The sequence below is a fragment of the Verrucomicrobiia bacterium genome, assembly GCA_035629175.1.
Classification (GTDB): Bacteria; Verrucomicrobiota; Verrucomicrobiia; order Limisphaerales; family DASXHY01; genus DASXHY01.
The window spans coordinates 57,672-173,014 of record DASPIL010000107.1; the positions used below are offsets into that span (position 1 = coordinate 57,672).

81 protein-coding genes (2 of these 81 cut by a window edge) are annotated in these 115,343 nt (G+C 58.7%); 52 read left to right on the forward strand and 29 right to left on the reverse strand.

Annotation, left to right across the window (positions count from 1 at the left end):
* Positions 1–1,281: the beginning of a glycosyl hydrolase gene (locus tag VEH04_20020; protein ID HYG25060.1), read on the reverse strand. 1,407 nt of this gene lie to the left of the window's left edge; 1,281 of the gene's 2,688 nt are visible here — the first part of the coding sequence; the start codon lies at positions 1,279–1,281; its stop codon lies off the left edge, out of view.
* Between the two features lie 375 nt (positions 1,282–1,656).
* Between VEH04_20020 and VEH04_20025 the strand changes: the two genes are divergently transcribed.
* Positions 1,657–1,869 (forward strand): hypothetical protein, encoded by a 213-nt coding sequence (locus tag VEH04_20025; protein HYG25061.1) that lies wholly within the window; start codon positions 1,657–1,659, stop codon positions 1,867–1,869.
* Between the two features lie 4 nt (positions 1,870–1,873).
* Here the strand turns inward: VEH04_20025 and VEH04_20030 are convergent, their stop codons facing one another.
* Complete coding sequence (locus VEH04_20030; GenBank protein ID HYG25062.1) at positions 1,874–3,883, reverse strand: tetratricopeptide repeat protein; 2,010 nt, start codon at positions 3,881–3,883, stop codon at positions 1,874–1,876.
* Positions 3,884–3,971: 88 nt separating this feature from the next.
* Between VEH04_20030 and VEH04_20035 the strand changes: the two genes are divergently transcribed.
* From VEH04_20035 to VEH04_20050, 4 genes are all read left to right on the forward strand, one after another.
* Complete coding sequence (locus VEH04_20035) at positions 3,972–6,101, forward strand: DUF455 family protein (protein ID HYG25063.1); 2,130 nt, start codon at positions 3,972–3,974, stop codon at positions 6,099–6,101.
* A 32-nt stretch (positions 6,102–6,133) separates the two neighbouring features.
* Positions 6,134–6,601 carry a hypothetical protein gene (locus VEH04_20040; GenBank protein ID HYG25064.1) on the forward strand — a complete coding sequence of 156 codons (468 nt, stop codon included), beginning with the start codon at positions 6,134–6,136 and terminating at the stop codon, positions 6,599–6,601.
* Positions 6,595–8,070: a hypothetical protein gene (locus VEH04_20045; GenBank protein HYG25065.1), complete on the forward strand. Its 1,476-nt coding sequence runs from the start codon at positions 6,595–6,597 to the stop codon at positions 8,068–8,070. Before VEH04_20040 ends, VEH04_20045 begins: the two co-directional genes overlap by 7 nt.
* 175 nt (positions 8,071–8,245) lie before the next feature.
* The gene (locus tag VEH04_20050; GenBank protein HYG25066.1) at positions 8,246–8,443 is read left to right on the forward strand and encodes a hypothetical protein; all 198 of its coding nucleotides are present in this window, start codon (positions 8,246–8,248) and stop codon (positions 8,441–8,443) included.
* Between the two features lie 9 nt (positions 8,444–8,452).
* Here VEH04_20050 and VEH04_20055 read toward each other — a convergent pair whose 3' ends face one another.
* Positions 8,453–9,481, reverse strand: coding sequence for a tetratricopeptide repeat protein (locus tag VEH04_20055; protein ID HYG25067.1), 1,029 nt, complete (start codon positions 9,479–9,481; stop codon positions 8,453–8,455).
* A gap of 252 nt (positions 9,482–9,733) precedes the next feature.
* On the opposite strand from VEH04_20055, the gene VEH04_20060 reads away from it, so the two are divergent.
* The 12 genes from VEH04_20060 (at position 9,734) to VEH04_20115 (ending at position 44,857) form a co-directional block, all read left to right on the forward strand.
* Entirely contained in the window at positions 9,734–10,699 is a 966-nt protein-coding gene (locus tag VEH04_20060) for a glycoside hydrolase family 43 protein (GenBank protein HYG25068.1), read from the forward strand.
* 83 nt (positions 10,700–10,782) lie between these two features.
* Positions 10,783–11,967, forward strand: coding sequence for a DNA-binding transcriptional regulator (locus tag VEH04_20065; protein ID HYG25069.1), 1,185 nt, complete (start codon positions 10,783–10,785; stop codon positions 11,965–11,967).
* Positions 11,968–12,181: 214 nt separating this feature from the next.
* Positions 12,182–17,026, forward strand: a complete 4,845-nt coding sequence (locus VEH04_20070; GenBank protein ID HYG25070.1) for a LamG-like jellyroll fold domain-containing protein — start codon at positions 12,182–12,184, stop codon at positions 17,024–17,026.
* 96 nt (positions 17,027–17,122) lie between these two features.
* Positions 17,123–17,881, forward strand: coding sequence for a prepilin-type N-terminal cleavage/methylation domain-containing protein (locus tag VEH04_20075; GenBank protein ID HYG25071.1), 759 nt, complete (start codon positions 17,123–17,125; stop codon positions 17,879–17,881).
* 79 nt (positions 17,882–17,960) lie between these two features.
* Positions 17,961–21,659 carry a DUF5107 domain-containing protein gene (locus tag VEH04_20080; protein ID HYG25072.1) on the forward strand — a complete coding sequence of 1,233 codons (3,699 nt, stop codon included), beginning with the start codon at positions 17,961–17,963 and terminating at the stop codon, positions 21,657–21,659.
* Between the two features lie 5 nt (positions 21,660–21,664).
* Entirely contained in the window at positions 21,665–24,718 is a 3,054-nt protein-coding gene (locus VEH04_20085; protein ID HYG25073.1) for a glycoside hydrolase, read from the forward strand.
* Entirely contained in the window at positions 24,718–25,623 is a 906-nt protein-coding gene (locus tag VEH04_20090; protein ID HYG25074.1) for a GDSL-type esterase/lipase family protein, read from the forward strand. Before VEH04_20085 ends, VEH04_20090 begins: the two co-directional genes overlap by 1 nt.
* On the forward strand, positions 25,620–28,517 hold the full coding sequence (locus tag VEH04_20095; GenBank protein HYG25075.1) for a glycoside hydrolase family 2 TIM barrel-domain containing protein: 2,898 nt from the start codon (positions 25,620–25,622) through the stop codon (positions 28,515–28,517). Before VEH04_20090 ends, VEH04_20095 begins: the two co-directional genes overlap by 4 nt.
* Positions 28,514–29,935: a sugar porter family MFS transporter gene (locus VEH04_20100; GenBank protein HYG25076.1), complete on the forward strand. Its 1,422-nt coding sequence runs from the start codon at positions 28,514–28,516 to the stop codon at positions 29,933–29,935. Before VEH04_20095 ends, VEH04_20100 begins: the two co-directional genes overlap by 4 nt.
* A gap of 9 nt (positions 29,936–29,944) precedes the next feature.
* Entirely contained in the window at positions 29,945–35,716 is a 5,772-nt protein-coding gene (locus tag VEH04_20105) for a discoidin domain-containing protein (protein ID HYG25077.1), read from the forward strand.
* On the forward strand, positions 35,667–39,038 hold the full coding sequence (locus VEH04_20110; GenBank protein HYG25078.1) for a glycoside hydrolase family 88 protein: 3,372 nt from the start codon (positions 35,667–35,669) through the stop codon (positions 39,036–39,038). Before VEH04_20105 ends, VEH04_20110 begins: the two co-directional genes overlap by 50 nt.
* A gap of 194 nt (positions 39,039–39,232) precedes the next feature.
* The gene (locus VEH04_20115) at positions 39,233–44,857 is read left to right on the forward strand and encodes an FG-GAP-like repeat-containing protein (protein ID HYG25079.1); all 5,625 of its coding nucleotides are present in this window, start codon (positions 39,233–39,235) and stop codon (positions 44,855–44,857) included.
* A gap of 76 nt (positions 44,858–44,933) precedes the next feature.
* Here VEH04_20115 and VEH04_20120 read toward each other — a convergent pair whose 3' ends face one another.
* From VEH04_20120 to VEH04_20140, 5 genes are all read right to left on the reverse strand, one after another.
* The gene (locus VEH04_20120) at positions 44,934–47,306 is read right to left on the reverse strand and encodes an MBG domain-containing protein (protein HYG25080.1); all 2,373 of its coding nucleotides are present in this window, start codon (positions 47,304–47,306) and stop codon (positions 44,934–44,936) included.
* 86 nt (positions 47,307–47,392) lie between these two features.
* Positions 47,393–50,476 (reverse strand): DUF2341 domain-containing protein, encoded by a 3,084-nt coding sequence (locus tag VEH04_20125; GenBank protein HYG25081.1) that lies wholly within the window; start codon positions 50,474–50,476, stop codon positions 47,393–47,395.
* Positions 50,477–50,965: 489 nt separating this feature from the next.
* A complete protein-coding gene (locus VEH04_20130) occupies positions 50,966–51,790 on the reverse strand; it encodes a hypothetical protein (protein ID HYG25082.1) in 825 nt (274 codons plus the stop codon).
* A 95-nt stretch (positions 51,791–51,885) separates the two neighbouring features.
* Positions 51,886–53,193, reverse strand: a complete 1,308-nt coding sequence (gene clpX, locus VEH04_20135) for an ATP-dependent Clp protease ATP-binding subunit ClpX (protein ID HYG25083.1) — start codon at positions 53,191–53,193, stop codon at positions 51,886–51,888.
* A gap of 2 nt (positions 53,194–53,195) precedes the next feature.
* On the reverse strand, positions 53,196–53,837 hold the full coding sequence (locus VEH04_20140; protein ID HYG25084.1) for an ATP-dependent Clp protease proteolytic subunit: 642 nt from the start codon (positions 53,835–53,837) through the stop codon (positions 53,196–53,198).
* Between the two features lie 121 nt (positions 53,838–53,958).
* Here VEH04_20140 and VEH04_20145 point away from each other — a divergent pair, with 121 nt between their 5' ends.
* From VEH04_20145 to VEH04_20205, 13 genes are all read left to right on the forward strand, one after another.
* Complete coding sequence (locus VEH04_20145) at positions 53,959–54,354, forward strand: VOC family protein (protein ID HYG25085.1); 396 nt, start codon at positions 53,959–53,961, stop codon at positions 54,352–54,354.
* Positions 54,355–54,656: 302 nt separating this feature from the next.
* The gene (locus VEH04_20150; GenBank protein HYG25086.1) at positions 54,657–55,334 is read left to right on the forward strand and encodes a redox-sensing transcriptional repressor Rex; all 678 of its coding nucleotides are present in this window, start codon (positions 54,657–54,659) and stop codon (positions 55,332–55,334) included.
* 29 nt (positions 55,335–55,363) lie between these two features.
* Entirely contained in the window at positions 55,364–56,878 is a 1,515-nt protein-coding gene (locus tag VEH04_20155; protein HYG25087.1) for a pyruvate carboxylase subunit B, read from the forward strand.
* 11 nt (positions 56,879–56,889) lie between these two features.
* Positions 56,890–59,031, forward strand: coding sequence for a methylmalonyl-CoA mutase family protein (locus tag VEH04_20160; protein HYG25088.1), 2,142 nt, complete (start codon positions 56,890–56,892; stop codon positions 59,029–59,031).
* Between the two features lie 34 nt (positions 59,032–59,065).
* Positions 59,066–61,243 (forward strand): methylmalonyl-CoA mutase, encoded by a 2,178-nt coding sequence (gene scpA / locus VEH04_20165; protein HYG25089.1) that lies wholly within the window; start codon positions 59,066–59,068, stop codon positions 61,241–61,243.
* 105 nt (positions 61,244–61,348) lie between these two features.
* Positions 61,349–62,374 (forward strand): methylmalonyl Co-A mutase-associated GTPase MeaB, encoded by a 1,026-nt coding sequence (gene meaB / locus VEH04_20170; GenBank protein HYG25090.1) that lies wholly within the window; start codon positions 61,349–61,351, stop codon positions 62,372–62,374.
* On the forward strand, positions 62,371–62,805 hold the full coding sequence (gene mce / locus VEH04_20175) for a methylmalonyl-CoA epimerase (protein HYG25091.1): 435 nt from the start codon (positions 62,371–62,373) through the stop codon (positions 62,803–62,805). Before meaB ends, mce begins: the two co-directional genes overlap by 4 nt.
* Before the next feature lie 12 nt (positions 62,806–62,817).
* Positions 62,818–64,371 (forward strand): carboxyl transferase domain-containing protein, encoded by a 1,554-nt coding sequence (locus tag VEH04_20180; GenBank protein HYG25092.1) that lies wholly within the window; start codon positions 62,818–62,820, stop codon positions 64,369–64,371.
* Positions 64,372–64,390: 19 nt separating this feature from the next.
* The gene (locus tag VEH04_20185) at positions 64,391–64,783 is read left to right on the forward strand and encodes a hypothetical protein (GenBank protein ID HYG25093.1); all 393 of its coding nucleotides are present in this window, start codon (positions 64,391–64,393) and stop codon (positions 64,781–64,783) included.
* A 13-nt stretch (positions 64,784–64,796) separates the two neighbouring features.
* Complete coding sequence (locus VEH04_20190) at positions 64,797–65,207, forward strand: biotin/lipoyl-containing protein (GenBank protein ID HYG25094.1); 411 nt, start codon at positions 64,797–64,799, stop codon at positions 65,205–65,207.
* A 4-nt stretch (positions 65,208–65,211) separates the two neighbouring features.
* Entirely contained in the window at positions 65,212–65,976 is a 765-nt protein-coding gene (locus tag VEH04_20195) for a biotin--[acetyl-CoA-carboxylase] ligase (GenBank protein ID HYG25095.1), read from the forward strand.
* Complete coding sequence (locus VEH04_20200; protein ID HYG25096.1) at positions 65,973–67,475, forward strand: succinate CoA transferase; 1,503 nt, start codon at positions 65,973–65,975, stop codon at positions 67,473–67,475. The genes VEH04_20195 and VEH04_20200 overlap by 4 nt, the downstream gene beginning before the upstream one ends.
* Positions 67,476–67,648: 173 nt before the next feature.
* On the forward strand, positions 67,649–69,094 hold the full coding sequence (locus VEH04_20205; GenBank protein ID HYG25097.1) for a mechanosensitive ion channel domain-containing protein: 1,446 nt from the start codon (positions 67,649–67,651) through the stop codon (positions 69,092–69,094).
* A gap of 104 nt (positions 69,095–69,198) precedes the next feature.
* Here VEH04_20205 and VEH04_20210 read toward each other — a convergent pair whose 3' ends face one another.
* The 3 genes from VEH04_20210 to VEH04_20220 all read right to left on the reverse strand — a co-directional run bounded on the left by VEH04_20210 (position 69,199) and on the right by VEH04_20220 (position 78,847).
* On the reverse strand, positions 69,199–74,610 hold the full coding sequence (locus VEH04_20210; GenBank protein HYG25098.1) for a lamin tail domain-containing protein: 5,412 nt from the start codon (positions 74,608–74,610) through the stop codon (positions 69,199–69,201).
* Between the two features lie 624 nt (positions 74,611–75,234).
* On the reverse strand, positions 75,235–78,144 hold the full coding sequence (locus VEH04_20215) for a tetratricopeptide repeat protein (GenBank protein HYG25099.1): 2,910 nt from the start codon (positions 78,142–78,144) through the stop codon (positions 75,235–75,237).
* A gap of 61 nt (positions 78,145–78,205) precedes the next feature.
* On the reverse strand, positions 78,206–78,847 hold the full coding sequence (locus tag VEH04_20220; GenBank protein HYG25100.1) for a PEP-CTERM sorting domain-containing protein: 642 nt from the start codon (positions 78,845–78,847) through the stop codon (positions 78,206–78,208).
* A gap of 916 nt (positions 78,848–79,763) precedes the next feature.
* Between VEH04_20220 and VEH04_20225 the strand changes: the two genes are divergently transcribed.
* The 3 genes from VEH04_20225 to VEH04_20235 all read left to right on the forward strand — a co-directional run bounded on the left by VEH04_20225 (position 79,764) and on the right by VEH04_20235 (position 81,332).
* Positions 79,764–80,342, forward strand: coding sequence for a PH domain-containing protein (locus VEH04_20225; GenBank protein HYG25101.1), 579 nt, complete (start codon positions 79,764–79,766; stop codon positions 80,340–80,342).
* Between the two features lie 323 nt (positions 80,343–80,665).
* Positions 80,666–80,941, forward strand: a complete 276-nt coding sequence (locus VEH04_20230) for an AbrB/MazE/SpoVT family DNA-binding domain-containing protein (GenBank protein ID HYG25102.1) — start codon at positions 80,666–80,668, stop codon at positions 80,939–80,941.
* The gene (locus VEH04_20235) at positions 80,931–81,332 is read left to right on the forward strand and encodes a PIN domain-containing protein (protein ID HYG25103.1); all 402 of its coding nucleotides are present in this window, start codon (positions 80,931–80,933) and stop codon (positions 81,330–81,332) included. The genes VEH04_20230 and VEH04_20235 overlap by 11 nt, the downstream gene beginning before the upstream one ends.
* Positions 81,333–81,636: 304 nt before the next feature.
* On the opposite strand, the gene VEH04_20240 is transcribed toward VEH04_20235, so the two are convergent.
* The 6 genes from VEH04_20240 to VEH04_20265 all read right to left on the reverse strand — a co-directional run bounded on the left by VEH04_20240 (position 81,637) and on the right by VEH04_20265 (position 89,346).
* Positions 81,637–83,217, reverse strand: coding sequence for a hypothetical protein (locus VEH04_20240; protein HYG25104.1), 1,581 nt, complete (start codon positions 83,215–83,217; stop codon positions 81,637–81,639).
* 75 nt (positions 83,218–83,292) lie between these two features.
* Positions 83,293–84,345 (reverse strand): iron-containing alcohol dehydrogenase family protein, encoded by a 1,053-nt coding sequence (locus VEH04_20245; GenBank protein ID HYG25105.1) that lies wholly within the window; start codon positions 84,343–84,345, stop codon positions 83,293–83,295.
* The gene (locus VEH04_20250; protein ID HYG25106.1) at positions 84,339–85,022 is read right to left on the reverse strand and encodes a haloacid dehalogenase-like hydrolase; all 684 of its coding nucleotides are present in this window, start codon (positions 85,020–85,022) and stop codon (positions 84,339–84,341) included. The genes VEH04_20245 and VEH04_20250 overlap by 7 nt, the downstream gene beginning before the upstream one ends.
* A gap of 399 nt (positions 85,023–85,421) precedes the next feature.
* Positions 85,422–86,534, reverse strand: coding sequence for a DegT/DnrJ/EryC1/StrS family aminotransferase (locus VEH04_20255; GenBank protein ID HYG25107.1), 1,113 nt, complete (start codon positions 86,532–86,534; stop codon positions 85,422–85,424).
* A 289-nt stretch (positions 86,535–86,823) separates the two neighbouring features.
* On the reverse strand, positions 86,824–87,510 hold the full coding sequence (locus tag VEH04_20260) for a hypothetical protein (GenBank protein ID HYG25108.1): 687 nt from the start codon (positions 87,508–87,510) through the stop codon (positions 86,824–86,826).
* 3 nt (positions 87,511–87,513) lie between these two features.
* Complete coding sequence (locus VEH04_20265; GenBank protein HYG25109.1) at positions 87,514–89,346, reverse strand: ABC transporter transmembrane domain-containing protein; 1,833 nt, start codon at positions 89,344–89,346, stop codon at positions 87,514–87,516.
* 108 nt (positions 89,347–89,454) lie between these two features.
* On the opposite strand from VEH04_20265, the gene VEH04_20270 reads away from it, so the two are divergent.
* The 19 genes from VEH04_20270 (at position 89,455) to VEH04_20360 (ending at position 105,906) form a co-directional block, all read left to right on the forward strand.
* Positions 89,455–89,859: a DUF2752 domain-containing protein gene (locus VEH04_20270; GenBank protein ID HYG25110.1), complete on the forward strand. Its 405-nt coding sequence runs from the start codon at positions 89,455–89,457 to the stop codon at positions 89,857–89,859.
* A 40-nt stretch (positions 89,860–89,899) separates the two neighbouring features.
* Complete coding sequence (locus VEH04_20275; protein ID HYG25111.1) at positions 89,900–90,526, forward strand: DUF4339 domain-containing protein; 627 nt, start codon at positions 89,900–89,902, stop codon at positions 90,524–90,526.
* Positions 90,527–90,532: 6 nt separating this feature from the next.
* The gene (locus tag VEH04_20280; GenBank protein HYG25112.1) at positions 90,533–91,360 is read left to right on the forward strand and encodes a GYF domain-containing protein; all 828 of its coding nucleotides are present in this window, start codon (positions 90,533–90,535) and stop codon (positions 91,358–91,360) included.
* Positions 91,361–91,419: 59 nt separating this feature from the next.
* Positions 91,420–92,532 carry a glycoside hydrolase family 88 protein gene (locus VEH04_20285; GenBank protein ID HYG25113.1) on the forward strand — a complete coding sequence of 371 codons (1,113 nt, stop codon included), beginning with the start codon at positions 91,420–91,422 and terminating at the stop codon, positions 92,530–92,532.
* 328 nt (positions 92,533–92,860) lie between these two features.
* Positions 92,861–93,913: an Mrp/NBP35 family ATP-binding protein gene (locus tag VEH04_20290; protein ID HYG25114.1), complete on the forward strand. Its 1,053-nt coding sequence runs from the start codon at positions 92,861–92,863 to the stop codon at positions 93,911–93,913.
* 151 nt (positions 93,914–94,064) lie between these two features.
* Complete coding sequence (locus VEH04_20295; GenBank protein HYG25115.1) at positions 94,065–94,280, forward strand: DUF4032 domain-containing protein; 216 nt, start codon at positions 94,065–94,067, stop codon at positions 94,278–94,280.
* A 105-nt stretch (positions 94,281–94,385) separates the two neighbouring features.
* Positions 94,386–94,934: a bifunctional pyr operon transcriptional regulator/uracil phosphoribosyltransferase PyrR gene (gene pyrR, locus VEH04_20300; GenBank protein HYG25116.1), complete on the forward strand. Its 549-nt coding sequence runs from the start codon at positions 94,386–94,388 to the stop codon at positions 94,932–94,934.
* Entirely contained in the window at positions 94,931–95,875 is a 945-nt protein-coding gene (locus VEH04_20305; protein HYG25117.1) for an aspartate carbamoyltransferase catalytic subunit, read from the forward strand. The genes pyrR and VEH04_20305 overlap by 4 nt, the downstream gene beginning before the upstream one ends.
* Positions 95,872–96,849, forward strand: a complete 978-nt coding sequence (locus VEH04_20310) for a lytic transglycosylase domain-containing protein (GenBank protein HYG25118.1) — start codon at positions 95,872–95,874, stop codon at positions 96,847–96,849. The genes VEH04_20305 and VEH04_20310 overlap by 4 nt, the downstream gene beginning before the upstream one ends.
* Before the next feature lie 303 nt (positions 96,850–97,152).
* The gene (locus VEH04_20315; GenBank protein HYG25119.1) at positions 97,153–98,097 is read left to right on the forward strand and encodes a ribose-phosphate pyrophosphokinase; all 945 of its coding nucleotides are present in this window, start codon (positions 97,153–97,155) and stop codon (positions 98,095–98,097) included.
* Between the two features lie 35 nt (positions 98,098–98,132).
* Positions 98,133–98,852, forward strand: a complete 720-nt coding sequence (locus tag VEH04_20320; protein ID HYG25120.1) for a 50S ribosomal protein L25 — start codon at positions 98,133–98,135, stop codon at positions 98,850–98,852.
* 45 nt (positions 98,853–98,897) lie between these two features.
* On the forward strand, positions 98,898–99,485 hold the full coding sequence (gene pth, locus VEH04_20325; GenBank protein HYG25121.1) for an aminoacyl-tRNA hydrolase: 588 nt from the start codon (positions 98,898–98,900) through the stop codon (positions 99,483–99,485).
* Between the two features lie 16 nt (positions 99,486–99,501).
* Positions 99,502–99,807, forward strand: a complete 306-nt coding sequence (rpsF, locus tag VEH04_20330) for a 30S ribosomal protein S6 (protein ID HYG25122.1) — start codon at positions 99,502–99,504, stop codon at positions 99,805–99,807.
* A 12-nt stretch (positions 99,808–99,819) separates the two neighbouring features.
* Positions 99,820–100,281, forward strand: a complete 462-nt coding sequence (ssb, locus tag VEH04_20335; protein HYG25123.1) for a single-stranded DNA-binding protein — start codon at positions 99,820–99,822, stop codon at positions 100,279–100,281.
* 66 nt (positions 100,282–100,347) lie between these two features.
* Positions 100,348–100,968: a 50S ribosomal protein L9 gene (gene rplI, locus VEH04_20340; protein ID HYG25124.1), complete on the forward strand. Its 621-nt coding sequence runs from the start codon at positions 100,348–100,350 to the stop codon at positions 100,966–100,968.
* Positions 100,969–101,105: 137 nt separating this feature from the next.
* Positions 101,106–102,443, forward strand: a complete 1,338-nt coding sequence (gene pelA, locus VEH04_20345) for a pectate lyase (protein HYG25125.1) — start codon at positions 101,106–101,108, stop codon at positions 102,441–102,443.
* Positions 102,444–102,657: 214 nt separating this feature from the next.
* Positions 102,658–103,746, forward strand: coding sequence for an alanine--glyoxylate aminotransferase family protein (locus tag VEH04_20350; protein ID HYG25126.1), 1,089 nt, complete (start codon positions 102,658–102,660; stop codon positions 103,744–103,746).
* A 160-nt stretch (positions 103,747–103,906) separates the two neighbouring features.
* Positions 103,907–104,794 carry an MnmC family methyltransferase gene (locus tag VEH04_20355; GenBank protein HYG25127.1) on the forward strand — a complete coding sequence of 296 codons (888 nt, stop codon included), beginning with the start codon at positions 103,907–103,909 and terminating at the stop codon, positions 104,792–104,794.
* Positions 104,795–104,856: 62 nt separating this feature from the next.
* Positions 104,857–105,906: a tRNA-dihydrouridine synthase family protein gene (locus VEH04_20360; protein HYG25128.1), complete on the forward strand. Its 1,050-nt coding sequence runs from the start codon at positions 104,857–104,859 to the stop codon at positions 105,904–105,906.
* Positions 105,907–105,923: 17 nt separating this feature from the next.
* Here VEH04_20360 and VEH04_20365 read toward each other — a convergent pair whose 3' ends face one another.
* The 12 genes from VEH04_20365 to VEH04_20420 form a co-directional block, all read right to left on the reverse strand.
* The gene (locus tag VEH04_20365) at positions 105,924–106,352 is read right to left on the reverse strand and encodes a YraN family protein (protein ID HYG25129.1); all 429 of its coding nucleotides are present in this window, start codon (positions 106,350–106,352) and stop codon (positions 105,924–105,926) included.
* 21 nt (positions 106,353–106,373) lie between these two features.
* A complete protein-coding gene (locus VEH04_20370; protein ID HYG25130.1) occupies positions 106,374–107,111 on the reverse strand; it encodes a ribonuclease HII in 738 nt (245 codons plus the stop codon).
* The gene (locus VEH04_20375) at positions 107,112–109,001 is read right to left on the reverse strand and encodes a hypothetical protein (GenBank protein HYG25131.1); all 1,890 of its coding nucleotides are present in this window, start codon (positions 108,999–109,001) and stop codon (positions 107,112–107,114) included.
* Positions 109,001–110,368 (reverse strand): sigma-54 dependent transcriptional regulator, encoded by a 1,368-nt coding sequence (locus VEH04_20380; protein HYG25132.1) that lies wholly within the window; start codon positions 110,366–110,368, stop codon positions 109,001–109,003. Before VEH04_20380 ends, VEH04_20375 begins: the two co-directional genes overlap by 1 nt.
* A 97-nt stretch (positions 110,369–110,465) precedes the next feature.
* Positions 110,466–111,704: an ATP-binding protein gene (locus VEH04_20385; GenBank protein HYG25133.1), complete on the reverse strand. Its 1,239-nt coding sequence runs from the start codon at positions 111,702–111,704 to the stop codon at positions 110,466–110,468.
* Positions 111,704–112,702 (reverse strand): magnesium/cobalt transporter CorA, encoded by a 999-nt coding sequence (gene corA, locus VEH04_20390; protein HYG25134.1) that lies wholly within the window; start codon positions 112,700–112,702, stop codon positions 111,704–111,706. The genes VEH04_20385 and corA overlap by 1 nt, the downstream gene beginning before the upstream one ends.
* A 200-nt stretch (positions 112,703–112,902) precedes the next feature.
* Positions 112,903–113,388: a hypothetical protein gene (locus VEH04_20395; protein HYG25135.1), complete on the reverse strand. Its 486-nt coding sequence runs from the start codon at positions 113,386–113,388 to the stop codon at positions 112,903–112,905.
* On the reverse strand, positions 113,385–113,687 hold the full coding sequence (locus tag VEH04_20400; GenBank protein ID HYG25136.1) for a hypothetical protein: 303 nt from the start codon (positions 113,685–113,687) through the stop codon (positions 113,385–113,387). The genes VEH04_20395 and VEH04_20400 overlap by 4 nt, the downstream gene beginning before the upstream one ends.
* 37 nt (positions 113,688–113,724) lie before the next feature.
* Positions 113,725–114,300: an RNA polymerase sigma factor gene (locus VEH04_20405; GenBank protein HYG25137.1), complete on the reverse strand. Its 576-nt coding sequence runs from the start codon at positions 114,298–114,300 to the stop codon at positions 113,725–113,727.
* 65 nt (positions 114,301–114,365) lie between these two features.
* The gene (locus tag VEH04_20410; GenBank protein HYG25138.1) at positions 114,366–114,893 is read right to left on the reverse strand and encodes a hypothetical protein; all 528 of its coding nucleotides are present in this window, start codon (positions 114,891–114,893) and stop codon (positions 114,366–114,368) included.
* A 41-nt stretch (positions 114,894–114,934) separates the two neighbouring features.
* Positions 114,935–115,174: a hypothetical protein gene (locus VEH04_20415; GenBank protein ID HYG25139.1), complete on the reverse strand. Its 240-nt coding sequence runs from the start codon at positions 115,172–115,174 to the stop codon at positions 114,935–114,937.
* Between the two features lie 46 nt (positions 115,175–115,220).
* Positions 115,221–115,343: the final stretch of a hypothetical protein gene (locus VEH04_20420; protein HYG25140.1), read on the reverse strand. The gene runs 270 nt beyond the window's last position; the window shows 123 of its 393 coding nt (coding positions 271–393); its start codon lies beyond the right edge, outside the window — the gene reads right to left on this strand; the stop codon is at positions 115,221–115,223.

Genomic DNA, 115,343 nt, shown 5'->3' on the forward strand with positions numbered 1-115,343 from the left:
CATTTCGTACGAAGCATAAAACAGCCAGCCGGGCCAGCCCGCTTCGTCTGGCGAATAACATGAACCGTGATAGAAAATGTGGTTTACGCCCGACAGGAAAAGGTCGTCGAGCAGATGCTTCATGTCGCCAAGCGTTTCAGTGAAGTGCTCTTTCAGCCACGTGCCCGTTTCGCTCGAGCAGAGCGGACGTCCTGCGACATGCGCGGCGGAGGACGCGAATTTGGAAATCATTTTATTCCGGTCCGTGTGGAACATTTCCGTCTCGGGAATGTCGGCAAGCGCATACAGGTCGAGCAGGTTTCCGGGCGAACCGTGCGCCTCGTTGCGGGTGATGTACCCGCGGTCGTGCGACCATTTTACCCACATTGGCAGGGTGACTTCAGTCATGATATCGGAAAGCGTTTCCCGATAATCCGACTTCACGCGAGCCGCGCGCTCGGTTCCTTCGAGCCCAAAGAATGCGGGAAGCTCATCGCGCAGCGAATAACCGCGGCGTTGCTGAAACGTATCGAACAGGCCGGGCGCCCACTCAGATCGATACTCGTAGGAATCGTGATATTGGGCCCGCGGCCGCGCACCTTTGTAGTGGATGAATGGTTCCCCAAACCATTCGAGAAAATGCGTCATTGCAGGAGCGTGAAAGAGATTCAACATCCAGCCTTCGCCGCCAGGCCCGGGCCGTTTGACCTTCTGGGGCGACGGACGCTGCGAGATGGCAAAGACTTTCCACGAACCGCTTTCCGGGCTCCAGTCCACCGAACCGTCGTCCTTCACGCGAGGCAGCAGATCGATTCTTTCGCCATTGGAGCCGAATGCCATCAACGCCTGCGGAGCATTCGTCTTGAAATTGCCTTCAATCACGCCTCCTGCCGCAACGTCGAGTTGCCGCGACACCAGCGAGGCATTCGCGTCCGCGTCGGTCACATTCGGGCCGCCGAAACACCAGCCGCTTCCCGTGGTCATATCCACGCCCAATCCCAGTCGCTGCGCTTCGCGGACAGTGTAGTCGAGCATCTGCATCCAGCGCGGGCTCAAATAGGTGATGTAATTGGATTCGAATCCACGGGCGCCGTAGATCGGTATGATGTGAACCCCGCCCAAGCCAGCATCGCGGTAGCGCGTGAGTTCGCGCGTGATGTTCTTTTCATCCACAGCGCTCGCCATCCACCACCAGTAGGTCCACGGACGCTGGATGCTGGAAATCGCAGGCCAATCATTGGCTGCTGCTGAGGCACGTTCGCCAATTAAGGCAAAAACAAGGGCGCCAATGAAGCCAGCCATTCGCAGAGCGGTCTGGATCGAGCGGGAAAATCGTCTCGCGGGGTGGCTGATGTTGAGCTGGGGCATAGTTTTCGTTGTTCGTTGCGGGTTGCAGGTTGTTCGGGCTGCCACTGCGATCGTTCGTGCCTGGAGTGCGAAGTGTGACAGGATTCGCGGAGAAATAACATGGCCGGCCAGTTGGGCATTGTCGCCAATAGAGGGGAGCCGCATTCAAACTGTTACGTTCAATCTCCGATTCGCCAGTGTTTCAGCTTGGCATTCAGCCGCCGTAAAATGTTGGTTTCGCCAAAACCCAGGAGCATCGGTTGCAATTTTGATCAACAACCCGCCAACCGATGGAAAGCTCCTTGCCCTTCGACTCCAGAGGATCTCCCCATGCAAGCCCTGCCACATCCCCAGCCTGATCAGGAGCAGAGGATCGCGAATTCCAACGCATCCGCTCCGCATGCGCCCGTTTTGCTGGTGCGATTATTTGAAAAGATCCTGAAAGCGGAAGCTCCACTCGGATACGAGGATCATCGGGGATTTCACTTTGGGCCAGAGCCGTCTCAAGCCGTGCTGTCTTCACGGCTCAGCCGCAACGCCTGAACATTCAACGGAGCTGTTGAGTCGACTCAGTTGAAGGCATGTTCGGGCGCTGCGGCTGGCGAAATGGCGTGCCCGACTCGTAAAGCCGCAGGCGGGCTTCCAATCCGTCGATGAGTTCCTGAACTTGGGCTTCGCGGGCGATTTGAAGAGCCTGCCTGCTGACTTCAGCCGCCTTTCCAAAGTTGCCTGTCTCGGCATACGCCATGGCGAGGACATCCAATACGAAGGGTTGTTGCGAGGCGGTGAGTTGATTTGCCTTCTCCGCGAGCATCACGGATTCGACTCCGTTCCGCACGGACGCATCGCCGCTGGTCGCCAGCACGCGCGCGAGCAGGGTCAGCGATTGGAAGTCCTGGGGATCGCGCCGCAGGGCCTCACGAAAGTGCGCCACCGCGTCAGGATGACGGTCTTCGCGCCAGCAGGCTTTTCCCATCAGGTAATGCGGCGTCGCGCTTTCCGGCGCCAGGCGCGCCGCCTCCTGGTAGCTCTTCATGGCGCCGGCGAAATCCCCTGACTCGGCGAGCAGCGTGCCAAGGTTCTGGTGTGCGAGGGGCGCGTTGGGCTTGAGTTCAAGCGCCCGCAAATAATGCCTTTGCGCGTCGTCGCGCTTCCCGAGGTCGGCGAGCAGGTTTGCAATGTCGTTGTGCGTTTGCGCGCGGTTCGTGCTGATGGTCAGCGCCTGGTAATATTGCTGAAGCGCTTCGTCCTTTCGATCCGCTTGCTCAAGAGCGACTCCAAGATTGATGTGCGCGATCTCGTTGCGTTCCGTTACTGCGAGCGCGCGGCGGAACAGGGTTTCGCTGTCCTTCCAAAACCCGAGTTGATGACGCGTGGCGCCGAGGCAAAGAACGCCCGCGACGGCGCCCACTCCCAACAGCATTGCGTCGGGCGCCTTGATCCGCGCGGCCAATTTTTCGAGGCCGAAAACGACAACGATCAACAAGCCGGCGATCGGAAGATACATGTATCGATCGGCCATCGATTGTCCCCCCACCTGAACCAGCCCGATCACGGGGACCAGCATTCCGAGGAACCAAAACCATCCGACAGCGACGAAAGGCGCGGACCGGCGCAATTGGATTGCAGCCGCTGAAACCCCCGCCAACAATGACAGCGCGATGACGACGACCTTGCCAGACGGAACACTGTTCAACGGGTAAATGACACTCAATCCGGCAGGCCAAATGGTTTTTCCGATGTAGAACAAGCAGGCTGCGATGGCATTGAGAACGCGTGCGCCGAAGGGGAGGCGTTCCAGTCCCACGACGGCTTCTCCGCGCTGGGCGGCAAACGTGATCACGCAAAAAAGAACCGTCAGTACGAAGAGCGGCCACTTCTCGGCAACGCGTCGCAACCCGGATCCTGCCTGATCCTTGTGCCACCGGTTCAATGGCCAGACATCGAGGAGCAGCATCACGAACGGCAGTGTGACGAGCATGGGTTTTGACATGAGCCCAAGCGTCAGCCAGACCACCGTCATGGCGTAGTCCCTGGACCGCGGCACAATTGCATTCTCCGCAAGCGTGCGGCTTGAATCCGATTGCGCATAGCGCGCGTAGGAGCCGAGCGCGAGCAGTCCGAAAAAGGTGCTCAATACATCCTTTCGTTCGGATATCCATGCCACCGATTCCACGTGCAACGGATGCCATGCAAACAGCGCGGCGATGATGGCTGATGGCCACATCCTGCCTGTGATTTGCAGCAGCAGCCGCAGAAGCAGGACAGAATTCGCGACGTGAATCATGACGTTGACGAGGTGCATCGCGGCGGGATTGGGCCCGAACAATTCGGAATCGATCATGTGCGACAACCACGTGATCGGATGCCAGTTCGACACGTGCAGCGTCGTGAACGCCCATTGGATTCCTTCAAGGGTGATTCCGGCCAGCACATATCGGTTTTCCAGGATGTAATCCGGGTCGTCGAACACGACGAATTCAAACTGCCGGACGGGCAGGTAGAGCAGCAGGGTAACCAGGGCGAGCAACAGGCCGATGACGCGGGAACGTGCCATGCGGCGCATGATGGCGTTGAACCGAGCCAGGCGCAAATTGGGAATTCAGTTTGAGATTTGCCGCCCGAACCCGGAACTTCAGGGTGAAATGGAAGTTCGAGAATTTGCGGAACGCGTCTTGTATGCGACATCGCTCGAAGAAAAACTTCGGCGGCCTGCCAGCCTGACGGATGAGCAACCGGGTCCTGCGGCCCAGGCTCCGGTGGCTCCCGGCCGGCCGAAGGAGTTGCTCTTCAAGCCGCCGGGTTCAGGAAAGGCTGATTTTCCCGGACTGCATGCGCTGGAAAATCCCCGAGAACGGGGACGTCTGCTCCACTTCTTCGCCAACCACGAACTGCTTGCAACGGAACTCATGGCGCTGGTGCTCCTGCGCTTTCCGGATGCGCCTGCCGCCTTTCGCAAGGGGGTGCTGCAAACGCTCAAGGACGAGCAGGAACACACGCGTCTGTACATGGAACGCATGCGTGCGTGCGGCATTGCATTCGGTGAAATCCCTGTCAGCGGCTTTTTTTGGCGGACCGTTTCATCAATGGAGAACCCGATGGATTACGTCTCGAGTCTCTGCCTCACGTTCGAACAGGCAAACCTTGATTTTGCGCGCCACTTTTCGCGCGGGTTTGCGCGGGTGGGCGACCGTGACACGGCAGCTCTGCTCGAGAGGATTTATCGTGATGAAATCGGCCACGTGGCTTACGGGTTAAAGTGGTTCCGGCGATGGAAAAATCCCAACGAGAGCGATTGGGACGCATTCTGCCGGCAATTGAAGTTCCCGCTGTCGCCGCAGCGCGCGAAGGGTTTTTCGCTGAACATTGAAGGCCGCCGCGCGGCGGGTCTCGATCCCGAGTTCATTGCGAGGCTGGATGTCTTCGCGCAATCAAAGGGCCGAACACCGAGCGTGTTCCTGTTCAATCCTCATGCTGAGGCGCAGATCGCTCACGGGAAAACCTTCAATCCGAACCGCGCGCAACAACAGCTGGCGCGGGATCTGGAGACTCTTCCGCAATTCCTTTGCCGGGAAGACGACATCGTCCTCGTCTCGAAGCAGCCCTCAGTTCAATTCCTCAGTTCGATCAAACAAGCCGGATTCAGCCTGCGCGAATTTTTTCTGACATCGAAACTCCGGTCCGCGGGAGACGGCGATTCCGGTCTCGCGAACCGCAAACTGGGCAGGCTGCGTCCCTGGGCTTGGTCGCCGCACTGCGTGGAATTGTTGCGTCCTTTGTCCGCCAATGTGACCGCCGAGAAGCGGACCCTGGAGCAGCGATTCAATAGCGATGTGGCACGGCTTTTCTCCAAAACATGGAGCGCGGAATTCCTTCGCAAATTTCTGGATCATCGGAACGATCCCATGCTCTGCGAATCCCATGTTGCAGGCCGCGCGGTGACGGACCTGGAGGGCGCGTTGGAAGCGGTGGAATCGATCCGAAGCCGCGGACATCAGCGTGTTGTCGCCAAGGAGGCGTTCGGACTGGCGGGTGGAAATGCTTTGCGGTTCTTTGAACCTGAAATCAGCACAACACAACGGCGATGGCTGGAGAAGGCACTCACTGCCGGGCGTAAGGTTGTGGTTGAACCGTGGCTGGAGCGGGAGGTTGATTTTTCATTGCAGCTTGAGATGAATGACGACGGGCTCAAGCTCTGCGGCTACACGGGTTTGATCAACGATGCCAGGGGTCAGTTCCAGGCGAATTGGGCGGAGTCGCACCATCACAAGCGCATCCCCGCCGCCGTGGTTTCACATTTTCCCGGTTTTCCCGACATTTCCCGGCGAATGCTCGACATCTTCGCTGATCTGTGCCGGCAACTCGAAGATGAGTTGCGTTGCATCAATTATCGCGGTCCGATTGGCGTCGATGCCTTTGTGTATCGTGATGCATCTGGAACATGCCGCCTGAAGCCGGTTGTGGAGATCAATCCACGTTATACCATGGGCAGGCTGACGGTGGAGTTGATGAAACAGAGCTGCCCTGGAAGCGCCGGGTTATTTCGGATCGTGAACCGCCGCGGCCTTGAGGCGTCGCGGTGCGACAGTTTTCCAGCATATGCGGCAGAGATGCGGAAGCGTTATCCGCTGCAGTTGGAGGGCGGCCCCGTGGCGCGCATCCGGGAGGGCGCTGTGGTTCTCAACGACCCTGCGGCCGCGGAATCCTTCCTGGCGATTTTCCACGTGAACCGATCCCTGGGAATTCTTTTGCAGGATTTCTCAAAACAGCATTGAGTCCGTTTGAATGCGGATATATTTCTAGCTGCATGCATCGTCCGTGTTCCGCTTTCCTGCTGTTACTCTTCCTGTGCGCGGCTGTTGCAACCCCGGCACGCGCGGCAGAGGGTCGTGTGATGAAGGTGCTGCCGCACCTGCTCGATAATGACGGACGGCACACGCTTGCGCCGAGCCTTTATGATCGGGACGCCTATCAGGCGCACTTGCGGCAACACACGAACCTGATCTCGGGGATTCGGTTTGACGTGCATTGGAAACTGAAGGGGCCGCAAACCGCGCCTGTGCTGTTGCGCCTGGAATTGCGCGGGGCAGCACGGGGAAATCTTCCGACGCGAACGATCCTTGAAACGGCGGTGAAGCCGTCGTTCTTCAGGCGCTGGACTTCACTTCCACTGTTGGGGGAAGATTACACGCAATTCGGGGAGGTGACGGCCTGGAGGGCGACCTTGTGGGAAGGCGACGTTTTGTTGGGCGAACATAAATCATTCCTATGGTAATTCGAAACTGCACCTTCGGGTTCGTGGCCGCCGTTGCGCTGCTGACACTTTCTTCCAGCGCGCTGCCCGTTTACCAGATTGGCCAGAAGGCCGATCAGGAGATCAAAACGCCCGTTCCCCTCGTCGTGGTGGACTTGGAGGCAACGGAAGCGCTGAAGCAACGGGAGGCGCAGCGCGTTCCCGTCATTTACCGCTACTTGCCGCACGGCATCAGCGAAGTGGAAGCCGCTTTCCGCTCAACGTTCGATCGAACCCGATCGAACTTCCTTGATGCGGTTGAAACGCGGTTCGGTGCGCGGACTCTGCCTGACTCTGAGCTTCTGTCGCCCGCCTTCCAGCGTTTCCTTGGCGAATTCCAAAAGCAGAACGTGCTATCCCCGGTCGGTCCGCAACTGGCCCGCGTTTGGGTGCAGGGGCAGGCCGATGCCGAAATTGCAAACGCGATGATCGCGCCGTTGCGCGCTGCCATGAAGCAATATGTGCGGCCAGACACGGCGCCGCAGGATATCTGGGTCGGTTCCACAATTCGTCTGATCTCGGTGGCCGACAATGAAACAGTAACGGCCAAACTTGCGAATGAGCGCGGGATCAATGTGGCCAAGACGAACTTCATCTCTGTGTCACGAGCCAAGGCCGAGCTCCTGAATTCGTTTCCGGCGGAGGAACGGACGATGGGCCGGTATGTATCGTCTTTCATCAAACCCAACTGCGAAATGGAAGCAGAACTCACCCGTGCGTTGCGCGAGGAACGCACCGGCGGGCTGTTGATCGCGGATCGCTATGAACCCGGCACGGTGCTCGTCCGGCGCGGTCAGGAAGTGGATCGAAAAATCAAGGCCGCCCTGGATCAACTGGCCGAAAAAACAGAGATTCAAACGCCTTTGGAACGACCGGCGCAATCAATTGTTCCCGCAGTCGCCGCCCCCGAAGCCGTGCAGGACCTGAAACCTTGGCTGTGGGCCGGCGGCACGGTTGCGGCGCTGTTGCTCTTCATCCTCATTACCTCACGCCCGCGCCGCACACCGGAAATGGACCTGATTCCCTATGCGCGGCTGCCTGTGGCGTCAGTTCCACTTGAGACTCCCGCAGAGCAAGCCTGGCGGGAGCGGGCCCTTCAGGCGGAACAGCAGGCTGCCAAGGCGCAGGCTGCCGTACGTTCCGGGGTGATGTCGCAGCTGGCCGGCTGGATGGCGTCGCATTTCACCCAAAAGCTCGTGAGTCAACGGACTGAGATGATGGATGCGCATCGCCGCGCGGCCGTTGAGGTCGCGGAGCTGGAGGCGCGCCTCGAGAAAATCCAGGCGCCGCTGCAGGAGCGGCTGTCAGCCTACGAAACGCGGATCGCGGAACTGGAAAAGGAGTTGTCGGTGAAGGATGCGGAAAACCGCCAGCTTATTCAGGCCAAAATCCAGATCATTCGCAAGCAACTCGAGATCGAGCGCGACAAGCATCGACTGGAATTTAACTGAGCGAGGAGGGGGAGCGCACGGCAGGTGCGCTTTTCAAAGGGTTTTTGATCGGGGACAGAATCATTGAAAGTTTTGGCAACTTGCTCCGTATTACGGCGTCGAGTCGCCATAGGATTCCTGAGGGGCGATGGTACCCGTGGCCGCAGGGTCTGAAAAGGAGCGGCGGCTTTTACAAATGCGCGTGTTATTGCAGAACGGCGAGACGGGAATGTTCTACATTCGCGAAGGCGAATGGGATTCTGACGTGAAGCGGGCTCTGAACTTTCGCACAGCCCGCGCGGCGGCGGAGATGGCTTACCGGTTGTGGGTCCCCAAAGCCCGGGTTTATTACGCCTTTCCCGATCCCAGCCGGAATTATTCGGATGTTGTCTGACGCAGCCGATCAGCCGGCTTGCGACACGCTGTGCTTCAATTCGTGCACCGTTTTCTCCTGCGTCCGCAATGCCATTTCATAGCATTCGACCGCTTCCCCATAGCGTTCCATGCGGTTGAAGAGCCCGCCTTTGTACAGATAGGCAATTGTCAATGAACTGTCCGCCGCAATGGCCTGGTCGTAACAGGCGATCGCTTCGTTGAGCCGGCGGAGTCTCTCCAGGGCGGCGCCCTTCTTGACGAGCGCCTCGGCGTTATCTGGCTCGTGAACGAGCACCTGGTCAAATATTTCCGCGGCGGCCTCGGGCTGATCTTCATCGAGCAACTTCTGGCCGCGCTCCATCAACTCCCGCGCAGACCCGGGTTCGGCGGCAACTGCTTCCGCATTCAGCTGAATGGCTTCGAGATCTGGCTCGCGTTCCACGGCAAGTTGCTCGGGCGCCGGAGCCAGCGGAACTGCCGCGGCGCGTTCAAGCTCAAGAATCCGCTTCTCAAGTCGTTCAACCGCGCTCAACAGCCGGCTGTTGGAGAAGTCCACAGGCGCCTGTGCAGGCTCGCCTGCCGGAAGTTGCAAGCGGTTTGACCCCTGCAATGCAAGCGAGCGATCCAGATTGAGTGCAGACGTCATCTCAGCCATGCGATGGACCGTTCGCCATTGGAAATAAGCGGTGACGGCCACAGCGAGGAAGCTCAACGCGGCAAAGCTTCCGAGAACATACACCAGGAATTTCGCCTCATCGGCGCGCTGCGCAGAGAGCTTTTGGTCCAGGTCGCGCACCTGCTTTTCCAACTGTTCCGCATTCTGGACGCGTGCCTGCTCGGCTTCGACGCGCGTCCGCTCGATGGCGAGCTGCGCGTCGTGAATCTGCTGCTGCAGTTGCAGGTATGCGCGAAGAGTCTCGTTGGAGGTGGAGGATTCCGACGCGATTTCCGGCAGGGGTTCGACAGGGTGTGTGATCGCCTCCTCAGATTGGCCTCGCGCGTGGGCCAGCATCAGGATGGCGATCGAAAAGAAGGCCGCGCAGTTCCAGGTTCTCATGGTGAATGGTTCTCGACTGGGAGCGAGCTTGAGGCGAGCTGGATTTGTTGTCAAGAAAGGCGCGTGCACCACAACTCGCAGGGCCAAAAAGTACCACACCAGGAGTCCTGTTGCGGCGAAAATCAGGCCATTGGTGGAGGCTCGAGCTTTGAAAATTTTCCAGCGCGCCGCTGTCCCAGGGTTGCAATTTCATCAGTCCAGACTTCATTGTGTCACCCAGCCTGGCAACAACGCCCGGCAAGCAATACTTCTATGAAAACAATTTGTCTCCTTCTCGCGTTCCTGGCGGTCGAAGTCTTTGCAGCCGACAGCGGTTTTCTTTTTGTCACCTTCAAGGGTGAGCAAAGTCCGATGACCGAACAGGTTTATTTTGCATCAAGCCGCGACGGCCGGAACTGGAACGCACTCAATGGCGGCGAACCCGTGCTCGTCAGCGCGCTGGGCGAAAAAGGCGTGCGCGATCCCTATCTGCTGCGCTCGCACGATGGCCATCGGTTTTACCTCATCGCCACCGACCTTTCCATCAACCTCAATCGGAATTGGAAACGCGCGGTGGAAGCCGGCAGCCGCTCCATCGTTATCTGGGAATCCACCAACCTCGTGCAATGGTCCGAACCCCGGCTGGTGCGGGTGGCGGCGGAGGACGCGGGCTGCACGTGGGCGCCTGAAGCGATTTACGACGAGGAGGCGCGCGACTACCTCGTTTTCTGGGCGTCAACGACCCGGCGCGATGAATTCCGCAAGCATCGCATCTGGGCCGCGCGAACAAAGGATTTCCAAACGTTCGGCGAACCGTTCGTTTATATCGAGAAGGCCGCAACCGTCATCGACACAACGATCGTCCGCAGCGGAACGAACTACGTGCGATTCACCAAGGATGAACAGTCAAAGGGAATCATCATGGAAGCCAGCGAGAAGCTGATGGGACCGTGGCGGGACGTTCCCGATTTTTCGCTGAAGGATCTTCGCGGGTATGAAGGGCCGGAGTGTTACCTGGTGGAACCCGCATCGGAGGGCAAGCCGCCCACGTGGTGCCTGATTCTGGATCACTACAGTCGCGGTCGCGGCTACCAGCCTTACGTCACCCATGACCTCGCGGGCGGGCAGTTCAATGCCGGCGAAGGTTTTACCTTCCCGTTCCGATTCCGCCACGGATCCGTACTGCCGATCAGCAGCGCGGAGCTGGCTCGCGTGGAGAAAGCTTACGCCCGCCCCTGATTGCGGGCGAGGCAGGCGTTGCACCGTTTGATTCGACTTCAACAATGAAGCGTGGCATTGCGTTCGCACTGCCACCACGTCGTATGAGCAAACAGCTTCCGAGGGTTGCGCTGCTGATAGAGAGTTCGCGTAATTATGGGCGCGGCATCCTTCGCGGCATTGCAAAGTACGTGCACACCAACGGCCCGTGGTCCTGCTTCACGCAGGAGCGGCAGCTTCACAGCGGGATACCCAAGTGGCTCAAGCAATGGAAGGGCGATGGGATCATTGCGCGCATCGAGGACCCGCGTACAGCGCGCGCGCTGCGGAACCTCGGCTACCCTGTCGTCGATGTTCTCGGCAATGCGAGGTTTCCGGGGATTCCGTTTTTCGACACCGACGCAAAGGCTGTTGCGAGGCTGGCGGGGAGCTTTTTTCAGCGCGCGGGCTTCAATCACTTCGCCTATTGCGGATACAAGGGGATTCCCTTTTCCGATCGGCGGCAGGCGGCATTTGCGGAATATCTGGCGGCGCACGGGCAGCAGCTCGCCGTGTTCGCGCCGCACACCCCCGGCCGGTTGCGCGCACATATTCAAGCGGTGGAGCAAAGCGGACTGGGAGCCGAACCCGCGATTGCCGAATGGCTTCACAAGCAGCCGCGTCCCCTCGCGCTGTTTGCCTGCAATGATATCCGCGCGCAGCAGGTGCTCAACGCCCGCCGCGAACATCGCATCAAGGTGCCTGAGGAGGTTGCAGTGATGGGCGTGGACAACGACGATGTCCTGTGCAGCCTTTGCGAACCCGAGTTGAGCAGCATCGAGCCGGATACTGAACGACTGGGATACGAAGCAGCGGCTCTTTTGGACCAAATGATGCAGGGCGCGAATTCCGCGGCGGGACATGTGCAGATCGCGCCGGTCGGGATCGTTGAACGCGCGTCAACCGACGTGGTGGCCATTGAGGATCCGATCACCGTCAACGCCGTGCGTTTCATTCGCGACCACGTGGGCGAGGGAATTGCGGTGAAGGATGTGATGACGCACGTCAAGCGCTCGCGCACGGACCTGGAGCAGCGGTTCCGCGTCTGGTTGAAAGGGAGCGTGCGCGCCGAAATTTTCCGGCGGCGAATGGACCGTGTTTGCGCGCTGTTACAGCAAACCAGCCTGAACCTCGATGAGATTGCCAATCGCTCCGGGTTTTCCACCTCCGCCCACCTCTGCCGCTGCTTCCAGAAGCAGTTCCGCCAGTCCCCGACGGAGTTCCGGCGTTCGTGTAAGAATAGACAATAGGATTGGCAAGACTGCCAATTGCCGGCACGCCATGTTCTGCGGCATGGTGGACTGCAGAAACCGGCAGGTGTTCACCACGTGACGCGGTGCCGGCGACGAAACGATCCTGAGCCAATGCGTCATCCCACCTCCACCGTTCATGCCCTCCGTCAGCGTTTGATGAACCGCGGGTGACCTTCGTTCGGCTGCGCCAGATCAAATCTCAACACAACCTATGAAGATCAGACAACTTCTGCTGGCAGCCGGTATCGCCAGCGCAACCGGAGAGAGTCATGCCCAGATACAATCCGCTGGAACCTTGTGGGTGAATGTCGACGCCACCGCACTTGCAATCGGAAGCGTCAACAACGTTCCGAACGGCGGTGCGTTGGGAGGGACCTTCGAAGCGCGAGGCGGCGGCACCACGGTTCCGATCGCAACAAACGTGGCGGGCGTCGTTGCCATGATGTTCGACGGCTCGAATGACTATCTGCAGCTTGCCGACTCCATCGGCGGTTCGCTGGTTCCGCCCGCGTCAGGATTGGCCGGGGTCAATGAGTCCGCATCGATTGAAGTTTGGGTTTACAATCCGACCGTCGGCACGGAGGAATCGATGGTGAGCTGGGGCCGCCGCGGAACCGCCGGCGCCAACCGGACCTTTTCCTACGGCTATTCAGGGCAGCTCGGCGCAGCTGTGCATCATGGCGCAGGTGCGACGGATCTTGGCTGGGAAGACAACGGCGGCGCGCCGTTGAACCATAAGTGGCATCATCTGGTTTACACCTTCGACGGCACCACCACGCGCGTCTATGCAGATGGCGTGCTGATGAACAGCGAACCCGTTTCGATCAACGTGGCAACCAACTCGGGCATCATGTTGGGCGCGCAATGGAACGCAGCAGGCACGGCGGTTGGCGGGCAGTATGCTTCCCTCGCCATGGCCAAAGTGCGGGTTCATGACGGTGCCTTGACGGCCTCTCAGGTGCTCAACAATTTCAACGTGGAGAAAACCGCCTTCATTCCTGGAGGACCTGCAGCGGCGCTGCTGGCGTCGGGCCCCACGCACCGCTATTCGTTCAACGAGGCAGCAACGGCCGATGCGGCCGGCTTGACGTTCAACGATTCAGTGGGAACGGCACACGGAACGATCCAGGCCGTGGGCAGTGTCCCGGCCCCGCAATTCACCGGCTCACGCCTGGTGCTTCCTGGCGGGCCTGTGGCAACAGGTTCTTACGCCGATCTTCCGAACGGAATTCTCTCGGAAAACAGCTCGGCCAATGGCGGTTCAGGCGAAGTTTCAGTTGAAGCCTGGTTCAAGGTCACGGGTTTCCGTCCGTGGACGCACTTGTTCGACTTCGGTTCGGCTGGAGTTGTGGGTTCAGCCGGAACGGAGCTGACCACGCCTGGCGGAAACTCGGGCCTGACGATGCTCGACGATTTCATGTATGCGATCCAGGTTGGCAACGATGTGAATCGGCATCGGCTCGAATGGGCGAACCGCGACATTGATCCCGCGGGAACGACAACCAACGCGACGCGCAATATCGAAGTGACGCAGAATGCGGTGTACAACACAGACAGGCATCTCGTCGTCACCTGGAAGGAAAGCACGGGAGAAATCCTCGCCTATGAAAATGGTTTGCAGGTCGCAACGTTGTTCGCTTCGAACTCAATTGCCGCGATCAACGACATCAACAACTGGATCGGCCGCTCGCAGTATGGTGACAATACGATGGAAGGAGAGATCGACGAGTTCCGCATTTACAACCACGTGCTGACGGCGGGCGAAACGCTGGGCAATTTCCAGGCTGGTCCCAATGTGGTTAACACAAGCGCTACGCTGGCAATTCAGAGCGATCCGCAAGATCTCTCCGTGAGCCAGGGCCAGGCGGCAGCGTTCTCAGTTTCGGCCGGAGGCACGCCTCCCCTGGCTTATCAATGGCTGCGCAACGGTTCGCCAATCCAGGGCGCAACGAACCGCATATACACAATCGCCTCCGCAAGCCCGGCGAATGCTGGCGCCATTTCCGTCCTCGTTTCCAACGCCACAACGTTTGTGGCGAGCAGCGCGGCAACATTTGCAGTAGTGCCTAACCAGGGGCCCGTCGCGCAGTTCCTTTACGAACGCCGTGACGGCAATCGCGACAACTACAGCGGCACGATCGGCGGTTCGTTTCAGGTGGGTGGTACGGATGTGCCCGTGACGCACCTCGGTTATTACGATCTCAATCACGACGGTTTGAACCAGGCGCACCAGGTTGGAATCTGGCCCGTGAGCGGCGGTGCCACACCAATTGCTTCTGTGACAGTTCCCGCGGGCGCGGGCGCATTCCTGACGAACGGGTATCGCTGGATTGCGTTGGATTCGCCAGTCCTCCTGCGCGCGAACACGACTTACATACTGGGCGCCGAGGTGACATCGGGCAGTGGCGATGGTTTCCCCGATAACTTCCCGCCGCTCCTGTGGAATCCGTTCTTCGTGGGGTCGAATGGTTACGACACCCGCCTTTCCCGCTATGGCGGCGCATGGCCAAACGCCCCGACGACTGGCAACCAGATCAACGGCATCTACGGCGCCCCGAATCTCGCCACGTTGCCGATCGGCCCAGCGCTCGTGTCAGTGTCATCGACAACAGTCACCCAATACACGGGCATGAACGTGACAGTTACGGCTGCGCTCGCGGGCCAGGCACCCGTGAGCGTGCAATGGTACAAGGCGCCTGGTACTTTGCTGGGAGGGCAGACGAATGCATCCCTCACGTTGTCCAACATCACAGCCGGCGCTGCGGGCGGCTATTACGCCATCGCTTCGAACAGTTTCGGAAGCTCTTCCCCGAGCGCGAATGTGACGCTCGTCGTGTTAAACGACACACCCGTGAGCATCACGCAACAGCCAGCCAGCACCAACGTGTTGGAAGGTGGTTCAGTATCCTTCACGGTTCTGACCGCAGGCACCCCGCCCGTTTCGTTCCAATGGCGTCGCAATGGCGGGAACATCGCCAATGCAACGAACGCCACCTACACCCTGGATCCCGTAACGCTCGCCAACAACGGCGACGTGTATTCGGTCGTGGCCTCCAACTTCGCCAACGGGTCCGCGCAATTGGCGGGAAGCGCGAACGCGACACTGACGGTCCTCCCGAACAAAGCGCCCGCCGCGCAAATCCTGCATTCGACCTGGGCCGGAAGCCGTGACGATTTCTCGGGAACCATCGGCGGCATCTTCCAGGTGGGCGGCGGCGATCGTCTGGTGACGCACCTTGGATTCTACGACAACAACGGTGACGGCCTTGCATTGGATCATCGTGTCGGCATCTGGCCCGCCACTGGCGGAACGGAGCCGATCGCGTGGGTGACCGTTCCCGCTGGAACGTCGGGATACCTGACCAACGGCTATCGATACGCGGCGCTGAATCCGCCGGCCGTCCTCACCAACGGAGTGTCTTACATCCTTGCAGCAGAGTCCTTCGCGGCATCAGGTGACGGCTGGCCCGATGCGAACACCACACCCGCCTGGGATGATTACTTCGTCGGCGTGAACGGTGCGACGACTCGCGACGTGCGTTACATCGGCGCGGGATGGCCAAACGGTCCGACCTTTGGTTCGGGTTACACCTGGGGCGCCAATCGCATCTATGGCGCACCAAACCTGGCTGTTCTGCCAGTCGGTTCGCCCGCTGCATGGGTCAGTCCTGCGGCCGTGACTGAATACGTTGGATTCAGCGCCGCTCTGAATGGGGTGGTGAATGGCGATGCACCGCTGACAGTGCAGTGGTACAAGGCGCCTGGAACCGCACTCGCAGGCGAGACCAACCTCACGCTTGTGTTCAACAGCCTGACGCTCGCTGACGCGGGCGACTATTACCTGGTGTCTTCAAACACGGTGTCGGGTGCTGTCGGCCAGAGTGCGAACGTCACGGTCACGGTGCTGGCATTGACCGCGCCGAACGTTACGGAAGATCCACAATCGCAATCCGTGTTCGCTCATTCCACCGTCACCTTCAACGGCGCCGCGTCGGGAACGCCGCCCCTGAGCTATCAGTGGACGCTCAACGGATCCGCAATCCAGGGGAAAACGAACGAAACGCTGACGTTAACCGGAGTTTCGTCCGCTGACGCCGGAAGTTATCGGCTCCTCGTCACCAATCTGTATGGCTATGACCAGAGCGCGCCCGCAACGCTGTCGATCATTCCCGTGCCCAGCGGCAGCTACGCAGCGTCCGTGATGAGTCCCGACCTGCTGTTGTATTATCGCTTGAACGATGCCGCAACCGGCCTTGGCATTGCAACCAACCAGGGCAGCGCCGGCTTTGAATATAACGGAGCCTATCGTGGTGGCTATGGGAGCGGCAGCGGCCCGACTGTGTCGAACTTCGAGCCCGGAAACACGGCTGTGGCGCTGGATGGCTTCACTGCAGACGTGCAGGCGACGACACCAGACGTGCTGATCTCCGGCGGGACTATGGCGGCCTGGGTGTATCGTCCGACAGAACAGGTTCCCGATGCGGGGATCTTCTTCCATCGCGGCACGGACACGATCGGTTTGAGCGTGTTTCCGGATACGGCAACGGGATCCGACGCCCTGCGTTACACCTGGAAGGGAACGCACTTCACCTTTGCAAGCGGTCTTCTCATCCCAACAAACGAGTGGGCACTTGTCGCGGTCAGCGTCACTTCCGATGCCGCGACGCTTTATGTCATCGACAGCACCGGCGTGCGCAGCGCCCAGAATGTCGCTGCCCACGGCGACGTCACCCTCGGCGGCGCAACCCACATCGGGTGGGATTCGGCCGGCGGAAACATTGGCCGCCGTTGGAACGGCTCCATTGATGAAGTGATGCTGTTCAATCGCGCGTTGTCGGACGCCGAAATCGAAAGTCTCTACACGGGGTTGGCGGCAACAGTGTCGCTGTCAATGGAACGCTCGGGCAACATGCTGATCCTGAATTGGACGGGTGGCGTGCTCATGCAGGCGGACAGCCTGAACGGTCCCTGGTCGCAGGTGAATGGCGCGAGTTCGCCGCTGCAGGTGCAGATGACGGAGGATCAGAAATTCTATCGCGTTCAGCGAAATCCGTGAACGACCACCAGCCGCCGGCTGCAAACGGCGGCGGCTGCCGCAACAGAGAGAGACCACATGAAAATTGAGAGATCAGCCGGCCCTGGAGCCAGTCGGATGCGAGCGCGGACAACGAACGTTCGCCAGGGATTCACATTGATTGAGTTGCTGGTGGTGATTGCGATCATAGCCATCCTTGCAGCAATGCTCCTCCCTGCCTTGTCGCGCGCCAAGATTCGCGCGCAACGCATCCAGTGCGTCAATAACCTGAAGCAGATCGGCGTCGGGATGACCATGTATGCCGATGACAACAACGAGTTTTATCCGGCATTCCTGCAATGGGCTGCGTGGGGCGGAAAAAAGGGAAGCACCACAATGGAAGGAGGTCACGTGACTGAGGAGAAGCGTCCGCTGAATGCCTACATCAAGAATGTGAACACGTATCGCTGCCCGGGCGACAAGGGTGATTCCCTCAAGCCGACATGGCCCGCAGGGCTGACCTGTTTCGACGCCTGGGGAACGAGTTTCGTCGTCCCCTGGCGCGGCCTGAGTTTTGCGGCCGCGCCAGATTACGGCTGGCTCGGCATCGCGTGCATTGGGGGGAACAGTTTCCCAGGCCAGGAGGTCCCTTCAATGAAAGTGCGGGAGATTGCGAAGGATCCCACGCGGAAGATCATTTCGATGGATTGGGCAGGCGCGCCTGACCGCTCAGTAGACCAGGCCGCAAACACCTGGCACAGCGACCGAGGCAAAGGCCTTTACAACATCCTTTACGGCGACACGCACGTGGAAGGCTACCTGTTCAAGGCGAAGGAGCGTTATCCCGACGTGAGTTACGGAGCCAAGCCTGACGCAGCGCTTCGAAACTACTGGTAACTGCAATGAGAGTTTTCATCGGGCCGCCGCACACCCCGTGCGGTGCCGCGGCCATAGCCAGACGAAAGACGGTATTTGAATGAGTGGTAAGAATCGCGAACCTGCAACTGCAACCCTGATTTCACGTGACAACGGTGCCTCACAAGCGAATGGTTCCGGCATGCATCGTTCCGGAAAACGGCCGGCCGTCCAGGTCCGCGTCGAGGAGTTGACGCTTCCCACCTACCTTCCGGCGGCGCCGGATCGCAACCCAATGTTCCTCGAGAAACGCGTTTACCAGGGCAGCAGCGGACGCGTTTATCCGATTCCGTTTACGGATCGCATCGCGGAGAAGCCAGTCGATCGAACATGGAAAGCCATCTGGCTGGAAAACGAATACATCCGAGTTCTCGTCCTGCCTGAAATTGGCGGCCGCATCCACGCGCTGCAGGACAAGACAAATGGCTATGACGCGCTCTATCGCCAGCCCGTGATCAAGCCCGCACTGGTCGGCCTTGCAGGACCCTGGATCTCAGGAGGCATTGAGTTCAACTGGCCCCAGCACCATCGTCCCGCAACGTTCCTGCCGGTGGATTTCGAGATTGAGGAACATGCCGATGGATCGGCTACGATCTGGTGCAGCGATCACGACCCGCTGGCGAGGATGAAGGGCATGCACGGCATATGCCTGCATCCCGGCAGGGCGTATGTTGAGGTGAAGGTGCGCGCGTACAATCGCACTCCGCAAATTCAGACGTTTCTTTGGTGGGCCAATGTCGCCACCCGCGTGCACGAGGCTTACCAGAGTTTTTTTCCGGGCGACGTTTACTACGTGGCCGATCACGCGCGCCGATCGACGAGCGAGTTCCCGCTGTGCCGCGGCCATTACTATGGGGTCAATTACGGCGAGCGCGGGCGCAAGGGAGTTCCGCCTGATGAAGTGCCCGCGCAATTTCTCGCGCCGCATTGCGGCGGGACGAAAACAAAGCCCGAGGGCTTGCCGGATTACGCAGCGAATGACCTTTCGTTCTACGCCAACATCCCGGTGCCCACGTCTTACATGTGCATGGGCAGCCAGCACGACTTCTTCGGCGGATATGATTTCAAGGCGCAAGCCGGAATTGTCCACTTTGCGAATCACCATATCTCGCCGGGCAAGAAGCAATGGACATGGGGCAACCACGAGTTTGGTTACGCGTGGGATCGAAACCTGACGGATGCCGACGCCAATGGCGAATACGGTCCTTATGTTGAAATCATGGCGGGCGTTTATACCGACAACCAACCCGACTTCAGTTTCCTTCACCCGGGCGAAACCAAAACGTGGAGCCAGTATTGGTATCCGATCCAGAAGATCGGCCCTGCCAGCATGGCCAATCTGGATGGAGCGGTGAGCCTCCGCCTGCAGCAGCGCACCGCAACGGTTGGCGTCGCGGTGACCCGTCTTGCGCCGGGATGCACGGTGAAAGTCACATCGCGCTCCAAACCCGTTGCGCGCTTCACGCGTGACCTCGCCCCGGACCAGCCGCTCGTGGAGCAGTTCCAGATTCCGCGAGGTCACTCGGAAACCGGACTGCGCGTCGTTGTCACTGATGGCGAGGGAAACGAGGTGATCTCGTATCAGCCCGAAACCCCGGTTAAACGCGATCTTCCACCGCCAGCCTCAGAGCCGCCTGCGCCCGCGGACATTGCGAGCAACGATGAGTTGTTCGTCACGGGTTTGCACCTGGATCAATACCGCCATGCGACCCGCAGCCCGAGCCTTTATTGGAGGGAAGCATTGCGACGAGATCCACTTGATGCGCGTTCCAACAACGGGATGGGACTCTGGCATCTGAGGCGGGGGGAGTTCGGGCAGGCGGAGATGCATTTTCGGAAAGCAATAGAACGGCTTACGCGGCGGAACGGTAATCCCGCAGACGGCGAACCGCTTTACAACCTCGGCGTGTGCCTTCGTTTGCAGGGGCGCGATGACGAAGCTTACGGGGTGTTTTACAAGGCGGTCTGGAACCAGGCATGGATGGCGGCGGGCTGCCACGCGCTGGCTGAAATCGATTGCAGGCGCGGGCAATGGCCGACGGCACTGGACCATCTTGATCAATCGCTTCGCTTCAACACCGACAACACACGCGCGCGAAACCTGAAAGCCGTTGTGCTGCGACGCTTGCATCGTGCCAGTGAAGCCGATGAACTCCTGGCTGCCACGCTGGCGCTGGATCCCCTGGACTGGTGGGCACGGCACCTGGCGGGCGGGCCCGCGGATTGTGATCTGCAGGCGCGATTGGACGTCGCCCATGATTTTGCGCGCGCGGGATTGTTCAACGAGGCAATCGATTGGCTTGAACTTGCGCCGTCCCAAAAACGGGTGGCGCCAGGGGAGTTGCTCAACCAGAACTGGGGCGCGTTGCCGCTGGTCCACTACACACTCGGCTGGCTGCAGCATCGCAACGGCAACGGGAAAGCTGCGCGCGATTGCTTTAATCGCGCCGCGGAGATTGCTCCCGACTACTGCTTTCCCGCGCGCATCGAGGAGATCGCCATTCTCGAACTCGCGATGCAGGTGAATCCCGGGGACAGTCGTGCGCCGTATTATCTTGGCAACCTGCTCTATGATCGAAGGCGTCACGAGGAGGCGATTGCGCTGTGGGAACGGAGTGTCCGTTTGAACGCTCGGTTTGCCACCGCGTGGCGCAATCTCGGGCTCGGTTACTTCAACATTCGCAAGGAGCCCTCGCGCGCCCGCTCCGCCTATGAACACGCATTCTGCTGTGATCCGAACGACGCGCGGCTGCTGTACGAACGCGACCAGCTTTGGAAGCGATTGGGAGTGAAGCCGTCGCGACGGCTGCGAGAACTGGAGAAACACAGCACGCTGGTGCAGCAACGCGATGACCTTTCGGTCGAGCTGTGCGCCCTCTACAATCAGACGGGGCAGCACGTGAAGGCCATGCAACTGGTCAGCAGCCGAATATTCCAGCCGTGGGAGGGCGGCGAAGGCAGGCCGTTGGGACAGCATGTGCGTTCGCAACTTGCGCTCGGACGCGCTGCCCTCGCGCATGGCGACTTCCAGAACGCGCGCGCGCACTTCGAACACGCGCTGACGTCGCCACGCAACCTCGGCGAGGCCAAGCACCTCCTGGCGAACCAGAGCGACATTTTTTACTGGCTTGGCTGCGCACTCAGCGAACTGGGCGAAAACAAACTCGCTCGCAGGAATTGGCGTGCCGCTGCGACGTCCAAGGGCGACTTCCAGGAAATGAGCGTCAGGGCGTTCAGTGAAATGACGTTCTACTCGGCGCTTTCCTGGCGCCGGCTGGGAAACGAAGCCCGCGCCCGCGCGTTGTTCAGCGAACTCCTCGGCTACGCCCTCGCACTGGAACGCGCGCCTGCAAAGATCGATTTCTTCGCCACTTCACTCCCGACGATGCTGCTGTTTGAGGATGATCTTAAGCTGCGGCAGCAGACCACCGCGTTGTTCCTCCAGGCGCAGGCGCGCCTTGGGCTCGGCGAGCATGCGAGCGCGCGGGCTCTGTTGCAACAAGTGCTGGAACGCGATCCGAACCACGCGATGGCATCAGACCTTTTGAATGAAGTGAACGGCCGTAGAGCTTCGAAACCGCGCTCGGGACATCCATCGGGCCCGCTCGCGCCGGCAACGGCGGCGCACGCCATCGGTGCGGATGGCGCCAGGGGCGAATTGCATGAGGCGAACGCCCAGGCAAACGGAACGCGCAAGGGCTCTTCAGACGGCGGCGGCGTGGTGCCGCTCGCCGCAGCCCCGGATCCCCGCAGGAACTAAACGCGATGGCGGGCCAATCGCGAATTCCTCGCCGCCACTCGTGCCATCCGGGGTTCGGCGGGATCCTGCTGGCGGTGGTGTTCATGGCTGCCATGGATGCCTGCGGCCGGAGCTTCGATGCCGCACAGGTTCCGCACGACGCGATCCCCGCCTTCACGTCTGATGACGGGGCGCTTGTGATCTCAGCCTGGGCGGACTTCACTGCCTCCGGCCCCGCCAATTTGGGTCAGGCTGGAAATTGGCTGGGTGTAACGGGAGGAAATCACAGTGCAATTGATGGCAGCGAATCTGTCACAATTCAATTTGCCACCAATGCTTCTCTGTTTCGCATCGGACATATCTGGACGCGCTCAAAGGTGATCATATCCGGATTTGCCAGTGATCCGGGTTTTGTCGACGCGCATGGACAGGCGAAGGTCGTCAACTATCAGGATGGAACGCTGACGTATGTTCTTGGCTGGGACGCGGGTGCGGAGCGCATTGTCACGTTCACGAACCCGGGCGCTTCCGCCGGGCGCACGCTGCGCATCAACGTGCAGGACGCAATGCCGGGCTGGCAGGCGACGATCACACGCATTGATTACGGATTGGACGGCGTGCTACCCGCAACGGTTGGCCTGCGTTCCACGGCTCAAATGATCGACAACTTCTCCGCCTCCGACGCGTGGTCGATGCAGAATGCCGGGTTGTGGTCTGATTCCAATCGCGTGCAGGTTGCCGACCTGCTGTTCACGACAAACAATGGAATCGGACTTTCCGCGTGGCGATTCAATCTCAACGCGGGATTCGATCCCGCAGTGCAACCTGGAAACCGCTGGCAACTCTGGAGAACGGGCGAAGGTTTTCTCGTGGCGTCGAACCAGTACGACTGGACGCGCCAGGCGGGGCAACGCTGGTTTTTGGCGGCCGCGAAGGAGCGGGGAATTCGGGAATTCATAGCCATGGCCTACAGCGCACCGACCAACTTCACCCGCAACGGCCGAGTCTTTGGAACCGAAGGATTGGGTTCATCCAATCTAAAGCCCGGTTTCGAACCAGCCTTCGCACGCTATCTTGCCGACATCGTTGCGCATTTCAGAACCAACGCCGATGAGCGCGAGCGAGTCGCTTTCAATTACCTGATGCCGGTGAACGAGCCCTACTGGGATTGGAACGGCAACTCACAGGAAGGGTCCCGCTATTCGAATCCTGACATCATTGAACTCGCGCAGGCGCTCCATCCCGCGCTGCGTGCGCGCTCGCTTGATACCGAAATTCTGCTCGCAGAGGCAGGCGATTTGCCCGGGCTGTATGCCTTGCGCCAGGACATCAGCGGGAAGTATGGCGAGCCCTACGGAAATTACCTGGGCGCGTTTGATTCCATCACAAATCTGATTTCGCACAACCTTTCCGCGCACTCCTACTTCACTGAAAACCCAACGAACCTGCTCGTCGCCGTTCGCGCCACGCTGCGTCAGCACATGGAGGCTAAGCAGCATTTTAGATTTTGGCAGACGGAGTATTGCATCCTCGGCCCGAACGGCCCTGGGCGCGACCTCACCATGACGACCGCGTTGAACGTGGCGCGCGTAGTCTGGGCAGACCTTTCAATTGCGAACGCGGCTGCCTGGCATTGGTGGCTCTCGTTGTCGCAGGCCGATTACAAGGACGGTCTGCTCTACACAGATTGGTGGCAGGCAGGAGACATTGAATCACTGTATTGCTCGAAGAATTTTTGGGCGTTCGGCCAATGGAGCAGGTTTATCCGGCCAGGTTGGAGGCGCGTGGAAATGCCAGGATTCGAAGACGTTTTTGGGCTGATGGGCGCAGCCTTCATCGAGCCAGAGACAAACAGCGTGGCACTGGTCTTCGTCAATCACTCTAACAAGCCGTACTACGTTGCGCCTGAGGTCGGCAAAGTGGCGTTCTGGTCGGCGTGGGTGACTTCGGCCGCCACTTCAGACAACCTTTCTCCACTGCCGCCCGTTGCTGCGGAAGCAATGTGTATCATCCCGCCATCTTCAGTCGTGACCTTGGTGGGCAACGTGAGCGGAACGGCCCCACCCCATCCTGTTATCAGCGGAATCAGCGATCTGACCATGCGGGCGGGCGAGTCGTTGACGTTCCAGGCGAATGTCGCGTGTGCGGGATTTCCTGCGGCGCTGATCAACCTGTCCGTGTTCTCCGACAATCCTGCGCTGCTCGCCAGTTCGCGGCGGCTGATTGTGACGAATTCGATCACACGCGAATTCTATGTGAACTTCTCGGGAACGAACCTGGCGCACCTTGCTGCCGCGCCACGATTCCCAAATGAACCTCACGCACGGCATTCAATGATCAGTTTCGAGACTCCGGAAAACCTCGGCGGCGTCTACGGGACCCGGGTGCGGGGCTTTGTGGTTCCGCCTCAAGACGGCGAATACACGTTCTGGATCGCCAGCCGCGACGCGAGTGAATTGTTCCTCGGCAGCGACGAGAATCCCGCCACGAAAACACGGATTGCGTTTGTAAGTGTTGCGACGGAACCACGTCAATGGACGCAGTTGACGACGCAAGAGAGCGCGCCGATTCGGCTGCAGGCCGGGCGACGATACTATGTCGAGGCGGTGCACGTCGGGCACTCCAGCGGAGATCATCTTGCAGTCGGGTGGAGGCTGCCTGACGGCAGAACCGAACGCCCGATCCCCGGCAAGCGCCTTTCGCCCTGGACCGATCCGTTCGCGGAAACAGCGAGTTTCAATGTGGTGCTAAGTTCCATGACGAACGCCGGTACGGCGGCAAACCTTTTCATCGTGGCCCGTGTTCCCGGCGGGATTGCTGTGACCAATGAGGTTCGGGTGACACTGCAGCTGCCCGGCGCCATCTCACCAAACCTGCGCGCCGAGGTTGGCGATGGCGAGGTGCATCTCAGTTGGCCGCGAAAGCAACTCGGATGGGTGCTTGAAGCGCAAACGAATCCGCTGAGTGCGGGGCTTGGAAACCATTGGACTCCTATTGCGACGTCGTCTGTCACCAATCATTGGAGTTTGTCGATGGACTTGAATAACCCCGCTGTGTTTTACCGTCTTTCCGAACCGTGATGACTGAACGCTCGAGCCTCGTAGCGCAGGTTTCCAAACCGGCTGTATCGCAGACGTCCCCGTCTGCCCGCGCTTGGTGCGCCCCGCGGGTCCGGAAGCCTGCGCTAGATGTTCAGTTTGCGTTGCTTGCGATTCTCTTTGCGTGCCTTTCCGGATGTTCGACGGTGGATCAGCGCGAAGCGCGGCCGTTGCGCATCCTTCCTGTCGGCGATTCAATCACGGCTGGCTACACGGACAACCCGGCCTGGCGGACGCCGTTCGAATTCGGATATCGGGAGCCCCTTTTCCAATTACTGCGCAGCAACCGGATTGCGTTTCGATTCGTCGGCGACTCGCAGGAACCGTGGAATGGACTTTGGAAAGTTCCGACCAACTCCCCCAAGCCGGATTTGCGCTGCTTCGGCCAGGACCATCACGAGGGTTACGGCGCGAAAGGAACCGCGTTCGTGGCGCAGCACATCGGAAGGTGGATGGAAACGCATCAACCCGACATCGTGTTGCTGATGATCGGCATCAACGACATCGCCGCGGGCTCGACAAACCCGCCCGCGGCGGCCATCACCAACCTACAGCGTATCGTGGACACCATCGCCACGATCCGTCCGCGAACGCATGTGATTGTTGCGGAAAATATTCCCTACACAAAGCCGACCCCGGCGATGGTGGAGTTGAATCGATTCATCTGTGAAACCCTGGTTCCTGCGGCGCGCGCGCAAGGACGGAATGTCAGCAGCGTGGACCACTATTCCATGATGGTCTCCGGGTCCGATCCGCTCACGGGTGATCGACGCTGGTATTCGAATGGATGGAATCATCCAAACGCCGCCGCTTATCACCGCATGGCACAGAGTTGGTTTGAAGAAATTCGGCGCGTGGCAAAAGTGAAGGTGGAGGAGCCTCGATGAACCCGGTTTCCCGCGCGGCGCTCGTGTTGATCCTCCTTGGCGCGTTTCACCTGCACGCCGGCGTTATCAACCTCGCGGGGCGATGGGAGTTCGCATTGGATTCGAAGGACGAAGGCGTGACGTCGCATTGGTGGACGGTGCCGTTTGGGGATCACATTCAACTTCCCGGAACGACAGCAATCGCGGGCAAAGGCGAGCCGCTGGAAATCGATCTGAGGCTCGACAGAAAAAATATTGGCCAGCTTCACCCTAAGTTCTCGCACATCGGCCCGGCTTGGTATCGCCGCAGCGTCGATCTTCCGGAGTCGTGGCAGAAAAAGGACGTCCAACTCACGCTGGAACGCGTGTTGTGGGAGACGCGGGTGTGGGTAAATGGAACTGAAATCGGCAGGCAGGACAGCCTGAGCACGCCGCATCGGCACGATATTACCCGCACCATCCGCCCCGGGTCTAATGACATCGTGATTCGCGTCGACAATCGCAAGAAGATCGAGATTGGCGGCGGACACGCGTATACGCCGGAGACGCAGACGATTTGGAATGGAATGGTTGGGGAATTGAAAGTTGAAGCGCGGGATCGCCTGCGCATCGAGCATGTCGCATTGCGACCAGACGTTGCGCGCGGCGGTGTAGAGGTTGAACTCAAGTTGCACAACGGCACAGGTAAGACGCTGAGCGCTGAGCTGGCGACGGAGGTTGTTGGGCGGAAATTTCGCGCTCGGTTTGAGGAGATCCGCGAGCGCGTAACAGTTCCGCCCGGGGTCAGCACCACGACGCGCTTTCACTCGTTGAGCCCAGCCTTCGAGCTCTGGTCAGAATTCAATCCCCGGCTCTACACGCTGCGCGCGACGCTTTCAACGTGCGAATTCGAATCGAAGCAGGAGCGTGGGTTCGGAATGCGCGCGTTCAAAGCTGAAGGACGGCAGCTGGCGGTAAACGGCAATCCGGTCTTTCTTCGTGGAACACTCGAGTGCTGCATCTTTCCTGAGACGGCGCATCCCGCAATGACGGATTCGAAGTGGGAGACGATCTTTGAGGCAGTGAAGGAGCATGGATTGAATCACGTGCGTTTTCACTCGTGGTGTCCGCCCGAGGCGGCGTTTCGGGTGGCCGATCGCATGGGTGTCTACCTGCAGGTGGAATTGCCCAACTGGAGTTTCAAGATGGGCGAGTTGCCGGCTGCGGATGAATTTTTTCGTCAGGAAGGCGAGCGGATGCTGCGGGAGTATGGACATCATCCATCGTGGGTGATGTTCAGCATGGGGAACGAATTGCTGGGCGACCTCGAAAAGCTGGATGCATTGGTCGCAGGATTGAAGCCGCTGGATTCAACCAGGCTTTTCACAAGCACATCCTATTCGTGGAGCGCCGATGGAGCCCCGCGGGGTTTGCTTCCGGGGCCGCAGGACGATTTCTTCATTTCGATGAAAACACAGTGCGGGTGGGTGCGCGGGCAGGGATTCTTCAACGACACAAAACCGAACACGACCAATGATTATGCAGAGGGTGCCGCTTGTTTCGATGTTCCGCTGGTGAGCCATGAGGCAGGCCAATACAATATTTACCCCGACCTGCGCGACCTGCCGAAATTGAACGAGGGACCCCTGCGCGCGACAGCCTGGGAGGCGATGAAGCTGGATCTTGAGAAGAAGGGCCGCCTGGAAGAGGCCGGACGTTACGTTCGCGACTCTGGAAAACTGGCTGCGATCCTCTACAAGGAAGAGATCGAACGGGCGCTGCGAACGAGGCATCAAGCGGGAATTCAGCTGCTGGATTTGCACGATTTCCCGGGGCAGGGCACGGCGACGGTCGGGTTGCTCAATGCGTTTTGGCAGAGCAAGGGCATCATCAGCCCGCACGAGTTTCGACGATTCGCTGGGGCAACCGTGCCCCTGGCGCGGTTACCCAAGCGGACATTTGAGAACACGGAAACCCTGGAGTGCGCGATTGAAATCGCTCACTTCCGCGAGATGCCGATTCGGAATGTTTTGGTTGAGTGGACGCTGCGGGAAAGGAGCGGTCGACCCCGGATTTTCGGCGGTCGCCTGGTTGGCCGCGGGGAATTTCGTGTGCCTGAAATTCCGCTCGGCTCGGGAATCTCCTTGGGAAACGTTCAACAGCCGCTGAGCGCACTGGAACACGCAGCGAAGCTCACGCTGGAAGTGCGGGTGCGTGGAACCCGGATTGCGAACGATTGGTCGGTATGGGTGTATCCATCCAACGCTAGCACGGCGGGCGTTGATGACGTGCGCGTCTGCGAGGCTTTTGACGAGACCTTGTTCGCCGCTTTAGCCGACGGTGAAAAGGTGTTGTTGTTGCCGCGGCGTGCTGCGTTGAGGACGCCGGTCGATGCGCAGTTTGTCCCCATGTTTTGGAGTCCAACCGCGAACCCATCAAAGCCTGGAACATTGGGCGCAACCATCGATGCAGCGCATCCGATCTGGAAAAACTTTCCGACGTCCACCCACACGGACTGGCAATGGTGGGAATTGTTGAGCAGTTCGTTCGCAATCGACCTGGACGGCGTTGTGCCGCGGCCAGTCACGCCGTTCGCATTCGTCGACAAGTTCAATCGCAACGCGCTGCCTGCTGGCGTCTTTGAAGTGCGCGTGGGGACGGGGCAGTTGCTGGTCTGTACCCTTGATATTACCAATGATCTCGACGCGCGAATCGTCGCGCGGCAACTCCGCAAGAGCATCTTGTCTTACATGAACAGCCGTGACTTCAACCCGCGCACCGAGTGGACGCCTGAGATCCTTCGCACCCTCGCACGAGCACGTGCGACACAGCAGACTTGGAAGTCTGCGCCACGTGGGAACGAAACGCCCTGGAACGCGCCTCGCGCTGAGCGTCGCGCCGGCGGATTCTTTTTATACCGGTTCACATTCCTATGATCACCACTGCTCCAAGTGAAAGTTCGAAGCTCAAGGCGGACTACCATCGCGGCTATGTCTGGTTAATCTCGTCCGTCGCCGCAATGGGCGGATTGTTGTTTGGCTGGGACTGGGTGGTGATCGGCGGCGCGAAGCCCTTTTTTCAACGCTTCTTCAACCTGACAAGCGAGGCGCAGATCGGGTGGGTGAACAGCTGCGCCTTGATCGGTTGTCTCGTCGGCGCGGTTGCCGCTGGCGCGCTCAGTGACAAGTTCGGCCGCAAGCGGCTGCTCATTCTCGCCGCCTTGCTGTTTGCGGTGACCTCGCTGGGAAACGCCTTGGCGAATACGTTCAACATTTTTGTGTTCTGGCGGATTCTCGGTGGAGTTGCCATCGGACTGGCATCAAATCTCTCGCCGCTCTACATCGCAGAAGTCGCCCCCGCGCAGGTGCGTGGGAAACTGGTTTCGATCAATCAATTAACCATCGTCATCGGCATTCTCCTCGCCCAATACATCAACTGGTTTCTCGTTCGGAATCTTCCCGAGGGCGCAACGGATGAGTTCATTCGCAACTCGTGGTTCGGGCAGCAGGGCTGGCGCTGGATGTTTGGCCTCACGGCCGCACCGTCGCTCCTGTTTTTGCTCGGGATGTTCTTCGTGCCGGAAAGTCCGCGCTGGCTGGCGAAGATCGGGAACGATGAACGCGCGCGCGCTGTTCTCAGGAAAATCGGAGGCGCTCGGTACGCGGCGGCAGCATCTGACGAAATCCAGTCATCGCTCGCAAGCGAACAGGTTGAGCGGGTCCGGTTTTCCGAACTGCTCGCCCCGCGCATGCGCAACGTGCTAATACTCGGCATCGTTCTCGCCGTCTTCCAGCAATGGTGCGGCATCAACGTCATCTTCAACTATGCGGAGGAAATATTCCGCGCCGCCGGTTACGACATCTCGAGCGTGCTGAAGAACATCGCCTGGACGGGATCCGTAAACCTGGCGTTCACGTTCGTCGCGCTCGGCGTGGTCGACCGCGGAGGACGCCGTCCGCTCATGCTTCTTGGCTCAGCCGGCCTTGCGTTGATCTACATCGCGATGGGCTTCTGTTATCACAATGAAGTCAAAGGTCTCCCCATGCTGCTGCTCGTCCTTGCGGCCATTGGCTGTTATGCGATGTCGCTCGCTCCCGTGACCTGGGTGGTGATTTCCGAGATATTCCCGAACCGGATCCGCGGCGCCGCCATGGCAGTTGCAGTGACGTCGCTCTGGATCGCCTGCTTCATTCTCACCTACACGTTCCCGATCCTGAACGCGAAGATGGGTTCGGCAGGAACCTTCTGGCTCTACGCGGCGATCTGCATCGCGGGCTTTTTCTTCATCAAGTTCAAGCTCCCCGAAACCAAGGGAAAGACGCTGGAACAAATTGAAAAAGATTTGGTGGATTAACGAAGCACTATGAGAAGAACCCTTTTCAAGGCATTCATTCTGGCCTTCGCGATGCAAGCCATCGCGGATGAACGACCCGTAACGCTCGCAGGCACTTGGCGATTTCAGCTGGATCGCTCTGACGCTGGAATCGCGCAGCGCTGGTTCGAACGCGCATTGCCGGATCGGGTGAAGTTGCCAGGCGATCTCAGCCAGCAGGGAATTGGAGATGCGCCGGGCCTGGAAACCAAATGGATCGGGGGCGTGCAGAAACCCGACTGGTTCAAGGACCCGGCGCTGGCGCCTTACAGCAAGCCCGGTAACTTCAAGTTCCCGTACTGGCTGACCCCCGAGACGCATTATGCCGGTGCGGCGTGGTACCAGCGCGACATCGAGATTCCACGGGAATGGGAATCGCAGCGCGTCGTGCTCACGCTGGAACGGCCGCATTGGGAGACGCGCGTGTGGATTGATGGACGCCTGATCGGCACCAACAATGCGCTGGGAACACCGCACGAGTTTGACCTCGGGCAGGTGGCGCCGGGCAAACATACGCTGACCATTCGCGTGGACAACCGGATGATCATCGACGTGGGGGAGAACTCCCACAGCGTCAGCGATCACACACAGGGCAATTGGAACGGCATCGTCGGCCGGCTGGAGCTTCGCGCAACGCCACTCGTTTGGATTGATGAGGTTGGAACAGTTCCGCAACGAACAAATCGTTCCGTTCGCGTGCAGGGCTTGCTGGGAAACAGCAGCAAAAAGCCGGGGCAGGGCAGCGTGACGTTGTCAGTCCGCGAGAAAGGCCACAGGCGTGCCATTGCCTCGGCGCAGGTGAACGCCACCTGGACTGAGCGCGGCGGAAGCTTCGAAGGGGAACTCGCGTTGGGCAATTCGGCCGAAGCGTGGGATGAATTCAATTCCAAGGTCTACACCGTCAGCGCGAGCTTGAATGTTTCCGGCGCATTGCCCGATACACCACGGCACGAGCGGGAAACCGTGGTAGGTTTTCGCGACATCGGAATCGACGGAACCCAGTTCACCATTAACGGTCGCAAGCTGTTCTTCCGCGGCACACTCGAGTGCGCCATTTTTCCGAAGACAGGTCATCCGCCAACGGATCTTGGATCGTGGAAACGGATCATGGACGTCTGCCGCGCGCATGGACTGAACATGATCCGGTTTCACTCCTGGTGCCCGCCCGAAGCTGCCTTTCACGCTGCCGACGACGCTGGCATGTACCTGCAGGTGGAGTGTTCCTCGTGGGCAAACCAGTCGACCACCCTTGGGGACGGAAGACCTGTTGATGCCTGGATCTATCAGGAAGCCGATCGCATCCTGAAGCACTACGGGAATCATCCGAGCTTCGTGCTGATGCTCTACGGCAACGAGCCCGGCGGACCGAAGCAGAATGAATATCTCGACAAGTGGGTGAAGCATTATCGCGCGCTGGATCCGCGGCGGCTCTACAGCAGCGGCGCGGGGTGGCCGCAGATCGATGCGAACCAGTTTCACGTCACGCCCGATCCGCGCATTCAGCTCTGGGGCCAGGGCTTGAAATCGCGGATCAACGGCAAGCCGCCAGAGACCACGACCGATTACCGCGATTACATCAACAGACGCAAGGTGCCGGTCATCAGCCATGAAATCGGCCAGTGGTGCGTCTACCCCAACCTTGATGAGATTCCGAAGTACACGGGTTATCTGAAGGCGCGAAACTTCGAAATTTTTCGCGCGAGCCTGGAGGCGAATCACATGCTGGACCAGGCGCGCGACTTCCTGCTCGCTTCGGGCAAGCTCCAGGCGTTGTGCTACAAGGAGGACATTGAAGCCGCCTTGCGCACGCCAGGCATGGGCGGCTTTCAATTGCTGGACCTGCACGACTTTCCCGGGCAGGGCACCGCGCTCGTTGGCGTGCTCGATCCGTTCTGGGAGGAAAAGGGTTACATCTCACCCGACGAGTACAGACGCTACTGCGACAGTACCGTTCCGCTGGCGCGCCTCTCGCGCCGCGTGTTCACGACTGAGGAAGCCTTGGAGGCTGACTTGGAGGTGGCTCATTTCGGAGCAGCACCGATGCAGGCGGTGACTCGATGGAAGCTCGTCGGCCAACGCCAAAAGGTGCTCGCGAGCGGTGCATTGCCGGCGCGGCGCATCAATGTCGACAACGCGATTGCCCTGCGCCGAATCCGCGTGCCGCTCGATGACGTCAGCGGTCCTCAACAGTGTCGCCTGGTTGTTTCCATCGATGGAACAATCGTGACAAGCGAGGGCGCACGGCGCCGGTCCGAGCGGGTGTCTGCTGAGAATGGTTGGGACCTTTGGGTTTATCCACGACACGTCAACACCGAGCCCGCTTCGGACATCATGATCGTCGAGGAGATGAACAGGGCGGCGTTGGGAGCGCTTGAGGCGGGCGGCAAGGTGCTGCTGATGATTCCACCGTCGCGTGTGAAGAATGCGGACACCAACAAGGTCGCGCTCGGCTTCTCGAGCATTTTTTGGAACACCGCGTGGACGCATCGCCAGGCGCCTACAACGCTCGGCATTCTTTGCGATCCAAAACATCCGGCGCTGGCTGAGTTCCCCACCGATTTTCACAGCAACTGGCAATGGTGGTACCTCATCAACCGCGCGGGGGCGATGATCCTCGACGACATGCCCGCGGCGCTGCGGCCCACTGTGCAAGTGATTGATGACTGGGTGACGAACCATCGGCTGGCGTTGCTGTTCGAGGCAAAGGTCAGTGGCGGGAACCTGATGGTCTGCAGCGTGGATTTGAAGAACGAACTGGAAACGGATCCCGTGCGGCGCCAGTTCCGCCACAGCGTTCTCAATTACATGTCGGGCAGCCGCTTTAATCCACGGGTGCCGCTCACACCCAGCCAGGTGCGAAGCCTGGTAAGCACGGCGCCGGAAGTGAAAGGGCTGGATGTGCGCGCGGCCGAATCGTCGAGCGAGGAGACCGGATACGAAGCCTCCAATGCGGTTGATGCTGATCCCAACACTCTGTGGCACACTGCCTGGACCCCTGAACCAAAGCGCCATCCGCACGAACTGAAGATTCAATTCAACTCAGCGCGTGAATTTAGCGGGGTGACGATCCTGCCACGCCAGGATGGGCCGCGAAACGGCTGGATCAGGGAGTTTGTGGTTTACGCCAGCAATGACGGTTCAATCTGGGGTGAGCCGGTCGCGAAAGGCAGCTTTGCGCAAGACGCGAAGCTCAAGTCCGTTTCATTTGACCGCACAATCAACGCGAAGTTTGTGCGGTTCGTTGCGCTGTCGGGATTTGGGTCGGATCCGCACGCATCGATGGCAGAGTTCTCATTGGTGGACGAAGGGGCGAGGGCAGAAATGCGCGATGAACGTGGGATTCCGATTCGGCAGGTGCGGGGATCGGTGTTTGAACCAGCAGCCAATCAAGCCATTCCGATCACGGTTGATGGCCGAAGCGGAGGATTAGTCTTCGATGGAGTGGGCGCTGTGAGCGCGGGCGGGTCTTCGCGGTTGTTGATCGATTATCCCGAACCGCAGCGCAGTGAAATTCTAGATTACCTGTTCAAGCCGAACTATGGTGCGGCGTTGCAAATCCTTAAGGTGGAGATTGGCGCCGACAGCGACACGACTGCTGGTGCGGAACCCAGTCACGAACGCGAACCGGGCAGCATCAATTGCGGTCGCGGTTATGAATGGTGGTTGATCAAAGAGGCCAAGGCGCGCAACCCGGCAATCAAATTAGCGGCACTCGCGTGGGGCTCGGCTGGCTGGGTGAATGGCGGGTTCTGGTCGGATGACAACATTCAATACACGCTGAACTGGCTTGGATGTGCTGCGTTGAACGGCTATCGCGTTGATTACCTCGGCGGAGGGAATGAGCGCGGCTGGGATGCCGAATATTACATCAGGCTCGCCGCCGCCTTGAAGCAAAACGGCTTCGGCCACGTGAAAGTGATTGCGAGCGATGACCACAACCCTCCGAACTACTGGAGTGTCGCGACCGCGATGAAGAACAATCCCGCGTTTGCCAGCGCGGTGGATGTCGTGGGGCAGCACGATGTCTGCGGCTGGCGGACATTGCAGCGGCATTGCAGCGTGAGTTCCGATGCCCTCGAACTGAGCAAGCCGCTTTGGGACAGCGAGAACAGCACGCAGGATTATCTCGTTGGCGCGGAGCCGTTGGCGAGGGTGATGACGCGGCACTATCTCGATGCGGGGGTGACGGCGAATCTTAACTGGGCGCTTGTCTCATCAATGTATTCCAGTTTTCCATGTGCCGGCACCGGACTGATGCTCGCTGACCGCCCGTGGTCGGGCTATTACGACGTCGGCAAAATCATCTGGGTTGACGCCCATCTCACGCAATTCACCGAACCCGGCTGGCGTTATCTTGACTCCGCCTGCGGCTACAGCCAGGGCGGCGCGAGCTTCACTACACTACGATCCCCCGTTTCAGGTGATTACACGATGTTTATCGAGACACTCGATCAATCGCGCAGTGAGACCTGGGACGTTTCGATCGAGGGTGGACTCTCAACGCACCCTGTGCAGCTATGGTCAACAGCGATGCGCTCGGCGGATGCTTCGCGGGACTTTGTGCATGTCGGTTCGATCGAGCCGAAGAACGGTCGCTATCAGGTGAAGCTGGAGCCTGGCCACGTGTACACAATTTCCACACTGACAGGTCAGGGCAAAGGAGATGCGCGTCCAACCGCCAGCGGCGTCGCGCAGATGCCGCTGCCGTTCAGGGAAGACTTCGAAGCCGTTGATGTTGGCCGATTTGCAAAATATTTTTCGGATGTGCACGGCGCGTTTGAAATTGCTCCTGCTTCAGCCAATCACGGAGGCAAGGTCTATCGCCAGGTCGTATCGCGGGAGCCCGTGATCTGGCATCGCACGAAAATGCAGCCGACCACGATCGTGGGCGACCCGCGATGGTGGGGTGATTACGAAGTGAGCGCGGATGCTTTGCTGGAGGGCAAGGGATCCCTGGCGTTGCTGGGCCGCGTTGAATCGCAGCAGCACAGTGCCGCGGGATATCATCTGCAGTTCGCCGATTCAGGAGAATGGAAGCTTCTTTCGCAGGACATCCGAGGCGTGGACACGATTCTCGCATCGGGCACAAATAATTCCTTCGGTGTCAACAAGTGGCATCGGCTCGCGTTGCGTTTTGAAGGCGCGACAATCACTGCGACTCTTGATGGCGCAGTGATGGCCCGGGTTAAAGATGACAGCCACACCATGGGCCAGGTGGGGTTTCGAGTCAGTCCCTGGCAGCATGCGCAATTTGATAATCTTCGCGTTGTTCCCACCCGTCCTGCGCCGCAACTGCTTGCGCGTTCTGAGATGAAGGCGGTGGCGACGAGTGAGCATGCGATGAACGATCACGGCATGATCCACATTGCGGCCAATGCCATCGACGATCGGCTGGAAACCACGTGGCGCTCGGAGTATTCACCCATTGCGCCACTGCCACAATCCGTGACTGTGGATCTTGGGTGCGAACACGCCGTTCAGGGTCTCATCCATCACCCCCCCATCGCAGGGTTGAGCGATGCAGCCGGCTGCATCACGGAATACAATGTGTACCTCAGCGCGGATGGATCGAATTTCGGCAAGGTAGCCTCTGGACGGTGGCGCCCCGGCATTGCCGCGCGAACCGCAGCATGGCCCAGCGCGTCCGCGCGATTCGTTAGGCTCGAGGCAACTGCAAGTTCATCGGGTTCGGCTGTTGCAGTGAGTGAGTTGGATGTCATTGCTTCGTCATCGACCGGATCGTCGAACACGGCGCAACGGTGAGGGCAAGACTTCGATGATGGACAAGAATCAGCGCCGGAACGGGATGCAGAGGATCGCGCTGGGTGGGTTTGCGGGGCTGCTGTGTCTCACCGCCTGTTCTGTTCCGGCGCCGCAGCCTCTCGCGTCGAGTGCACCTCTCGCATGCGAACCTGCGAACGTGTTGGCGATGATGGAGCATGTGGCTGACTGGCAGCTCGCACACCCGGCGCGTTATCGAACGACCGACTGGACGCAAGGGGCGCTGTACGCAGGAATGATGGCTCTCGACGGAATCTCTCCCAGTCCGCGCTTTCGTGAAGCCATGCAGCGGGTGGGTGCCACCAATCAATGGAAGCTTGGTGCGTGGCATTACAATGCCGACGACCACTGCGTCGGCCAGATGTATGCGGAGATGGCGATGCGGCTGGAGGATTCCACAATCATCGGCCCGATGCGCGCGCAGTTCGACTCGATCCTGGAGAAGCCTTCGCCCGTTGCGCTGCTCGATTTCAGACGACGCGAAGCGGGGGACAGATGGTCCTGGTGTGATGCGTTGTTCATGGCGCCGCCCGCATGGACGCGCCTCTGGTCAGCCACCGGAGATCGACGATATCTCGACTATGCCGTTTCAAACTGGTGGATCACGTCAGAGTTTCTTTACGACGACGTCGAGCATCTCTTCTACCGCGACAGCACTTACTTCAATCGCATCGAGGCCAACGGTAAACGCGTGTTCTGGGGCCGTGGGAACGGCTGGGTGATGGGCGGCCTTGTTCGGGTGATCCAGGATCTGCCGGCGGATCATCCCGAACGCGAACGGTTCCTCCGGCAGTTCCGCGATATGTCGGCGAAGATACTTCAATGCCAGCAGCCGGATGGGCTGTGGCGATCGAGCCTGCTGGATCCTGAGAGCTATCCGCTGAAGGAAACCAGCGGCTCGGGGTTCAACACCTACGCCGTAGCGTGGGGAGTCAATGAAGGGGTGCTGGACCGTGCGCGTTTCCAGCCGGCGGTCGACAAGGCGTGGGCTGCGCTCGTCGGATGCGTCACAGGCGAAGGCAAGCTCACCCATGTGCAACCCATTGGAGCCGATCCCAAGAAATTCGACGTGAACCACTCCGATGTGTACGGCGTCGGCGCGTTCCTTCTCGCAGGGAGCGAAGTATACCGCATGCACGGCGGTCGCGTGCTTTACACGCATCGCGCCAACGCAAAGATTTCCCATGATGGAAACGCCGCCGCGTCAAACACAGCCGCAGCAGCGCAATTCCAAAGGGTGGTGGAACGTTATCGTCAGGTCATCCTGCGAAACGATCCGGATTGGTCGCAGGAGAAAACGACAGCGGCGCAGCCGACGCAATCCGCGAAATGGATTGAATCGCTCGGCGCCGATGGCACATGGCCGGATATCGATTACGCGAATCAGGAACGGGCATTCTGGAAAACCTGCATGCATCTCGATCGCGTTCGATCCCTCGCCAGGGCGCTTGTGGATCCACAACACTCGCTGCATCAACACCCGGAACTCGAATCGGCAGTGTTCCGCGCGCTGGATTTTTGGCTCGCGAAGCGTTTCACAAACCCGAACTGGTGGTGGAACCAGATCGGCGTTCCCGCCATCATGGCAGACGTCGTGGTTCTCATGGACGAACACTTGAGCGAGCCGCAGCGCAAGGGCGCGCTCGAGGTCGTTGCGCAATCAGGACGCCCGCGCCGCGGCAGTGGCGCCAACACCGTCTGGATCGCAGACATTTCCCTGCAATACGCCGCGCTGACTCGCAACGCGGAATTTCTCGCGGAGTGCAGTCGTATCATAGCAGGGGAGATCAACATCACGACCCAGGATGGCATTCAGTCCGACTACAGCTTCCATCAGCATTACCAGCGATTGCAGCAGTTCTCGTACGGCCGTCCTTACCTCGTGACGGGCACGCGCGTGGCCTGGCAGTTGCAGGGTACGCCGTGGGAGATTGCGGAAGAAAAGGCCGGCATCCTTGCAGGCCTGGCGCTGGAAGGAGATCAATGGATGTCTCGCGGGATTTATACCGTTCCGTCCGTTCTCGACCGCAGCGTGAGCCGGCCAGGCACGCTGAAGTGGGCCGATATTCGGACAACGTTGAAACAGCTGCGCGACCTGGTTCCCCAACGCAGCGTTGAACTGAACCGGTATGTTGCGCGGCAGAACGACGTTCGGCGGGAGCCGTTGGTTGGCGCCCGGAATTTTCCAAGGTCCGACTTCGTTGCATATCATCGACCCCGGTTTTCGTTTTTTGTGAAGACACTTTCGTCGCGAACATTTACGACGGAGGTTGGATTGAACAGTGAGCATCTGAAGGGTGGGCTGCAGAATTGCGGCGACCACTACCTGATGAGGGAAGGTGACGAGTATTTCGATCTTGCGCCTGTCTGGGATTGGAATCGATTACCCGGAGTCACGTACGCCGAAGGTGCGGGAGTGCCCCAGCGCGACGACTTTGTGGGCGCGGTCACGGATCAGGCGAGCTGCGCGATTGCGATGAACACCCGCTTTGGCACGACCAACGAAACCAGGTTGAGCGCGAGAAAATTCTGGGCGTGCCATGGCGACATTGTGGTTTCGCTCGTCGCGGGATTGAAGGCAGACGCTTCCATCGGAGCCGTTCGGACTGCGATGGACCAAAGCCATCTGCGCGGACCTGTCACGCTTTGTGACTCCAACGGCAGGGTTCGCGAAGTGCAAGGCTCAGCCGAGGGAACGAACGCGCGCTGGATTCATCATGCCGGGTTCGTTTATGTGCCGATCGCGGAAAATGCCAGCGTGGAAACAGGAGTTCGGGAAGGCTCATGGCGATCCATCAATGCTGCGTTGCCGGACGATCGGGTGAGTGCCCCGGTTTTTTTGCCGTCCATTGAACACGACACGCGTGCATCTTCCAAAGGCTCGGGCTTCGTGATCGCGCCGGGTACCGCTGCAGAAGCACGCAAGCTGTTCAAGAATCCTCCATGGCGTGTGCTGCGCAATGACGAAGCAGTTCAGGCCGTCCAGTTCGATGACGGAGCGATTCTCGCGGCAATCTATCAAGCGAACGAAATCGTTTCTGATCTGAGGGTTGACCGAGCCTGCCTGGTCTTGCAGCGCGGAAATCGAATCTGGATCGCTGATCCTGCGCAGCGTGGTGGCTGGGTGACAGCGACAATCAAAGGGAAAACGCGACGGGGTGTGCTGCGTCCCGGCGGTTTCACGGCCGAACTCCTTGAGCCTCCAACCCGCTCTTTGACTGCGGTCGAAGTTTCTACCCTGCCTTCGCGATCCACGTTCCGCCGCTTTGGAAGCGCGGCGATACGGTCCCGGCTCGCCGAGTGAAACCTGCCGCTCGCCGTGCGCAAAAAGTAACTGTTAGCCGAAGCCGCTCCGGTCGGCGTTTCGCCGTCCTTGACTGAGTGCCGTTGGGCAGTATGCTCCGGTCGTGTTCCCCCAGCAAAAACCCGCAGAGGTTTTGTGTTTTCGCGACCACCACTTCAAGGGGACGACGGCTCTTCAATCCAGCAAGGCTACTTATGCGCTTCCGATCTGTTCCCTGTCCGCACTTTTGTTTGTGCCTGCCGGTTCTCCTCTTTTCGCTGGCGTCTGCATTCAGCGGTCCTGAACTTCAGATGCACGTAAGCGGCACCAATGTGGTGCTTGCATGGCCGGCCAACGCCATAGGTTTCCGCGCACAATCCCGGGGCGAACTTGCAGCGGACAACTGGGATGACCTCGGCTCCGCGCCGTCCGTGCTGAATGCGGAACAGCGGCTGCTCGTTCCGCGAACCAATGCGCATGTGTTTTTCCGCCTGTTCAAGGATTCCGGCACGAACCCCGCCATTACGTCGCTTTCCGTGTCGACGAATGCCCTCTCTTTGGATTCAACGGGGATCCTTCAGTTTGATTTTAACGAACCGGATCTCGACCTTGCGGGCCTTGCGCTGACCTGGACCAACGTTCTGGGATCGTTCACAAACATTCTGTCTGCCCAGTCGGTGGGAATCACGGACTTGCTGACGCATGCCGAATTTCCAATTCGCCCCGACAAGCTGCCGTTCGGCACATCTTACTTCACGCTCTGGCTTGTGGATCGCATGGGCCTTTACAGCGAGCCGGTTGAGTTTCAAATCACCATTGTGGGCACTGGTGGACTGGGAACCGCGCCGCAACTATCAGGGGTGTTGTCGGAGGCTCCCGCATGGAGGCCGGGTTTTAGTGAAACGTGGAAATTGAACCCCGGCTTTGCGGTGTCCTGGAGCGATGCGGAGAGCGATGTGGCACGCGTTCGCGCCGTGCTGCGAACGCCGTCCGGAGTGGATGCGGTCAGGGAAATCTTCGCCAGCAAGACTGGCATGACGAACAGCGGGGGCTCGGCGATGTTGCGGCCCTTCACGCTGACGCATCTGGATTGGTGGGGGACCTACGAAGCCGAATTCCAATTGATTGATCGCACCGGCCGGACCAGCGCGGTTCGGTCTGTTTCCTTTCAATTGGACGACTCAGCGCCGGCGTCGCCGCAGGTGACGGGGTTTTTTCCCAGCAGCGGTGTTCCGGGCTCGATTGCCTATCTGATGGTGGCCAACGCGGATGGGTTGGGAACGAATTTTCAAGTGACGCTCGCGGGGGTCCCGTGCCCCGTAATCACCAACGATTTCGGATACCTGACAATGCTCGTTCCCACAGGCGCCGTCACCGCGCCATTCAAGCTGTTCACGGCTTCAGAAGTTTCGGCTTCGACCACGCCATTTGTTGTGCCGCCGTTCATTCTGCTGACAGCGAATCGAGACGCTGCCGCGCCAGGCGAGGCCGTTCAGTTTTCCACATTTGTTCGCGGTGCGACCAATCGGCTGGTGACCTTCGCGGTTAACGGCGTTGCGGGCGGAAACGCGGCGGTAGGTTTGATTTCCGGCGGGTTATACCGATTGCCCGAGCTGCCACCGACGAATTTGATGACCATTACCGCCATGCTTGTGACGCAGCCGGGCATCAGCGCGACGGCGCTCGTCCAAGTGTTGCCACGAACGAGTTTGGGTGGGACGAATTGGATCAGCGCGGGTCAGGGCGGTTCCGTTAATTCTGTGGATGGCAGTGCAGCATTGGATGTCCCGCCGGGTGCGCTGGCCACGAACGCGCTGGTGAGCATTGCGATTGTGGATGGCACCAACCTTCCCGCGCCCGCGGCAGGAAGGCGGCTCTTGGGCGCCGTGCGATTGGCGCCTTCCGGGCTCGTGTTCAATCAGCCCGTCACGCTGACACTGCCGTTGCTGGAGGCGCGGCCGCCGGGTTCGGTGCTCCCATTGAAATATTACAATCGGCCGACGGGGAGCTTCATCGACGAAGGTGTCATCGCGACTGTCGCATCCAACGGGCGCCAGGCGAGCGCCGAAATTCTGCATTTCTCGGAGGCGATGCTCGACGATGCGGAGACGCCGCCAAACGGTCCCCCGCAAATTTCCGGTCTGCTGCGCCAGATGGACTTTCAGGAAGGTCTCACCGTTCCCGTGCTGATCACGGGCCAGAACCTGGTTCCAGGATTGCGCGTGGAAATCTGGCGCAACGGACAACTCACTGACGACGTCGTCGCGTCGGGCGCGATCTTTGAAACGAATCGCGCAGGTGTGTTGTTGACCGTGCGCACGTTGCGCGATCTGGGTTTGGGCATGCCGCGTGATTACGAATTGCGACTCGTGAACAGCGCGAACGAATGGGCAGGCTGGAACCTGCCTGTGAGCGGGTTGGACGAGTTGTTCATTTCGCCGGGCGTTCACACTAACGTTGACAGTTCGCTGCAGGTGTTCTCGGAAGTGGAAGTTGGTGCGGGCGCGGTGTTGAACGCTTCGGGAGGGCTCAGGTGGCTGGTGAACGGACCGGTTCGAATGGCGGGACGAATCGGGGCACATGGTCAGAGTGGGGAGTCGTCTCACGAGGACGGGCCTGGCGTGAACGGGGACTTTTCAGAGTTCACGCTGCGCGGCGCGAACGGCGGGAATCCTGATCTGCCTGGGCACGACGCGTTTTTGCAACTCTCGGCGCGCGGTGATTTTCATTATGGGGAAGGTGGCGCGCCGGGCGAGGACATCAGCTCGATCGAAACGTTCTTTGAAGCCCTGTTTAACCTCTGGAGTTGCATCTCTGGCGACTTCATTTCGTGCGGCGAGTTCGTCGCGAATGTGATCGAGATTGTTGGCGACTTCGCAGACATGGAAGCAGGCAAGGCGATTGGACGTCCGGGGCTGCCCGGCGCCCGCGCGAGTTTCGATTTGTTCGCAAACAGCGGCCGCGGGGGCGGTGGGGGCGGCGGGGGTGGCGACCTGAACTGGCTGGATGAAGGCGAGTACGGCGGCGCGGGAGGCAACGGCGGGCGCGGCGTATTCATTCTGACACGCAGTGACATGTGGGTGAATGGGCTCGTGGAAACACGCGGCGGAGATGGAGGAGATGGCGGTGAGAATATTGTCACGATTTACGAGAATACCAGCCTTCCGTTTCCGATCGAAGACACGCCAAGTGCCAATCGCGGCGGCGGCGGTGGCGGCGGAAGCGGCGGCAATATCATGCTGATCGGGCGCAACGGATTTGGATTTGGGCCGGCTGGCGGGGTGGATGCCCGTGGTGGACATCCTGGCAACAGCCTGACGACTTTCAGGACTGTCGACGCGAGCACCGGAATGGAAACCGCCCGGCGTTCAGTCAGGTTCGTGGATGCAAAATATCCATTCACGCCCTCGGGCCGCATCACGACGCGCGGACTGCCCGTTGATGCGCAAGACCTGCCAGATCTCGTCACTCGTTATGGATTACTGCGCTTGCACCTGCCGCCGCTCGGCCATTCATTTGGATCAACAGTCACGATCACCATCCGGGGCGAGAACACGAACCAGGTTCGAGTGGCTGCTTTCACCGCGGACAGCAGCGGCGTCCGCAATGCGAACCTCCTGTTCTTTCCCGGCTTCAACACGATATGGATCGATGATGACGGTATTCCCGACCACCCCGTGCTGCATCGAAACGCTTTGTATCTGGCAGGCCCGGACAGCGATGGTGACGGGCTTTCTGACGCCGACGAGGCGCAACTCGGAACGGACTCTCAAGCAGCAGACACCGACGGTGATGGGTTGAACGACCTTGATGAACTGCTGGCAGGGCTCAGTCCCATTACGGGCGATAGCGATGGTGATTTGATTTCGGATCCAGATGAATTGAGTGGCGGAACAGATCCGCGGTCGCGCGACAGTGATCAGGATGGTTTTTGGGATGGCTGGGAATTGCAGGCGGGACGCTCGCCGCTTCTGGCTCAACCAACGATCGGGGCGTTGCCGCCAGGAACGTTGTTTGCCGAAGTTGGGAGCAGTGTGAATGGCCGCGTGCTCGCGATTGTTGATCCGGCTGCGAGCAAGCTCTTCGCCATCGGCCGCGTGAACAGCGGGTTGGGTTTTGGAGTTGCGTTCAATGCTGAAGGGAGCCTGCTGGGTGTTCGGGGCAATCAACTCGTGCGCGTGCTGCTCGACCAGCCAGCAGACATCACGGGTCAACTTGCGGTCACGAGCATTGGATATCTCACCACCAACGGTCCCGCCATTTATTGCTACAGCCTTGCTTCATCTCCCTTTGGCGGGAAGTTGCTTGGCATTGAGAGCACAGCGCAGGGCGATTCAACAGGGCAGTTTCTTGAGATCGATACCATCAGCGGCCTTGCAACGCGCGTGGGATTGATGCGACCGAATCCTCTGCATGCGCTGGCTGTGTTTGGATCGGGTTCCGCGCAGGAGGCCTTGTTTGCCTCGTCGGAACAGCCTGGCACGGCGGATTCGCTGGAATCGTTTTCAGCCGGTATTTCCAACGCGCCTCAAACCGTGGCGTTGCTGAATGGAACCAATGTTTATGGCCTCACACCTGCATCACCAGACCGGCTTTACGCGGCGAGGACTGACGGCGTGGAAAGCGCGTTGTTGCTGGTCAACGCGACGAATGGAACGCAATCGATGCTCGGAGAATTTTCCGGGGCCCTGTTCGACCTGGCCCTCAGCCCTTGTCCCGCACCTTGTTTGAACGGGCCGTATCTTTCGACACTGACCTTCCTGGGAATGCAGTTTGAAACGGCGGATTTCAATGGCGATACACGGCCCGACCTTGCCGTCGCCGTGACACGAACCATTGGGAACGAAGAGTTCGCGGGAATAACAATCCTTCACGGGCAAGGTAATAGTCAGTTTACGAATTCGGGTTCGTACTTCTTCGACAATGCGCGCGACATTTCGGCGCCGCATTTCGCCCTTGGGGATGTGAACGCTGACGGACGCCTGGATATAGTCATGGTTCAGCCAGCCGTCATTGTTGGATTTTTCCAAACGCTGCTGCGGCCCGCCGAAATCATGGTTTTGCTGGCGAACAACCAGGGCGGTTTTCAGCCGCCGATCATTCACTCGATGGCGATGGGCAGCCCCATGGAACGAATGGCGCAGGTTACGGCTGCCGACTGGTCGGGTGATGGCCGGGCGGATCTCATCTTTGTCAACGAGAGCCAGCGGACCTATACATTTCAGGGCACGGGAACGGGCCTGTTCACGAATGCCATTGAGCTCTTGCCTGCATTATTTCAGGAGGTCGCACTGCTGGCTGACGTGAACGCGGATGGCGATCCTGATTTCATCGGGGCTGGTTCAAGTGGTGTGAACGTCCGTCTGGCCGATGGTGCGGGCGGGTTCACTGCGAATCAGTTCTACGATGGGAGCGGCAGACATATCAATACTGCGGATGTGGATGGCGACGGGGACCAGGATTTGGTTGTGACGGACTATGGCGCAGTGCCGAGAATCTATTACAACAGCGGGACAGGTACCTTCCCGACAAATGCCACATTTAATCCGCGAACCTTCCCGAATGGCGTCTATGCCCGCGCGGCATTGGGGGATTTATCTGGGGACGGTCTGCCAGATGTGGTGGTTCCATCGACCGGCCAGAATCTCACGGCGTTCATCAGCGGCATCATGCCTGCGACGCTCGCGCACACCATGATTGAACCCTTGTCGGCACCTTTCCCATGCGGCGGAACGGCTTCAAGCGTGCTGATCCTCGACGTGAACAACGATTCGCATCCAGACGTTGTCGCTCTGATTGGGCACAGCATCTCGGTGATGCTCGGAGAACCGTCGTTCTGATCCAAAAAAACGCGGGGCTCCGCTGGCGATCCAGCGAAGCCCCGCTCCTCAAACTATCCAGTTTCAGTTCGGCCGATCAGGGCCAGACTGTGCGATAGAACCGAGTCTCGCCCGGATTATCGGTATGCGAGAACGTTCCATTGGTGCTTGCCGTCACCGACCCGTTTACCAGGTTTGTCCAGACTGCCGGACTTAGCACGGGTGTGTGTTGCAAACGATAGGTACGACCGGGAATTCCCCAGCCATCGATTCGCAGGGAACCACCGCCAAGGTCAACGATGCGCAGGTTCATTGACGGTGCGGAATCCTCCGCGTTGGCAATAGTGACTGTCGCCATGCTTGAGCCGCCACGGCCATCAGCAACCGTATAGGTGAACGAATCGTCGTTTGTGAATCCAGGCGCGGGTCGATAGAACACCCAGCCTCCCACCAATGTCACAGTCCCGCCGTTTGCGCTTGCCGGGTTGATGCTCGGGATCAGGGTGTCGGAATCCGCATCCGTGTCGTTCGCGAGAAGGACTGACAAACGCACCTTGTAGTCGCCGCGTGCGTGGCGCTCGAACGTGTCATTGCCCGCGACAGGCGGCGTGTTGATGGATTGCACAGGATCCAGCGTGTTCGTGGCGCCCAGGAAGTTGCCGTCGCCGGCGTATTCAGCCGTAACGCTGTGTGTGCCGAGCGCCAGGCTGTCGAGTGTGAATCCGGCAGCGCCGCCTGCGAGGTTCGCAGAACCGGCAATCGCTCCCTCGATGCGGAAGTTCACTGTTCCCGTGGGGATTCCCGCGCCCGGCGCTACCGGGATGACGGTGTGGGTGAAGGTGATATCCGCGCCCGGCAGGCCGGGGTTCGCGGACGAGACAATCGCGCCTGTTGTGGACGCCTGGCCAATCGTCAGGGTCCCATTCACATGGTCAATAGCATAGTTGGCATCTGCCGCGCCACTTGCCGTGATCGCATACGTGCCCACATCACTGGTTGAGGTGGCATCTGTCGCGAGGGTGACAGGCGTGTCGAGGTCGTTCGCATCATCCCCGTTAACGAACCCGCTGTAGCTCGCCGTGAACGCGGGCAGCGCCTGGCCGAACAGTTTCGACTGGTCATGCGCCGTGATCGTGAGGTTCACGGTTGTTACGGTCAGCGTTCCGTTCTCATGAGTGATGCTGTAGTTCGCGTCGCTCGCGCCCGATGCCGTGATCGCATACGTGCCGACGCTGCTTGCGATGGTCGCGGCGGTTGCGAGGCTGGCTTCTGTATCCAGATCGCTCGCGTCGTCACCGTTTACGAAGCCGTTGTAACTCGCGGTGAGCGCTGGCACTGCTGCACCGTAAGCCTTGAACTTGTCGACGGCACTGATGACGAGCGGCGCCTGGGTGATGGTCAGTGTTCCGTTTACATGATTGATGCTGTAGTTCGCATCGGCTGCGTCGGTCGCGGTGATTTCGTAAGTTCCGACGGAGCTTGCAGCTGTGGCGGCTGTGGCGAGCGTCACAGGCGTATCCAGGTCGTTCGCATCGTCACCATTTACGAAGCCGCTATAACTTGCCGTCAATGCGGGCAAGGCGCCGCCATAGACTTTGTTTTTGTCTGCCGCTGTGATCGTCAGCATGGCTGGTGTCACGTTGATGCTGGCGGTAGTTGACGCAGGCAGAAATGCGTTGGTGTCAGCAGGCGTGAATGTCACCGACAGAACCTGACCTGCACCTGCATTCAGGATCGCTCCCGTGTCTGGTGAATAGGAAAACGATCCGGGCACGTTCGTTGAGCCGTAGGTCACGCTGGCGTTCAGTTGCGTCGCCGTCAGCGCCGTTCCATAGACGATGTCGGACGGGTTGTTCCAGACAATCGCAGGCGCCGCAGCCCCAGCGATTTCGAGTTCCCATTGCGTCAGCATGTTCGTCGCGCCCGATTCCATATCCGCGAGGAACAACACCCACTCGCCATTGGCATTCAGGCCATTGAAGTTCGTCAGCGAGGTTTCGCGCGCCGAGGCGTCCGTGACACTGGCTGGGTCGATACTGCGTCCGTCGGGCTGCCACGACCCGATGAGCGGCGCCCCGTTTGCAGGGGTGGTGACGTTGCGATAGAGATGAATGTCGCCATTCGCCGCATCAGCCTGGAATGTCACGTCGAGGCCGCTGTCGGGATACCCGGATGTATCCGCAACTGTCTTCCCCGCGCGGTTCAGCAGGACGGTGAAGCCGCTGGAGTGAGTGAGGAAACCATATAAGTCACCGTTGAATTCTCCCGTGACTTTCAATCGCACTTTCACGGATGAGATGGTGCCGATGGCGGAGTTCACCTGCCGAATGTCGCTCAAGCCTGACGGATTTCCGTCGGGAAGGACGCGATTCGTGGTGAACGTGTAGGTTTCGATGGTTTGCGCTTCAAGGAGCGGTGGTGCCGCTGCTCCGAGAAGCCCTATAAGGACTATGGCTTTTAGCCGTTTCATTGGATGGATCGTTTGAGGTTTCGCGCAGTTAAACTGATCGGCGAACGCTCCTGCGCGTAAGCAGTGCCGAAATGATGAAATGATTCTCATGGTTGAACTGATCGATAGGTGCGCGCCGGGGTGCCGGGGGGCGCTGAGTTGGTGAACGAAAACTGGCCGAGGGTTGACGCGATCGCGGTGCCGAGTGACTGCCATCCAGAGAGGACGGCATTCGTGGTATATTGAATCGTGTAAACCCGGCCGGGGACGCCGGCGAAGCGAAGACGCTTTGAACCGGGCCCAAGAGCATCGGTGCCCACGAGGTTTTGTGACGGAAGAAGGTCCTGAGCAATCGTGATGGATACCTGGCCCGTCGCAGTCAGGTTTCCTGGATCGCCTATTGTGTAGGTGAACGAATCGGCATTCGTGAAGCCGTTGGCCGGGCGATAGAAGATCCAATTTGCGTTCGAAGAAATGGTTCCAGCGGACGCCGTGGCGCTGCTGAGGCTGCGCAGCGTGAAGGGATCGTTGTCAGGATCAGAGTCGTTGGCCAGCAATGTCGCGGGACGGACTTTTGCCCCGCTCAAGGGATGGCGCGGCAAGGTGTCGATGCCAGCGACGGGACGCGTGTTGATGGATTGGATGAGGCTGTTGGTGCTGCCGATAAAGTTTGCGTCGCCGGAATATCGCGCAGTGATGGTGTGAGAACCCCTTGACAGGAGAGCCGTGCTCATGCCTGCACTTCCGCCGCTGACCGCAACAGCGCCTCCTGCGGCGACGTTGTTTGTCAGGAACTGAACGGTTCCTGTTGGCAGGCCGCTGGCCGGCGCGATGGCATTCAAGATCGCGGTGAAAGTTACGTTCGACCCCGCTCCTGCGGGATTGGCTGAAGTGGTGAGCGCGTTCGTGGTGCTGGCGCGATTGATCGTCAGCTGGCCGCTCACGAACACGAACGTGTAGTTGGATGCGCTGAGGGTTCCGTTTGTGGCTGTGATCGCATAAGGGCTTCCAGCCACTGTGCTTGCTGCGCCGGCTGAAGTGGTCAGCGACGGACTTCCACTCAAGACGCTGGAGTTTTCCCCAGCGACAAACCCCGAATAGCTGGCTGTGAACTGCGGGTTCGGCGCACCGTACAGGCGGTTTGTGTTGTTCGCCGTAACAGTGAGTTGCTTCGCTGAAACAGTGATCGTGTTGGTCACAGTTGCCGCGGCGTTCCAGTTGGTGTTTCCTGCCTGGCTTGCCAGTACAGACACGGAACCGGCGCCATTAATCTGCAGGGTTGTCCCGACGATCTGGGCCGGGCCGGAAGCCACGGAATAGGTGATGGGCAACCCTGAAGAAGCCGTGGCGGCCAGGGCAGGATTCGCGCCGTAGATTTGGTTGCCGGGAGAGGGGAAGGAGATCGTCTGAGATCCGCGGTTCACCGTCGTGCTCGGGCTCGTGCTGGACGTAATTCCTGGACGTGCATCGGTAGCAGTGACGGTTGCCGATCCCGCTGTGTTGAAGGTGACGGAGAACACGCGGGTTCCGTTGGTCAGCGCTGCGTTTGCTGGAAGCGTTGCGCTGCTGTCGCTTGATGTGATCGCAATCGTGTCGTTCGTGCTGATCCCGTTCCAATTCGCATCAACGGCGTTGACGGTAATGTTGAAGGAACTGGCCACCGTGCGAGCCGTCGGCGAACCGCTCTTTCCGGTGGCTGTGCCCGGCGCAGCCGATTCGCCCGGCATCAGCAACTGCAGCTTGTTGAACGGCCCCGGGCTGACTGTGAAGGTGGAACTGGTGCCAGCCGCCAGGGACATTCCGCTGGTGCGCGTCGCAGTGAGACTTACGCCGCTTTCAGCTTTGAGGTAGTTGACGCCACTGATCGTGACGGAGTTGTTGCCCGACGTGATCGTGCCGGTAAGCGTGCCCGTTAATGTGCCGCTGCCCGTGGCGCGGGTGAGGCTCACGGCGGTGTTGGTGGTGACGGCACTTGCGTTTCCTCCCGCGTCCTGCGCCTGCACCACAACGCTGAAGGAAGTTCCCGCGCTCGGCGGTGTCCCGCTGTTGACTGCGGTGATCGCGATTCTGGTTGGCGGCGGCGATGGAATCTCCTGGGTTCCAACGCTGTAAAACGATGAGGGCGCGCTCTGGTTTCTAAACTCGGTGGTTATCCAGGATGGAGACCGTGCCGTGCTGGAGATGCGCACTTCGTCAACCAATGCATCGGAATACCGCTGCGGATTGCTGTAGTTGTGCATGCCGCCGATGAGAGTCGCCATGCCATTGGTGAGTGCTCCTGTGGCGCTGGGAGTGGCTGAGCGCTGGGTCCCGTCCATGTAAACGCGCCAGTTTGAGCCATCGTAAACGCCGACCACGTGGCGCCATTGTCCCGTGGTCCAGCCAGAGATCGTCCAGGTTGCGGCGTTGTCCGTGATCGAATAGGACCCCGCTGAAAGGCTGTGAGGCGAACCGCCTGGATAACGCTGCGTGCGCAGGTAATAGGCTTCACCGCTGTTATCATACCCTTTACCAATGATATAGGCGTAATCATTATCCCAGATGAACGTTTTGTAGTTGATCCAGGCGCTCATCGTGATCTGTCCGCTGAAGGAAAGACTGCTGCTGTAGGGAGCCCGAATATGATCCGACCAATTCGTTAAACTTTGGCCTTTGCCGATCTTTCCTGTTTTGCCCGTGGAGGAAACGAGGTCGTCGCCGTGATTGCTGTTGGCTGTAGAATCCAAATAAACGTCGGCAGTACCCGTTCCTGCAAGATCCTCCTTCAAATGCCAGACTGCCCTGAAACTTGAATCCCAGACCGCCGTTGCGTTCTGCTGGTTCGCCGCCGCGGCATTTCCGTAGTAGAGGTAGACGTTTGTGCTGGTGACGGAAGAAAGGAGTGGAACCTTTACCCAGGAAACAAGGACTCCATCCGAACTGGTGTAGCTTTCAATCTCATGCGCGAGCTTGTTGGTTCCGTCAGCGGAGGTGAACAGGATGTCATTGCCGCTTCCGAGGGCCGACGCCTTGACGCTGGCATTGGTAATGTTGACAAGGAGCGTGAAGTTGGTGAGCGGCCCCGCAACGTTCGTCGAATGAATTGTGATGGGGACGCGATATTGCCAGGCCGCATTGTACCAGGACGCGGCTGCTGTCCGCGCTGGGAAAAGGCAGACGACTGCCACCGCCAGGGCGAGGGCGATGATCATACGAAACTTCTCTGGACCGATCGCCCCCGCAAACCGACCATCGGCGTTGCCCTGCCATTTCCTCTGACGAATCCGATCACGGACCCACCGCCCGACCACCAGAAAAGCTGAACGTGCTGCGTTGGGTTTCTCGTCAGTCACTGTCAGGCTGTTTTCCAGATCCGCAGGCCGGCAGGCACAATCGCGCTTCCGCTCCACGGACCAGGAGGTGGCGCCCGCATTTTTCTACGAGGCGCTGCACCTGTGACTTATCGGCGACATCCGGAGTGGCTTAACGAAAGTTCTGCAATTCAGGGCAAAAACGCCCCAATTTTGCACGTCTTTTGAGGGAGACAGCCTTAGTCTCTGGACGGGTGGGGCTTGCTATTTGCCGGACGAAAACGGATTTCGGCGCGAGAGGCTCGCGTTGAGTGGCTGGAACAAACCCGTCGCATGCGAGCCGGGATTCAGGGTTTTACCGGCGCAATTCTTCGATGCCCGGTGGGAGGGTCACCGTGCGGATCGTGATGAGGCGGGGAGCTTTACCGTGAAGGCGCTGGTGGCAGCAATCCTGGAAAGGTCGCCTTTGTGGAACTCGTTGCGATACTCCTCCGCTTCCAGGAGATGCTGGTAAAGCTCCTTTTTGTCGCGCTTCAAAATGAACTTCAATTCGTCGAGGTCATCCGACCACTTGAATCCGTTGAAGAATTCGGCGCCTGTAAATTGTGTTTTATACAAGGCGGTTTGCGAGTAGCAGGTGCCGAGATAAAAATGCTTGAAGCCGCGCGTGGCAAACAGTTCGACAGCCGAGGTCATCATGAACATGCCGAGATTGCGCGCGTAATAGTTCAGGTCGTAGAACGCATAGTAATAATAGCCGAGTTCCTTCGATTCCACATACAGCGTGGCCACGCCGACTTCAGCGGCGGTCTTCATGTCGACGAACACCAGCAGGTGCGAAATGATCGGCGATGCGAACAGAGAGTCGAGCCGTTCGAAGCTCATCACGTCCTTGCCGAACTTGATGTCTGCGTAGGTTTTGAAGAACTGGCGCCGTTCAGGTGTGTAATCGTACTTCTCCCGGGGCACGAGTTTGACTTCGATGTCATTTCCTTTCCGCAGAATGCGCCGATTTTCCGAGGAGGGCTTGAATTTTCCCAGGTTGACGCGGATTTGGCGGCACAGATAGAAGCGATCCAGGTTGCGCGAGGAGGGGAGAAATCCCGAAGCGAAGATGTCTGCAGGAGTTTCACCGGCCTCTGGAAGTGCCCAGATCGCATAGGGAAACTGGTAATGCTCGTAATCGGACTTCTGCTCGGAAAAAAGGAGTTTCATGGGCGCGGCGATTTAATACGTCGCACCCATGAAAGGGAAATGCAAAGTGGGACCTCCGCGTGGCGGAACGCCGATTCCAAGCCGGGTCGTGGAACTTAGGCCGCAGCCTTATCCGCTTTCCTGCGAAGCAGAGGCTTTGACTCACCCGTGACCACGCCTTGCGTGATCTTCACATGCGTGATGTCGTCGCTGCTCGGCACGTCGTACATGATGTCGAGCATGAGCCTCTCGAGCAGGCTGCGAAGGGCCCGGGCTCCGGTGCCTTTTTTGATGGCTGCTGCTGCGAGTTCCCGAAGCGCATCAGGCGTGAATTCCAGTTCCACGCCTTCCATCGAGAGCAGCTTTGCGTATTGCTTTGTCAACGCGTTGCGAGTGTCGGTGAGGATGGAAACCAGCTGTTCCTCGTTCAACTCGCCCAGGACAGTGACCATCGGGAGGCGCCCGATGAATTCGGGAATAAACCCGAAGCTCAACATGTCCTCGGGTTCGACGTGCTGGAGAATTTCCTGCCGCTTGATGGTGGCGGTCTTGTATCCCTGTTCCGCAGCGCGGAAGCCCATGACATTGTTGCCGAGCCGGCGCTGTATGATTCGCTCGAGCCCCACGAAGGCGCCGCCGCAAATGAATAGGATATCGGCTGTATTGACGCGAATGTATTCCTGCTGGGGATGTTTGCGCCCGCCTTGCGGCGGCACATTGCAAACCGTGCCTTCAAGGATCTTCAACAACGCCTGCTGAACGCCTTCGCCGGACACATCGCGCGTAATCGAAACGTTCTCCGTCTTGCGCGAGATCTTGTCGATTTCGTCAATGTAAACGATGCCGCGCTGTGCTCGCTTGACGTCGTAATCCGCATTTTGAAGCAAGCGCAGGATGATGTTTTCAACGTCTTCACCCACGTAGCCCGCCTCCGTGAGCGTCGTGGCGTCTGCAATTGCAAACGGAACATCCAGAATCTTTGCAAGCGTGCGGGCGAGCAGGGTCTTGCCGGAGCCCGTGGGTCCGATCATGAGTATATTGCTCTTCTCAATTTCAATCTCCGCGTGCGGGCCCGAAGGCATGCTGGCAGTGGAATCCTTTCCTTCGTCGCCTTCCGTGGTTGCGGCTGGTTCCTGAAGGATGCGCTTGTAATGGTTGTGAACGGCAACCGAAAGGGTCTTCTTCGCGTGTTCCTGACCAATGATGTGCTTGTCGAGCTGCCGCTTGATCTCTGCGGGTTTGGGCACCTGGACCCGCGTTCTCGTCTTGCGGCCCTGGGTGGAGAATTCCTTGTCCAGGACGTTCTTGCAGAGGACGACGCAGTTGTCGCAGATGTACACACCCGGTCCGGCGATCAGTTTTTTGACTTCCGCGTGGGATTTCCCGCAGAAGCTGCACAGGGTGATATTGGTGGGACGCGCCACGCTTATTCCTTTTTGTCGATGAGTGAAGTGGCTCGTTCGGCCATGCCCGGTATTTCCTTGCGCGACTGGACAACCTCATCCACGAGGCCGTAAGCCTTGGCTTCCTCGGCAGACATGAAATTGTCGCGATCGCAATCCTTCTCGACCTGATCGATCGCTTTCCCGGTGTGCTTTGAGATGATTCCGTTGAGCCGCTGCTTCAACTTGAGCATGTAACGGACACGGATTTCAACATCGCTCGCCGGACCTTCAGCGCCGCCGAGCACCTGGTGAATCATGATGTTCGAGTTTGGAAGCGCGTAACGCTTGCCATGGGTGCCGCCGCAGAGAAGCACCGCGCCCATCGACGCAGCCTGTCCAATGCAGTAGGTGTTCACGTCGCAGGTGAGGAATTGCATGGTGTCGTAAATTGCCAGGCCCGCGGTGACGCTTCCGCCCGGAGAATTAATATAAAGATGAATGTCCTTCTTGGGATCGGTCATCTGCAGGAACAAGAGCTGTGCAATAATGAGATTGGCGACCATGTCATCGACGGGGGTGCCCAGGAACACGATGCGATCCACGAGCAATCGCGAGTAAATATCATAACCACGCTCCCCGCGGCCGGTTTGCTCGACCACCATGGGCACTAAGAAATTTTGCATAGATTTATTCTCTGGTGCGCAACCTACTGGAGCCATAACGAGAGGTCAAGCGCCCCAGGCGCATCGCCTTGCGCCCGAAAATTTCGTGCAACGCGGGAGAAATCCGCCTAGAACTGCGGGCGTGAACTTCGCGATTGAACACATCGGCCTTCCCGCACAAAACACCACGGCATTGAAGGACTGGTACGTGCAGGTCCTCCGTTCAGAAGTCATCTATACCAACGATCAGAGTCCACCCATGTTCCTCCTGCGCGTTGGAGGCGCCATGATGATAGAAATTTATGCGGGCGACCAGTCGCTTCGCGAAACCGGCAACAACCGATTGAACGGCTGGCGGCATGTGGCCTTGCGAGTGGAATCGATTGAGGAGGCGCGAACACACCTGGAATCTGCGGGGGTTCCGATAACAGACGAGATCCGGCCCGCTGGCGGCGGCGGACGGGTTCTATTCTTTGCCGATCCCGAAGGCAATCTTCTTCATTTGGTCGAACGTTCCACGGATTCACCTGTTCGTTGATTCCCTCCAAGGTTCTCCACATCTCCTCTAAGGGAACGCCACTTACGTCCCCACTGTTTCTTTTTTTCGTCCGGGCTGTTTTCATTTGCGCCCCGGGGTTTCAGGTGCAAGTGTCGTCGAACAATCGGCAGCGCACACGGCTCACCACTCCTCTTGCGCCCTTCTTGCGCCCTTGTCCGAATAATAAGAATTCCTGAAATGGGATGGCTGAACGATAAAAATAGTTGATTCATCTTCCTCGGGACGTATCGTTCGTTACGAAACGATATTCCAGTATCGATATCCAAGTCGCGATAGCTGCAATGATCAAAAGAACAGCCTCAGGGCCGGTGGAAAGTGCGCAAAAAGCGAGCGTTGCTTGTCTTAAGCGGCTGCCGTCGTATCTGCAGCTGCTGAGGGAGATGCAAAAGCATGGCCAGGAATTTGTATCCGGCACCGTTCTTTCCAGCGTTCATTCGCTCGAGCCTGTCATCGTCCGCAAAGATCTCGCAATCACCGGGGTTGTCGGACGGCCGAAACTGGGGTTCAGGATCGATGAGTTGATTCACGCGATCGAACGCTTCCTTGGATGGGATCGGCCGACCGAGGCGGTTCTCGTGGGCTGCGGGAGTCTCGGAACGGCTCTGCTCGGTTACGGGCGGTTCAGCGGATTGCGGCTGAAGGTGGTGGGGGCTTTTGATCGCGACAGCCGCAAAACGGGGCGCGTGGTTCACGGCGTTAAGATTGGCGCGATGGACACGATGGCGTCCTTTGCCGCGCATCGGAATATCGCGCTGGGCCTGCTCACCACGCCTGCGGAGTCCGCCCAGGAAGTGGCGGATCAGATGGTGGAGTGCGGCATTCGCGGCATTTGGAATTTTGCACCAGTCAAGTTGAACGTCCCGCCGCACGTGGTCGTGCAAAAGGAGGACATTGCGGAAGGATTGGCGGTATTGCTCCACCGAATGCGACAGGCCCACGCAGACGCAATCGCCGATTGAAATTTAGCAAAGCAACAGGAACGAAATTCATGAAAGCAAAGAAAGTATTGTTCAATAACACCGTTCTGCGCGATGGCCACCAGTCCATGGCTGCCACACGCATGGCGACTTCCCAAATGCTCGAACCCGCGCCCATCCTCGATGAAATGGGCTTTGCCGGGTTGGAGACTTGGGGCGGAGCAACGATCGATTCCTGCCTTCGGTTCCTGAACGAGAACCCGTTTGATCGCCTTCGAACCCTGAAGAAGCTGGCTCCCAGGACACCGCAATTGATGCTTCTGCGCGGGCAAAACATTGTTCAATACGCCAGTTTTCCCGACGACGTTGTCGAGACATTCGTCCGTCTCACCTGCGAGAACGGGCAGGACATCCTGCGCATCTTCGACGCGCTCAACGATGTGCGGAATCTTCAAACCGCGATCAGGGCCACAAAGAAATTCGGCAAGCACGCCCGCGGCGAACTGTGTTACACGATCAGTCCTGTGCATACGGTGGAGAACTTTGTGAAGATGGGTGTCGAGCTTGAGAAGATGGGTTGCGATTCCATTGGGATCAAGGACATGTCAGGGATCCTCCAGCCGCAAATCGCGTTCAAGCTCGTGCAGGAACTCAAGGGCGAGGTGGGAATTCCAATCGCATTGCATACGCACGACACGGCGGGCCTTGGCGCGGCCAGTTACCTCGCTGCGATTGATGCCGGAGTGGATTGTGTGGAGGTCTCGATTACGCCGTTCGCCAATGGCACGTCACAACCCGACACGCAGCGCATGCTGGCATTGCTGGAAGGACATCCGCGCTGCCCCAGTTTCGACACCGAAAAACTCGCAAAACTCCGCACCTATTTCGAAGGCGTCTACAAGCAGCTCGAGAAATTCACGAGCCCGGCCAACGAACGCGTCGACAGCGACATCCTCATTTATCAGGTGCCTGGCGGGATGCTTTCGAATTTCCGAACACAGTTGAAGGAACAGGGAATGGCCGACAAGTTTGACCAGGTCGTAAAGGAAATTCCCGTGGTGCGCGCGGCACTGGGCTGGATTCCGCTGGTCACGCCGACATCGCAGATCGTGGGAACGCAGGCGATGATGAACGTCAAGTTTGGGCGTTGGAAAATGATCTGCCAGCCTGCGCAGGACATTGCGCTGGGCAAATATGGCCGCACTCCAGGGCCGATCGATCCCGGCGTCCTGGCGCAGGTAGAGAAGCAAACGGGCAAGAAGCCCACGACCGAAAGGCCCGCCGATCTGCTGCAACCAGGCATGGAAGGTTATCGAAAACAATGCGGTGAGAAGGGACTGCCAACTGACGACGAGACGGTGGTGTTGTTTGCGATGTTTCCGCAGCAGGTGCAGGATCTGCATAAGCCCAAAGCGGCAGCCGCAGCGACGGCCACTCCGGCTGCGCCCGCGCCGGCGCCTGTTGGAAAAGCCGCCCCACCATTAGCGTCAACAGCCACCGCAGGAACCACAGGAGCAGTGGGACGCCAATTATTCGTCACGGTGAACGGACAGCGGCATAGCGTAACCGTCGAAACCCTCGATTGAACATTGAGCTCATGACAGCCCCGGAAAATCAACAGAAGCGGGAAACGTTGCTCGCGGAATTCCCGCAGGCAAGCGTGGAGGAGTGGCGCCGGCTTGTGGAAGCCGAGTTGAAGGGTGCGCCTTTCGACAAGAAGATGTTCACCGACACTTACGAGGGAATCCACGTGAAGCCTCTCTATCGCAGCGAGGACATTGCGAACCTGCCGCATGTCCATTCCTTTCCCGGGTTCGCGCCGTATGTTCGCGGAGCGCGCGCCAGTGGTTATGTGAAGCGACCCTGGGATGTGTCGCAAGAAATCGCTGTCTCAAGCCCGACGGCTTTCAACGACGCTGCGCGCAACTCGCTCGCCCGCGGATTGAACGCGCTGAACATCGTTCTCGATCGCGCAACCCGCAACGGCCAGGACCCCGATTGGGCGCAGCCGCATGAGGTCGGTTTGGGCGGGCTCTCCATCGCGACGTTGAACGACCTGAATCGCGCACTGGATGGAGTGGATCTCGATACCACATCGTTGTTTGTCCGGTCGGGGGCATCAGCAATGCCATTCGCCGCAGTGCTGATTGCGCTCGCACGCAAGCGGAAGAAAACGCCAGCAAACTTGCGCGGATGCATTGAGATGGATCCGCTTGGCGTGCTGTCGCACGAGGGCAAGCTGCCGCAATCGATGGACGGCGCGTATAATGAAATGGCGTGCCTCACCGCATGGGCTGCCGAACGCGCGCCAAAACTTCAGACAATTTGCATCCACAGCCGTGCCTGGCACGAGGCCGGAGGAAGCGCGGTACAGGAACTCGCGTTTACGCTGGCCACTGGGCTCGAATATCTCCGCGAGTTGAATCAACGCGGCCTGGACGCCGACCTTGTCGCGCCTCGCATGCGTTTCGCGATCACCGTTGGCGAGCAATTCTTCATGGAGATTTCCAAGCTGCGCGCCCTGCGCATGCTTTGGTCACGCCTCATTTCAAGCCTTGGCGGCAATGAAGCATCCCAGCGCATTTCGATTCACGGACGCACATCGCTTTGGAACAAGACGGCCGTGGATCCCTACAACAACCTGCTGCGCGGCACGGTGGAGTCCTTCAGCGCGGTGCTGGGCGGAGTCGATAGTTTGCAGGTCGGCGCGTTCGACGATGTGTTGCGGCCTCCTGACGACTTCAGCCTGCGCATCGCGCGCAACACGCAATTGATCCTGCAGAAGGAATGCAACCTGACTGAAGTGATCGATCCCGCTGGCGGCTCCTGGTATGTGGAATGGCTGACTGCCGAAGTGGCGCGCCGGGCATGGACGCTGTTCCAGGAAGTCGAGAAACTCGGCGGAATGCGCGCTGCGCTCGAGACCGGGTTTCCGCAAAAGTCTGTGGCAGCAACGGCAGCCGACAAACTCAACGCAGTTGCCCGGCGTCGTGACGCAATCATAGGCGTCAACCAATATGCGAATCCTGCGGAGAAGCCTCTGCCCGTCCCGCCTGTTTCTGCGGAACCATTTCACAAGCGCCGCGTCCAGCAGGTCACATCGCACCGAACTTCTCTCGACGACGAAACCAATGCCGCAGTGCTCAACCAGCTCTCGCGCGTCGTGGGCGCGAAGGGTGTGGATTTGTTTGAGGTGTGCGTGGATGCCGTCGCGGCTGGCGCAACTCTCGGCGAATTGACGCGGGCCATTCGGATTCAAGACGCGCCAGGAACGCCAATCATCCCGGTATGTATCACCCGCGGTTCGGCGCAACTGGAGCGGCTTCGGGCTGCGATGAACCGGCAGGTGGAACCCGCGCCTGTGTTTCTCTGCACGATGGGCGCGCCAAAGGAATACCGCGCGCGCGCGGAGTTTTCCCGCGGCTTCTTCGCAGTCGGCGGGTATATCGTGAGTGCGCCCCGCGGATTCAAAACACCTGCGGAAGCCGCTGACGCTTTTGCCAAATCCAGTGGACGAATCGCTGTGATTTGTTCGACGGATGAGAACTATCCCGCGCTCGTGCCGCCGCTCGTGGCGGAATTGCGCTCGCGCAAACCTGATGCTGTGGTGGTGCTGGCGGGTTATCCACCCGACCAAATCGAAACGCACAAGAAATCTGGAGTCGACGAGTTCATTCACCTGAGGGCGGACGCCCTGGAGGTGCTGACGAAGCTGCACCAGAAACTGGGAATTGTATGAACACCACACTTTGGGCAACCCCTTTTGATCGCGCATGAAAACGTTTCCCGACTTTACGCAAGTGCCCTTTGACAGCACGCCCGCGACAATAACCCGCGCCGACTGGCGCGCGCATTTTGAGGCAGAAACCGGCGCGTCGCTCGACGAATGGGTGACGAAGACGCTGGAACAGATTGATCTTCAGCCGTTGTACGATGCCGATGACCTCGCGCGCTGCGAGCATCTTGAAACATTGCCCGGCCTCGCGCCGTACGTTCGAGGCCCTTACGGTTCAATGTATGTCAGCAAGCCCTGGACGGTCCGGCAATACGCAGGATTCTCCACGGCCGAGGAATCGAATGCGTTTTACCGCCGCAATATCGCAGCAGGCCAGCAGGGTTTGTCAGTTGCTTTCGACCTGCCAACGCATCGCGGATACGACTCGGATCACCCGCGCGCGTTTGCTGATGTTGGCAAGGCAGGAGTGGCGATCGATTCAATTGAAGACGTAAAACTTCTGTTCAAGGACATTCCGCTCGATCGCATTTCCGTTTCGATGACCATGAACGGCGCGGTGCTGCCCGTGATGGCGTTCTACATCGTGGCGGCGGAGGAACAGGGGGTGAAACTCGAGCAACTCTCGGGCACGATTCAAAACGACATCCTTAAGGAATACATGGTGCGGAACACCTATATCTATCCGCCTGCGCCTTCGATGCGCATCATCGCTGATATTTTCGGCTTTGCGTCGAAGTTCATGCCGAAGTTCAATTCGATCTCGATTTCGGGCTATCACATGCAGGAAGCGGGCGCGACGGCTGACCTTGAAATGGCTTACACGCTCGCGGACGGCCTGGAATACGTTCGCACTGGCATCAAGTCAGGAATCGACATTGATGCATTTGCTCCGCGGCTCTCGTTCTTCTGGGCGCAGGGAAAAAATTACTTCATGGAGGTGGCGAAGATGCGGGCTGCCCGCGCTCTGTGGGCCAAGCTTATCCGCCAGTTCAATCCGAAGAATCCCAAGTCGATGGCCTTGAGGACGCATTCGCAAACTTCGGGCTGGTCCCTGACGGAACAGGATCCCTTCAATAACGTTGCGCGCACGTGCATTGAAGCCATGGCAGCTGCGCTCGGCCACACACAGTCACTCCATACGAACTCCCTCGATGAGGCCATTGCTTTGCCCACTGACTTCTCCGCACGCATCGCGCGCAACACGCAGCTGTTGCTGCAGGAGGAGACCGGCATCTGCCGTGTCATTGACCCGTGGGGCGGGTCGTTCTTTGTCGAGGCGTTGACTGACGAGTTGATGCGCCGCGCGTGGGGCCATATTCAGGAAGTGGAATCGCTCGGCGGAATGGCCAAGGCGATTGAGACAGGTTTGCCGAAGCTGCGCATCGAGGAAGCGGCGGCGCGGCGCCAGGCGCACATTGATTCGGGCAAGGAACAGATCATTGGCGTGAACACGCTGCGCCTGGAAAAAGCCCAGCATCTCGACCTGCTGGAAGTGGACAACTCCGCCGTGCGCGAATCGCAGATCAAACGATTGCATCAGATCAAGGCGAGCCGCGACAACGCCAAAGTCCAGGCCGCTCTCGATGCCCTGACGCGTTGTGCGGAAACGGGCGGGGGCAATCTGCTCGGGTTGTCCGTGGAAGCCGCGCGCGCTCGTGCTACGTTGGGCGAAATTTCGTTCGCATTGGAGAAACACTTCAGCCGGCACAAAGCCGTCATTCGATCCGTGAGTGGAGTTTATCAAGCCGAATTCGGAAGCGACCCGCAAATTCAGCAGGTGCGCCAGTTAACCGACCAGTTTGCCGAGAAACAGGGACGCCGCCCGCGTGTGCTCATCGCCAAGATGGGCCAGGACGGACACGATCGCGGCGCGAAAGTCGTGGCAACGGCTTATGCAGACCTCGGATTTGACGTGGATATCGGACCGCTGTTCCAACAACCCGAGGAAGCGGCGCGCATGGCGGCAGAGAACGATGTGCACGTTGTTGGGATTAGCTCCCTAGCTGGCGGACACAAGACCCTGCTGGTTCAATTGCGCGAAGAACTCGTGAAGGTGGGTCGCGACGACATCATGATCGTCGTGGGCGGTGTCATTCCTCCGCAGGACTATGACTTCCTGAGGGCCAATGGAGCGGCTGCTGTCTTCGGGCCGGGCACGTTTATTCCAGACGCGGCGAAGGAGATTCTGACGCAGTTGAACCAGACATTGGGGTAAATGAAGCGGCATGGGAACATCGCGGAACATGGAGAGTCAGTCGGGCGAACGCCGGTTAAGCCGCGCCGATGCAGTCGCGTGGGTTTACGCGGGAGGAGCAGGCGAATGAGCGAAGAGCGTTCCGTCCCAATGACTCCCAGGCGTCCGCGCCAGATGACGGTGGAGGATTACGTTTCGGGCATTCTCAATCGTGATCGCGCAATCCTCGCGCGTGCAATCACGCTCGTTGAAAGCACGTCGCGCCTGCACGAGGCCTTGGCGCAGGAGGTGTTGCAGCGCGTGATGCCGCACACAGGGAAAGCCAGGCGCGTGGGAATCACGGGAGTTCCGGGGGTTGGCAAAAGCACGTTCATCGAATCCCTGGGAACGCACCTCGTGGAACGGGGGCAGCGAATCGCAGTTTTGACGATAGATCCGACGAGCTCGCGTTCCGGCGGAAGCATCCTCGGTGACAAGACGCGGATGGAAAAGCTGTGCCAGTTGCCTGCCGCATTCATTCGTCCTTCGCCCACGGGACACAGCCTCGGGGGCGTTGCGCGGCGCACGCGCGAGACGATGCTGCTGTGCGAGGCAGCGGGCTACGATTCGATCCTTGTGGAAAGCGTCGGCGTTGGGCAGACCGAGATCGCGCTCCGCTCCATGGTCGATTTTTTTCTGCTGCTGCTGCTGCCCGGAGCAGGGGACGAATTGCAAGGCATCAAGAAGGGGATTGTTGAAATGGCGGACCTCGTGGCGATCAACAAGGCCGATGGCGACAACCGCTTGAAAGCCGAACTCGCGCGGCAGGATCAGAGCGCGGCGCTGCATTACCTGCAATCGGCGACGCCAGGCTGGAAGACGGACGTCGCATTGTGCGCGGGGCTGACGGGCGACGGCGTTCCAGAGCTTTGGCAGGCCGTAGAACGCTTCTACGCAGAGTTGGAGCCCAAGGGCGTCATTGCCCGCCGGCGGCAGGATCAATCGTTTTCGTGGCTTGAGTCGCTGATCGAGGACGAGCTCAAGCGGCGATTTTACGAAGACCCGCGCGTCAGTGCGCGGCTCCCGGAAGTGCGGCAGGCTTTGATCCGTGGTGAGACCACGGCGGTGCGTGCCGCAGCGGATTTGATGAACGTTCATCGACAAAATTTATGATCAAGAAAATCGACCATCTCGGCATCGCGGTTAAGTCACTCGATGAAGCGGTTCCGTATTACGAGAAAGCCTTGGGGCTGAAATGCGAGCATCGCGAGGAAGTCGCGTCACAGCGCGTGCGCACCGCGTTTTTCAACTGCGGCGAAGTTCACCTGGAGTTGCTTGAACCGACGGATCCGGAAAGCCCGATCGCCAAGTTCCTGGAGAAGAATCCTGCGGGCGGCATTCACCACATTGCCTTTGGCGTGGATGACGTACAGGCGCAGCTGCAGCAGGCTGCAGGCGCAGGCGTGCGCTTGATCAATGAGGAACCTTTTGACGGCGCAGCGGGCAAGCTCGTCGCGTTTCTCCATCCAAAGTCCACCTTCGGCGTGCTCACGGAATTCTGCATGCCCAAGGGAGGCGACGACACCTGCGGTTGCAAACATTAACCCGAAAACTTTATGGCCATTAGCAAAGCACTGTTGGAAGAACTGGAGAAAAAACGCGCGGCCGCCCGCGCTGGCGGCGGGGAGGACAAGCTCAAGGCACGGCGCGCGAAAGGTCTCATGACGGCGCGCGATCGCCTCGACGCTCTCTACCAATCCGGCACATTCCAGGAATGGGGAATGCACGCCGACCACGATTGCCACAACTTCGGCCTTGAGAACAAAACGATGCCGGGGGACGGCGTTGTCACGGGAACTGGATTGGTCGATGGACGCGCCGTGGCAGCGTTCAGCCAGGATTTCACAATCAGTGGCGGATCGCTCGGCCGTATTCATTCCAAGAAGATTTGCGACATCATGGAATACGCGCTGAAGGCAGGCTGCCCCATTATTGGCTTCAACGATTCAGGCGGCGCGCGCATCCAGGAAGGTGACGATTCCCTCTCGGGCTACGGGCAGGTCTTTTTTCGCAACGTCCTCGTGTCGGGCGTTGTGCCCCAGATCGCGATCATAGCCGGACCTTGCGCGGGCGGCGCCGCCTATTCCCCGGCGCTGATGGATTTCATCATCATGGTCAAGGGCTCCGCCAACATGTTCATCTGCGGACCCGAAGTGATCCAGGCGGTCACAGGACAGAAATGCACGATGGAGGAAATCGGCAGCGCCATGGCCAACGCGAGCGTCAGCGGCAATGTTCATTTCATCGCCGAGAACGACGCCGATGCTGTGCGCATTGCGAAGAAGCTGCTCTCGTATCTGCCGTCAAACAACATCATGGACCCGCCGCATGCGCCGACGCCCAAGATCGACCTGACGCCGGATCCCGAGATGAACAAGCTCATCCCCGAGAACATGAAGGATCCGCTCGACGTCACCAAGGTCATCGCGCGGCTCGTGGATGGCGGCGATTACCTGGAAGTGATGAAGGAGTTTGCGAAGAACGTTGTGATCTGTTTCGCGCGCATCCAGGGGATCGTTGTGGGCATCATTGCTAACCAGTCCGCTGTCAAGGCAGGCACGCTCGACATCGACGCTTCGGACAAGACGGCGCGGTTTATCCGTTTCTGCAACGTGTTCAATATTCCCATTGTGACGCTCGTCGACGTTCCCGGATTTTTGCCGGGCGTGCAGCAGGAACGCGGCGGGATCATCCGGCATGGCGCGAAGATGTTGTTCGCCTATGCTTCGGCAACAGTTCCAAAGATCACGGTGATCCTGCGCAAGGCGTATGGCGGTGCTTACCTCGCAATGTGCAGTTCCGACATGGGGGCCGACGCAGTCTATGCATGGCCCACGGCCGAGATCGCGGTCATGGGCGCAGAAGGCGCGGTGAAGATTCTATACAAGCGCGAAATTGCCGCGGCTGCCGATCCCAAGAAGGAGGAGGCCAAACTGGTTGCGGAGTATCGCGACCATTTTTGCTCGCCGTACGAAGCTGCGAAGAAGGCGATGATCACCGACGTCATCAGTCCGGCCGAAACGCGCGCCACAGTCGGGCTGGCATTGCGAAATGTCCTGAGCAAGCGCGAAACGCGTCCGCCGAAAAAACACGGAACGATCCCGCTGTAAGCATCAACTCCGTTGAGCCATGAGCGATTCAAGAAATCCAAATGAGGGCCTGGGTGCGGCTGAAGCCAGCCTGGGCAGGGCGCTGGTGCTGTTGCATCGCGCTGCGTCGAGGTTGGACGACAGTTCCCGCCACGCGGAGGTGCAGGCGGCTCTCCGCCACGCTGCTGAGCTTGTCGAGCAGGCGCGGCACACGCACGGCGGTGGCATTCATGTGCCGCTCGGAGCGCAGAAGGTTTCGACCGCCGTCACCTCGGAGATAGCCGCGGTGATCGCCGCAGCCGTTTCGGTTGCGCTAGACCGGCCGTATCGATTGGTTTCCGTTCAACAGGTTTCTGTGCCTGTCGTTCCGCACCTCAACGTTTGGGCAGTGGAAGGCCGCACCCAGATTTTCATGTCCCATCGCGTCCGTTAACCCGCAATTTCACATGATCAAAAGACTTCGTGTAACTGTAGATGGCACCGCTTACGACGTGACAGTCGAGGTGCCGGAGGAATCGTCAGCAGCCACCGCGGCTCCTGCACCATCAACACCGCCGCCATCCGCATCTTCGCCCACTCCGCCTCCTGCCCCAACTCCCGCTCCCGCACCCGTTGCTGCGTCGAAGCCGGTCGAAGCGTCCGCGCCAGGCGACGTTCCCAGCCCGCTCTCAGGCCGTGTCACTGCAGTCGTGGTTCAAGCCGGCCAGGAAATCAAAGAGGGCGAACACCTGCTGACGCTGGAAGCGATGAAGATGAACACGTTCGTATTCGCGCCGAAGAGTGGAAAGGTCACTGCCGTGAAGACAGAGGTCGGCGCGGTCGTGGAAGAGGGCCAGGGCCTGGTCACCATCGGATAAGCCGATGAATCTCAGCTCTGCCAGATTCGATGCCGGCCGGAAATCTGCCGTGGCCGGATGGACGGTGCTGGAATTCGAGCAGGTTGATTCAACCAACCTCGTCGCAGCCACACTGCCACCGTGGACCGCTGTGCGCGCCGAAACGCAAACCGCAGGACGCGGCCGCTTTCAGCGTTCCTGGGTTTCAAACGAGGGTGGCCTCTGGCTGTCAGCGGTTGTCCCCGCGCCGAATCCTCATTCGCGTGAATTACTTCCGCTGGCCGCAGGGCTGGCGGCAATTGAGACGCTCCGTGGGCTCGGCGTGAAGCACGCGCGCCTGCGCTGGCCCAATGACGTGATGATCGGCGAACAAAAGCTCGCCGGCCTTCTCATCGACACCTTTCAACCCGGAACGGCGGTCGTCGGACTGGGAGTGAACGTGAGGAACCAGCCCGCCGTTATTGAGACGACGCTTGCGTCCACGGCTGCCCGCCTTGCGGATTTGATCGACCCTTGTCCCTCCCTCTCCACGCTCACGGAGGCGCTGCTGCAATCCATTCGCGAGGTTGTTCAACCGCTGCAAAAGAGCCGCCTCACTGAATTGTGTCCGCGCATCAATGCGCTCTGGGATCGGTCGCGGCCCGTGAAGCTTGACCTGGATGGCGTCGAGGTAACGGGCTCATTCTGCGGCGTGGATGAATGCGGGCGTTTGCTGTTCTCCGATGCCTCGCGTCACATTCATTCATTTGCGCCGCACCAGGTGCGGTCGCTTCGGGAAATTTCATCATGAACTCGTATCCAAAAGTTACCGCCGCTGAAGCCGCGGATTTCATCCAGCACGATCAAACGGTTGCCTTCAGCGGATTCACTCCCGCGGGCGCTGCGAAGGAAATTCCCAAGGCCATCGGCGCCCGTGCGAAGCTACTGCACGCCGAGGGCAAACCGTTTCAGGTTGGCGTGATGACGGGAGCGTCGACAGGCCGGTCGCTTGACGGCTCGCTTGCCGATGCGGAAGCCGTCAAGTTCCGCATGCCGTATCAATCCGATCCGACCCTCCGCAAGAGCATCAACGAAGGCAAGACGCAGTTCTTTGACATGCACCTGTCCATGGCGCCGCAGAACGTGCGTTATGGATTCCTTGGGCCCGTGCATTTTGCTGTGATTGAAGCGGCGGACGTTTCCGAGCACGGTGAGATCACACTCACCTCTTCGGTTGGCGCAGCGCCGACCTACTGCCGCGTTGCTGAGAAGATCATCATCGAGCTCAATGCGTTTCACCCCGCATCGTTGCGCGGATTCCACGACGTCTTCGAGCCCGAAGATCCGCCCTATCGAAACCCTATACCGATCTTTCGTCCGTCGGATCGCATCGGCGCGCCGGTCGTGAAGGTCAACCCGAAGAAAATTGTCGGGATCGTGCAAACGGATGCAGCCGATGAATCGGGTTCGTTCAGCGAGATTGGAGAAACAACAGCGAAGATAGGCCGCAACGTGGCGGAGTTTCTTGCAGCGGAATCGCGCCGCGGATTGATTCCCAAGTCATTTCTCCCAGTGCAGTCGGGTGTCGGCGACACGGCCAACGCGGTGTTGAAAGCCATGGGCGAAAACGCCGACATTCCGGTTTTCGAAATGTACACCGAGGTGATCCAGGATTCCGTGGTGAACCTGATGAAGCAGGGGAAGATCCGTTTTGTAAGCGGCTGTTCGCTCACGGTGACCAATCCGACCTTGAAAGAGATTTACGCGAACCTCGATTTCTTCCGTCCTAGGATGCTGCTGCGCCCGCAGGAAATCAGCAACAGCCCCGAGATCGTCCGCCGCCTCGGAATTATTTCAGTGAACACAGCGATCGAGGTGGACATCGCGGGCAACGTGAACAGCACGCACGTTCTTGGCCGCAGCATGATGAATGGCATCGGCGGGTCGGGCGACTTCGCGCGCAATGCATTTCTCTCGATCTTCACGTGTCCCTCCACTGCGAAGGATGGAAAGATCAGCACGATTGTCCCGCTGGTGAGCCACCTGGACCACAGTGAACATTCAGTGCAGATCATCATTACCGAACAGGGCGTTGCCGACCTGCGCGGAAAAAGCCCGATGCAACGGGCGGAGACAATCATTCAGAACTGCGCGCATCCCGATTATCGGGGGCTCCTGCGCGACTACGTGAAGATGGCAGGTTCAGTGCACTCACCTCAAACGCTCAGTGCGGCTTTCGGGCTTCACCAAACATTTGCGAAGGCGGGAGACATGAGAAAAATCGCCTGGGGCGATTTCATCCCGCGATAGTCGTCCCGCTCTCGTAGATACCGCGCGAACCACGAGTGGAATGATTTGTTCCACTCGTTAAGCCATTCTGCTAGCCGGCCGCAGTCTTCACCGGGGAATCTTCCCGTAGTTTCCGATTCCTTGCCTCTTGGCACAGTCTCTGCCTCTCGGGCTCCTAAGAATTGAGAATAAGAATGGGAAGAGACACGATCTATGATTTGGCGGGTGCGGTGCGGGAACCGCTCGCGCGTTTATTGGAAAAAATATTCGGCAGCGGCGTGCACCAGCCGATTGCCGGCGCGATAACTTGGGTGGACGCCGGCATCTCCTGTCTCGTGGTGCTGTTGCTCCTCACGATCCATGCGATCGCCGCGGGATGGCTTCGATGGCGGCGGTCGCGGGAAAGTTCTCAGGCAACCTGGCAGCACGATCTTCTTCAGTCCTTCGCCGGGCCGCTGTACCTCGCGATCTGGGTGGCTGGAATTTACATGGCTGTGGTTCCACTGCTGCAACGCGCAGAGACGCAGGACGAAACGTCTGCGGGGATGAATGCCTGGAACTGGTGCTTCGACGCGGGCATGGTGATCGCCCTGTTCTGGCTGTTCATTCGCGCGACGCGTGTTGCGGAAAAACGCCTCCTGCAATGGAGCGCGTTGTCGAAGACCAACATCGATGACCTTCTCGTCCCACTCGGAGCCCGCGCGCTGCGAGTCGTCGCGCCCGCAGTCGCAGTGATTGTGACGGTCCCGCTGCTCGATTTGCCGCCCGACTACAATGAACTCATTGGGAAACTCAGCGGCCTGCTGATTGTTGGCGTCGTGTCATGGATCCTCATCCAGCTCGTGAAGACGGGCGAAAAGGTGTTGCTCACGCGCTACGACATCACGGTGGCGGACAACCTTGAGGCGCGGAAGGTCTACACGCAGGTCAAGGTCTTGGGAAAAGCCCTTTACGTGGTGATTGCCATCTTCTCAATCGCGTCCGGGCTCATGCTGTTCGAGGAGGTGCGACGGTTCGGAACCAGCATTCTCGCCTCCGCCGGCGTGTTCGGAATCATCGTCGGATTCGCGGCGCAGAAAACCATTGCGAATCTGTTCGCCGGCTTTCAACTGGCCATGACGCAGCCGATCCGGCTCGACGACGTCGTGATCGTGGAAAACGAATGGGGTCGCGTGGAGGAAATCACGCTCACGTATGTGGTCATCAAGATCTGGGACGATCGCCGCCTGATTGCGCCGTTGAGTTACTTCATCGAAAAGCCCTTCCAGAACTGGACCCGTGTATCGGCTGCGTTGCTGGGATCGGTTTTCGTCTGGACGGACTACAGCGTTCCCATCGCGGAACTGCGTCCCGCGATCAAGTCGATCGTGGAGAGTTGCGCCGACTGGGACAAACGATTCTGGAATTTGCAGGTGACGGATTCCACGGAGCGCGCTGTCCAGCTCCGGGTGCTGGCGACTGCGCGGGATTCGGGCAGCGCGTGGAATCTTCGATGTGAAATCAGGGAGAAGCTCGTCGAGTACATCCAGCAGCATCATCCCACCGCTTTGCCGCGATTTCGCGCCGAGGTCGATGCTCCCGCTCGTAATGATGACGCGGCGCTCACTTCCCAGTCCACCGTCGATGCGCCAGGAAGGTAGGGATGGCGCGCTTGGCCGTCAGCATGCAGGGGCGCAGAACGAACCGTGTAATTTCCGGTTGTGTTCTCCTTGCCCGACGCGTTTCACATCTGCGATGGGAACGGCTACGGTGAGAGCCGCACGATGCGATAGAATCTCTGGCTGTCTCCCGCGATATCGTTGAACGAAAGCGAAGCGCCCGAAGCAACCTGATCCGTTCCCAGTTGCTGCCACTCGGAATCGGCCAGGTCGTTTTTGTATTCGACCCTGTAGCGATGACCCGGCGACGCATGAAATGTTACGGCAAGCGTTTGGTCGGAATGGGCAATCAGTTCGGTGATGGAAAGCGTTCCGCTCGCAGGTGGGGGAATGTTGGACGCGCCGGGCGTTGGCGATGGCGTGAGCAATCGCAGCAAACCGGAATCGGGAAGACGCGCTTCACTGACATTCGCGGATTGTGCGCCAAACGTCACGGCGTCGATCGGAACCCCGTCAGGGGTGAACAAGCCGAGCGCTTCGCCGTCCTTGGACAATTTGAATGACACGTGCAGGCTGGATTGATTGGTGTTCGCTGCCGTGAGTTCATCCGCCCAGACGAGCAGGAACCCGCCAGCCGGAACCTGGAATCCTGCTGGGATTCGAAACTTGAACGGATTCGCAAGTGAATCCGAAACGTAGTAGCCAGCGAGATCTGCAACAGCTTCGGATGGATTATGCAGTTCGAACCAGTCCTCGTATTTGTTGTTGGCTGGGTTAAGAAAGCCTCCGTCATTCTCTGCCATCCACTCGTTGATTCTAACGCTGATTGGGGCGAGGGCAGGATTATTCGTCGCCCCGGGTGTCGCATGGAACATCGCGGTGCGGTGGAACGGCTGCGCGTCGGGGACATTGCCGTACGATTGGTTCGCCGGAAGGGTTTTGAACGTGAGGTAATCGATGACCTGAGGTTGTCCATTTACCATCCGGGAGAGAGCGATGGACCCGGTTTCCGGTCGGAACGACGCGTGCAAGTGGCCGCCGCTTTCTTCGCCAGTTTCTCCGTCCAGCCAGACCTGCAGGAATTGTCCGGGTGCCACGCTTGAACCGGCTGGGAACGGCCATTCGGCCGGAGTGCTGTAATTCCTCCCCAGATACAATCCAGCCAGCGGAACGCTGTTGGATCCTGGGTTGTAAAGTTCCACCCACGGTTCGCGTTCGCCGAAATTATCCATCGGCCCCGTGACATTCTCAGCCTGGATTTCGTTAAGCCAAATGTTTGGGAACTCAGAGAACAGGCCCGACACAGAATTGGCCCGTCCGGGCGTTCTGACGCCACTGCCGGCGCCCACCGCCCAGTTGCCAACACGGCTGTTGTCGAACTGCGAACTGATGAGCTGCAGGGAAGTTTCAGATGGCGTGAGCGGCCACGGCGGGGTCGATTCATAGCGCACGCGATCCACGACGACGTCGGCTTCGGCCGTCAGGCCCGGTTGAATCAGCGAAAGGATTTCGCCGTCGGCCTGGAGCGAACCCTCGAATGTTCCGAAAACGGGAATCAATGCGCCATGGTGCGCGGCAAAGGCGATGCCACTCCTTGCGAGAACCAGATATTGGCCGGGCGCAATGATCGATCCTTGCGGGAAGGTGTAGCCAATGCCATTCACCGTCCAGCCTGAGAGGTCGAACGCTGTCGCGGCGCGATTGAACAGTTCTATGTATTCGGCTTCGGGAGCCGCTGTGTTGAAAAGGATTTCGTTGAATACAACATTTCCGATCGTCGGCTCGGGCGTATGCGAGTTTTGCACGGTCACGCCGATGGCGCCTGCCATGGCATTTCCGGCGCGATCCCTTGCTTCGATGCTCCATGCATTTGTTCCGGCCGGCGCGGGCAGGGCGAGGCTCCAGTTTGTCGTGCTGGTCCAGCGGGGCTTGTAGTCGACGCCATTGATGCGAACGCTCTCCAATTCCAGTGGTGCCGTGCCCTGGATGACGACCGCATCGTTTGCTGCGATGAATCGTGTTCCGCTAACCTGGAACGTGAGCGGATCAAACGGCGTCAGTAGCATCAGGATATTGCTGCGGCGATTCGCGATTGACGATTTCGTGGAGGACGGCGAACCCGCAGCGATGCCGGCAGCAAGAAATGCGGAGTGCTTCGCATCCAGGATTGGCTGAATCTCGGCCGGGTTCATTGGACCGTGGGCGAGTTCCTTGAGCGCCCGCAAATACATTCGGAGATATTTCGGCGTGCCCAGCATGCGCGACCAGGGCGTTTCGCTTGTTTGGAACAACCCGCCGTACGCGAGGGAGTTATCGAGGCAGATGCTCAGGTCGATGGTCGACAGCGTCCACTTGCTTTCGGCACTCACCCATGCATCCACGTTCTGGCCGCTGCCTGCGCCAAACGCATCCCAGTTGCCGACAGTGTTGTTCGCCGCCAGCATTCGCATCCAGTTTTCCACGTCCACCACGTTCTCGAGAATGGCTTCGTAATTTAAATCGTTGTAGGCGCCCGCGGCTTCGATCAGCCGAAAAACGTTTGTATAATCGCTGAGCGACGTTTGGGTTTCCTTGATGCTCCAGTTGGGCCGGTATCGTGCAACTCGATAGGAACCATCGGGAAATGTGTAACGGCTCATCCGGGCTTCTGAAATGAGACTGGTTGTTTGCCCGGCATACCAGCGTTGAAGTTTTATCAGCTGAACACCCGTGTGATCGGGAAGATATTGATCCTTCACGAGGCCTCCGGTTGGCCGGAGCGCGTCCTCCATCAGCTTGCCGCGGCGGGTGCCGTTCACATACACCGCGACGAAGCGCCGATAACTCCACGGCAGTCCGAGCCTGCGCATCAGGTAATAAGCGGCCTGCTCGCGTTGCAGCGTTGCGTCGTTGTTGTTGCTGGTGATGTTGTCCTGTTGAATGTCGTTGCCCGGCCAATGAATCTTGTTGAACGAAGTTGCGCCGAGCAGCAGGTCATCCTTCGGCATGCTCCACACGTAATGGCAGGCATTAAACCCAGCGGGTGAACTGTAGCTTTGATGCCAGGGACTTCCCGAATATCGCCCGCCCATGTTGTAGATGATGCGGTTGTTGTAAACGATTGTGCCATCGATGTCCTCGTTGCTCATGACAGGCAATCGGACCCATCGCGTGACGTTCGTTTGCGTGAGCCAGAGGTGATACGTTCCAAACCCGTTGGTTGGATCCGGCTCGCCATAGAAGATGACGCATTCGCGAACCGGTGCGTTGTCCGCAACGAGCTCCGGGAAACGGCTGGTGGCTCCCGCCGTGTCTGCGCCGTGAAGGACAAAGGCAATCGCCCCAGCGGAACGTCCGGGGATTGTGCCGCTGAAAACGCCATCCCCCGCAACCTTGTCTCCATTCCAGCCGGAATCGTTCATGACAACGTTCGACTCCGAAATTGCAGGGTCAACGCGGTAAGCCAATGTTAATGAATTCAACCCGTCTGGATCCGAAACTCTGGCGCTGACGACAACAGACTGGAAGGCGACAGGAACAGCGGGATCGTGCCGCACGTTGTAGATCGCGGGTCCTGCATTGGTGCGAAGCTGGCTGTTGGGCGATCCGGGCGTGCCGAGATTAGAAGGAATCGTCAGGCGTCCAGTGGCTTCAAGCTGGCAGCCTGTGAAACGCACAATGGCTTCCGGACATCCCCGCAGCCAGCGAGCTTTGAAACGGATCGTTGTGTTTTGCTGCGGAGAAAACGTCCCGTTGTTGAGGTTCATCTGCACGCTGTTGGGTCCAACCATCAATCCGTCTCCCGTCCGCACGTGCAGCGCGACGCCTCCATCTGGAAACCCCGCATTCGTTGCCAGGATTGAACGGGAATGGCTGCCCACGAAGCTCAGGGACGACATTCCGTTTTCAAATCCCGAATTGGCAGCGACGTTGCCGCCGATGTTCGCGAGTACTTCCACATTGTCAAAAAGACATTCGCCCGGATCCAGCAACCCGATCTGGATCGAACCGCCAGCGCCGCTTTCGGGGCGCGCCGTGGTTTGAATACTCGTCCAGGGCGCTTTCATGGTTTCATCGCTGTCGGCCCAGCTCGAAGCGAGACGCTTGTCCGCGCGCGCATCAATCAATTCCAGGCTGCTTCCGCCACCGTCCGACCACCGCCCCCAGCGCCCGCCCGTCCCGTAAGTCACGTCATCGACGACGATATCGATGTGGTTGGTCGTAGCCTGGCCAGGCGCTTGTCCATCGATTAGCAGATCAGGCTGGCTGAGCGTGATGCGTTCGCCGGAACCGGAAAGCCGGCCATTGAAATTACCCACCGTGTTCCCTGAATGGAGTTCTGGATAATTGGCAATCAAACGCGCGGCGTTTCTGGCAACGACGAGGTAACCCCCAGGCGCAAGCTCCTGTCCGGGCGAAAAGGTGAAGCTGACTCCGCCGCCGAGTTTCCACCCAGCAAGGTCAACGGTGTTCGTTCCCTGGTTGAACAACTCGATGAACTGGTCATCGTCGTTCCCCGAAATGGGATGATACATGATCTCATTGAAGCCAACGGAACTCACGAGGGGTGGGCTGTTGCTCGCGCCAAAGGAGGTGGCGGCGAGTCGATACCAATCGGCGCCGTTTGGATAGCGGCCAAGTGAAATTCCATTTTCCTGCGGCCCAAACTTCAAGGCATCGACGATGTTTGTGCCGCCCGCATCCTTGAAGTAAATCATTTCGCCCGCTGCATTCAGCGCGAATCCAAGCTGTCGCTCGGTGAAGCTGAGAAAGCCGCGGGCGGGGATGATGGTTCCAGCAGGAATGACAAACTTGTTGTTGGCGGGATGGTCGCTGAGTGTGCATCCGCCGAGATTCGCCGCGGAATTGCCGTGGTTGTAAAGCTCCAGGCCATCCACCTGCGGAAGATCCGTATGGGCCAGCACTTCGTTCAGGACAACGTTGCGCAGCGGCGACGGGTTGGTGGCTTCCGCGGAACCTGGCGAGCCCTCCGCACGAAAACTCCGTTGCCATGCACGGGGATTTGCTTCGCCGTAAGACGCACGCGCCAGCACGATCGAATGGCCGGAGCCGTCGGCACCCATTGGCCAGGGGCCCGAATCATCGTATGCAAACCGCAGCAGAACGGAATTCTGCTCGTCATGCAATCGGAGTTCGCCGCTGGTTTTTAGTGTGTTCGTGTAAGGACCAAATACCCCGCCCAATCCATGCACGGCTTGCACGTCGGCCGGAACAGCAGCCACGATGATGTAACCCTGCGCAGGGATTTTTGTTCCCGTTGGAAATGCATATTGAACCTGCCCCTCGATTCGATAACGGCCAATGTCCTCGGGCCAGGGATTTGAATTGTAGAGTTCGACGAACTCCAGATTCCGCCCATCCGTGCGATCGGCGGGTTTATACATGACCTCGGTGATGGCGATCGGCGTTCGACGGCTGGACGGTCCTGGACGTTCGCTATGGTCCTGCGAGATGGCACTTGTCACTGACGCCGTGCATATCAACAAAGTGATGATGACAGATGATATCCACGGGTTTAAGTCTCGGGGATGGACCTCCGACGCCTGCGCTTTTTTCACGCGGTGACTCTATCGGCAGCCCGAAAAAGAAGCAACGCCGGTCCAGGGCTGGTTTCCGTCCAGTGAGCAATCCGTGCTGCCGTCCGCCCTGGAGAAGTTTGTGTTGGCCACTCCCGCCTGAAACTCGCGCGCAACATGACAACGACCGCAATAGGTGGCAGGCAAAACGTGTTGGGGAAAGGCCGCGCAGGGATCCCCGCACGAAGGTCAGTTTTACGCGCCGCGATCGGAGCATCTACAGGATCCAGATTGTGGGATCCACCCAGACGGCGCCCTTTGCAAAAGGCCGGCGCCGTTCGCAATCCCAGAGGCAATCCTTCGCTCACTTGGAAGCGCGGAGGAAAACGAACTGCCATGAAGCACACAGCGCGTGGAGCCGCAAACAAACGGAAGGGGATTTTAGAAGGGGTTTAACCACGGATGAACGGGGATTTGTGAAGCAGGAGCCGGGTCAGGGCAGAGCTCACGCCAGGGTTTTCAAACCTGCCTTGCGGATTTCCGCCTTCCGACAGGGAAGTTAGCGATACGCTGCAATTTTCCACTTCTCTTCTTCGCGACTTTCGAGCCCTTCCCACATTGATTCGAACAATGCCTTTGAGGGTGAGAACCGGTTGGCCGGGAGAATCAACGTGGCGTGCGCAACTCGCGGATAAAGTGGCTCTCGCTCCGCAGCTCGTCGGCGCGCAGCCGCTTCGCAAAATTCCGCATGCCAGGATGCTTTTCGGCGTTGGTTTTGAACTGAACCTCCATGAACCCTGCCGCAATCAAACTGTTGTGAGCCGCGCGCATCAACAGAACGTAGACCCAGCTGTTTCGGTATGCAGGGTCAATGGCCATCCACGGCGCCTGTGGAGTTCCGTTGGTGAGGATCATCAGCGTCGCGCCGACCACTCTGGAACCCTCCATCACAATCCACGAATGGCGCTGTGAGAAAGTCTCTTCAAATTGCTCAATGGCGACGGACCCGCCCACCTCGCTCGCAATCAGGGAACGAACCGCGATCGCCGGCGCCTCAACAAGCGGTACGACTCGCGCCGCGCGGGGGATTTTTCCACTTCGCACGAGTTGTTGCTGAGCACGGTCAAACAGGCGTGCGCCGGCAGAAAGGTCTGTTTCATACCACTGGTAAACATTCGACACGGAGAATCTGGCCTGCAGCAGCGCCGCGGCTTCCGCGGATCCCGCTTCAAATGCGCGCGCCGTGATGACGCGAGTCGCGCCGCATCGCTGCGCTTCGTCACACAGCTTCCGCAGCAGGATGATCAGGAGGTGATCGCCGGAAATTTCTCGTGTAAACGCCCATTCGACATACGCCTGTCCTCCGTCCGCAAACACCAGCGAACCACAGCCAGCCATGGGCATCGCGCGTCCCGTTTCAACAACTTCGATCAAGCTGTGCGACGGCTTGCGAATCGCGCCGGGCAACAGGGCGACAACGGCGGCTATGTCCCTCGGCTGCGCCGGACGCAGCACAACGCTGTCTGGCGATTCATCCGAATTCTCCGTGCCGGTCTGAAGAACACGTTCAGCGGCTCGCGCCTTCATCTCACGATGCGTCTCCTGACTCAGTTTTCGCCTTCGCGCCCCTGCCAGCAACTGCTGCTTCATCAATGCTTGAAGCCGGAGAACATCTGCCTCGAATCCTTCCCGGGCTGAATACAGGTCGAGCAGAAACTTAATCGTGACCGGCCTGTGGGGATTGAACCTGAGACTTGTTTCCAGCGCTGAAATCGCCCCCTCCGGATTTCGCAATCGCACGAGGCAAATTCCCAGCACGAGGTGCGCTTCTGCGAGCGCGTATTCACGGCCCAGCGCCTCAAGGGCTGCTGCCGTGCCGTTCTCGTAATCTCCCACTTTAAGGCAGCATCGGGCTTTTCCCAACCATGCCACGGCACTGTCGGGCTCCAGTTCCACCGCGCGCTCGTAGCAGCGCATCGCCTCGACCGGCCGATCCAGCCGTTGATACACCAATCCCAACAGGTTGCAGAAGTCCGGTGACGCGTTTGCCAACGACACTTCGATTGCCAGCAGAAGGTTTAGCGCTTCCTTGAAGTGGCCGCGGGCATTGTGAATGGTGGCGAGAAGCATCTTCGCCCGCACATCGCGGGGAATCGCCGCGGCAATGTGTTGAACGATGGTTGAGCCTTCGTCGATCAGGCCAACGCGGAGATAGCACTCCGCCAGCATCAGCCCGAAATCGAAACGCAAAGGAAACGCTTGATAGATCTGTTCCAACAGCGGAACGGCTTTTCGCACCCGGCCGGAAAAAAGAAATACCATCGCAAGAGCCCAGTCGTTCTCTGCCTGCACAGCAGCGGCATAAATGCTTCCTTTGAAAGCCGCTGGCGGAACTGAGGATTCTGAATCGGTGTCCTGTGATTCCGTTTCGCCAGCGCCGCGCTCATCAGGTGTGTCGGGGGTTTCAATGAAAACGGGTTGCCTTGGCATGTGAAAAATGCTCACGAGCGCCCGGCCATTCAAATCCCGCCCGATGGGCAACTCAGCCATCGTGAGAACAGTCGGAACAATGTCCAAAACGCCTGCCCCGTGCGCGAGGTTGTCCTGCCGGATTCCAGGGCCCTTGACGACCAGAATGCCCACGGGCCGGTGCTCCAGGGTTTGGGTTTGAACCTGCCCCGCACCATTCGAAAGCCGCAGCTTGCCTGATTGGTATCCACTGGCCGAGCACAGCACCACCGTGGCATCCGTGCCTGCCAAATGAAGCAGCCGTCCCAATAGCAAGTCATGCAATCGATAAGCTCCGTCCACCACATCCCGATAAAACTGAAATTCCAACTCGCTGACCCGTTCCAGTCGGGGCGCGCGAAATCGCATGAACTCGCGCGAAATGTTGTTGAGGGTGGGATAAAACGCCGCCGTTAAATCCCAGGGTTCCGCTTCCATCAGGTGGGTCGTAATTGCGTGGATGGTGAAGCACTCCGCAAGCATTCGCGCCAGTTGGATCAAATGCGGATCGCGTTCCTGGTCGATGTTTGCAAAATCCGGAACAAACAGCCGGATTGTCGCGGCATCGATGTCTTGAGGTTGCACTGCGCATTGCGCGAGCGCGGCAGCATGGACGTCGGGGAAAACGCCTCGCGCCGGAAGCGATGGCGATACATCACCCTCATGGAGGCGGCGAATGAATGCTTCCGAAACCGCGACGCCATTAATCTGTTCTGCAGGATGACTTGCAGGCCAGTTCACGACGTGGCATCGCCAACCCTGATCCGACAGGACGTTCCAGAGCGCTTTGACCCGCCTTGAACTGCTTGAGAACGGCTGGATCCGTTCGTCTGAGTCGACTTGGGAAACGCCGAGAATTCCGTGCTTGTCCGCCAGTCTGCCCGTTGCCAGCGAATTCCAAAGCAGCGGGGAAATGACTGGGCGCAAACTGGCGAGGTTTCCGGAAACGCCTGCCTCGACAAGTCGCAACAGGTTCGGAAGCGCGCCCGCTTCAAGAAGAGGCCGGATAATCTGCCAGTCAGCGGCATCCCATCCGACCAGCAGAATCCGTTTGTCCGGGCGACTCATGAGGAGCGTTCCGAAGCGCCAGCCGGATTGAAGTTCCCGTTCGGGTTAACGCAACGGACTTCTACCGCGAACTCGCGCGGCGTCGCAGTGCCGCAACGCCCGCAGCACCCAGGGCCAGCAGGGCAAACTGGGAAGGCTCGGGAACGGCTCCGGCCGTGATGGCTCCGCCGGAAGTTTCGTAAGCAAAGCCATGGAGCGTAACGGACTGGTAACTATTCAGCGTGATGTCCGCCCATCCGTAATTCGTCGTCCCACCGTTGTTGAATCGCAGCCCGAGATAGGCGCGCTGTCCCGCGGTCCAGGGCCCCTGGTCCGGAGTGCCGGCGGCGGGTTTGTTGCCGTCCAGGATCGATGACGCCTGTGCCGGATCGACTGTTTCCGCCGGACCGATCAACGCGCCGAGTGACAGGGGCGTCGGGTCCGTCAAAGCCCCACCCAGGCCAACGATCTGCGCGTTGTCCTGATCCAGCGCGTCCCCGTCGTCCTTAAGCTGGTTATCGAACCGGGCCTGGGCGTTCGCGACTTCGGCATTCGCGGCAACATCCCCCGCGAGATTGAAGCTAAGGATCACGCCGTTGCTCTGTGTTCCGGTAACATCCAGAACATCACGATGCACAATGTCGGCATTCGTGCCGTGCACGGCAGCCGCCAAAGCTGTGGATCCCAAAACGTAACTTTTCAGCCGGCCGGAAAGATTCTTCATTGTCATGGTCTGCATTTAAAGTCGTCCGAAGCCCCTAGGGCTCGGAAGTACCTGGTGGCAACGTTTGACTACAAGCATTCCAGTGCAGCAGCAAGGCAAATGTGCCGCCCGCGCGCAGGTTGGGGCGCGGTTAAGAATGGGTGAGATACGCGCTCTTCGGTTCCCGTGATCGACAACTCGCGGCCGCAACCAAGCGGGAATGGAACAACGGCGTTTACGCTAATTTTCGCGAATTGAAGAGGGGAACTTTAACCACGAATCACACGAAGCACACGAAAACAGGGCAGCGGAAACCAAATCAAACGACGGATGGACATTGATTGGGAAACCGCCTTCTCTGCCTTTTCTCTGCTACCTCTGCGAGCCCCTGTTAAACGTCGTCTCTCGTCTCCTGCGGCGGAGAGTTACGCGAATTGCCGAAAAAAAGATGTGTTTAACCTGCCGGCAGGAAATCGAGAACAGTGTCAAGATGCGCCTATGCCAGAGCGGGAGGGCGGGATCGTTGACGGGCGTCTTGGTTCTCAAAGCGCGTCGGGGGGAACAACCGGAGGGGAAACGGGTTTACGCGAATTGCGCGAACTATCGCGAATTGAAGAGGAAGTTTAACCAGGGATGAACACCGATCTGAGGAAAAATGCTGAAACGCTAAAAAGCTGAAAGCTGAAATCCGTTCGACCTCTTCTTCGCGACCTTCGCGTGAGGTTATTTGTTTGGCCAGATCGGCAACGGAACGACGAACAGGCTTCGTCGAGGCGGAAAAGCCTGAGATTAATCCAAGACGTTTAGGTGGAATGGACGTGCCCCGGAATTTTTGTGGCGCCTTTGCCAGTCGATCTAGGGCGGAGATGCGTCGCCGCGGCGGTTGTACATAAAACTACTGGAAAGCGCGAACCGTCCGAGAAGAGATGCAGCATTGATGAAGAGCACCGTCGAAACAACACTTGCCTGCAGGAGGGTTCACTGGGGGATCTTTGTTCTACCAATCCTGCCGCTGGGTGCAACGATTCTCGCCATTGTCCCTGCAATGCTTGTTGTGAACCTGTTCAAGAACATGCTTCGCCCGATCGGTTCTGAAATAGCGATTCCCTACATAAGCCACATCATCGCGTTGCTGGCGCTACCGGGAGTTACGGTCTGCATCGCGTTGTTGGTAATCGTCTTCATTGCGTATAACCGCTCAAGTGTCACGTTGACAGACCGCCGGCTCCATTATCGTATAGGTTTGGTATCATGCACGTCCGGTGAATTGCCTCTCTCGAACGTGGATGCGATCTTCCTTTCAGATTCCCTGCTGGGTCGGTTGCTCGGGTATGGGACCATCACCGTCACGACCGTCGGAGGCTTGATTATTCCGTTTTATTACGTGCCGGACATCGTCGAGTTTCACAGGATCCTTCAAAAGGCCATCGACAACTCGAGACATCTGTCGCAACCGGAAAGCAAACCAGCGCAGGCGTCCGCCCCCGACGCCGCTCGCTATATGCCGAAGGCTTGACCGAAACAGCTCCGCCACGCGGTGTAGCGAGAACACACGGCAACACGTTCGACGAAAACGGCAACTCGCAACACCTGCGAATCCGACTCGAGCCATTGGGCCCCGGTTGCTAGCCAATTGTGATGGACGCAGCTGAGGAGGAAAAACCTCCGGGTCGTCGGCGAGTTTGGCGCTGTGGTTGGCGCTTATTCCGCCTGAGCTAAATACGATTGCGATCCTAATCGAACCTGGATTCCCCTATATCGATCAGGAGCTCTGACTAAGAATCTAGATTCCGACACATTCGCCGTTGACGGACCTGGATGCAAAAGTAAGCTTCGAATATGAGCGCTGCAATCAAGACCGGGGCTGTTTGGTTCACAACGAAAGGTCAGGTGGTTATTCCCGCATGGCTGCGCAAGCAATTTCACATCGAGGACGGCACGAAAGCCGTGGTGCAAGCGACGCCAGAGGGAATTTTGCTGAAGCCGATAACCGCGGCGCTCATCAAGCAAGGCAGGGGCATCCTTAAACGCAAGCCAACTGACAAGCCATTCGCCGAAGATTGGGCGGAGCACAAGAAGCGAGAACGGGACATCGAGGAGCGCCATGCCCGGTAAGGTGCTCGACAGTTTTGCGCTCATCGCCTACTTCCGCGACGAACCGGGCGCCGAGACGATGGAAAATCTACTCGTGGCCGCGGGCAAGAAGGATACGCCGCTTCACATGACCGATGTGAATTATGCTGAGGTCAAATACTCCATTGTGAAGAAGGACGGCGCAGCAGCTTGGGAGGAGGCCGCAAAGGTCCTTGAGGGCCTGCCGATCGACTTTCACTCCACGACCCGCGCGATGGCTGACAATGCAGCCGATTTCAAAGCGCGATTTAAAATCAGCCTCGCCGACGCGTTCGCCGCCGCGCTCGCGAAAGAAAAGAAAGCCGAACTCGTCACCGGTGACTCGGAATTCAAGACGCTGGAAAAGGAAATCAAAATCAACTGGCTGAAATAAAGATGCGCCCACAAGCCTTGCGATCAGGATTCCCGTTCGCGTTCGTCCAATATTCCATGCCGGGCAGGAGGAAATGTCGTTCGATCGTCAGACCCTGCAACCGCGAGAACGGCATCGATGCGAAGTGGTTTAACCACGGATGATCGCGGATTCGGAAATAGCTTCCTGGGTCTTTTCTCTGCTACCTCTGCGTGCTCCTATTAAACGTCTTTTCTTAGCGCCCTGGGTGGCATTCGCTGTGAGGCAACACTTGTCACTCCTGGCTATTTTGTTGGCTGGTGTTGATTCCGGTTGACTGCGAACACTACTTTCGCAAGCGAAAGAACTGGAGACCGGAAGTGGCATTCGTACTGAATACCATCTTTCCATTCACAAAGCTGACATTGGGAACAGAAGTCCAGCCGCCCCCCGAAAGATCCGTCGCTTCCAACCCGAAACCCACTCCCTCAACGGCCGGCCACGAGAGCACCAAATCTGACCCGTCCCTTGTCACCTCCAGCTTCGGCCCGGCGGCAATCCAGCCGACGAACAGGTCCGCCGGCCCGTTGTTCGTCAATCCGCGCGTTTCCAATGAAAAAGTTCCCGTGAAACTGCCGCCGACAAATGTCAGGATGGGCATGCCATTAAACGGATGATAGGTGTTCCCCAGCGCGAACGCCTCAGACGTGCCGCTACCCAACTGAGCCGCATCCGCCCGGAGTTCTCCAGAAGGATCAAGACAAACCAATGCCGCCACTGGATTCGTCACTTCGCCGTTCGGGCCGGGCGACGCAAACCGCCCCGCAATCCAGCAGTTCGTTCGCGAATCAAAAGCAATGTCATTCGCCGCATCTTTCCCTTGCCCAGGCAATTGCCGGGCCCATGCCAGATCGCCATCGCTGTCGTACTTCGCCACAAAAATGGTCGAACTGTTCGCATTGGAAAGTGTGACAGAACCGAAGTGGATCACATTGCTGAAGGATCCCGCCGTAAAAAGATTGCCACCCGCATCGATCTTGATCTTGTTGCCCAATACCATGTCGCCTCTCACCCACTGCACCATTCCCGCAGAGTTATACTTCACCAGAACGTTGGACGTGGTCTGGCTCGCCGGAGAAATCCCGTCAAAGGACGTCTCGCCCAATGAACTTGCGGCCACATAGCAGTTGTTCGCCGCGTCGAGCGTGAGCGCAAAGGTCGAAGCAAACGTCCCTTGCCGAACCCAGGCGACATTTCCCTGTGGATCAAGCTTCACCGTGAAACAGTTTGGTTCCGTTCCAATCTTCGTGAGCGTGGAATCGCCGAAGGTAAAACTTGCCGATTCAAAGGTTCCTGCGAGATAAAACGCTCCGCCTCCAAAAGACCGTTCTGCGCCGATGTCAGCGAAGGATTCCTTTGCGCTTCCACCTGCGCGCTGGAGCCACGCGACATTTCCAAGCGTATCGATTCCCGCCACGAAAATATCTGCATCCCCGGCATTGGTCACGGCCGCAGAACCGTATCCGAGGCTGCTTCCCGAGAAGCTTCCGGCGACCGCGTTCATTCCATTTGGCAGCGCGGCGTGCCGGGCTTCGACTATTGGTTGTTCGATCGTTGGAGCGACGGACCACAATGGTGCGTCCGAGGACTGATAGCGGAACTTGGTGAGAAAGACGTTTGTGACACCTTCTGTGGTGCTCAGACTGTGGGTGCCAATGGTTGTGTTCATGGCGAAACGTCCAAGAACGAAGATGTTCGTGTTGAAATCAGTCGCCAGGCTGATCCCAGAAACAGGCGCCGTGCTGCCGGCGCGCGTGAGCCACTGTGCATGGACGCCCTGGGCGACGGCTGGCTGCTGGCTGCCAAACTGCAGGGCGGTGAATACTGTCATGGTGGCCGTGAACAATGGAAAATCTTGAATCCTCATTGCCAACCTTCTACCGAACCAAGCTTCGCGCTGCAACTTCAATTGGTGGTTGCAAAGAACGCTGAAGCAGCCTCTTCAGGCCCGGAAACACGGCCGTAACCGCTCGTCGTTCCGGAGAATTGTCTCGACCTCGGCGACACAATCGCGTTCGGACAAAATTGTGTAAAAGTTGGGTTTGATCGATGGCGCAAGCCGAACCGCCTCAAGCCATTCGGAACGCGAGAAAGGCGCCGCGGCGATCGCACGCCAAAATCCCGTCGCATCGAACAGGTGCGTAATTGTTTCCGTGTGGCGTCCCTGCAAACGGCTCGCGATGTAGCTTGCAATGCCCACCTGCAGTCCGTGCAAAGCCGGATGCGCGCTTACTCGGTCCAACGCATGCGAAATCAAATGCTCGCTTCCGCTCGCGGGACGCGACGAGCTGCAAATAGCCATGGCGATGCCATTCAACATCAACGCCGTTCCCAGCAGCGAAACGCCTTCCAAATCGCGAATTGGCCGCGCAATGAACTGAAACACGCTCGCATCGGATAACAGCGCGGCGAAATCATCGAGCGCAGTTGCGCGCGCGTGGAAGGCCAGTTTCCAATCGGTTACCGCCGTGAATTTTGCGACCAGGTCGCCCACCCCCGATTGCCACAAGACTTCCGGCGCGTTCAGGCAAACCTCAGTGTCGAGCACCACGCCAAATGGCATGGCGGACGGAAGCGATCGGCGCTGCCCTTCGACAGTCAAACTCGATTGCGGGCTGCAGAACCCATCGTTCGAAAGTGACGTCGGCGTCGCGATGTAATAAATGCGCGCCAGGAACGACACATATTTCGCGACGTCGAGCGCCTTGCCGCCGCCGAACCCGACGATCGCATCAACGCCTGTGGGTAATCGTTTAAACAGCGCTTCGGCTTGCTCAAAGCTGGGGCTGCTGACCGGGACCACCTCGGCGGCCTCGACGTGCTCGCGCTGAAATCCCGCGCAGAGCCGGTGCAGGAGATCAGGATTCAGATCCTGGCTGTGAAGGACGAGAACGCGCTGGAAGTTGTGGCGTCGCGCGTAAATCCCCAGGCGATCAAGCGCCCCGCGCTTTAATCGGACGAGCGAGGGAATCGCAACTTGCTTGTGCGTTAACATGGAGTTTTGAGAAGAACGCCAGCGATTTCGGACCAGCGATGGAATGGATGAAATGATTCGCCACGGCGCTTGAGTTCCACCGCAAGCCATCCCCGTGCAAACCGAAGCTCCGGCCTGACGGCGAGCGCCGATGCCAGGTCCGGCCGGCCATCCCCGGCGAACGCGGCGCAACGGCTTCGTTGCATCGCATCCGTCACCACCGCGAGTTTGTCGATGCCATTCTGCTGGCTGAAGAATCGCGATTCCACGGGCAACGATATTTCCAGGCCGCGTTGAGGGGAGAACCTTCCGGGATTTGCATGCACAAGGAGGCTTGTGCGCGCCGCGCGAAGGAGATGCTGGATGTACCATTCGCAGCCTGCGGATGCGACGATGATTTCCCAACCGTCTCGGCGAAGCTGTTCAACCGACTTCGCCAATTCCGGATCGATTTGCATTCGGCTCACGAGGTCGAAGAGCGTTTTCTCGTCCGTTCGAATGCGGGAGAAAATTGCAGCGAGCGCTTCAAAATGCGTCAGCTTGCCAGCGACATACTGTTCCCAGGGATCGTCATCGGCACAGACCGGCCACTGCGCCCGCACAAGGTCGTAGAAATCGTGAAGCGTGATTGTCCCGTCGAAATCTGTGACCAGGATTTTTTGACGGGATTCGGAGTTTTGCCGGGATGCGGTGCTCACGCGCCCTCACAGTGTACGGAGGTATCGAGGGAAGACAATCCTGCCTGAGACCGTTCAGTTGAATCGCGCGCACCTTGACGCTGTTCTTCGCCACGGATAGTTCATTTGACATCACGCGATAAGAAGAAACCGCATCTCCCAACGCGGCGAGTTCGAGGGAACCCCCGAGGTTTGTTGAGACCTGCATGGGAAAGAGATCGCCGTTGTCGCCCGACCAAACCAAATAGGCAAGGCCGACTTGCTTGAGCGAGTTGACGCAGCTTATGCGAGAAGACTTTGCCTTCGCTTTTCCAAGAGAGGCGACTGCCAAGGCTCCGAGGACGATAGCGATGGCGGCAATGACGAGGAGGTCAGCGCGTGAAAAGGCGCGTTGTCGTTTAGGGTCTCGGTTGCTGCGGATCACGCCCCGCGAAAGAACTCGTGGATCACTTGCGATACACGCTGAATCGGAGCGTCGGTCAGTTCAGGATAGATCGGCAGGCTGAGGCATTCGCGAGCGGCTTTTTCGGTGATCGGAAAGGCGCCTTCCTTGTAGCCCAGCGAGGCGTAGCACTTCTGCATGTGGAGCGGCAGGGGATAATGCAGCGCGCAGCCGATCTTGTTTCCTTCGAGATGCTTCTTCAGTTCGTCGCGTCGCGGATGCCGCACGACGTAAAGGTGATATGCGCTTTCCGCGTAGTCCGCTTCGCGGGGCAGTTGCAGCGGTGTGTCAGCGAGGAGTTCGTGATATCGATGCGCGACGCGACGGCGTTCAGCGGTCCACTTGGGCAGATGCGGCAGCTTTACTCCGAGAACGGCACCCTGAATTCCTTCCATGCGGTAATTGAAACCGACTTCATCGTGGTAGTAGCGGACGGTCGAGCCATGTTCGCGCAATGACCGCGCACGCGCCGCGAACGCCGCGTTGTTGGTGACGAGCGCGCCGCCTTCGCCAGCCGCGCCCAGATTTTTTCCCGGATAAAAGCTGAAGCAGGAAATCTCTCCGAAGGTGCCAACCATCTTGCCGTTGTATTTCGCACCATGCGCCTGCGCGGTGTCTTCCACGACGGGCAGCTTGTGCTTGCGCGCAACGGCGAGCACCGGGTCGAGATCGAAGGGATGGCCGTAAAGATGCACAGGCATGATCGCCTTGGTGCGCGGCGTGATGGCAGCTTCGATGCGCGCGGGATCGAGATTGAACGTGGCGTCCTCGATATCGACATAAACCGGCTTTGCGCCCACATACGAGATGGCCCAGCTCGTGGCCACGAACGTCATGGGCGTGGTGATCACTTCATCGCCCGCGCCGACGTCGAGGAGCATGAGAGCGATGTGCAACGCCGACGTTCCGCTGTTGAAAGCGACGCAATGCTCGGCGCCGACGTATTTGGCGAAGTCCTTTTCAAACTGGACCACGTCGGGTCCGAGGCAGAAGGAGCAGTTGTCGAGGGTGCGCGCGATTGCGGCGTCGAGTTCCTTGCGAATCCCGCGGATCTGCGCGGGTAAATCCAGGTAAGCGATAGGTTCAGCCATGTTAAAGCACCATTTTGGTGCGGGCGGAACATATACAACCGGCTCGCGTTTGGAAACAGAATCTCGGCTGAGTTGATCCTCCTCTCAGGGCGCGCATCTTGACAAGTTCTTGGTTTCTCTCCTCGCCTGCGACGCAGGCGGGAGAAGGGTTGGGAAGAGGGTGCTCTGATGCGTTCTCCAGCGTGGCGTCGTTTCCAAGGTCAAACGCTCCTCCTCTCCCCGGCCCTCTCCTCCGCTCCGCGCGGAAGAGAAGGAGGTAAGAATGGAGCTGCACAGGTAAGCGTTAAGGCTAATCCGGATTTTCCTTCAACCATTCTTCGGTTTTCTTCTGCCAGGTGGCGCGGTCGGTGCCGTAGTTTTCCTCGAGGTAGAGCTCGAGCAGGTCCCGCGCTTCTTCGGCTTTCGGATGGTTGGGGGTGAAGGCGATGTCCAGAAACGCAGGCAACTTGGTGGCGTTGGGGCGGTTCAGCAGGTCTGCGAGCAGGGTGTCCAGGACTTCCTCGGGCAGGGTGGCGTCGACCGCGAGCCGCAGCAACGGCGCATAATTTTCATCTTCGACCAGATTCGATAAATGCTGCGCCACCTCATCCTGTCCTTCGGCGGGGAGACGCGGAAACATAGTCAGGAGTTGCGTGACCTTGTCGGTGTCTTCGTCGTCGGAGGCGAGGACCTCCTCAAGGCTATCCTCCCAGTTGGTCACGACCTTTTCGGGCTGTGCGAGAGGAACGGCGACAACCTCGGGCTCGGCCACAGGCTGCGGGTCCGCTGGGCGCGATGGAGGTGCGGGAGCCGGGCGCGCGGGATTCGGCCGCGTGGCGGGCCTGGGTACGGTTGTGGAGTTCACCGCCTCAGGTTGCGGCGGTTCAACCGGTGGAACAGTTGCAACATCCCGCGTCGCGAGCCAGCCGATCCCCAGACCGAGGCCGACAACTGCCACCAACACGCCCAAAACCGTTCCGATTTTCGCTCTTGCCATAATTTACGTGGTAACGACCGCATCGAACTGCAAGTCGTGCAATCTCTTGTAAACCCCGTTGCGCTTCAGAAGTTCCGCGTGCGTCCCTTTCTCCGCAATCCTGCCTTCCTGCATAACAACGATGAGGTCCGCCTTCTGCACGGTGGAAAGCCGATGCGCGATGCAGAGGGTCGTGCGGCCTTCCATCAATTTCTCAAGTTCGTTCTGCACCAGCCGCTCGGACTCTGTATCGAGCGCGCTCGTCGCCTCGTCCAGAATCAGGATGGGCGCGTCCTTGAGGATCGCGCGGCCGATGGCGATGCGCTGGCGTTGTCCGCCCGAAATGTTGATTCCCTTTTCGCCCACGACTGTTTCGTAGCCGTGCGGTTTCTGCACAATGAATTCATGCGCGTTGGCCGCGCGTGCAGCGGCTTCGACTTCCGCGTCGGTGGCGTTCGGCCGCCCCATGGCGATGTTTCGGCGAATTGTTTCGTGGAACAAAATGGTTTCCTGGGTGACGAGGGCGATCTGGCTTCGAAGGTCGCGCGTGGTGACCTCCTTCAGGTCCACCCCGCCGATTCGGATCGAACCCTCTTGTGGATCATAAAAACGGAGGAGCAGATTGGTGACGGTTGTCTTTCCCGATCCACTGCTGCCCACCAGCGCCACGAGCTGGCCCGCTTTCACGGTCAAACTGAAATCCCGCAGAACGGGCTTTTCGCCGTAGTCGAAACCCACGTGCGAAAATTCGATATCCGCATTCCGTGCGTTCAACGGAACGGGGTGGGCGGGCTCGCGAATGTCATTGTGCGTATCCAGCAATTCAAAGATGCGTTCGCTGGCTGCGCGCGCGTGGTGGATGGAGTTGTTCAGCCGTGTCAGCGACTTGATCGGCTGATACATCACGACGATTGCCAGGATGAATCCAACGAAGTCGCCGATGTCCGGTTTGTTGATTGTAACGGCTGTGGCGTAGATGAGAACCAATGCCACGCCGACGCCGCCGAGAAATTCCGTGAACTGGCTGGGCAGTTCGTTTGCCCGCACGACGCGCATCGCCTGGCCGACGAACTTGCGGGTGGTCACGCGAAATTGCTCCGCCACGGTGTCCTCGAGATTGTACGCTTTCACGATGCGGTTTCCCGTGAAGGATTCGTGCATCAAGGTCGCCATTTCGGAAATGTGCGTCTGCATCGCCTTCGCCGATTTTCGGACGCGGCGTGCGTAGATGGAAATCGGAATAAGGCAGATGGGAAGGACGATGATTGAAATCAGTGTCAAAACACGCTGCTCCCGGGGAATGAGCAGGACGCAGAGCATGGCGACGATTGTAACGGGATCGCGGACCATGGATGTGACAGCGGTTCCCATGATGCCGTAGAGCGTGTGGGTGTCGCTGCTGATGCGCGAGATGAGGTCACCTGTGCGGGCGCGGCTGAAAAACGTGAGGGAAAGGTTCTGCAGGTGCGAAAACAATTTCAGGCGCAGGTCGGCGACCGACCGCGATGCGGCCCAGCTGGTCATATAGACGCTGAGATAGCCGAAGATCGCGCGCACGAACATCGTTGCGGGAATGAGGCAGATGATGAGCACCATCGCGACGCGCGACTGCGGGGCTTTGATGGTGGGGATCCAGGTGCCGAGTTGATTCAGAATCCAGTGTTTGAGCCCGGTAGCATTTGCAATTTCCTTGCTGAAGCTGAACTCTTCGCCGAACGCGAGATTGACCACGAAGTTGATGAAAAAAACAAGGAGCGCCTGGGTGAGCGCAAAGATCATGCTGCAGATCAGCCCCAGGAGGAGCCGGCTGCTGTGGGGCCGCATGAAGGGCCAGAGCTTTCGGAAGAATCCGATCATCCAATGCAGTATGGGATTGTGCCGCGATTCCGCTAGTTTTTCCTGAAGCTGGCGGTGTGAGAACAAGGATGGACGAATTCCGGCGATTGCGTAAATTCTTGCAAACAAATGGGGATCCAAAACAAATCGCTGCCCGTCAGTTGGACGATGGCGCTGGTGGCGTTGGGAGTTGGCCTGGTGCTCTATGCATTCAATCCGGCCACCGTGCCGATCTTTCCCGTATGCCTTTTTCATCAATGGACTGGGTTGAATTGTCCTGGCTGCGGATCATTACGCGCGATGCATCAGTTGCTTCACGGAAACGTGGTGGAGGCGTTTCGATTGAATGCGCTCCTTGTCATTTCGATTCCGATTGGCGTGTGGTTTGGCATTCGCCTCCTGCGGCAGCACCTGCGCAATGAACCTGGCCCCATCGTGCGCCCCCTCTGGATTTGGATTTACGCGCTGGTGTGGCTGGTGTTTGGAATTGTCAGGGAACTTCCAGTGCAATCATTCGCGGTGTGGCCGCCCTAAACCGTTCGCTCCAACTAAACCAAGGAATCAGGAATAAGTTATGTATAGAATCATCGGCGCAGATGGCAAAGCCTACGGTCCGGTCAGCGAAGAACAGATTCGTTTCTGGATCGCTGAGAGCCGCGTGAACGCGCAGACGCAGGTGCAGGCGGAGGGAACGGCTGAATGGAAACCGCTTGCGCATTTCCCGGAATTTTCGGCGTCATTCGCCGGGCCCGAAGCTCCAATCGCGCCATCCATCCCGGCAGCGCAACTGGCCAGCAACCGCGAAGCCGCGAAACGCAGCGTCAAGGCTCCGGCAATCGCGCTCAAGGTGTACGCCGGACTTTTGCTGGTCGTCAGCCTGCTCTCACTGCTGCTCGTCGTCCTGGTCATGACTGGCTCAAACCCTTTCACGAACGTCGAGAACGCTGAAATCTCAAAATCGCTGACGCAGCAGTTTGGCAGCGCGACCGCGTTCATCGGTCCGATTCTCAACCTCGTTTTCGTCGGCCTCATCTTCGTGGGAGCATCGAAGTTTGAACGGTTCGAAAGCTTTGGAATGGCGCTGACGGCGTGCATCCTCGCGATGCTTCCATGCTCGCTGTGTTGCGTGATTGGCCTCCCCATTGGGATTTGGGGAATCGTGGTGTTGAACCAGTCGCAGGTGAAATCGCAGTTCAAGTAAGACGCCATGTATCGAATCATTGGAGCCGACGGGCAACCCTACGGTCCAGTGGATGCGGCGCAGGTGCGCCGTTGGTTCGCGGAGAACCGCGTTCGCCGCGACACAATGATGGAACGTGAGGGATCATCCGAGTGGAAGCCGCTTGCGGATTTCGAAGAATTCTCAGACTTGTTCCAATCAGCTGCGCCGGATCCGGGGCCGGCGAGTTCAGGAACCGGCGGCAGTCGCAGTATGGAATTGGAAGCGTCGATCGCCGTTGCGAACTCGCGTCCCGGCTTCAGCGCGACGGAGTGCCTGGGGCGTGGCTGGGATTTGGTGATGGGCCGTTTTTGGTTGTCGGTCGGAGTCAGTGCCGTCTGTGTGGTCATTACAAGCGTTCCGCTGCTTTACGGCCCCGTCATGACGGGATTGTTCTGGTTTTTCCTGCAACAGATCCGCACTCGAAACGCGAGGCTTGAAGACGCCTTTGAGCCATTCAAACACGTACTGCTGCAATCGTTTCTCGCCGGACTTGTCGTCTCCGTGCTCGTGTCCATCGGCACGATGCTGTGTTTCGTGCCCGGAATAATCCTGACTTGCCTATGGATGTTCACGTGGCCTTTGTTAATGGACAAACGTTTGGATTTCTGGCCGGCAATGGAGGTTAGTCGCAAAGTTTTGTGGCTGCGCATCTGGAGCATTCTAGGCCTTTGGTGCCTGTCGCTCTTGCTGCTCCTTGCGGGATTGTTGCTATGCTACGTGGGGTTGTTTGTTGCGGTTCCTGTCGTCATCGCTGCCCATGCCTGCGCGTACGAGGAGCTGTTCGGGACGCCGCGGACGGAGCCCCTTCCGTGAACGTCGCATCCGCGAAGGTATTTGACGCCATTTTTCCGTAAACGCATTCTGCGTCATTCATGAAAACTTCATTCCGCCTTCTCTTCGGCTGCATCCTCGCTGCGACAGTGAACTGCGGTGTTGCCGCAACAAACCCGGCAGACCTGGCGCCCGCAGCAGTGCTGTCGATCATGGAACGTGTTGCCGACTGGCAGCTGGCGAACCCGAGCCGGCATCGTCAGACGGATTGGACCCAGGGAGCGGGCGATGCGGGGTTCATGGCGCTTGCCCGTCTCTCGAGCAGCCCTCGATTCGAGGAGGCAATGATCCGCAAGGGCGAGACGAATGAATGGCAGCTTGGGCCGCGCATTTACCACGCGGACGACCACGTAGTGGGGCAGGCGTATTGCGAACTGTTTTTCAAGTCGAAGGAGGATCGAATGATTGCGCCGCTGCGAACGCGGTTTGATTACATCCTGGAAAATCCGCGGCACTTCGAGACTCTCGATTTCACGCAGCGGCGCATTGGGGATCTATGGTCCTGGTGCGACGCGCTGTTCATGGCGCCGCCGACGTGGGTGCGCCTTTGGAAGGCGACAGGCAAGGAACAATACCTTGAGTTTGCAATCACCAACTGGTGGCGGACCTCTGACTATCTTTATGACAAGGAGGAACATTTGTACTTCCGCGACAGCACGTATTTCAACAAGCGCGAAGCCAATGGACGCAAAGTGTTTTGGAGTCGCGGCAACGGCTGGGTGATGGGCGGTCTCGTGCGCGTGATGGAACATCTGACGCCGGGCCATGCAGCGCGGGGGCGGTTCGAACAACAGTTCAAGGAGATGGCTGATGCGATTCTTCGATGCCAGCAGCCGGATGGCTTGTGGCGATCCAGCCTGCTTGATCCCGAGAGCTATCCGTTGAAGGAAACGAGCGGCTCGGGCTTCCACACGTATGCGCTGGCGTGGGGAATTAACAACGGATTGCTTGAGCGGCAGCGATTCGAACGCGCAGTGCGCAAGGCCTGGAGCGCTTTGGCTGCGTGCGTGAATGAAGATGGAAAGCTGACACACGTGCAGCCGATTGGTGCGGACCCGAAGAAGTTCGATCCGGAATCGACGGAGATTTATGGCGTTGGGGCGTTCCTTCTGGCGGGGAGCGAAATGCATCGATTGCTTTCGTCGCGGCCTTAGCGGGCGTGCATTCAAGGACTTGGGTGTCGGCCTCGCGCACGGCACGCCGCGAAGCCCCCGGCTCCGAATTTTTGACCACGGATGACCACGGATCAGCAGGACAAAATCCGCCGCTCCTCTCTCTGCTACCTCTGCTTGCTCCTGTTAAACGTCTTCTCTTCGTGGCCTTCGCTGCAGCAACTTCTTTTCAATCTTGTGAACACGCTTAGGTGCGACCATTGAAGCGACCTGAAGGTCGCTCGGCAGGGCAGTGTCGGGATGCACCCGGCGGGCTGACGGGTGATGCTTGCTTGCCTTCAACTGGCGCTTGGGTGAACGTGTCGGCTCTATGCTTACGGAAAACGACGTCCGCAACGCTTTGGCCGCGGTAAAGTATCCTGGTTATTCGCGAGATATTGTTTCCTTCGGCCTCGTGAAGGAAATTGCGGTGAACAATGGCGCTGTGTCGGTGGGGATGCAGTTGACGACAAACAACCCTGAAGCCGCGCAACAGATCAAGGTGGAAAGCGAACGCGCCCTGAAGGCGTTGCCAGGGATTCAAGCCGTTCACGTCGATGTCCGTCAGCAAGCAGGAGCGGCGCCCGCCACTGGCCAGGGCCCGTGGTCGCAGCAAGGCCGGGTTCCGGGCTTGCGCCACATCGTTGCCGTGGCCAGCGGCAAAGGCGGTGTCGGCAAGTCAACGACCGCGGTGAATCTCGCCTGCGCCCTGCACCATCTGGGCGCAAGCGTCGGACTGCTTGATTGCGACATTTATGGTCCAAGCATTCCGCTCATGATGGGCACGCGGGACAAACCCACACTTGCGCCTGACGAACGCATGATCCCACCAATGAGTCATGGCGTGAAGCTGATGAGCATCGGTTTTCTGGTGGACGACGATCAACCCGTGATCTGGCGTGGGCCGATGATCAACAAAACCATTCAACAGTTCTTCTCGTCGGTGGCATGGGGCGATCTTGATTTCCTCATCGTTGATCTTCCTCCGGGAACGGGCGACGCCCAGCTTTCGCTTTGCCAGACAGTTCCATTGGACGGCGGCGTCATTGTCACCACACCCCAGGAGGCGTCACTCGGAGTCGTCCGCAAAGGCGTGGGGATGTTTGAGAAAGTGAACGTGCCGATTCTTGGGATTGTGGAAAATATGAGCTATTTCACGGCACCTAACGGGGATCGTGTTGAGATCTTTGGCCACGGCGGCGGCAGGGCGGAGGCGGAGCGCAAGGGAGTGACGTTCCTGGGGGAAGTCCCCATCTTCACGGAGATCCGCGAGGGCGGCGATTGCGGCGTTCCGGTTGTGGTGGCATCGCCGGAAGCCCCTCCGGCTCAGGCGTTTCTGAGAATAGCCGCAGCCCTGCAGCAGCGTCTTGGCCAGAGCGTGTAGTGCGAACGGGTGATTTGCAAAGGCGGCGGATGCCTATAGATTCAGTCAGCCTGAGCTGGTAATACATACAGGCACGTCCGGGACCGCCAGTTTTGCATTGTCAGTCTTGGGACTGCCTCATAGAGTTGCGCGGCAAAGGCACCCTTTGTATATGTCGGACCAAACTAACGAGCCCGCCCAGGCAAGTGACCTCCTGAGGAACTCCTCGCTTTACCGCGAATTTCAGGCCGAGCGCGAAGAGATCCTCAAGCACAAGTGGATCGAGTCAGAAAAGGCTGGACGGGATATTGGTTTCGAGCGTGCGCTGACGGATTGGATTATCAAGCACCGATCCAAATGGCGAAAAGCGCGCCTCGGCACCAACTGATCAAAACTGCGGTTCCTTTAAGGCGGCCCTGCGAGGCGGCCAAGGATCGATGACCCATCATTTTCAATGCGACGAACAACCCTGCCCGGGTGTGTTCGTTTTTTTATGTCCGAATCCTGCGTCATCCTGAACGCCGCTGCCGTTCAGCGCGCCATCATCCGCATCGGCCACGAGATCGCCGAGCGCAACGAGAACAGCCATGAGGTGGTTCTGGTTGGAGTCCCCATCGGCGGCGATGACCTTGCGCGCAGGCTGACCTCGGTTCTCACGGGGATTTGGCAGCATCCCGTGCCTGTCGGGGTGCTCGACGTCTCGATGCACCGGGACGACCTGAATCACCGAGCGGCGCCGCAGGTGTTTCCGACGGTGATTCCCTTTGATGTTACAGGGAAGACAGTCGTGCTTGTGGATGACGTTTTATTCAGCGGACGCACGACACGTGCGGCGATGGATGCGTTGAACGATTTCGGGCGGCCAAAAAAAATCCAACTTGCGGTGCTCATCGATCGCGGCCATCGCGAGTTGCCGATCAAGGCGGACTTTGTCGGAAAGAACGTTCCCACTTCCATTTCCGAGAAGGTGGTGGTGCGGCTTGTTGAAGGCGGGGCAGCCCACGACGAGGTGGTTCTGCAGAAGCGATCTGAATCCGCATGAGCTGGAATCGAAAGCATTTGCTCGATATCGAGTCGCTGACCGCGGAGGAACTCAATACGGTTCTCGACACCGCGAAAGCGTTCAAAGCCGTGGGCACGCGCGTCATCAAGAAAGTTCCGGCCCTTCGCGGAAAAACAGTGGTGAACCTGTTCGTTGAACCTTCCACGCGCACGCGCATCAGCTTCGAACTCGCCGAGCAGCGTCTTTCGGCCGATATCATCAACTTCACCGCGGAAGCGTCATCGCTCAAGAAGGGTGAGACGCTGAAGGACACTGCAAAGAACCTGGAGGCGTTGAATGCGGACTTCATTGTGATCCGCCATAGCGCGTCCGGCGCCGCGACTTTTCTCTCCCGCGTGTGCAACGCCAGCGTCATCAATGCGGGTGACGGCGCGCATGAGCATCCCACGCAGGCGCTCCTGGACGCGTTTACGATCCGTGAACGCAAGGGGAATCTGGCCGGGTTGAATGTCACGATCCTGGGAGACATCCTCTACTCCCGGGTTGCGCGCTCGAACATCTGGGCGCTGACGAAGCTTGGGGCGAACGTCACGCTGTGCGGACCCGCGACTCTTGTGCCCCGCGTGTTTGAACAGATGGGCTGCCGGGTCACTTACAACGTCGACGAGGCGATAGAAGACGCGGACATCATCAATCTTCTCCGCATTCAACATGAGAGGCAGCGCAAGACCATGTTCCCGAGCATAGGCGAGTACACCACGTTGTTCGGCCTCAATAAAACACGGCTTTCGCGCGCGCGGCCCGACGCTCTCATCATGCATCCCGGTCCGATCAACCGCGGCGTGGAAATCGATAGCGAAATTGCCGATGGCGATCGCTCACTGATTCTCGAGCAGGTGACCAATGGTCTGGCTGTGCGCATGGCGGTGCTGTTCCTGGTCGCGGGCGGGAAGAGTCCCCAGGAAGTCAGCGCTTCATGAGACATTCTTGGTCTGGGCGGTGCAGGAGCCGTTCGACGAAACAGTTCGGTTTCCTGGTGATTGCGGCGGCATTTGTAGCGGTTGCTTCGGCACAGGAGGAAAGCTTCACCATTGATGCTGACGCCTTGCAAGCGGTCCAGCAATGGGCGGAAGAGAACATTGATGAAGACGTGCTGCGCTCGCTCGGAGCTGCGGACCAGAAGCAGGTTGAAACATTCTTCAAGGAGATCCAGAAGCGATTTCACGGAGAATACGTTGTTGATGTGGCCGAACTTCGCGACATTGCCAAAGGCATTCTGCCATTGCTGGAGGCGAACGCAGACACCCAGGCGTATGCGATCTGGCTGAAGAGCCGGCTCGATTACCTCGAGGTGGCGGAGCAGTTGCAGTTTCGAATTACGGCGCCGCGGGGTGCAACTAATTCAGTCCCTCGCTCGCAACCCATCCCGAGCCCGCAACTGGAGCGCGAAGTTTGGATCGAGAAAGTTTCAGCCCGTCCTGTTCCTGCCGCAGCTGCCCCTTACGTGAAACGGTTGAAGCCGGTGTTTGAACGGCATCGGCTGCCGCCTGAGCTGGTGTGGATTGCTGAAGTGGAATCCTCGTTTGACCCGCGTGCGAAAAGCCCGGCTGGCGCGGCTGGTTTGTTTCAGTTGATGCCGGCTACGGCGAAGCAATACGGGCTCAAGACCTGGCCGTTGGATCAGCGGTACCGGCCCGAGGAGAGCGCGGATGCGGCGGCGCGCCACCTTGCGTATCTTTATCGCCGATTCAAAGACTGGCGCCTTGCGGTGGCGGCTTATAATGCAGGGGAGGGGACTGTAGGCCGGGCGCTGGAGCGAAGCCGCGGCAAGACCTTCGATGCCATTGCAAATCGATTGCCGGCTGAAACGCGGCTTTACGTGCCGAAAGTGGAAGCCGTGTTGAAGCGTCGCGAGGGGGTTCAACTCGTGGCGCTTCATGGACCGGGACGGTAGCTCGGGTTCTCAAGGGAGTGCTTTCAGGCCGCTTCAGCTTGAAAGGGTGCGGATGGCACGCGAAACCAAGCGTCACGGCTTGCGAACAACAGATCAGTCCCGGCCATGGGATCATGCCCCGGGCTTCAAGGCGTGCCGCCGTTTCCAGTTCAAACGCTCATCCTCCCCCCAGCCCTTGTCGACATGCACCCCTGGCTTCATTGCTTCCGGATTTTCACTTGCGCCGAGGTTGTTCACTGATAAAGTCCCGGTCGCTTTACCACCGGCAGCGGTGGATTTTTTGTTTTTGCATCAAGTTACATTGTGAAAATCTTCAGCGGTACGGCCAATGAACCTCTGACCCGTGCGATCTGCAATTCGATCGGCTCGCAGGCAGGCCAATGCACGATCAAGCCATTCCCGGACGGCGAAACGTTTGTAAAGATCGAGGAGAATGTCCGGGGCGAAGATGTCTTCGTTGTCCAGCCCACGTCGCCTCCCAGCAATCATAATCTGATGGAGTTGTTCATCATGATTGACGCGCTGCGACGCGCCAGCGCGAATCGCATCACGGCGGTGCTGCCCTTCTACGGTTACGCCCGCCAGGATCGCAAGGATCAGCCGCGCGTTCCCATCACGGCAAAGTTGATTGCGAACCTGCTCGTGGCTGCGGGGGTGAATCGCATTCTCACGATGGATCTGCACGCACAGCAGATCCAGGGGTTCTTTGACATCCCGGTGGATCATCTCTACGCGGCGCCTGTGATGTATGAGTATCTCAAAACGAAGAAGTTGAAGGATTTGGTTGTGGTGAGCCCCGATGTTGGCGGCTTGAAGATGGCGCATGCGTATTCGCAGACCCTCGAGGCCAGCCTTGCCATCGTGGCCAAAAGGCGGAAGAGCGCGACCGAGGTGGAGTCGATGGCGGTGATTGGCGAAATCAAGGGCAAGAACGTCCTGCTGGTTGACGACCTGACCGAGACGGCGGGCACCTTGACACAGGCGGCGAGCCTGTTGAAGGAGGCTGGGGCGCAGCAGATTCTTGCATGCGTTTCGCATGCGATTCTCAATGACATGGGCATCGAACGCCTCCGAAAATCGGTCATTGACGAACTGATAACAACTGATACTGTCCTTCGCCCCGCTATAGACGGGGTAAGAATTACCACGTTGTCGGTGGCGGGGCTTTTAGGCGAAGCGATCAAACGGATTCACAGCAATTCGTCGGTCAATTCGCTGTTTGAATTTAAGGGCGGGCGCACCAGTTGACTCTGGGCGGCGTTGCCGGGAATAGATTTAAGAAAATGAAAACTGTACCTTTGAATGCATTCGCCCGTTCGCTCGGTCGCCGGGCCGGGGCCAAGAAACTGCGCAGCAACGGGCGCATCCCTGCCGTGATTTACGGCGGTCCCGACAAGCCCCAGAGCCTCGAGGTCAATGCCCGCGAGATCGGCGATCTCATCCATCGTTCCGCGTCCGAGAATTTGCTGGTGGACCTTGCGTTGAAGGACGATGCCCGGCCGAAACGGCTGGCGCTGGTGCAGGAAATCCAACATCACCCGCTGCACGGCCACATCCTCCACGTTGATTTTCACGAAGTCTCCGAGACCGAGAAGGTCACCATCATGGTGCCTGTGGAAACGACTGGCGAACCCACGGGCGTGAAGAACAGCGGCGGGGTCCTTGAACACGTGCTGTTCAAGATCAAGGTTCGCGCGCTGCCGAAGGATTTGCCCGAGCAGGTGGTCATTGATGTCAGTGCGCTCGAACTGAACAAGACGATTCACATTGGAGAGATTCCAGCGCCCGAAGGCGTGGAGATCTTGGGTGACAAGAACATTCCTGTTGTCTCCGTTGCGGCACCGCGCACCGAGGCTGAAGAGACCGCCACAGCAGACGCAGCGGCTGGAGCGGGCGAAGTCGAGATGATCAAGGAGAAGAAGGAAGGCGAAGAAGGCGGCAAGGCTCCTGCCGGTGGCGACAAGAAGGCGGGTGCGGAGAAGCCTGCGGAAAAGAAGAAGTAATCTGGAAGAACGAGCCGGAAGGTCCGGTTCCCGCGAAATCCGCGCATGGAGAACATGCACCTTATCGTGGGATTGGGAAATCCCGGCGCGGAGTATGCAAGAACCCGGCACAATGCGGGGTTCCTGCTGGTTCAAAAACTGGTCGAACGTTGGGGTGCCAGTTGGAGTTTTGAGAAGAGGTTCAGCGCGAGGATCGCCCGCGCGGAGTTGAGCGGACAGCGGGTTGTGCTTTGCGAGCCGCAAACGTTCATGAACGCAAGTGGCGACTCAGTCGGACCATTGGCTCTGTTTTATCGGGTTGCGCTGAGCCGGATTCTGGTGGTCGTGGATGACGCGGACCTGCCGTTTGGCGAGATCAGGTTGCGACCGCGTGGAAGCAGCGGCGGGCATCATGGGCTCGAGTCGATCGAGCGACGGCTAGGCAGCCGTGAGTATGCGCGGCTTCGAATTGGGATAGGGCGGCGCGACAATGCGCGTGAGATCGCGAATTATGTTCTTGGCCGTTTTTCGCCCGACGAATGGACGGTGGCGGAGAAAGTTCTGACGGCGGCCGCCGACCAGGCAGAATGCTGGCTGAAGGCCGGAATAGAGAAAGCAATGAATCAATTTAACGGTGTCGTGACGGCGCCGTGAACGAAAGACCAGAGCAGTGAAACGATACGAAGGCTTGTTCATATTGGAAACCGCGGGGAAAGAAGAAGGCGTCAAGGACGTCATCGACCAGATTTCCGCTGAGATCACCAACCAGGGCGGAAAAATTGAAACGGTCCAGAAGATGGACAAGCGCAATTTCAGCCGCATCGCCGACAAGAAGCACACCGCAGGGTTCTATGTGAACGTCATTTTCGAGAGCGAACCCAAAACGGTCCAGCAGCTCCGCACCCGTTTCGCACTGAATGAAGACGTGTTTCGCGTCCTCTTCACTGCTGCGCCTGCGGTGACAGTTGCTCCCTGATCCAGGCTCGTTATGGCCAGCTTCAATAAAGTCATCCTGGTGGGGAACCTCACGCGCGATCCGGAATTGCGCTATACGCCCAAGGGGACGGCCATTGCGAAGATCGGCCTCGCGGTGAATCGCACCTGGAAGAATGAAGCTGGAGAGAGCAAGGAAGAGGTCACGTTCGTGGACGTTGACGCCTTTGGACGCCAGGCCGAAACGATTGGCCAATATATGAAGAAGGGCAGTCCGATCCTGGTGGAAGGACGATTGCGGCTTGATCAATGGGATGACAAGCAGACGGGACAAAAGCGCAGCAAGCTGGGTGTGGTCGTTGAAGCGTTTCAATTCCTTGGCGGGGGGAATCGCGGCGCCGAGGGCGGCGGTTCAGATGCACCGCGGCGCGCTCCAGCTCCGGCGGGCCCGTCATCGGCACCTGCAGCAGCCGAACCCGACATGGCGCCTCCAGAGGAAGACGACGTTCCATTTTGATTCACGGGTTTCAGGAGGTTGAGCCCAATTGCGATCAACCTTCAACCATCAACAGCACAATTTCGTATGGCAAAGACTGAAGTTATTCTCACCAGCAACATTGTTGGCCTTGGCGGCGAGTCCGACCAGGTCAAGGTCGCCGCAGGCTACGCCCGCAATTACCTTTTCCCCCAACGCCTCGCCATCCCGCTCACGCAGGCAAACAAGCGCCACCTGGAAGCGCTGAAAAAGAAGCGCGCCGAGCGCGAAGCGCATGAGTTTAATTCGATGAGCGAGCTCGCCAAGGGCGTCTCCAAGCTGATCTGCGTCATCAAGGTGAAAACCGGCGAAGATGGCAAGATGTTCGGCACAGTGACGACAGGGATGATCGCCGACGAGCTGAAGCACCAGTTCGACATCACGCTCGACAAGCGCAAGATCCATCTGGAGCAGCCGATTCGCGCGCTGGGCGAACAGGAAGTTGAACTCCGCCTGCATCATGACGTGAATGCCAAGCTGAAGCTGCGCATCGAGAGCACCACGCCTCCGCCAGAACCTGCCGCAGGAGCCGGGGAAGGAAAGCGGGAAGAGCCCCGCACCGAAAAGCGTGGCCGCCGCGGTGAAGCGGAAGCCGCCGCGCCAGAAGCAGCGCCTCGCGGAGCGAAGGCTGAAAAGGGCGCCAAAGCAGACAAGGGCGCTCGCAAGTAAACGCGCCAAAATAATCTTCATTCAGCAAAAGGCAGGCTCACGCCTGCCTTTTCCTTTTCCCGCACGGTTCCGAATTCGATTGGCGGTATGCAGAAATCCGTAACTGAATTCGACGGAGCGCACTCTAAATTGGCACTGTGCATCCACTGCCTTCACTTCGTTTGCGAACCTTGGGATGGGTTGTCGCGATTCTAGCCTCGGTGGCAGGTTTTGCTTTTGAAGGCCATTGCGCGGTGATCGGCACCAACACACCTGCGCTCCCGCTTTCTCCAAGCCGGATCGCTGCGCTTCCCGAGCCCGACCGGGGTCGCTGGACGGAATACATGCAACGCTCGGCGCGGCAATTGGTCCGCGATCGGGCATTTTTGCAACGCGAACTCCGGACGCAGCAGGTGACCAATCTGACATCGCCGCAGGAGGCGCGATCCAAAGCGTGGATGTCCCCTGATCGTTCGGCGGATTATTACCGTCAGGCTGAGGCGCGGCGTGTTGCTGAGGCAATCGTCACCTTCCAAACCCCGGCGGGCGGCTGGAGCAAGAACATCGACATGACCCGCCCGCGCCATCCTGGAATGTTGTTTGGCGTGGCAAACCTTTCCCGTTTTCAAGGCACCGAGGATTTTGATTTGTCCGATGCCAGCTGGAATTACATTGGAACGTTCGACAATGACGCGACCGTGATGCAACTCCGGTTTCTGGCGCGGGTGATCGATGCGTACGCCACCGATGCGCCGAGCGAGGCAGGGCTGACGAAGGCATTCCTGCAGGGCATTCAATACATCCTCGATGCGCAGTATCCCAACGGCGGGTGGCCGCAGGTCTGGCCGTTGCAGGGTAACTATCACGACGCGATCACGTTCAACGACAATGCCATCGTCAACGTCCTCGCTTTGTTGCGGAATGTGTCCATGGGAACCAATGAGTTCCGATTTGTGCCGGATGCGATCCGAAATCAGGCAGCTGAATCCTTCAAGAAGGGATTGGATTGTGTATTGAAGACGCAGGTGCGAACCAACGGGGGTTTGACGGTCTGGCCGCAACAGAGCGATCCTTTGACCCTGCAGCCGACTTCCGCGCGGAACTTCGAGATGGTGTCGCTCGCATCGGCCGAGAGTGCGAATCTCATGCTGTTCCTGATGCAATTGCCCAAACCTTCTCCTGAAATTGTGGAATCGGTGCACGCGGCGGCTGCATGGTTTGAAAAAACGGCCCTGCGCGATGTGGCTTATCGGCGGGCCAATGATCGTGGCCGCGTCCTGCTTCCCGCTGATGGCGAAGGTCCACTGTGGGCGCGCTATTACGAGATAGGGACCGATCGTCCAATCTTCGGCGATCGCGACAAAACCATCCATGACAAGGTCGATGCTGTCTCCGAGGAGCGGCGGATTGGATATAGTTGGTTTGGGGACGGGCCCGAGGATGCGCTCGAACGATTTGAAACGTGGCGCCAGCGGTTTCCGCTTCGGAAGAATTGATCGTCCTCGATTCGGTTCTTTTACGCCACTGCGATGCGTGGGAATTTCTCGCTGCATTCGCAACGCTTCAACCTGAATTGGGCTGAAGGCACGCGCTCCTTGCGCGAGCAGTGCGGAGTCTCACCCCCTTTTGTTCACACGCTGCATAGCAAAAAGTCATTGGCCAAAACTCCCTTGCGTTTCAACAGTTCGTCATGAAAGCTTTTCGCGCTTTATGGCACACGTGAAACTGCATATTCCGGGACCGATCGAAGTCAGCGAGAAGACATTCAAGGCAATGTGTTCTCCAATGATTGGCCATCGCGGGCAGGGCTTCAAAGACCTGTACGCGAAGGTTCAGCCGCAACTTCAGCAACTGCTTTCCACCCGGCAGCTGGTTTATCTCTCCACATCCTCCGCGTGGGGTGTCATGGAGGGCGCGATTCGGAATCTCGTCACGAAGCGGGTGCTGAACTGCATGTGCGGCGCGTTCTCGGACAAATGGCTGGACGTTTCCAAACGATGCGGAAAAGACGCTGACGCGCTGCAGGTGCCTTGGGGTTCGCCGATCACCGCTACGGAGGTGGAGAAGAAACTGGCGACCGGGCAGTTCGATGCACTCACGCTGATTCATAACGAGACATCCACCGGCGTGATGAGCCCGCTCACTGAGATTGCCGCGCTGAAGCGCAAGTTTCCGGACGTGATGTTCATCGTGGACGCAGTCAGCTCCATGAGCGCGGTGCCTCTGAAGTTTGATGAACTTGGCATTGATGTCCTCCTCGCAGGAACGCAGAAGGCTTTCGCGCTGCCGCCTGGACTTGCCGTGTTCACCTGCTCTCCCGCGGCGCTTGCCAAGGCGGCGACAGTCAAGGATCGCGGATATTATTTCGACTTTGTCGAATTCCAGAAGAACGCAGAACAGAGCATGACACCCAGCACGCCCAGCATCAGCCACATCTCTGCGCTCTCTTCCAAGCTGGATGAATTCTTTGCAGAAGGTTTGGAGAACCGATATGCCAGGCATCAGAAGACCAACCAGCAGGTGCGCGGCTGGACTGCGAAGCACGGCTTCACGCTGTTTCCGGACGCGGGTTTTGAGTCGCTGACTCTGACCTGCGTGAACAACGGTGCAAAACCGGGCGGACGGACAGTGGACGTGGCGAAGCTGCAGAAGCTGGTGAAGGACCAGGGATTCCTGATCGATGGCGGGTACGGAAAGATCAAGGGCACCACATTCCGCATCTCCAACATGGGCGATGAAACCGAAGCCTCGATGCAACCGCTGCTCACGGCGCTGGACAAGGCGATGCAACAACTTTAATTCTGGCGCACTCGACAAGCGGCACTCACAGGGTGCCGCCTTTTTTATGAGTGAATCACGCGTTGGCGCGTTATAGTCTTTAAACCTATGAGGAACGCTGGCCGCCCGTGAATGTTCGGGCTGTGATCCTCAGACCGGTGTTGCCTCTTTGATGTAATTCATGGCCGAAGGCTACACGATTGTTCGCCTGGCGAATGGCACTTTCTCCGTTCGATCCCTGGCTGAATCCGAGACCTTTCATCCGGGAATCGGTCCTGTTGCTGAGGCGGAAGCGTTGTATGCGGTGCAGTTGGAACTGGGGCATCGCGCAGTTGCCGCGGAAGGCGGTTTTGTGATCTGGGACGTTGGACTTGGAGCCGCCGCAAACGCGGTGACGTCAATCCGTCACATTGCCGGGCATGTTGCAAAAGCGGCCCGTGAATTCATTACTGAAGTTCGGCTCGCCAGCTTCGATCGAACCACCCGCGCGCTGGAGTTTGCTCTGGGTCATCGGGAAGAGTTGTCATATCTGTGCGGGTTTGAATCCGCTCTCAAAGAATTGATCGCCTGTGGAACGGCGACAATCGAAGCCGGAAAGCTGCGGGTGGTGTGGACCTTGCATCGCGGCGAGTTTCCATTGCTACTTGCGGAAGCCTCAACGCGTGATGTTCCGGCACCGCAAGCCATTCTCTTTGATCCTCATTCTCCGCGGAAGAATCCCGAGATGTGGACGGTAGCGTTGTTTGAGAATCTTCTGGCACGCGTGGATGACCTGCACCCGTGCGTGCTGGCGAACTTCACCCGAAGCACGATGGCGCGAACGGCAATGTTGCTGGGCGGGTGGTTTGTGGGAGCTGGGCGTTCTTCCGGGATGAAGGAGGAAACCACGATCGCGGCAAGTCATCGCGGGTTGCTCAAGGAACCGTTGGACCAACGATGGCTGGAGCGGGCGCGGCGATCCGACAGCGCAGAACCATTGCGAGAAGCGGTTTATTCGCAGTCACGTTTGTCCGAGGAAAATTGGCAGCGCCTTTGCGCGCATCCGCAGTTCGCGCCGCTTGGGACGTAGTCCTGGCCCATGCAGCGATTGCGGCATGTTCATTCGGCTTCGACTGTGATTAATTGTTCCAAGTGAATCCTCACCAAACATTCGACGCCTTGCTGAAGGGTCCCGAACCTATGCTGGCGCTTGCGCCGATGCAGGACGTGACGGATCTGCCCTTCTGGGGGCTGATGGCGAAGTATGGCGGGCCTGACGTTTATTGGACGGAATACTTTCGTGTGCATCCGACTTCGACGATTGAGAAATACATTCTTCGATCCATCACGGAGAATCCGACGGGGAAGCCCGCGATTGCTCAGATGATCGGAAACGACATTCCCTCCCTGGTTCGAACCGCCCGCGAATTGCAGCAGCATGCGATTGTGGCGGTGGACCTGAACCTTGGCTGTCCCGCTCCGATCGTTTACAAGAAGTGCGCAGGCGGCGGGTTGTTGCGCGAACCCAAGAAAGTGGATGCGATCCTCGGGGCATTACGCGACGCGGTGCAGGTGAAGTTCACCGTGAAAACACGGCTGGGATTCGATTCGCCGGACGTGTTTGACGAACTCCTGCCGATCTTCTGCAAGCACAGCATCGATTTGCTGACCGTTCACGGTCGAACGGTCACTGAAGGCTACCGCAGCGAAGTTCATTACGATTTTATTACGCGGGCTGTGGCGGAGATGCATTGTCCCGTGCTTGCGAATGGCAATATTTATTCCGCGGAAAAAGCCTCTTCCGTGCTGGCAAGCACTGGCGCGCGGGGCTTGATGATTGGACGCGGCGCCATTCGAAACCCCTGGCTGTTCGAGCAGGTGCGGCAGCATCGGCGCGGCGAGCCTATCGCGCGGCCAACCGGCCGCGATGTGTTCGATTATGTTGAGGCGCTTTACGAAGCCGTTTGTTCCCCCGAAGTCGCGGAGTTCCAGCAGGTCGAGCGAATGAAACGCTATATGAATTTTCTGGGCCTGGGTGTCGAGCCAAGCGGCGCCTTCCTGCATCAGATCCGCCGCGTCACAAACAGGCACGATTTTTTCCGCGTTTGTTCCGAATTCCTGGATCATGGCCGGTCCATGCCCCTGGAGCCATTGGCTCTCGAATTGAAGCGAACGGACGTGATGGCGGGCGCCCAGGGATAGGCCATCGATCTCGCCAATCAGCCATAGCGATACGGCTTCTCCATGACGAAGGTGTTCGGCAGGTGCCGAATCTCCTTAACGCCTGATGCACCGAGCAGCACTTCCACGATGTCGAATCGGATTTTTGCCCTGGGTTGGTGCAATAGCCGCAGGTAATCCAGGGCGGTCTGGCACAGGAGGCGCCGCTTTCGGGCATTCACGGCAGCTGCTGGACGCGTCCAATCTTCCGAGGAACGCGTCTTGACCTCGACGAAGACGAGGCAGTCGTTGTCGCGAAAAATGAGGTCGATCTCTCCGCGCCTGGAGCGGAAGTTCGCGGTGAGAAATTTCATCCCTTTCTGGCGAAGGTGCAGGAGCGCCTCCCTTTCGCCGAGTTCGCCGCGCTGTAAATGGGCGGGCCGCGTATTGCCACCAAGCCACTGGCGAATGTGAAGAAATAGCCCCATGCACCCCTTCTGCCACACAGGTTATCCCGAAGCTTCAGCAGCTGCGTCCGCAGACTCGAACAATTCCATCGGGCTCGCCACCGGCCGGAAGGGCGCGAAGCTCCTTCGATGAATGGCGCACGCGCCAAGACGCTGAATGGCCTCGTAGTGCCGGGGAGTGGCGTATCCCTTGTGCTCGCTGAATCCGTAGCCGGGAAAGACCGCGTCGAGCTCAAACATCTTGCGATCCCGCGTCACCTTGGCAATGACGCTGGCGGCTGCAATTGAATAGCTGCGGGCGTCGCCTTGAACGAGCGCTGTCTGCGCGTACGGAAGCCACTTGATTTTCAGGCCGTCTACGAGAACGTGGTCAGGCCTGGGCTGAACCTGATCCAATGCGTGGTTCATTGCGCGCCACGCCGCCTGTCGAATGTTGATCCGATCAATCATCTCAACATCAACGATGGAAACGGCGTACCGGATCTCCGGATGAGTGGTGAGGACCTGGAAAAATTTGTTGCGCTGTTCCTCGTCCAGTTGCTTGGAGTCATTCAAGCCGCGCAGTTTTGTGCAGAGTCCGGATTCGAGCCAGGAAATCGGAAATACCACGGCCGCGGCAACGACGGGACCCGCGAGCGGTCCGCACCCAGCCTCGTCAACGCCCGCGACGAACTGCTTGCCCTGCTGCCAGAGTGCGCGCTCGTGCGAGAGTCGATTCCAGAATTTCGCGGCCATGTTTTTTACTTTTCCACGATGGCGGCCCTCCGCGACCGCCGCAATCTATTTTGCCTGCGAAGATGCAGCAGGCACCGCTTGCGTCTCGACCGGTCGATTCCACCGCGCCCAATCCATCAGGAGCATTTGTTCCGGCAAAAAATTCGGCGCAACGCTTCGGAGCGGGAATGATGCAGGAACCATGGGACGTCCCTGCGGATCCTTGGTCAGCAGCGTGGACACGACCAGCGCGCCCCAACTGCCGCTTCCCCCCTGGATGATGTCCGACTCGAAACGCATGTCCATCGTGCGCGGAGTAAGATACAGGCCATAGACAGGCTTCAGGCCGTCGTTGATTGCGAAGATGGTCTCATCGTTGTTGACGCTGTCGGGATTGCCTGTGCCATCGAGCGTCAGCCACACGCATTGCCTGTCCCCGTACCACGCCACGGCCCATGGAACGTCACTCATCACGAGTTCGTTAGGCTTGACCCAATCTGAAATCTGCTGGATCGCGGGCGGGAAGTACGGCGGATATTGAATGGGAATTCCGCGCGGCGGCAGGAGCAACAAGAGAAGCGGCATGCCTGCGAGCGCGACGAAGATCGCCTTGATGGCGTGGCGCATTGCGGCAACGGGCACCTGGACGTTTTCCAGCAGCACCTGGAAAAAAGCGGCGCCATAAACCGTCACAAAAGGAAGCAGCAGCACGAGGTAATTCTCTGAATGGATTCCGGGATTCTCATCGGAAAGTGCGGTTCGGCCCAGCGCCTGTGTCAGGTAGCAAACGACGAGACTTCCAAAGACCCAATACCGCATGCGTGCGAGCAGGGGATTTCGGAATGCGACCATGAGTCCGGCAAAGAAGAGCATGATGACCCAGCCGCTGCCGAACGTGAAGAGCTCGGTGCGCAGCAGGATGGCGCTGTTGATGAGCAACTTCATCCAGATCGGACGCGCCGCAAACCGCAGGTCGGGATCCAGCGATCGATCCAGCGTGTATTCAGGGTACAAGCTCGCGCCTTTGAACAGGTCGTAAGTGACCGTGCCAAAAAACGTGCCGCTGACACTCACGTTGCGGGCCACCCACGGAATCACGGCCGCGACGAACGCCGCCACCAGAATCAACGCCATCGGCACGCGGCGCGCGCCGCCAAAAACGATTACGAGAACCAGCGACGGCAGGAGCAGCCATCCCGCGCCGTATCGCGTCAAAGTAGCAAGCCCCAACAGCAGTCCCAGCAGGGCGGACATCCCCAGGAGCCATGTGGCGTTCCGCTTCGGCTCAATCAACTCGCGCTGGATTGCCGTCAGCGTCCAGCACACCGCCATGAGAACGAGGATCAACAGCATGGTTGAAAGTCCAGAGCTGCTGAACTTCCACAGGACGTCCGAGACGAACAGGAGCACGGCGGAGGTGATCGCCACAGGCTGGTCAAAGAGCGAGCGAGCCCAGAAAAAGGTGAGAACCACGATGCCGAGGAACAGCGCCTGGTTGAACCATGCGATGAGAAAATCAGGCTGGTATCGCCAGAACCGCCCGTTGCTGCTCCAGAAAGGCTTGGCCTTGGAGCCGCTGTGTTCGAACGGCAGGATCTTCATCAAGCCGGCCAGGACAATGGGATAAACGGGGGGATTCGAAATGTCGGGATGTCCTCCCTTCAGGCCTGTTGGATCGCGCGGCGCGTTGGTTTCGCCACTGGATTTGAGCGCTGCCTGCGAGACGAGATGAATGCTAAAAGGCCGCACATAGGATGTCGTGTACCCCCTGCCTTCGGAGATGTTCCGCGCCAGTTGGGCGGCGTCCATGGCTTCCGGAGAACCAATGTTTTTTGCAACGCGCAGGTTGTAGAGGAGGAGAAAGGCCAGGGCGGCCAGGACAATCAGGGCATAACGTATGTACCGCGGCCCGACGCCGACTTCGATTTTATGAATGATGTCCTGCAGGAATGGCATTAAAGATTCTCCAGATTGTAGGTATGCAGTTTTCGATGCAACGTTCTGCGGCTCATCCCGATCTTTTGGGCGGCCAGGGTTCGGTTTCCGTTGGTTTCCTTCAAAGCCCGGATCAGCAGCTGCTTTTCCGCTTCCTTAACGGTGATATCGTTCCGGGCGAGGACCCGCTGGGGATCGCTTCCGCCGTCGCCCGCCGCGCTGCGAACCGACGGGGGCAAGTCGCGAGCCGAGATCCGTTCTCCGCGGCACAGCACCACCGCATGTTCGATTGCAGTCCGCAACTCGCGAACATTTCCAGGCCAGTGATGAGAGAGCAATGCATCGATGGCGTCGGCCGTAAAGTCATTGATCGATTTCTTGTTTTCCTTCGCAAATTCCCGAAGGAAGGCTTGCGCGAGCAGCGGGATGTCGCTCGTTCTTTGGCGCAGCGGAGGCAGGACGATTTCGAACACCTTGAGACGGAAATATAGATCTTCCCGGAACTGCTTGGTCTTGACGAGTTCGGCGAGGTCCTGGTTCGTTGCGGCAATGATGCGCACGTCGGCGGTGATCGTTTTGCTCGAACCGACACGCTCAAAGGTCCGCTCGCCGAGGAAGCGCAGCAGTTTGACCTGCAGCATGGCGTCAATTTCCCCAATCTCATCGAGGAACAACGTCCCGCCTTGCGCCTGCTCAAAGCGTCCGATGCGCCGCTCGTGTGCGCCAGTGAAGGCGCCCTTTTCGTGGCCGAACAGTTCACTTTCCAGCAACGTGGGCGGAAGCGCCGCGCAATTGACCGTCACGAGCGGCTGCCGCGCGCGGGGGCTGAGCTGATGAATGGCCTTTGCAATCAGCTCCTTTCCCGTGCCGCTTTCGCCGAGCAGCAGGATGGAGGTCCGCGCGGGTGCAACCTGCTTCACCATCTTGAACACCTCCTCCATGGCCTCCGACTGGCCGATCACATGCTCCAGCCCAAATTTCGAATCGAGCTGTTTGCGCAGGGAGACGTTTTCAACTTCGAGATTCTGCTGGCGCAGCGCGCGGGCTATGCGCACTTCCAGTTCGTCGATCTGCAGGCGCCCCTTTGCAATGTAATCGTCCGCGCCCCGCTTCAGCGCCTCGACCGCGATTTCCTCCGAGCCGTACGCGGTCATCAGAATGCAGATCGGAGGTTTGGAAAGTGATTTTGCGCGCACGATCAGGTTCATGCCGTCCTCATTGGGCAGGCGGAAGTCCGTGAGCAAAACATCAAAGTTCTCACGTTCCAGGAGGTCCATTGCCGTGCGGGCGTCGTCGGCGAGGTAAACGTCGTAACGATCCTCCAGCGCCGCGCGGAGGCCTTCACGCGTTGTCTTTTCGTCGTCAACGATAAGCAGAGTTGGAGTCATGGGCTGAACAGCGACGCGAGTCTGCGAGTTGAGTGATTACTTCCTGTTCGCTGACGGACGCCGGGCGAATCGTAAATTGTATCGGCCGTTTCGCAATTCAATCCTGCGGCGCCTCGAGAAGCCGGGGTTTGCGTTCGTGCAACGGAAGCCAGATTCGAAACGTGGTGCCGCGTCCCGCCTGACTTTCCAGATCAATGCGCCCGCCATGTGCGCGGACGATGCGCTGGACGATCATCAATCCGAGACCCGAGCCCTTTTTCTTCGTCGTGTAGAAGGGTTCGAAGATTCGATTCAACTGCTCTTGCGGAATTCCCGCGCCTGTATCGGCGACGCTGACCCAGACGCCGTCGGATCCTTCGCCGGTTTGCAGCGTGATCGAACCACCGCGGCTCGTCGATTGCATCGCATTCTTCACCAGGTTGACCAGCACCTGCTGCATCTGCAACACGTCGACCGGTGCGCGGGGCAGGTGGGGTGCCGGCCGGGAAAGAACCTTCAGCCCGCGGTTTTCCAGTTCGGGCCCGAGAAGGTCGAGAGTCTTGGCGACGGCTTCGTTAAGCGACGCCATCTTCAACTGTGGCGGGGCAGGACGAATGGCGTGAAGAAATTGGGTGACGATGTAGTCGAGCCGGTTGATTTCTCCTTTTGCAACACCGAGATATTGTTCCAGGCGGGCGATGGAATCCGGGGTTGCGTTTTGCGGCGGGCTTTTCGACAGGCGCGATTTGACGGGGCGGGCCGTTTCGTTCGCCACTGACGACATGCGTTTCAGTTCCCGTTCGATCAATTGCAGGTGAATGTGCAGCGCGTTCAGCGGGTTGCCGATTTCGTGCGCGACGCTTGCGGCCAGAAGGGTGAGCGCCTGGATGCGTTCGCTTTCGATTGCCTCGAACGTTTTCTGACGCGCTTCAGTGGCATCGTGAACGATCAAGGCAACGCCTGAACTGCCTGCCGCTTCGCCGTCGAGGGGCGCGGCGTAGAGCCGCAGGAACCGGGGGCGCGGATAATGCACTTCGAACTCGTGCCTCACCACGCGCTGCCCGCCGTCGGAATCGAGTTTCAGCACCTCTTTCCAGTCGAGTTCGGGAATGAACCGTCCGATGGGCTCGCCCTCGGTATTCGGCTGAAGCCCGACGAGGCGCGTGACAGCGTGATTGAAGTAGAGCACCCGGCCCTCTTCATCGACCACAAGAACGCCATCCTCGATCGTGTTAAAGAGCGTTTCCAGAAAACTGCGTTCGCGCGCGAGTCGTTGGACAACCGTTTGCAGACCTTCCGCGTCGAGCCGTCCGATGCGGCCCAGGACCTTGTCGAGAAAGCTGGATTTCGGTGCCATTAAAACCACTTCCGTTTTCGAAAGTACCAGTATGTCGCTGCTGTGGAAACCAGTGTCACGGTGCCGGCCACCCAGTATCCGTGTTTCCAGTGGGTTTCGGGCATTCCCTCGAAGTTCATCCCATACCAGGTGCCGATCATCATCAAGGGTGTTGTGATCACGGTAATCAGCGTGAGCAGCTTCACCACTTCGCCGGTCTGGTTCGATGACAGGTTCAGGTAGACCTGCAGAATCCCCGTGAGCGAGTCAGTGTAATTCTGCGCAAGTTCCGAGATTTGAAACAACGAGTCGTAGACATTGCGGTAGTAGGGAACCATGTGGGCGCGAATCAGCTTGAATTCGCCGCGCGCAAACCGCGCCAGCACTTCGCGTTGCGGACCGATGATCCGCCGCAGATGCAGCACCTCGCGCTTGATCTGGATCAGCTTGTTCAACGTTTCACGAGTGGGGCATTCAAGCACCTGCTGCTCGAGTTCAGCGATCTCGAACGACAGCTCGTCCAGCGCGGGCTTGTAGTTGTCCACGATCGAGTCCAGCAGCGTGTAGGCGACGCGATCCGGCGCGCGGCCGATGTTGATTGTGCTGCGAAGTGCCTGCTCCTCCGTGGCTGACACGCTCTTCATGGGCGTGTCGTGGTAGGTGATCAGGAAGTTTTTCCCGAGGAAAAAATTCAGCTCCCGGGTTGCGAAGACACCATCCTTCCGGCTGTAGTCGACGGCATGGATTACCATGAAAAGGTAGGAGGCGAATCGGTCGTCCTCCTTCGGCTGGTACTCGACGACTTTCGGCGAAGGGCTGACCATGACGCAGTCCTCAACAGACAGCGGATGAAAGTGAAACAGGTCCTCGAGAACGTATTTGGCCTCCTCAGGTGTTGGGTTTTCGAGGTCGACCCACAGGAACAGGTTCGTGTCGCTTAACAGGGTTGGCATGAGGAACAGCTCGATATCCTTGCTGTGCAATCGGCCCTGCGTTGTAAATACCAGCGATCGAATCATTCGGTTCCTGAATTCCAGCGCCCCTGCGGGGGTTCACAATTCAGGTCATGTTAGGCGGGGAGGAAGTCAACGCAAGCGTTTGGTGGAATTGCGGCCGATGCACCAAGCGGCTTATGCAATGCAGGATCTGAGCGGCGTTGGAAGAGGGGGACAAACCGCGGTGGACGATCGTGCCTCGTCGCTGCACGAGGTTTGCAGTGCTAAGGCTTCGCCGGAATTGAGTTCGTCACGGCGATCGCAACGGCATTTGTTGAGGCGGGCGTCTTGTGCTTTGGCTTCAACAATTCCTCGAATTTCTCGAGTTGCTCGGGGGTGAGTTCCGCGCGGATCTTGTCCTTGGTTTCCACCATGGTGTGATAGATGTCGGGTTCCACTTCGAGCCAGATGAGCCGCGTGGTTTCCTGTCCATCAATGATGAGCCGCTCAATCCGTTCCCGCTGCGCCTGGTCCATTTTCAATTCCCGTTGCAGGCGATCGACGAAATCTTTTCGGAGGGGCCCCATCAATGGCGCGGGGAGTTTGATGCCGCGGTTGGAATTGGTTTGGGAGCCATTCACCGCGTTGCCGTTTTCCGGCCGGGGCGACTCAGCCTGGAGGAACTGGGAGTGGCGAACGAGCAAACCCCCGGTTAACGCACCGGCGGCGAAAATAATCACCGTCGCCAGTATGACTTTCCACGTGTTCACCGCGGATATTCGGAGTCCAGCGCCGCCAGCATTGTCTTTTCGAAATCGACGGCGAGATTCGGAGCCGGCTTCTCCTTGGAATGATCGCTAAACAACGCGACTGCGCCCATCACGGCGACGATCGCCAGGCAGGCACCCGCGGAGCGCCAGAGTGCTTCCGCCCAGAGGGCAGCGGTTGAAATCGGGCGGGCGATTAAATGGGAGAGGACGCGCTTTTCAAACGCGTAGGGCACGCGGTCACTCGGAGTTTCGAGACGTCCGGCAGCGATCAATTTCTTTTCGAGATCCAACAGGTTCATACCGACATTTTTTTCAGACGCGCAAAAGTTGCACGGGTTACAGATACTTGTCTTTAGCCATCTTGGCGAGGAGCTTTCGCATTTCCGCACGGGCTCGGAATGCCCGTACTTTTACGAGCGGGATCGACCAGCCTGTCAGGCGCGAGATCTCCTTCACCGACCGATCCTCGATCTCCAGCAGCGTGATGATGAGACGCGCAGGGGGAGAAAGTTGATCCATGATCCGATGGATCAGCAGTTTTGCCGCGTCAGCGTGCTCGCTCGCCGTCTCCGGCTGCGTCACGAATCGATCCAGCCAATCCTCCTCAGGCTCTGTGAGCTCGGAAAACATCGATTCCCGGTTGCGCTGGTGTCCCCGCAGGAAATCGTAGCAGGTCCGAACAGCCAGCCGCATGAGCCAATGCTCAAAGGGCGCGTCGCCGCGAAAACTTGCGAGCTTTTGATAGGCTTTGAACCAGACTTCCTGAACGATGTCCTCGATCTCGCTTTCACGGCGGGCATAACGCCGCGCCGTTGCAAAAACCCTCGGAGAATATTTCTGGATTAATGGCTCGAAGCTGGCGGGGTCGCCCCGCACTACGGCGGCTATCAGTTCCGCTTCAGTCCGTTCCATTTGCGCGCACTATGGCAGACGCCCCGATGCGACTAAAGGTAAAAGCCGGACCCGAAGAGGTGAGTCTACCGTCGAGGCGGAAGATCGTTCGCGTCGCGCGGCGGTCCACCCTGCAGGATGCGCTGGCGTCCCGGGCGGTTTTCCGGCTGGCGCAGGACCGGCCGTTGATTGGGAATGGCGCGCTTCAGGCGCTCGACCTGCTCGGGGTTCAACGGCGGTTGCGCGTGGGCCAACGCTTGCATGCGGATGACGGCAACCTCGGCTTCAAGATTCCCAATTTCCCTGGCCTTCGAGCGCACTGCTGCTTCATCGAAACGCCCGCTCACGGTCATCGTCATCATTTCGGCGCGGGCTTCGCGAATTTTTCCGTGAATTTCGCGCAATTTGCCATCCTTTGCCGCCAGGCTTTCAGCAACGGATTGGCGTTGCGGTTCAGTGAGCACGCCTACGATGCCCGCATCCAGGCTTCTCAACGCGGTGGTGGCAGCAGGGTTGCGCGCGACCAGATTGGTGTGTGTGTTTTGAGCCTGGACGGAAATCGCACTGAGAATTCCAAACGCCAGGCTGAAGCCGAGGACCAGGAAAGATTTCATACGAGTAGAAACACCGCGATCTGCCGGCTGTTGCTCACGATCTACTGCTGGCCGCGGGAAATACCCAGCGCCCTCTCGAACTCGTCAGAAAACTTCGCCATCGAGGCGCTGATCTTCATCGGCTGCTCGTTCATGGTCGCTAACATTTTGTCCGCCATCTCCGGCTTGCTGCGGATGAGTTCCAGGGCGGCGATAATCAACGTGAGGTTGTTGTTGATATCGTGCCGAAGCGTGGCGACCTTCTTGTTGAGTTCGGCGATCTGCTCCGGGCTGAGCGTCACGGGTTGGATTGATAGTCCCATCGGCGCTGCAATTTGCTGATTTATGTCATGAAAGCAAGCTGCTTTCTTGGATGTTGTCTTGACAGAGTACGTTCAATCCGTAGGCTTTGTGCCAATGTTCGGCAATATCCGACAAGCAGTCCTGAGCGTAGTCGTCGTAGTAGTAGCG

Bases quoted from the DNA above. Each gene is read 5' to 3' on its own strand.
- VEH04_20025 (HYG25061.1), top strand. From the start codon at position 1,657: ATGCAAGCCCTGCCACATCCCCAGCCTGATCAGGAGCAGAGGATCGCG.
- VEH04_20030 (HYG25062.1), bottom strand. From the start codon at position 3,883: ATGGCACGTTCCCGCGTCATCGGCCTGTTGCTCGCCCTGGTTACCCTG.
- VEH04_20035 (HYG25063.1), top strand. From the start codon at position 3,972: ATGGAAGTTCGAGAATTTGCGGAACGCGTCTTGTATGCGACATCGCTC.
- VEH04_20040 (HYG25064.1), top strand. From the start codon at position 6,134: ATGCATCGTCCGTGTTCCGCTTTCCTGCTGTTACTCTTCCTGTGCGCG.
- VEH04_20045 (HYG25065.1), top strand. From the start codon at position 6,595: ATGGTAATTCGAAACTGCACCTTCGGGTTCGTGGCCGCCGTTGCGCTG.
- VEH04_20050 (HYG25066.1), top strand. From the start codon at position 8,246: ATGCGCGTGTTATTGCAGAACGGCGAGACGGGAATGTTCTACATTCGC.
- VEH04_20055 (HYG25067.1), bottom strand. From the start codon at position 9,481: ATGAGAACCTGGAACTGCGCGGCCTTCTTTTCGATCGCCATCCTGATG.
- VEH04_20060 (HYG25068.1), top strand. From the start codon at position 9,734: ATGAAAACAATTTGTCTCCTTCTCGCGTTCCTGGCGGTCGAAGTCTTT.
- VEH04_20065 (HYG25069.1), top strand. From the start codon at position 10,783: ATGAGCAAACAGCTTCCGAGGGTTGCGCTGCTGATAGAGAGTTCGCGT.
- VEH04_20070 (HYG25070.1), top strand. From the start codon at position 12,182: ATGAAGATCAGACAACTTCTGCTGGCAGCCGGTATCGCCAGCGCAACC.
- VEH04_20075 (HYG25071.1), top strand. From the start codon at position 17,123: ATGCGAGCGCGGACAACGAACGTTCGCCAGGGATTCACATTGATTGAG.
- VEH04_20080 (HYG25072.1), top strand. From the start codon at position 17,961: ATGAGTGGTAAGAATCGCGAACCTGCAACTGCAACCCTGATTTCACGT.
- VEH04_20085 (HYG25073.1), top strand. From the start codon at position 21,665: ATGGCGGGCCAATCGCGAATTCCTCGCCGCCACTCGTGCCATCCGGGG.
- VEH04_20090 (HYG25074.1), top strand. From the start codon at position 24,718: ATGACTGAACGCTCGAGCCTCGTAGCGCAGGTTTCCAAACCGGCTGTA.
- VEH04_20095 (HYG25075.1), top strand. From the start codon at position 25,620: ATGAACCCGGTTTCCCGCGCGGCGCTCGTGTTGATCCTCCTTGGCGCG.
- VEH04_20100 (HYG25076.1), top strand. From the start codon at position 28,514: ATGATCACCACTGCTCCAAGTGAAAGTTCGAAGCTCAAGGCGGACTAC.
- VEH04_20105 (HYG25077.1), top strand. From the start codon at position 29,945: ATGAGAAGAACCCTTTTCAAGGCATTCATTCTGGCCTTCGCGATGCAA.
- VEH04_20110 (HYG25078.1), top strand. From the start codon at position 35,667: ATGTCATTGCTTCGTCATCGACCGGATCGTCGAACACGGCGCAACGGT.
- VEH04_20115 (HYG25079.1), top strand. From the start codon at position 39,233: ATGCGCTTCCGATCTGTTCCCTGTCCGCACTTTTGTTTGTGCCTGCCG.
- VEH04_20120 (HYG25080.1), bottom strand. From the start codon at position 47,306: ATGAAACGGCTAAAAGCCATAGTCCTTATAGGGCTTCTCGGAGCAGCG.
- VEH04_20125 (HYG25081.1), bottom strand. From the start codon at position 50,476: ATGATCATCGCCCTCGCCCTGGCGGTGGCAGTCGTCTGCCTTTTCCCA.
- VEH04_20130 (HYG25082.1), bottom strand. From the start codon at position 51,790: ATGAAACTCCTTTTTTCCGAGCAGAAGTCCGATTACGAGCATTACCAG.
- VEH04_20140 (HYG25084.1), bottom strand. From the start codon at position 53,837: ATGCAAAATTTCTTAGTGCCCATGGTGGTCGAGCAAACCGGCCGCGGG.
- VEH04_20150 (HYG25086.1), top strand. From the start codon at position 54,657: ATGATCAAAAGAACAGCCTCAGGGCCGGTGGAAAGTGCGCAAAAAGCG.
- VEH04_20155 (HYG25087.1), top strand. From the start codon at position 55,364: ATGAAAGCAAAGAAAGTATTGTTCAATAACACCGTTCTGCGCGATGGC.
- VEH04_20160 (HYG25088.1), top strand. From the start codon at position 56,890: ATGACAGCCCCGGAAAATCAACAGAAGCGGGAAACGTTGCTCGCGGAA.
- scpA (HYG25089.1), top strand. From the start codon at position 59,066: ATGAAAACGTTTCCCGACTTTACGCAAGTGCCCTTTGACAGCACGCCC.
- meaB (HYG25090.1), top strand. From the start codon at position 61,349: ATGAGCGAAGAGCGTTCCGTCCCAATGACTCCCAGGCGTCCGCGCCAG.
- mce (HYG25091.1), top strand. From the start codon at position 62,371: ATGATCAAGAAAATCGACCATCTCGGCATCGCGGTTAAGTCACTCGAT.
- VEH04_20180 (HYG25092.1), top strand. From the start codon at position 62,818: ATGGCCATTAGCAAAGCACTGTTGGAAGAACTGGAGAAAAAACGCGCG.
- VEH04_20185 (HYG25093.1), top strand. From the start codon at position 64,391: ATGAGCGATTCAAGAAATCCAAATGAGGGCCTGGGTGCGGCTGAAGCC.
- VEH04_20190 (HYG25094.1), top strand. From the start codon at position 64,797: ATGATCAAAAGACTTCGTGTAACTGTAGATGGCACCGCTTACGACGTG.
- VEH04_20195 (HYG25095.1), top strand. From the start codon at position 65,212: ATGAATCTCAGCTCTGCCAGATTCGATGCCGGCCGGAAATCTGCCGTG.
- VEH04_20200 (HYG25096.1), top strand. From the start codon at position 65,973: ATGAACTCGTATCCAAAAGTTACCGCCGCTGAAGCCGCGGATTTCATC.
- VEH04_20205 (HYG25097.1), top strand. From the start codon at position 67,649: ATGGGAAGAGACACGATCTATGATTTGGCGGGTGCGGTGCGGGAACCG.
- VEH04_20215 (HYG25099.1), bottom strand. From the start codon at position 78,144: ATGAGTCGCCCGGACAAACGGATTCTGCTGGTCGGATGGGATGCCGCT.
- VEH04_20220 (HYG25100.1), bottom strand. From the start codon at position 78,847: ATGAAGAATCTTTCCGGCCGGCTGAAAAGTTACGTTTTGGGATCCACA.
- VEH04_20225 (HYG25101.1), top strand. From the start codon at position 79,764: ATGAAGAGCACCGTCGAAACAACACTTGCCTGCAGGAGGGTTCACTGG.
- VEH04_20230 (HYG25102.1), top strand. From the start codon at position 80,666: ATGAGCGCTGCAATCAAGACCGGGGCTGTTTGGTTCACAACGAAAGGT.
- VEH04_20235 (HYG25103.1), top strand. From the start codon at position 80,931: ATGCCCGGTAAGGTGCTCGACAGTTTTGCGCTCATCGCCTACTTCCGC.
- VEH04_20240 (HYG25104.1), bottom strand. From the start codon at position 83,217: ATGAGGATTCAAGATTTTCCATTGTTCACGGCCACCATGACAGTATTC.
- VEH04_20245 (HYG25105.1), bottom strand. From the start codon at position 84,345: ATGTTAACGCACAAGCAAGTTGCGATTCCCTCGCTCGTCCGATTAAAG.
- VEH04_20255 (HYG25107.1), bottom strand. From the start codon at position 86,534: ATGGCTGAACCTATCGCTTACCTGGATTTACCCGCGCAGATCCGCGGG.
- VEH04_20260 (HYG25108.1), bottom strand. From the start codon at position 87,510: ATGGCAAGAGCGAAAATCGGAACGGTTTTGGGCGTGTTGGTGGCAGTT.
- VEH04_20265 (HYG25109.1), bottom strand. From the start codon at position 89,346: ATGATCGGATTCTTCCGAAAGCTCTGGCCCTTCATGCGGCCCCACAGC.
- VEH04_20270 (HYG25110.1), top strand. From the start codon at position 89,455: ATGGGGATCCAAAACAAATCGCTGCCCGTCAGTTGGACGATGGCGCTG.
- VEH04_20275 (HYG25111.1), top strand. From the start codon at position 89,900: ATGTATAGAATCATCGGCGCAGATGGCAAAGCCTACGGTCCGGTCAGC.
- VEH04_20280 (HYG25112.1), top strand. From the start codon at position 90,533: ATGTATCGAATCATTGGAGCCGACGGGCAACCCTACGGTCCAGTGGAT.
- VEH04_20285 (HYG25113.1), top strand. From the start codon at position 91,420: ATGAAAACTTCATTCCGCCTTCTCTTCGGCTGCATCCTCGCTGCGACA.
- VEH04_20290 (HYG25114.1), top strand. From the start codon at position 92,861: ATGCTTACGGAAAACGACGTCCGCAACGCTTTGGCCGCGGTAAAGTAT.
- VEH04_20295 (HYG25115.1), top strand. From the start codon at position 94,065: ATGTCGGACCAAACTAACGAGCCCGCCCAGGCAAGTGACCTCCTGAGG.
- pyrR (HYG25116.1), top strand. From the start codon at position 94,386: ATGTCCGAATCCTGCGTCATCCTGAACGCCGCTGCCGTTCAGCGCGCC.
- VEH04_20305 (HYG25117.1), top strand. From the start codon at position 94,931: ATGAGCTGGAATCGAAAGCATTTGCTCGATATCGAGTCGCTGACCGCG.
- VEH04_20310 (HYG25118.1), top strand. From the start codon at position 95,872: ATGAGACATTCTTGGTCTGGGCGGTGCAGGAGCCGTTCGACGAAACAG.
- VEH04_20320 (HYG25120.1), top strand. From the start codon at position 98,133: ATGAAAACTGTACCTTTGAATGCATTCGCCCGTTCGCTCGGTCGCCGG.
- pth (HYG25121.1), top strand. From the start codon at position 98,898: ATGGAGAACATGCACCTTATCGTGGGATTGGGAAATCCCGGCGCGGAG.
- ssb (HYG25123.1), top strand. From the start codon at position 99,820: ATGGCCAGCTTCAATAAAGTCATCCTGGTGGGGAACCTCACGCGCGAT.
- rplI (HYG25124.1), top strand. From the start codon at position 100,348: ATGGCAAAGACTGAAGTTATTCTCACCAGCAACATTGTTGGCCTTGGC.
- VEH04_20350 (HYG25126.1), top strand. From the start codon at position 102,658: ATGGCACACGTGAAACTGCATATTCCGGGACCGATCGAAGTCAGCGAG.
- VEH04_20355 (HYG25127.1), top strand. From the start codon at position 103,907: ATGGCCGAAGGCTACACGATTGTTCGCCTGGCGAATGGCACTTTCTCC.
- VEH04_20365 (HYG25129.1), bottom strand. From the start codon at position 106,352: ATGGGGCTATTTCTTCACATTCGCCAGTGGCTTGGTGGCAATACGCGG.
- VEH04_20375 (HYG25131.1), bottom strand. From the start codon at position 109,001: ATGCCATTCCTGCAGGACATCATTCATAAAATCGAAGTCGGCGTCGGG.
- VEH04_20380 (HYG25132.1), bottom strand. From the start codon at position 110,368: ATGACTCCAACTCTGCTTATCGTTGACGACGAAAAGACAACGCGTGAA.
- VEH04_20385 (HYG25133.1), bottom strand. From the start codon at position 111,704: ATGGCACCGAAATCCAGCTTTCTCGACAAGGTCCTGGGCCGCATCGGA.
- corA (HYG25134.1), bottom strand. From the start codon at position 112,702: ATGATTCGATCGCTGGTATTTACAACGCAGGGCCGATTGCACAGCAAG.
- VEH04_20400 (HYG25136.1), bottom strand. From the start codon at position 113,687: ATGAACCTGTTGGATCTCGAAAAGAAATTGATCGCTGCCGGACGTCTC.
- VEH04_20405 (HYG25137.1), bottom strand. From the start codon at position 114,300: ATGGAACGGACTGAAGCGGAACTGATAGCCGCCGTAGTGCGGGGCGAC.
- VEH04_20410 (HYG25138.1), bottom strand. From the start codon at position 114,893: ATGAAATCTTTCCTGGTCCTCGGCTTCAGCCTGGCGTTTGGAATTCTC.